This window comes from Streptococcus sp. Marseille-Q0941, assembly GCF_943736975.1.
Taxonomy (GTDB): Bacteria; Bacillota; Bacilli; order Lactobacillales; family Streptococcaceae; genus Streptococcus.
In genome coordinates this window covers 1-115343 of the sequence record NZ_CALSFO010000001.1, presented here as the reverse complement: position 1 = coordinate 115343, position 115343 = coordinate 1, and the positions used below count along the sequence as shown (strand labels likewise).

Here is a 115343-nt window from a genome sequence, read left to right as displayed (position 1 = left end):
TCGTATTCAGTCATAACATTTCCCTCAAAGTCGCTGGCATGCAAATCTAACCATACTCCATTGAGCTTCATCCCGTATTGTGAAAAACTTACTAGACTATATTCGAAGAGACCTCGATTATCTGTCTTGAAATGAATTTCACCATGCTCAGGCAAGATTCGCTTGAAGGTATCCAAAAAGCTCTTGTAGGTCAAACGACGCTTCTCATGGCGTTTTTTAGGCCATGGATCTGAGAAGTTCAAGTACAAACGGTCAATTTCACCATTTTCAAAATAATCAGTCAACTCTGAACCATCGACCCATAAAAGTTTAATGTTAGGAACTCCAACTTCCAATACCTTATCCAAAGCATAGCTTAATACAGACTTCTGAATATCAATTCCAATATAGTTGATATCAGGATTTTGTTTGGCCATTCCTGATACAAAAGCACCTTTCCCGCTACCAACCTCGACATGGATTGGGTTGTCATTGCCAAACAAATCTCGCCACTTTCCTTTAGCTTCTTCGGGATTTAAGACAACGTACTGCGGATTAGCCTCTAACAGTTCTGTTGCACCTTTACGATTTCTAACTCTCATTTCTTCTTTCCATACTTATCTCGGAAGGTACGCAAAGCATAGATCTCCCGATTCACATTATCCAAATCTTGATTTTCATAATATTTGGTAATCAGACTCAAAAATGACAGTTGAGCATACCAATATAACTTATTCAAGACTGTTTGATTGTATTTATAGCCATAATTAGTCAACCACTCTTGCCATTGATACTCTGGAATATAGTGACAAAGCATATGGGCTACATCAAACATACGATCAGTCAAGCGAACTGAATCCCAGTCTACTAGATAAATTAAGCCACTTTCAGTCTCAATCCAATTACTATGACGCACATCGCCATGGACTATGGTTGCATAATCCTCCCTAAAATTAGGAAGATTTTCGCGCAAATCCCCTAAAACCATACGAAGATACTGGTTATTTTTTAGAGCATCTGGAGCCTTATTTACCCATGACTGTAGCAAATCCGAAGGTGTTTCCAAGGCATAACCCAGGCGTGTTAATTGAGTCATTAAGGGACGTGAACGGTGTAAACGTGTCAAAATATCGATAATTTGTTTACGGTTCATATCACTTGGCGTCAAAATTTTTCCTGTCAACCACTCCTGAGCACACATATCACGGCCATCGGGTAATCGACGGCTCCAGAGCAATTGTGGCGCAATTTGCTCTCTCGCTAAACCAGGCAGGATTGGAGAAGTATTCATTTTTATAAAAACACGTTTTCCATCAGGATAACTTCCCATATAAGCTTTCCCGCTCTTCCCAGATATAGGGGTTAGCGTTAGCTCAATATCACCCAAGTCCATTTCTTTCCTCCGAATAAAGTTTCCTTATCATTCTACTAATTTTTATGCTATTCGTCAACCAATCTTCTCAGTTGATAAGGTACATAAAGAAATTGCAATACAAAACCTGCTCCTACAAGAACGAAGATAAGGATTTTGTCCTTGAAAACAACCATTCCTACAAGACTTTCTAAGATTAAGACAAACAATCCTATCGCTCTCAAAATCTCCTTTAATCCTCGCTCTTTTTGCCCCTTTCCTACTGGAAATAATTGCGTCAAATATTGATAGTCAAAGGCATGATAAAGCGCTAAGAGCTGGAATAATAAAAGATAATTGAATAAAATTACAATTGCGACTGCAATCCAGGACTGCTCAATAAAGATGAGGGTTGATAAGGATAGGATGATAAGACGCAAGCTCAGAGCGAATAAATCTCCATTTCTCAGATAGGAACGAAGATAGAGATTCTGCCAGATTTTCCCCGGTACCTTCTGAACTCCTTTGAGGATAAAATCCAGATAAGCTCGACGCTTAACACTGTTTGAAATTCCCTTAACTTGTGTAAATAGTGCAAAGAATCTAAGAAGAAATTGCTTTCTTTTGTTTTCTTGAAGAATCAGTAAATCCCAGTCTAGTCCATTTCCAACAAGAAATTTACTGGATTTTTGACGAAAAATCACATATTTTACAAGCCCTAAGACAAAGAGATAGGCTCCAAAAATCGGTAGACCTAAGCCCATAGCTAAGAACAAGGGAGCAATCAATAGCAAGAGCATCGTTTGAACACTGACCCAAAAGATGAACGATAGGAGAGATTGCTTTTTGATGTGGTCTTTTACCTTCTCTTCAGCCACCAAGAGGAAGAGTTTGTCAGGAGCTTCTAGATAGGTCGCAATACCACCCCAAAACAAGAGCAAAACAGAAACAATTCCAATTAAAAATAAGATTGGTAAATGATTTTCAGGAAAATCTTGCAGTAGCTGGTTGTATTGATAAGCCAAAAATCCTAGTAAAACCAACAAAAACAAGACAAAATGGTCATTGAGCACATAGCGAAGATAGCCCAAGCATTCCTTGCGAAATTCCTGTTTTCGTTTTAAAAACAAGTCCTTCATAGTTCCTCCTCTTTGGTCAGAGCCAAATAAATATCATTGAGACTTGCATCTGGCATGGCAAAAGCTTCTCGGAGTTGCTGGAGATTGCCTTTGGCCCTTACTTGACCTTTATGGAGAATGACAAAAGAGTCGCACATTTTTTCAGCTGAATCAAGGACATGGGTACTCATGAGGATAGACTTTCCTTTTTTCTTTTCGGCTTCTAAAAGTTGAATCAAGTCTGAAATCGCCAAGGGATCAAGACCAAGAAAAGGTTCATCTACAATAAAGAGACTTGGATCAACGACAAAGGCACAGATAATCATAACCTTTTGTTTCATCCCTTTTGAAAAATGAACCGGGAACCAATCCAACTTTTGATCCAAACGAAACATTTTTAAAAGGGGCTCTACACGTTCAAAAGCGATACTCTGTTCAACACCATAAGCCATAGCGACTGTCTCGATATGTTCTCTGAGAGTCAATTCCTCGTACAAGCTAGGAGTTTCAGGAATATAGCCAATCTTCTTGCGATAGCTCGTAGCATCCTCACGTAGAGTTAAACCATCAATTTTAATCTCCCCACTGTAGGGTGTCAAAAGTCCGATAATCTCATTGATCGTTGTTGATTTACCTGCACCATTCAAGCCAATCAAACCAACCAACTGTCCACTCTCTACTGTAAAAGATACATCCTTCAAGACAGGTACGTGAACATAGCCTCCTGTCAGGTTTTTAATTTCTAACATATTTTCTCCGAATCTGGTATAATGTAGCTATATTATATCAAAATTCAATACACTAGAGGTGGTTTTTATGTCAGATTGTATTTTTTGTAAGATTTTAGCAGGAGAAATCCCTGCAGCCAAGGTTTATGAGGATGAACAAGTTCTTGCCTTTCTTGATATTTCTCAAGTAACACCTGGTCATACCCTGGTCGTACCCAAAGAACACCATCGCAATCTTTTAGACATGGATGCAACGAGCGCTAGTCAACTGTTTGCTAAGGTTCCATTGGTCGCACAAAAAGTCATGGCAGCTACTAAAGCCAAGGGTATGAATATCATTGCTAACTGCGAGGAAGTTGCTGGTCAAACGGTCTTTCATACTCACGTGCACCTCGTACCTCGCTACGGTGCAGAAGATGACCTCAAGATTGACTTTATCGCCCACGAACCTGACTTTGACAAACTTGCCCAAGTCGCTGAAACCATTAAAAACGCTTAAGGAGTTGCCATGAAATTATCAAATCTACTACTCTTCGTAGGAGCTGCAGCCGGAAGTTATTTTGTCGTCAAAAATCGCCAAGCCATTCAGGATGAAGTGCTAGATACAACTGACCGCGTCGAAGCTATCAAGGATGATTTGGATATCATCCAAAACAGCCTACAAATCATCGACCAACAAAAAGCCCTTATCAAGGAATACCAAAAAGATTTAACCTATAAATTCAAAGTCTTGGAAAAAGATTTCCAAACCAGAATGACGATCCTCCAAGAAGAAAAACAAGAATAAAAAATCCTCCAACTTTCCTTAAATCCATTTTGGGTTACTAGATTCGAACAGAAAAGGGAGGGAGTGAAAATGAAACAGTTTTTAAAAGTTCTAGCGAAGGTCATCGCGATCCCTTGTGGCTGTCTCTGTCTTCTTGCGGCCCTAGCATTTCTACTAGTGGCCAATCTTTTCAAGGCCTCACCGAGTGACATCCGTGAGGGGAATGAAGCCTTAAAACAAATCTTTATCTCCCTTGACATGCCTCCTAAGAAAGTAGAATCAAATGGACACTATCAATTCGAGGGTGGAGGCTTAAATTTTTATGTTACTTTCTCAGATGAGGTTATCAATAGTCACACCGTCCTAAAAGAAAGTCCAAAACTCACCAAAAACCGACTCGAAGTCTATGTCCTACAGACAGGAGAGATTTCATACTATAAAGTAGGGGATAACTTGTTCAATCATGGTTTATTGCAGTTTTTAGAGAAAGAAAGCGAGAAGTATCTCCAAGAAATCGGAAAGAGATTTAATCCCAATTGCTCAATTCTCTTTTGGAATGATCAGGAAAGTCTAAAAAAGGGAATTGCATTCTATGAAAAAGCTTTGACCTTGGTGGATATTCAGGATAATTCGGCAATCAAACACATTGATACCGTCACCGTTAAGCCTGGCAAAGAAGCGGAAATCAAGCAACTCATCCGGGAGATGGATGCAGCTGGCCTGCTTACTCAAAAGCATAAATAGTAGGCTAACTGGAAAATGATTTTTCGACACTAAATTTTCAAAGATAACACAAAAAAGAGCCAATCGGCTCTTTTTACTTTATTCTCCTTCAAAGGCATCTTTAATATGGTCAAAGAAGCCTTTTTTCTTTGGATTGACTTTCAAGTCGCCTGCAGCTGCGAATTCTTTAAGTGCTGCTTTTTGGCGGTCGTTCAAGCCTGTCGGAGTCACGACATTAACTGTAACGTATTGGTCACCAACGGCACCACCACGAAGGCTTGGTGCTCCCTTGCCACGTAGACGGAATTTCTTGCCAGTCTGAGTTCCCTCTGGAATGACCAATTCAACGTCACCATGCACGGTTGGAATTTCCACAGTATCACCAAGGGCTGCTTGGACAATATTAAGGTTCAGCTTGTAGAAAATGGTTGTCCCTTCACGTTCAAACTTATCACTGGCTTCAACTGAAACCACCACGTACAAGTCTCCGTAAGGTCCACCATTAAAGCCTGCTTCCCCTTGACCAGCTAGGCGGATTTGTTGGCCTGTTTCCACACCAGCAGGGATTTTTACATGGACGCTATGAGCTTGTTTTTCATGACCTGTTCCATGACATGTAGTACATGGGTCTTTAATTTCTTTTCCTCGACCATGACAGACATCACAGGTTACTTGGCGACGCATCATACCAAGAGGAGTCTGCGTATCAACGTTAATGACACCTGCACCATGACAGCGTCCACAAGTGACTGGACTTGTTCCTGGTTTAGCACCAGATCCGTTACATGTACGACAGCTTGCTTCACGGTTATATTTCACTTCTTTTTCCGTTCCGAAAATGGCTTCTTCAAAAGTCAAGTTCACACGATACTGGAGGTCATCCCCTTGACGAGGAGCGTTTGGATTGCGCGAAGCTCCGCCTCCGCCGAAGAAACTTGAGAAGATATCCTCAAAACCACCGAAGCCACTTGCTCCGTCAAAGCCACCGAAACCGCCAGCACCACCAAAGCCACCGTTGGCACCCGTAGCCCCATATTGGTCGTAGGCTGCACGTTTTTGGTCATCACTCAAAGTCTCATAAGCTTCTTGAACTTCCTTGTATTTTTCCTCAGCGCCAGGCTCCTTGTTGATATCTGGGTGATATTTTTTTGAAAGCTTACGATAAGCCTTTTTGATCTCGTCTGCCGAAGCGTTTTTTGACACCCCCAGACGATCATAAAATTCAGTATTGTTCATACAAGATACCAAAACCGTAAAATTCGACTGAAAAATAGGAAATCTGACGCTGGAGCGATGCTCCTAGGCAGATTTATCTTTTTTCCGAGAATTTAGGTCGGGTTCAATTCCTTTCTTTTATATTTAGTAAGAAAGCTCAGAGCTCGAGTTCAATTTCTCGAACGCTCTTTGTCCTTTCTATAATTTTCATGTAAATCTTTAGAGGCTGTTTTCTATACTCTGCTTCACTTGATCAAACTCTTCATCTGATAGAGTAAATATCAAATCCTCTTCAGCATACTCGTTCTGTTCTTTAAAATAGTTGTCCGTATTCTCTGCAAGTCCTAAACCGAGAATCACTTTTCTTGCAAACTCTTGATGTGCAAAACCGATAGCCGTAATGATTTGTTTATCTTGCACAACCAGTTTGGGTTGGAAATTCTCACGTGGAAGAAATTCAAAATAGTCAAAGAAGTTTTGCCAAATTCCACCTGTAAATTTCGTGTCGTTCAACAAGCCTGCTTTCGCCAATAAAAGTGGCGCTGAAGAAACGGCTGCAATTAGGATATCTTGCTCATCAAGACTTCTCAAAAACGAGATCAATTTCTCATCTTGCAGAGCAGGACCTATATTTACCATTCCTGGCAAAATCACACAAGAATAATCTTCTATACGGATTTGATCCAATGTTTTCGTCGGTTGACAGGACAAACCATCCTCAGAGACCACCATCGAATGCTCAGAAGCCACATAATCAATCGTGATATCAAAAGACAGAGCTAAAGTACTCGTTAAAGTGGTTATCTCATAAAGAGAAAAATTAGGATAAATGATACAAAGTACTTTTTTCATACGCAACATCCTCTATTTTACCGAAAAACAGAGGCTGGGTTGCAACCTCTGGATTTCTTCGTATTCATTACGACGTTCTAAAACAAAGTCGATTATACTTTGTTTTTAGAACTAGTAAGGCGTTTAGGCAAGTCGCCATAGCAATTGCCGTAGAATGACAGTCACTTTAGTGATTAGTCATTCTTAACGAGTTAGGCTTAACTGAGTTTCGGCTAAAAACTTCGGAAAAAGGATAAGCCATCTTTTGTGCAACGCACAAGGCGATGGCTTCCTATTTTTCTTTCGTTTTTTAAACGCCTCAACATCTTACCTAATTGAGCACGCCCTAACCTCTTGGTGAAAAAGACAAATCTTTCTAGAAACTAAAGTTTCTGCGTCAGATTTCCTATTTTCACTGTGAGGTTTTAACGGGCTTTGCATCTTACTTCTCCGTAAACTCTCCGTCTACGACGTCATCGCCTGCGTTTCCTGTTGCTTGTGCTCCTTCTGCTCCTGCTTGAGCTTGTTGCGCTGCTGCAGCTTGTTCGTAGAGTTTAACAGCAAGTCCTTGAGCTTTTTCGTTCAACGCTTCAAGTTTTGCTTTCATTTCGTCCAAGTTGTTGTCTTCTTGGGCTTTCTTAAGGTCATCAAGGGCAGCTTGAGCAGCATCGCGTTCTGCATCGAAGCCTTTGCCTTCAGTTTCCTTGATTGTCTTTTCAGTAGCAAAGATTGCTTGGTCTACTTCGTTACGAAGGTCTACTTCTTCTTTACGTTTCTTATCTGCTTCAGCATTTGCTTCTGCATCTTTCATCATGCGGTCGATTTCTTCGTCCGTCAAGCCAGAGTTAGATTGGATAACGATTGTTTGCTCTTTTTGAGTTCCAAGGTCTTTAGCCTTAACAGATACGATACCGTTCTTGTCGATATCAAAGGTTACTTCGATTTGTGGGATACCACGAGGTGCAGCTGGGATGTCAGTCAATTGGAAACGTCCAAGAGTCTTGTTGTCTGCTGCCATTGGACGTTCCCCTTGAAGAACGTGGATATCAACGGCTGGTTGGTTGTCTGCCGCAGTTGAGAAGACTTGTGATTTAGATGTTGGAATTGTTGTGTTGCGCTCGATGAGTTTTGTGAAGACGCCACCCATTGTTTCGATACCAAGTGACAATGGTGTTACGTCAAGAAGAACAACGTCTTTGACATCACCAGTGATGACACCACCTTGGATCGCAGCACCCATAGCAACCACTTCGTCAGGGTTCACTGATTTGTTTGGTTCTTTACCAGTTTCAGCCTTAACAGCTTCTACAACAGCAGGGATACGAGTTGAACCACCAACAAGGATAACTTCGTCGATTTCTGACAAGCTCAAACCTGCATCTGAAAGAGCTTGACGAACTGGAACTTTTGTACGTTCTACAAGGTCACGAGTCAAGTCATCGAATTTCGCACGAGTCAAAGTCATTTCCAAGTGAAGAGGTCCAGCTTCTCCAGCAGTGATAAATGGCAAACTGATTTGAGTTGAAGTTACACCAGAAAGGTCTTTCTTCGCTTTTTCAGCTGCGTCTTTCAAACGTTGAAGAGCCATCTTGTCTGTTGATAAGTCGATGCCGTTTTCTTTCTTGAATTCTGCTACCAAGTAGTCGATGATTTTTTGGTCAAAGTCGTCACCACCAAGTTTGTTGTCCCCTGCAGTTGACAATACGTCGAAGACACCGTCACCCAATTCAAGAATAGATACGTCGAATGTACCACCACCAAGGTCGAATACCAAGATTTTTTCTTCTTTGTCTGTCTTGTCCAAACCGTAAGCAAGAGCTGCTGCAGTTGGTTCGTTGACGATACGTTCTACTTCAAGACCAGCGATTTTACCAGCGTCTTTTGTTGCTTGACGTTGAGCATCGTTAAAGTAAGCTGGAACTGTGATAACAGCCTTGGTTACTTTTTCACCTAGGTATTCTTCAGCGTAACCTTTCAAGTATTGAAGAATCATAGCTGAGATTTCTTGTGGTGTGTATTCTTTACCGTTAGCGGAAACTTTTTCAGAAGTACCCATCTTAGATTTGATAGAGATGACTGTATCTGGGTTTGTAACTGCTTGACGTTTCGCAGCGTCACCAACGATGATTTCACCGTTTTTGAATGACACAACAGATGGAGTTGTGCGGTTTCCTTCTGGGTTTGCGATGATTTTTGATTCAGTTCCTTCAAGAACTGCAACTGCTGAGTTTGTTGTACCTAAGTCAATACCGATAATTTTAGACATGTGTTTTTCTCCTTATTATTTTAATTCTAATTTTGATTTTTCTTGATATTCCCCTTAAGTGGTGGGGACGTGAGCAACTCCCTACGGGATTTCATCACTTATTTTTGAGCCTATTGTCTCAAAAATCCCCTGCTTCAGTAGCATAAGCTACTGAAACTTTCACCACGGCGGGAAATATCTTCCTTGCAAGCCTCTGGCTTGCCTCTTATCTTTCTTCATAGTTTATTGTCGTTTCGGACAAGTTTTTTAAGTTCTCTAGCCTAGTTGTAAACAACTACCATGGCTGGGCGTAGGATGCGGTCATGTAGTTTGTAGCCTTTTTGAAAGACTTGTGCGATGGTGTCTGCTGGATGCTCATCATCAGCTGGAACTGTTTGAATAGCCATATGGTAGTTATGGTCAAACTCTCCATCAGCTGCGATTTCCTCGATTCCTTCTTCTTTTAGAGCGTGAATCAAACTTTCTTGGACCATTTCCAAGCCCTTCTTCACATCATCTGTCAATCCTTCAACTGCAAGGGCGCGTTCAAGGTTATCAAGTGATGGTAAGATTGCTTTTGCCAAATCTTGGCTACGATAGCGTTGCAAGAGTTGACGCTCTTCATTGGCACGACGCTGAATGTTTTGCATTTCTGCGTGGGCACGAAGATATTTGTTTTCAAATTCTTCAGCACGCGCTTGTGCTTCTTCTAATTCAGAAGGTTGGTTGGTTTCCTCTACAACTTCCTCTTCTTTTATTTCTTCATTTTTTATATCTTGGGCCATTTTCGCCTCCTTTAATGATTTCAATCTTAATTCACTTCATAGTGATTGCTACTGAGATAGCGGTAAAAATCCGTCAACTTCATAGTCAAAACTCGGTTGACAACATTAAGTTGATTGACCAATTGTTGATAATCCAGATGAACTGGACCTATAATCGCAAGAATTCCAAACCCACGATAGGGAATCAGGAACTTACTGCTAATCACTGCTAAGTCAGCAAGACAGGATTCTTGACTATCTGCAACACGGACATTTTGCATCTGATCTTCATGCAGACCTTCTCGAATCTCCAAAGCTACCTTTTGTGGCTGATCAAAAAATTGATAGGCCGCTAAATTAGCGAAATTCAAAAGATTTACTTTTCCAGAAACTACGATATTTTCATTGAACATTTCTTTGAAAATATGTTCGACGAGATCCATAACGTTATCCGTTGTTGTGAAGTAACGTTGGATAATTTGCGGAATCTCTGTCCGAATCTTGTAGTGAATATCCAAAACAGTCTGTTCCAAGAAACGTTCTTGAATCATGGTCTTGAGGCGATTTAAATCCTCCTGCAAGAAATTTCTCGGAATCAAAAACTGACTGGTAACTGTTCTAGACTCATCAAGTGTAAAAACAGCAAGAGCTGTATGTTGCCCGAGAACAACGATGTCAAAAGCCGTCAACTTCTGCCTACTTGGCTCTACATCCAGTGCTACAACCGTACAGCCACTCAAGTCTGACAAGATTTTCGTCGCCTCTTGAAGAATATCCTCAAGCTTGAAGAACTCTTGATCAAAGGCTTTTACAATCTCATAAACTTGATTCTCAGCTAAACGGTCAAAGGATAAAGAGTGTTTGACATAGTATTGAAAACCAGCTACACTCGGCATCCGACCACTGGAAGTATGCGCCTTTTCAAGCAAACCTTGCTTTTCTAGAGCCGCCATATCATTTCGAATGGTAGCGCTACTAGAGTTGATAGACTCTTGCAAGGCTTTAGATCCAACAGGTTCATGCGTTTTGGTAAAGATGTCAATAATCAGATTTAAAATATTCTGCTGACGTTCCGTAACCATCTCGCCACTCCTCTCTGATAGATCTTTTTAGCACTCGTCACACCCAAGTGCTAACTTATGATTCTATTATACACCCTTAGAAAAGAATGTCAAGACAAAAACTCAAAAAATTAGCACTCTTTTACCAAGAGTGCTAAAAATCAGTCTGAGGACCTAGAAAATCATCTTACATTATCAAGATATTTCTTTTTAAGTCTATAAAAATTATAAATTAGATAAGAAATTATGAGGGCATAAAGGGCAAAAATAAGGAAGAAAGATTGAGAAAGATTTTCACGAAACAAACTCATACAAACAACAAGACCACCCGAGAAAGCAGCTGTACATGAACGAAGTCTATACTGCATAACTTCCCACCTGAGAGTCTTACTCATATAGACTTGATCCTCTGGAAGTAAATCAGAAGATGATTTACGAAGAATTGAACAAGAACCTGTTTCTATCAGTTCCCAACCTCTATTTCTAAAATCTTGCAGTTCATGTTTATACTTTTTAAGAAATCTAGAATCATAGATACGGTAGATGATATCTTCCGGTTGACATTGGTCAAAATAGAAAAAACCAAAACGACTAGTTCTATACCTCCAACCTTTCAAATGCATCTCATGTAAATATTCTTCTTCCTTGTCCAAATCAAGAATGGTAAAAATCCGAAATTGTGCTTTACTTTTCATAATCCTTCCTCCAAATTAGAAAACATACATTGTTTTATTTATCAGATAATACTTTCCATTTTTGAAACAATCTCCAAAGAATATAAGAAATCTGAATCGCAAATACTATCAATAAAACACCATCTATTATGAAAATCAAAAACAATTCCCAACTGAAATAACTAACTCCACTGACAAGCTTTGAGAAAACCGGTAGTAGAGCTGAAAATAGAAGCAAGATAGGAAGCATCCGCATTATTAAAATCCGTTTGATCATAGCAAACTTCCCGGCCGAGTCATTATAAATTTCAAACTCGGCATCCGACTCAATTCCAGAATGATGCTTTCTAAAGTAGGAGAAACCATTAAAGTCTGTAACATGCTCCCAGCCACAATCTTTAAACAGTTGTAAATAGGAAGCTCTCTCTGACTTTTTCATAGGATAAAAATCCAACTGATAAGCCACCTGCTCCGGTTGGCACTTTTCAAAACTATACTTAACCGCAACTACTAAGTTAGAGTAGCTTACTTTCTCAAGTTTCCAGCCCTTAGCATGCATTTCCCCGAGAAAAACTGCCTCCCTCTCATAATCAGCGATCGTAACAATCCGATAAACAATTTTCTTTTCCATCAACCTTCCTCCCGACTGTTTCTGTAGAGTCGTTCAATACGTTTGGTTTCGATTTCTAAAACTTTTCGTCCCAATTCAGTTATCTGATAAATCTTTCGCTTTTCCTCTTCGCGAACAAAGAAAATCAAACCATCTTTTTCCATCTTTGACAAGGTTCCATACATAGTCCCAGGACTAATGGAAACCTGTAAATCTGTCATCTCCTTGACCTTTTGGGTAATACCATAGCCATGGTTCTCTTTTTGCAGACAGAACAGAATATAAAAACCCGTTTCAGTCATAGGAAGATAGACCCGTCTAATCTTATCCGTTAATTCCATTTAACCAGACCTCCTCTTTAGCTCGATATATCGCACCTCGTTATATACAATATATCACACCTCGATATAAATTGCAAGAAAAAAAGAGAGTGGGACAGAAATCGGTAATTCGTTAAAATTCGATTTCGTCGTCCCACCTCCGCACAGTTGAGTAGGGCTATAAAAGCTGATGAAATCAGCGTAGTAGAGTCCACTCAACTACTGCGTCTTGCTCGACAATCCAAAGACAATTGAGAGGCTAGGACTTTTGTCCCAGCCTCTTCTGTTTATCATTAGTATAGATCTAGGTAGTTGTCAATTTCCCATTGTGAAACGAAGGTTGCGTAGCTTGCCCACTCGATTCGTTTAGCTTCAAGGAAGCTAGTGTAGATGTGCTCACCCAGCGCTGCTTTAACCACTTCGTCTTCTGTCAAAGCTTTCAAAGCATTGTGAAGAGTTGATGGAAGGTCAGTAATGCCAGCTTCTTTACGTTCTTCAGCAGTCATGATATAGATGTTTTCTTCGATTGGTGCTGGTGCTTCAATTTTGTTTTCAATACCATTCAAACCGACTTCCAAAAGAACAGCCATAGCGATGTATGGGTTAGCCATTGGATCTACTGAGCGCAACTCGAGACGAGTTCCCATACCACGTGAAGCTGGTACGCGGACAAGTGGTGAACGGTTGCGACCTGCCCATGCAATATAAACAGGGGCTTCATAACCTGGAACCAAACGTTTGTATGAGTTAACGGTTGGGTTCATGATCGCTGTATAGTTGTAGGCGTGTTTGATCAAACCACCAAGGAAGTGGTAGGCTGTTTCTGACAACTGCATTCCTTTTGGATCATTTGGATCAAAGAAGGCATTGTTTCCTTCCGCATCAAACAAGGACATATTACAATGCATCCCTGAACCAGCAATACCAAATTTTGGTTTAGCCATAAAGGTTGCATAAAGTCCATGTTTGCGAGCAATTGTTTTTACAACAAGTTTAAAGATTTGAATCTTATCACAAGCTCGAAGAACTTCATCATACTTAAAGTCAATCTCGTGTTGACCTACAGCAACTTCATGGTGACTGGCTTCTACTTCAAATCCCATCTTGGTCAAGACATTCACAATTTCACGACGTGTATTGTCCGCAAGGTCTGTAGGTGCCAAGTCAAAGTAACCACCCTTGTCATTTACCTCGAGAGTTGGATCTCCATTTTCATCTAATTTAAATAGGAAGAATTCTGGCTCTGGTCCAAGGTTGAAAGACTTGAATCCAAGTTCTTCCATGTGGCGAAGTGCTCGTTTAAGATTGCCACGAGGGTCCCCTGCAAACGGTTCACCTTCTGTTGTATAGACATCACAAATCAATCCTGCGACACTACCGTTCTCATCTCCCCACGGGAAGACTGTCCAAGTATCCAAATCTGGATACAAATACATATCAGATTCGTTAATACGAACAAAACCTTCAATAGAAGATCCATCAAACATAGCCTTGTTCGACAAGACTTTATCTAATTGTTCATCTGTAGCAGGAATTTCGACGTTTTTCATGGTTCCCAAAATATCTGAAAACATGAGGCGAATAAAGGTTACATTCTTCTCCTTAACTTCACGACGAATATCTGCAGCTGTGATTGTCATGTTTTTTCTCCTTATAAATGACGACTAGCGGTTGCCTAACCGCGACCAAAGGGTGATTGTTGAGAAGCGAAGCGACTTTGTTGAAGAACCTCACTCCGAAGCGCTCGACGCACTTCAGTTTGACTGACTGGTTTTTTAGATTTCGCTTCACGTTCAGCATATTTTTTCTTGATGGCAGCAATATTATGGCCTTCAGAGATATAGTCCTTAATCTCAAGCAATCGATCCATATCATTTAAAGAATACATCCGGCGATTACCTTCGTTTCGATCAGGTTTTATCAACTCTTGATCTTCATAATAACGAATTTGACGCGCTGAGAGATCGGTCAACTTCATAACACTGCCAATGGGGAAAACTGCCATATTGCGACGAAATTCTTTTTCCTTCATGTGCACTTCCTCTTCTTTCTGTCTATTATAGTCTAAAAAAATTCAATCGTCAATTATTTATGTCATATCTTGTGACATAATTTTTATTTTTTCTGCAAAAGACTCCGTAAACGATCGATATCGTAATTGACTAGAATTGCCACGAAAACACCCATAAATGTTTCAAAAACTCGGGCAAACACGTACAAAACGGTCTCACCAGTTGGAATTGATAGGGTAATAATCAACATAGCTGCAACTCCTCCAATGACCCCTGACTTGTTGTTCATAGCAACATTTGTCATAATGGTTAACATGGTGCAAATCGGAACAACCAGAAGGGTTACCCAGAAGGCGCCGTGAAAAAGATTATTTAAAAGGAAGAAAATTAGGGCATAAAAACCACCGATACTATTTCCTAAAATACGTGATGTCCCGAAGTGAACACTCTTATCAAAGTCTTCTCTTAAACTAAAAACAGCTGTAAGTGCTCCGATTTGAAGCCCCTTCCATCCAAAAAAACCAAAAATCATGAGAACCAAAAAAACAGCAATTCCTGTTTTGAAGGTTCGCATGCCTAATTTAAACTTAGATTTGTCAAATATATATTTTTTAAAGTAACTCATAATCTCATCTTTCTTTTCTCCATTTTACCATAATTTTAATTTTTTGAGAAAGGGATTCATCAATTGAAAATAACAGGAAATAAAAAGAGAAGAACTAAGGTTCTTCTCTTTTAGAATAAATACATAAAAGTTAAAGTTACAAGACTTGCAAGTAAACCTACTCCCCAGAAGAAGAAGTCGACCTTCCACTCACTCCAGGCTTGACCGTTACCAGAAAAGCCACCCAACTCAAAATGGTGGTGAACTGGTGTCATTCGGAAGATACGTTTGCCGCCACTCAACTTAAAGTAGCTAACTTGCATCATAACCGATGTGGTTTCAAAGACATAAACAATACCAATAAAGAGAAGTGTCCATTCTTGGTGCAACGCCATAGAAATTGCAGCCAACATCCCTCCAAGAGAAAGACTTCCCACATCTCCCATAAATACTTTAGCAGGTTTATGATTAAAGACAAAGAAACCGAGAAGACCACCAATCATAGCTATAATGACTAACAAGATATCCACCTGATTTTGTACATAAGCAATGACTCCATAAGCAGATAAACTAATCACTACTGAAATACTTGCTAATCCATCAATCCCGTCAGTCAAGTTAACCGCATTCGAAAAACCAACCAACCAGAAGAGAGCAAAGAATATATAAAGGAATCCTAAGTGCAATGGATACCCAAATACATTTAAGATATCTCCTCCTCTTTCATAAAAGAAATAGAAGATAACTCCTCCTACTAACTGAAGCAAGAGTTTTTGTTTAGGATTGAGCCCTTCGTTGATTTTACGGAAAACTTTGAGGAAATCATCTAAGAAACCAACTAAACCATATAAGACTAGGATAAAGAGGATCATTCCTACATTATTCGTTAGTTGATTGGTCAAAAGAGCAAGAACTAAACTAACGAAAACACTTGTTACGAGAAAGACGACTCCCCCCATTGTTGGTGTCCCAGCTTTTGCCTGGTGTTGTTTCACATCCTCGTGCATCTGCTGACCGGTAATTTGTGCTTTGTGGTAAAAACGGATAAAGGCTGGAATTCCTACTACTGTGAGAACAAAAGTAAGGATTCCAGTAAAGATAGAAACTAGCATCCTAATCTCCTAATGTTATTTTTATTTTTTGTAAATCTTTTAAAGCTGTATTAGAACGAACATTTTGTTTTTTAACAATTTCTCCTGTACCTTCAAATTCAACTTCAAGATTCAACCATTTGGCAAAGGTTTCAACATTTTTCTTAGACCAGCCATATAAGTCAGGCATCACTTCTACCTTATCTGAAAGGAGTAAGATTTGTTCGTTGGCATCTAGATTTGTTCCTTCTGCTACTGAACTGTCTTTGATTTTTGTCCCTGAACCAATAACGATCGGTTGAACAAGATTGCGTCGCAGTTCCTCTGCCATGTCTCCAGGACTATAGTCTTTGGTCGCTGGCATTGCATAACTAGTTGTAGTTGTAACTTGATCCAGATTTTTAGCTGTTGACTGTAGATTAAGAGATTCTTTCATAGCAGAAGCTCGTTCCAAGATAGGGTTCGCAAATTCTCCTAATTGTATTGCAGAATAATGTTCCGGCTGTTGAACTGTCACATAGAGAATAAAATCTGGATTTTCTGCCGGGTGCATAGAAACTACCGAGTAAATATAGTTAGTAATTCCTTTCAAGTATCCACCTTTTTGCTCATCTGCAATTTGGGCTGTTCCAGATTTGACAGAAACATTCTGACCAGGAACAGTAATTACTGGTTTATTATCATTACGATTATACATGGTCCCATAAATAGGGTCTGTACCAACCAAAATCATGTTTTCCCTAGTCAAACTAGCCGCTTCTTTAGAAACAGGATTCCCTACAACCTCTCTTTGTGATTTACGAACAGTCTGATCATTTGGATCATAGAGGGCACTAATAAACTTCGGTTCTAGCATAACCCCATCATTCGCAATTGCTGTGAAAGCACGAAGCATTTGTGTATGAGTAACAGAAATCCCTTGACCAAAAGAACTCATGGCAATATTAACAACGTTATCTGCAGGTAGTTGTCCCGCATACTCATCGGGCATTCCAAAACGAGTTGGAACTCCAAACTTGAATCGATTAAGGTATTCTAACCAAGTAGCATCCCCCATCTTTTGTTGGAGCAAGGTCATACCCACATTACTTGAGTGAGCAAACCCTTGTAAGTAAGTCATTATACTTCCAGCTGATAAGCCATCATTAACATCCCAGTCTCTGATAGTCGCATCAGCAACCTTTAATTCACTACTATTAAAATATTCGCCTCCAGAGAAGGTTTTATTGTCAATAGCAGCAGCTAAGGTCATGACCTTCATGGTTGAACCAGGTTCGTAATTGCTCTGATATAAAAGGTCTCGCCAAACAAAATCCTCAGTAATACCTTCTTTTGTATCCGCATCAAAAGTTGGTCTTTGTGTTGTGGCAAGAATTTCCCCGGTCTTGGCACTGACTAAGGTTGCATTCATATACTTGCCTTTTTGTTTTTCTTGAAGGGCATCCATTTGGCTTTCCATAAAGGACTGCAAAGGGCTAGATAGGGTCGTATAGACGTCTTTCCCGTTTACGGTCTGTTGGGTAACTTGTTCCGTACCAGGGATAATATTCCCTAGACGGTCTTTTTCATAAGTAATAATACCGTCTGTCCCTGCCAACAAACTATTTAAGGAACTCTCAATACCCGATGTCCCAATTAGACTTTTAGTACCATCTTCATTTTCATGTAGCTGGGCTAAACCAATAAAGGATGAGGCAAATTTTCCATTTGGATAACTCCGATTTGGACTAGTCGTAAAATTAATACCCTCGACCTGAGCAGATTCCAAGTCTTGTTTAATGGACATCATATTAGCATAGGTAATCCCATTTCCTTTGGCGCCAAAAGAAACTTGTTTGAGATTTGGTTGAGAGAGTTGGTCTTTGACGTAAGTCTCCTCCATATCTAAGTATTTATGAAAAATTTCTGCCACTTTATTGTACTTAGATTCTTCTACATAAAGAACATCACCATTAGCTGACTTATATTCTTTATCTATTACAGCATAGACATTATAAGAGGTCGCATCTTCTGCTATGGGAGTTCCATTACGGTCATAAATGGTTCCTCTTTTAGCAGGAACAGTCAGAGTCGTTTGATGAACTTTATTTGCTTCTTTAACCAGATTGACTCCAAATTTTGTGCCTGTACCAATAATCACCGCAAAATTAACCAAAAAAACAGCAAATAGAAAGACAGTCAATAGGCTCAAATTTTTTCCTACTAATCTGCGGTTTTCCATTGGAGTTTTACGATTCTTAATGGCAAAGCGTATGATTCTTTCTTTCCAGGATTTCATATACTACTCCGCTGATCGAATATTTTCATTATTCAATTGCAACTCTTGAGAATTTGCAATTTCGGTCAAACGTTCTGATCGGATCAATTCATTAACTTCTTGTTTGGCATCATCCAACTCTGTCTTTTTTTCTTCAATTTGTGCATTGACTTTTGTCAAATCACTCTGAACTTGAAAAAGTTTTGTCTGCATATAGACTATACTAATTGCTAAGACCAGGGCTGTGATGGCAATTGAAAGGTAAAAGGCCTTTTCAACACGTGAAAATTTTTTTATACGAGCTTGCAACAATTGGCTCGTTGTTCCTCTGATTTCTGCCATTTTTTCCTCTTTACTTGTGAATTTTTCTTGCCACTCGAAGCTTGGCTGAGTGGGAACGATTATTTGCTTCCAATTCTTCCTTGCTTGGTAAGATTGGTTTACGTGATACTAATTCCATCTTAGGTTTGAGATTATCTGGAATAAAAGGTAATCCTTTTGGAACCTCTACCGTCGAAGCTTCCTTAAATAGTTGCTTCGTCAAACGATCTTCCAGTGAATGGAAGGTAATCACTGATATTCTTCCATCCAAAGCTAGCATATCCATGGCTTGCTGAATAGACTCATCAGCTGCTCCTAACTCATCGTTAACTTCAATACGAATGGCCTGGAAAATCTGCTTGGCCGGATGACCTTTTTTCTTAAGTTCCTTAGCAGGCTTGGCTGACTTGATAATCTCTGCCAATTCGGTTGTTGTCTCGATTGGCTTTACTTGACGTGCTTGTTCGATTTTTCGCGCAATCTGTTTAGAAAACTTGTCTTCTCCATATTTGAAAAAGATTCGTACCAAATCATGATAGTCGTAATGATTGACAACTTCATATGCAGTCAAACTAGCTTCCTGATTCATCCGCATATCCAGCGGCGCATCCTTCTTATATGAAAAGCCACGTTCACGCTGATCTAGTTGCGGACTCGATACTCCTAAGTCATAACAAATTCCATCAATCTCTGTCACGCCTAAGTCATTTAAGCGTTCCTTCAAATGACGGAAATTATCCTTGACAAAAGTAACCATTCCCTTTTCGATATAGGGCGCTAAACGTTTTTGCGCATTGTCAATGGCGTTTTGATCTTGGTCAAAGGCATACAAATGCCCTTTCTCGCTTAATTTACTTAACAAATACTCGCTGTGACCTGCCCCACCCAAGGTTGCATCAACGTAAATGCCATCAGGCTTCACATCTAGCATATCAATAGTCTCATGGAGCATGACTGTTACATGATGAAATTCTTTTGTCATATCTTATCTATTTTACCACAAATCCGACTAGCTTGCACTCACTAAAGCAAAAACATTCCACTACTTCTTTATTCCTTATATTCAACCGGCTTCTCAGCTACTTGAGCTAGTGTTGAATTCGCTTCTGGATTTAACTGTCTATGAACAGCCTCTGCAACTGTTCTTGGTATTCCAACATTGACAATATCGTCCACGCTTGCTTCCTTCATTTTAGTCAGAGATTTAAAATATTTCATTAAATTCTGCTTGCGTTTTGGACCTAATCCTTCAATCCCATCTAATTGAGAGGAGAAAGAATTCTTGGAGCGCAATTGCCGGTGGAATGTGATGGCAAAGCGATGGACTTCATCTTGAATGCGTTGGAGGAGGAAAAATTCCTGAGAATTCCGAGACAATTCCACCACTTCAAGAGGATCTCCAAAGAGCAGCTCATGCGTTTGGTGCTTGTCATTCTTTTGAAGGCCTGCGATAGGGATATCCAAACCTAGCTCTTCTTGAATCACTTGCTTAGCAATATTGACTTGACCTTGTCCCCCATCAATGACGATTAAATCAGGCGGTGTCAGACCATCTCGTTGGACTCGGCCGTAACGTCTGCGAATAACCTCTCGCATACTCGCATAGTCATCTGGTCCGACCACTGTCTTAATCTTGTACTTACGATAATCCTTCTTGCTAGGTTTTCCGTTGACAAAAACAACCATCGCAGAGACAGGACTAGTCCCCATAATATTGGAATTATCAAAAGACTCGATACGGACTGGGGTCGGAATTTGTAGAAGTCGACCAAGATTTTCAATAGCACCCTGGGTTTTCTCAACTGATTTTTCCAGCAGATTAAACTTCTGCTCCAGACTAACACGAGCATTTTTAATGGCTAGATTAACGAGTTGCTTTTTCTCACCGCGTTGTGGCTTAATCACCTTTGTATCTAACAAGGCCTTAACCGCCTCTTCATCAATATCCTGAGGAATCAAAATTTCATTGGGAACCAGGTGAGATTTTTCTTGATAAAACTGTCCCACATAGGTCAGAAAATCCTCATCTGGATCATTATAATAAGGAAAGAGGTTGACATCTCGTTCAATCAATTTGCCCTGACGGACAAAGAAAACCTGTACACACATCCAGCCCTTATCCACGTAATAACCAAAGACATCACGGTTTTGGAGGTCCTTAGCCATGACTCTTTGTTTGGTGCGAAGAGTCCCAATAGCCTGGATTAGATCACGGTATTCAGCTGCACGCTCAAACTCCATATTCTGAGCTGCCAAAGCCATCTTACTCTTGAGTTCATCAATGATTTTGTCATCCTGCCCCTTGAGAAAATCAGAGACCTCCTGGGACATCGCTTTAAAATAAGCTTCATCCTTGTGACAAACCGTATGAGCCATACACTGGCCAATGTGGTAATAAAAACAGACCTTCGAGGGCGGATTAGTACACTTGCGGAAAGGAAAAATCCGATCCAATAGCCGTTTGATTTCATTGGCTGCCCCCACATCCGGATAAGGACCAAAATAAAGGCCTCCGTCCTTTTTGACCTGACGGGTGATAATCAAGCGAGGATAGCGTTCATTTGTGATTTTGATAAAAGGGTAGGATTTGTCGTCCTTGAGCATGATATTGTATTTGGGCTTGTTTTCCTTGATGAGATTAATCTCCAAAAGGAGAGCCTCAATATTAGACTCCGTAACGATAAACTCAAAATCCACAATTTCAGACACCAAAGCTTCTGTCTTGGTATCGTGACTTCCACGAAAGTAGGACCGCACCCGATTGCGCAGATTTTTGGCCTTCCCTACATAGATGATCGTGCCGTTTTTATCTTTGTGAATGTAACAACCAGGGCTATTCGGCAAGAGCTCCAGTTTTGATTTAATCAAGTTATTCATAGTTCCATTATAGCAAAAAGCACCTCTCATTGCTCATATCAAGAAGCTCAACTTTACTAATCTCCTGACTCATAGAGTTCTTGGACTTCTTTTACATCTTGAGCTTGGATACCATAATAAGACCCTGCCGGTTGCATGACTGAAATCTCATTGGTATGCTGCAAGCCAATAGCATGTCCTAACTCATGTTCTGCCGTATGCAAGATACGTTCATAGGTATAGCCATAGTTTGGATTCGATAGGTAATAATGATTTAAGCGAACAGTCACAGAAGTGAATTGTTTGGTTAGGAGATTGGTTTGACTCTCCGCCTCACCGGCTACAGCTGTCGAACCATCATTCATTTCGGTAGCGAAAATAGTGGCTTGACCCGGTTCTGTTACAAGCTCAAAGTCAAAAGCTCCTGTCTGATTCCAGTTAGCAATAGCTTCAAGGTAGGCCTTTTGGAAAGTGGCATCCATTTGAGGATCAATATAGATAGTTGCTTGCGCCTCTGACCATTTCGCTCCTGAACCCTGATGATGATCTGTCTGAGACAGACCTTGTAATTTACCAGTTTCTTGCCATTGTTGCCAACTTGCTTGGCCGACTTGGACCACTTTGCTAACTTGATTTAAAGTAGCAGGTAAATCACCTGTCACATACCAGAGAATCCCAAAAGTGATGAGAATTAAGAAGATAAGCGTCCATACAAGGCGCCAAAACATACGCAAAATTCCTAGTAACAATCGATATAAAACACGAATAATCCAGCCCATGATTTGCCCACCTTTCTCAAAAAAATAAGAACCCATCTTTAAGCCATGGGTTTCCATTCTAAAGATAGGCTCACTATTCTACTAAATCAAACTAAAAGAAAGCTAAAATTAAGACAAGCGTTCTTCTAAAACAAAATCGATTGGCAGAGTAGTCAAAAAACGTTCCAATTGTTTTTCCCAATAATACCACTCGTGGGTTCCTGCACTATGGGTGTAGGTCACATCAAAACCAAGTTTCTTGAGATTCTTCACTGCTAGGTTATTGGCAGCATACAAGAAATCTTGCTCGCCACACCATACCCAGAGTTTGGTTTTCTTATCAGACTTTTTAGCCAGTGTTTCAAGTGAATATGGGCTATTCACCCAATCATTAACTTTGCCAAACACACCTCTCCAGTAGGCACGCGTTCCCAAATCTTGACTCTCAGGAGAAAACTTCTCGAAGCTAAGTGCCCCAGAAAAGCTAGCTGCATGGGAGAAACGGTCAGTTGACAATGCTAACTTAAAGGAACCATAACCTCCCATTGATAAACCAGCGATAAAGGTCTTTTCTCGTTTGTTGGTCATATTGGGAAAGAAGCGTTTGAGCACCTGAGGTAATTCTTCTGCTAGAGCAGTGTAGTAGTTATAGCCATACTGAGTATCTGTATACCAGCCGTTACTTGTATTAGGCATTACAACAATCAGATTAGCCCCTCGCACCAAGCGCTCTACATTGGTACGTTTGAGCCAACTATTATGATTACCAGACATCCCATGTAAGAGGTAGAGGACAGGAATATCTGTGCAATCGGGATCAGTTACCCTAGAGCCATCAGGATAGAGAACATTTACTCCCCATTCCATATCCAAAACTTCTGAGTAATACTCAATCTTCATTACTGCCATTATTTTCTCCTTTTAGGTTTAAGATAAGAAAAAGCCGAAATTCGACTTTTTCTACTTCTTTATTTAATCGTTATTTTGCTTCCATGACTACTGGTAAGATAGCTGGACGACGCTTAGTTTGATCAAAGAGGAACTTGGCCAAACTGTCACGAACCTTCCCTTTAAGCTCTGACCAATCAAAGTCTTCACCTTGTAGATAATCTTCAACTGTTTGGTTAATCAACTCAGAGCTTTCACGCAAGATGTCACGACTCTTCTTGAGATAAACAAATCCACGTGTGTGTACTCGTGCCTTGGCAATGATTTTCTTATCACGACGGTTAACTGTAATCGCAACGATAAAGATTCCATCCTCCGACAAGACCTTACGGTCACGAAGAACGACATTCCCAACATCCCCAATGGCATTTCCGTCAATCAAGACATCTCCTGCAGTAACTGCACCAGATGGAACGAAATCCCCATGTTCATAAGACATGGTTGTCCCTTTTTTCGGGATAAAAATACGTTCTGGCAACATACCCACAGCCATAGCAGCCTTGGCATGAGCATCCAATTCACGGTATTCCCCTTGGATAGGGAAAAGATACTTGGGTTGCAAGAGGTTGATCATCAATTGCAGATCACGCGCATTTCCGTGTCCTGATACACGCAAGCTTTGAGTAATCGGTTTTACGATACCACCCGCTTGGTAGACCATGTTTTCTACCCGTGCCATGACAGCTTCTTTAGCGATTGATGGTGTTGTAACGATATAAACCAAGTCCCCATCTTTGATTTCAACATAGCGGTGACGACCGATTGACATTTTGCGGAGTCCATTAATCGGTTCACCCATACGACCAGTTTCCAGGATAATTAACTCATGATCCTCAAAACGAGACATGTCTTTTGGTTTGATCAAGAGACTTTCATTTGCTAGAGACAATTTTTTCAAGCGAATGGCTGTACGAACGATATTTTCAATATCGAATCCCGTCAAAACAACGCGACGACCTGTATCTGCAGCAGCGTCAAAGACCTGCTGAATACGAGAAAGGTTACTTGCAACAGCAGCTACAATGATACGTCCTTCCCAATCAGAAATGGTTTGCGTAATTTCATCACCAACTTCACTTTCACTGGCCACTTGAATATTACTGTCCGCGTTTGCTGAATCACTTAGTAGAGCTAAAACTCCCTCACGACCGATTTCTGCTAAACGACCAAAGTCAGTCGCATAAGATTCGCTAGCCGTTTGGTCAAATTTGAAATCTCCAGTATAGACGATGCTTCCCTCAGATGTTTTTAAAACGACACCCAGACTTTCTGGGATAGAGTGAGTTGTGCGGAAGAAGGAAACCTCCGTACCTCCAAAGTCGATTTCTGTATTTTCATCGATAACATGGAAATCATCAAATTTCTTGACGCTATCATTTCCCTTTACAAAAAGCTTAGCAAGTTCGATTGTCAACTCTGAACCAAAGACAGGGACCTTAACTTCTGCTAGGAGATAAGGAAGAGCTCCAATGGCATCTGCATGCCCGTGCGTTAAAAAGACACCCGCAATACGGTCACTATTTTCAAACAAATATTCCATATTTGGAATAACGACATCAACACCCAACTGCTCATTTTCTGGGTATTTTAAACCCGCATCTAAAACAAAGATAGAGTCGTTAATTTCTGCGATGTACATGTTTTTTCCGTTTTCACGAACACCGCCTAAAGTTGTTAATTTAATATTGGTCATTTTCCCTCCGAAGTATTACTATAACGTGTTTGTAGAGCCTTTACAAGTCTCTTTTTTTAAAAGTCCAATATACTTTTATCCGAATCTTTTCCTCTCATTATACCATTTTTTTACTAATTTTCAAAATGTAGATAGGATTTCAACTAGCAAACATTCATCACCAACAATCAAATCGTTTTTCTTTATTCTTTTTTGAAAATCCGTCTAAAATATTTATGATTAAATCAAATGAAGTTATAAACTTTCTAATTGACTAAGATGAAAAACTAGTCAGTAAAGAACTACTACATCTAAGCAAATAAAAAAAGATTTAGATTTTCTAAATCTTTTTTAGTATTTTTAGTTTGGATAGATGTAAGTAACTTTACCTGATGATTTATGGGGATTAAAGAAGCCACGATAATTTCCAATTGGTTGAGTTCCACTACCATCATAGTTACATTCCAATACTTGAATAGAATTCTCGCTTTGAACATCTGTCACATAAGCAACGTGACCATATTCACCACCGTCCCAAACGGCAATTGCTCCTACTACAGGCACATCTCCTGTCTTAAAGCCTTGTGCACTAGCATAGGTTGCCCAAGTGTTAGCATTTCCCCACCAGTTGCTAGCCCATGGAGCCAATTCTTTCACGCCCCATGTACACTGACCAACAGGATAAGAATTCCCATAGTTTGTAGGAGTATTTACAACAACATCCTCACCTGCCACTGCATTAACAGTGCTAGTTGCTTCATAAGCAGGAGCTTGGTATGAATAGCTAAGTTGAGCTGGACCGCTAACTTCTAGCACATCACCTGGGTGGATTGTATCATAAATGGTTTTCCCATTATTAGCTGCCAACTCATAAGGATCCATACCACTTACAGCAGCAATACCAAAAAATGAATCACCGTCTTGAACAACGTAAGAGTCTGCGCTAACAGTTTGAGCACCAACTGTAGCCAAAATAGCTGTAGATGTTAACCCAAGAGTCAGTTTAGCAACTGTTTTTTTCATAACGAATTTATCCCTTTGTTTTGTTAATAATTTCCTATTTGTTATTTACAAAAAGAATCATACCTGATTTAGATGTCATTTGTTTTAGAGTTATATTTAAGTCATGTTACAAATAGTTTTTTTTACTACATGAAATTTAAGAAAGATAACTATTTAAGGAGTCTAAGGGAGTTTAAAAAAAGCTGAGATTCTTCATCTCAGCTTCTCTTCTTCTATTTTTCCATTAAAAAGTCATAAATTTCCTGCACCGTACCTAGCGCTATCATCTCTTGATTCTTAACGGTTTGTTTGAGTTTTTGATAAATCTGACTTTCAGCAATGTCCCGTTTATCAGCATCTTTATGAACCTTCATGACACCATTCTTGATGGTAACAAAACCAAGCTCTTCAAAAATTTGAATCATCTTAACTAGCAAGATTTGCTCGATCTTCAAATAGGCTGATAAGTCCTTGAGTTTATAACGAATATCGAATTCTGGGAATTGATAGATTGTTTTATAAAGTTTGGCAAATTGCTCTCTTGTCCCATAGCCCGTCAAATAATAGGGCTTATCGATATCATTTTTAAAATAAATAGCTGAAAAATTATACTGCTGGAAAATATCTTTAAGAATAGTGATATCTTCTGGAAGATTCTTGACCACAACCGCTGAACTTGAAGAAAGATCAGGCAATGCTCCTGAAAAATCAAGTACCGGCACTCCATCTGGTAGAGCTGCACTCTTCCCACGAATATTAAAGAGTTGAACACCGTCCACACGAGCATCTACCATCATCAACTGGAGGGTTGTTTGCCCATTCCATTGGTTAACAGAAAGGGTAACTGCCAATTCCAGTTGTTTTACCTGAGAAAATTCTGTAGCCTTTGATCCTTGACCAAATGCTACTACCTCAAAGCTTGCGGTCCCTTTGGATATCTTCAATTTCAGATGACTATCTCCTGTTCCCATAGAACGAGCATTTTCAACTTTTAAATCTCGAATATAAAAAACAGGTTTTTGGTTGTCCATTCCAAAAGGAGCTAAGCGTTCAAAACTTTTAACCGTCTCTAAACTTAGGCTTTCCAAATCCAATTCTTCATCTAGATATAATGTACTCTTGCCCTTGGCATCTATTCCTTTGTCTGTTACATAGGTCTCTAAAATTTCCGATAAGGCGTCTAGCTGTTCAGCTTCAAGTGTCATACCTGCAGCGCCTGCATGCCCACCAAAGGCGATAAAAAGTTCTCGATGCGGATCCAAGGCTTCAAAGATATCGACTGCTTCAATACTTCGAGCACTTCCCTTGGCACGACCATCTTCAAGATTCAGAACAATAACTGTCTGCCCTAATTCTTCCAACAAGCGACCAGCTACAATCCCAAGCACTCCAGGGTTCCAACCTTCCTTGGCCAAAACTTGAACACTTTTGTGAGGGTCTACCAAGCTTTTAGCTTCTTCATAGATAGCCTGAACAATTTCCTTACGTTCTTCATTTTTACCTTGAATCATAAGGGCAATCTCATGCACCTCTTCATCATCAAAGCCAGTTAGTAACTCAATAGCAGGATTAGGATCATCCAAGCGTCCTAGAGCATTTAATCGTGGTGCTAGCTGAAAACCAACCGTTTCTTCTGTAACATCACTGCTAGAAATTCCTGCAATTTCAAATAGTTCTTGGAGGCCAAGCCTTTGGGTATTGCGCAAAACTTCTAGACCATACTGAACCATGATACGATTTTCATCTGTCAGACTGACCATATCAGCAATGGTCCCAATAGCAACCAAATCAAGCAACTCAACCTGCACTTCCTCCAAGAGGGCACAAGCTAGTTTAAAAGCCACGCCACAACCCGCTAAATGTTTAAAAGGATAATCTGTTTCTGGGTGTTCAGGATGGACAATTGCATAGGCATCTGGTAAAACCTCCGGCATGGAGTGGTGGTCTGTTACAATAACATCCACACCCATAGATTGAGCCAAGTCAATAGCCTCATGGCCTGCAACTCCATTATCTACAGTTACAATCAAGGATATCCCTTGTTGCTCAATGAAGTACTTGTAGACACTGGCATTCGGACCATAACCATCTGTAAAACGATTAGGAAGATAGACTAAGCACTCGGCTCCTAATTGTTCGAATGTTTCTTTAAGGATAGAAGCTGATGTCATCCCATCCGCATCGTAGTCGCCATAAACGAGAATCAATTCACCCTGCTCAATAGCACGGCGAATACGATTTACTGCCTTGTCCATATCGTGGAGAAGATAGGGATCATGTAAATCATCTAGACTTGGTGCCAAAAAACGAGACAAACTATCTTCATCCTTAATCCCACGGCTAAATAATAGACGAGCAGCTTCAGGCCCTAGCCCAGCTTTCTTGGCGATTTTTGTAAAATCCGCATCCTCAACTTGAGGTGCAAATTGCCAATTATAAGTCGGAATAATCAAAATTCATCCACTCTTTCTTACGATTCTATCCCTTTATTATAACATGATTTCAAGTTTTTCTCCTCTTTATTTTCTTAACTCTTTCAATCAAAATCCCAAAAAACTCCTGTTTTCATCAAAGTTTAAAAGCTATACACCAGTTGATAATTCTATACTTTTTCAACAAGACGTAGCCAAAATTTTAAAACATCTTCTCTTTATGCTACACTATTGATATGGAACATCATTTTAATCATCGAGCAGAATCTTTCGATTCTCCTAAAAATCAATTTCTAGCAGATCTTGTAAATGAAGAGATCAAGCAACAAATCTCTGATCTAGCTGCCAAATCAATCCTAGATTTTGGAGGAGGAACTGGACTTATCGCTCTTCCTTTAGCCAAACAAGCCAAGTCAGTGACCTTGGTTGACATCGCAGAAAGAATGCTAGAGCAAGCTCGTATCAAGGTTGAAAAACAAAAACTTAAAAATCTACACTTGATTCAACAAGACTTAGTGCTTAAGCCATTAGAGCAAACATTCGATCTCATTATCGTTAGTCGTGTTCTTCATCACATGCCTCATCTTGATTCCAGTCTAGCTATGTTCAAAGAACATTTGACTCTCGGAGGACAACTATTTATCGCTGATTATATCGTACCAGATGGAGAAAACCATGGTTTTATTATTTCGGAACTTGAGGAGACTCTTAAAAATCATGGTTTCTTAGACATTCAGACCCAAATACTTTATAGTTCCGACCATCTTTTCCTTGATAAACCTTCTCAACTATTTCTCACATCGGCGATAAAATAATCACTTTTTAGAACATCCACTGAACTAATTTTACTTCATTTTTTCTTCAGTAATCCAGCTTTTCAGTTTACTTCTTTCCAGCTATTTCTATCATAAAAACTCTCCTTAAAAAATTAAGGAGAGTTTCTTGTTGGCATAGAATTCCCTTATAGGATAAAAGAAGAGGACCTTAGATCCTCTTAACTTTAGATCCTTGCTTCTGCATCTGCCACTAGTTGAGCAAGAGTTGTCTGACTCAATTCCTGCTCCATTGCCATCTGAATCTTATCTAGTTTTTGATCCAAAACCCCATGGATATTAGCTCCTACTGGACAGTCAGGATTAGGACTATCATGAAAACTAAAGAGTTGCCCAGTCTTTCCAAGGCATTCTACCGCTTGATAAATATCCAAAAGACTGATATCCTCAAGATTTTTGATGATTTCTGCCCCTCCAGTTCCACGCGCAACGGAAATCAAGTCTGCTTTTTTCAGTTGGGACAAGGTTTTACGGATAATAACAGGATTGACTCCCACACTACTAGCTAGAAAATCGCTAGTCATCTTGCTCTCCTTCCCTTTTAGGGCAATGATTACTAACATATGTGTCGCAATGGTAAATCGACTTGAAATTTGCATGTAGCCCTCCTTTATTAGCAACAAAGCTCATTCTTCTCTTATATTTATTATACCTTCTAGAGTTGTAATGTCAAGAGTTACTACTAAGCCAGTCATCCAATTCAATATCATGTCCTTGACTCTGAGCGATTTCGTGCAACAAGTCTTGATTGTGGGTATGGTGAATCCCATTGACTAAGCTTTCATAGTATACCTCATAGTAGGGCAATTTCAAATCTCTAGCCAATTGTAATTCTGACATAACATCATAATCAACCCGACGAAAATCTATATCTTTCAATCCCTTTTCATTAAAGTCCAAAATCATATATTGGGCCCGCAAATCCTCACGTAGATTCGCTGATAAAAAGAATGGTTGCCCAATGGAGCCTGGATTCAGGATAAGCTGACCACCACTCCCATAGCGAAGAAATTGCTGGTGAATATGTCCATAAATGGCAATATCACAGTCAGGATTGGTTACCAAACGGTCAAAATCCTCCTGCTTGCCAAGATGAATCAATTCTCTTCCCCAATTTTTATCCGGTAAATGATGGCTTATCCCTACCTTGAGATTTCCAAATTGGCAGTGAGCGTACATAGGAAATGCCTGCAGAACTTCAATATCATCTAGACTAATTTCTTCCATAATATACTGGCATTGGCGTAAGAGGTAGCGATGGCTAGGTCTACTTGTATCTAATTTTCGATGAGCAGCCCGCCATAAACTCTCCTCCCAATTCCCCAGAACTCGGACCGTAATCGGCAAGTCCTCTAATCGTCTGAGAATATTTCTTCGTCCTGTCCCAGGCATGAGAATATCTCCTAAGAGCCAATATTCCTTAACTCCTGACTTCTCCGCATCTGCTAGAACAGCTTCCAGTGCTCTTGTATTTCCATGGATATCTGAAAGTACCGCAATTTTTGTCATATGATCCCCTCTTGCCTTCTCTCCTTTAATTATAACACTCTCAAAATCAAAGTCAAAAAACATTTTGCTATCATGTTTTACTTTACTTTTTTAGTGAAAAGGATTACAATGAAGGTGATAAGAAATGAGGAGGTTTTTGCTATGACACAACGTTACGAAAACATCATGGTAGCAGTTGACGGTTCTAAAGAAGCTGATTTGGCTTTTATCAAAGGAGTTCAGTCAGCATTACGTAACCAGGCTAAATTAACCATTGCCCATGTAATCGATACTCGTGCTCTTCAAAGCATTTCAACATTCGATGCAGAAGTTTACGAAGAGTTACAAGTCGAGGCACAAGAGTTGATGGCAGAATATGAAAAGCGCGCAAGAGACGCTGGTCTGAAAGATATTCAAGTTGTCATCGAAATGGGAAATCCTAAAACTCTTTTAGCTAAAACAATCCCTGACCAAGAACACGTTGATTTGATTTTGGTTGGAGCAACAGGACTTAACGCCTTCGAACGTTTGCTTGTCGGATCTTCATCTGAATATATCCTTCGCCATACAAGCGTTGACCTTCTCGTCGTACGAGACAAGGATAAAACATTATAACATTATAAAACGAAAATAAAAGGAGCCAATGCTCCTTTTATTTTTGATTTTCTCTTTCCTTATGACGTTCATAAGCCCTAATCTGTCGTTCAAGTTCCTTCTTAATAGCTGGTTCTGGAGCATATTTCTCTTTCCAGTTATCTGGTTTCAAAATTTTGTGAGTCACCGGATCGAAATGAGCCTTGCCATCTGGGAATATTTTACCCATGTTAGCTTGATGGACAATCTCAAAGATTCTCTCTGGGTCTACCCCCATCAAAACAAAGCTTCCATAAGTAAAGTAAAGCGTGTCAATCAATGCATCTGCCTGGCCAACTAGAGTTACCTCAGCTGGTGTTGATTTGCTTACTTTCTCAGCTGCTTTATCAAGAGCTTGGTGTAAATTCTGTACTGCTTGTTGGAATTCCTCCTCAGAATTGCTAGCAGCACGGACAAATTCAACTAACTCTTCAATTTTAAAGCCAGCACGGTGGGTGGCCCCTTCTAAATCCCAAGCTATAGGTTCTTCTTGGGTTCGCTCGTCCATCATACGATGGAAGGCCTTGACCTTGTTGAAATGATAGTCACGACTGACAAAGACTTTTTCAGAAGCCAAGACTCCAAAATATTCCAAAGCCTTGTGAATCCCATCATCTTGGTTGCTGGCAGTAATATGCTTAGCAACTTCTTTTACGCTGCTACTACCATTTCCCATGGCAACAGACATACCAACACCAGCCAACATTTCCAAGTCATTATCCGAGTCCCCAAAGGCCATGACTTGATTGAGTTCAAAACCATACTCTTTTCCGACACGACGGATACCCTCTAACTTAGAATTCCCTTGATTGATAATATCGGCCGCAAAAGGGTTACTTCTGGTAAACTTCAGATGGTTTAATTCTTCGGCAGCACGGTTTGTCTCCTCAGGCGTCATCAACATGAGTACCTGATAGATCGGTTGATTGATTAAATTCAACAAATCATCTTCCTTCTGAGGAAGAGCCTTACTGACCATACGATTAAAGGAATGACTTACAGTACGAGTCAAAAATTTGGGTACAAAACGACTGACTAGTTGTGAAAGAGGACTGAGCCCAAAGGACATAATCCTAGAACCAACAACATCTTGTCTCGTTCCCATGGCAATCTCTTTTCGATTTTTCTTAGCATAAGAGATGATTTGTCTGAGGCTTCTCTTATCAATAGGGCTAGCAAAAAGAACACGATCTTTGTTAAAGATATATTGGCCATTGTATGTCACTGCAAAATCCAGGTCCAAATCATCCATCAAATCCTTAACAAAAAAAGGTCCTCGCCCCGTTGCTACTCCAACAAGTACCCCTTGCTCTTTCACAATCTTGATAGCTTCTTTAGTGGACTTCAAAACACTCTTACTGTCATTTACAAGCGTTCCATCTATATCAAAAAAAACAGCTTTGACTTCCATCCTATCTCATTCCTTTCTTTTATGATACAATGATTATACCACATTTCAGAAAAAGTGAGTGAATCATGACTAAGAAAATCCTTGTTTTACATACCGGTGGCACTATTTCCATGCAGGCAGATGAATCTGGAGCTGTAAGGACTAGTGCTGAAAACCCTATGAATCATATCTCTAATCCTCTCGAAGACATCGAAGTCCATTCCTTGGATTTTTTAAATTTACCAAGTCCACACATCAAACCTAAACATATGTTGGCTCTATACAAAAAAATAAAACAAGAGGCATCGGTCTATGATGGGGTCGTCATTACACACGGTACAGATACCTTAGAAGAAACGGCTTATTTCCTCGACACCATGGAGGTGCCTCATATGCCTATCGTCCTGACAGGTGCTATGAGAAGTTCCAATGAACTGGGAAGTGATGGTGTCTACAACTATCTCAGCGCCTTACGCGTTGCGAGTGATGACAAGGCTGCAGATAAGGGTGTGTTGGTCGTTATGAACGATGAAATTCACGCCGCCAAATATGTCACAAAAACGCATACTACTAACGTTAGTACCTTTCAAACACCAACTCATGGACCACTCGGGCTCATTATGAAGCAGGAAATTCTCTACTTCAAAACGGCAGAACCTCGTGTTCGTTTTGACCTTGAGAACATTCAAGGATTGGTTCCTATTATCCCTGTTTATGCGGGCATGACCGATGAACTTCTCGATTTACTTCCTGTTGACCAACTAGATGGATTGATTATTCAGGCTTTTGGCGCTGGAAATGTACCAAAGGAAACAGCTGAAAAATTAAAATCTCTCAGTCAAGCAGGACTTCCTATTGCACTAGTCTCACGTTGTTTCAATGGGATTGCAGAACCTGTTTACGCCTACGAAGGTGGCGGTGTTTGTCTTCAGAATGATGGTGTTTATTTTGTAAAAGAACTAAACGCGCAAAAAGCACGACTGAAGCTTCTTATCGCAATCAATGCTGGACTTAAGGGCCAACAACTCCGAACATATATGGAAGGATAAGAAAAATCCTAGGAAATCAGTTGAACTCCTAGGATTATTTATTAGTCTTTACGAGTTGATTTGCGCTCTGTCAAGCCATGAGGTAGGAGGACTTCACGTTCTTCTAACTCTTCTTTGTGCATAATTTTCGTCAACATACGCATACTAATCGCACCTAAATCATACAAGGGTTGTGCGATAGTTGTAAGGTTTGGACGAGTATAGCGTGCAATTTGAGAATCATCACTAGTAATAATCTCAAAGTCCTCTGGTACAGAAATTCCGTGATCAGCCAAACCATTCAAGAGTCCTGCTGCCAATTCATCACCAGTCACAATCGCTGCAGTCGCTTTTGAAGAAACTAAGCGTTCTGCCAAAGCATAACCATCATCATAGCGATATTTAGACTCAAATACAAGTCCTTCACTATAGTTAACTCCTGCTTCTTTCAAAGCTTCTTTGTAGCCAACCAAGCGAATTTTACCGTTAATATCATCTACCAATGGTCCACTCACAAAGGCAATTTTCTTGTTACGCTTCAACAAATGGCGAACAGCATCTGCAGTAGCATTCTTATAATCAATATTAACACTTGGAAGCTGGTGTTCTACATCCACTGTTCCTGCAAGAACTACAGGAGTACGTGAACGTGAAAACTCAGAGCGAATTTTCTCTGTTAAGTGATAGCCCATAAAGATAATACCATCAACTTGTTTTGAAAAGAGTGTATTCACCACTGCCACTTCTTTTTCATCATCCTCATCACTATTGGCAAGGACGATGTTATACTTGTACATCTCAGCAATATCATCAATCCCTTTTGCTAGCGCAGCAAAATAAGTGTTAGTGATATCTGGAATGACGACCCCAACAGTTGTTGTTCGTTTGCTTGCCAAACCACGAGCTACTGCATTTGGACGATAGTCTAGGCGATCAATCACCTCTAGAACTTTCTTACGAGTGTTTTCCTTGACATTCTTGTTGCCATTGACTACACGACTGACAGTTGCCATCGAAACTCCTGCTTCTCGGGCAACGTCATAAATGGTTACTGTATCATCTGTGTTCATACCGTTTCCTTTCTAATCTTGAAAATTTTGTTTTCATGTTTACACTACTACTAGTTTACCACTAATTGTAAGCATTTTCAAGGGATAACTGAACTTTCTTTAAAAAAATTGCATCAGTAATCATATTTTTACAAATTAGTTTACTTTTCTTGATTTTTAGAGTAGTTTGGAGTATGATAATAAAAAATTAAATAGGAGGCATGGATGGCTTTTTCGGATTCACATAGACGTTGTGCCAGCTTTGGTGTGATAACAAATCTTCCAGACGATGTGATTGACTCAATTTGGTACATTATTGATCATTTTTTAAAGCATGTTTTTGAATTAGAAGATGAGTTGGAATTTCAGCTCTTAAACCGTGACGGCTCCATCACCTTCCGTTTTTCAAGTCAACATCTACCTACAACAATTGACTTCGATTTCAGTCACCCCTTTGACCCATTATATCCACCAAAAGTACTTGTCATGGATATGGACGGCAAGGAAACGATCCTTCTCCCTGAAGAAAATGACCTATTTTAAAAACTCTAGTCTCCTGACTAGAGTTTTCTTATTTTTTCAATTCTTGATACAAGTGACGAATTGATTGTCCCAAGACTGGATGAATAAAATGTGGGGCTATCTCTTGAAGTGACTCTAGGACAAATAAACGCTCAGCGATATAAGGATGCGGCAAGATGAGATTATCATTATAAATGACCTGATCCTCCACAAAAAGCAAATCCAAGTCAATCAAACGAGGTCCCCAATGCACTTCTCTAACCCGACCCATCTCTGATTCAATGCTTAACAAGGTTTCTAACAAGATTGGAGCCGGCAGCCAAGTTTCGACTTCAATGACCTGATTAGCAAAATTTTCTTGCTCTACACCGCCCCATGGCTCAGTTGTAATCACACTGGACTCTTTGAGAATACGAATCCCGCGAGCACTTATTTTTTCAAGAGCTTGTTTGAGATTGCCCCTTTTATCTCCCATATTACTTCCCAAAGCAATAAAGGCTCGCTGCTTACGGCGATGGATGGTTACTGAACAGGTCTCCAAGGGTAGATGAACCGGCGCCCAAGGTTTTTTAAGTTCTAGCTCAATCTCTTGAACGATAGGGTAAGTCTCAAATGTACGCTCGACAAGTTTGTAGGATACTGTTTCAATCAAGTCCTCAGTGTTTTCCTGAAACCAAGCTGTCCATTGTTGACATAGCTCTCCGTAGTGGATAGAAGACTCTAAGTCCAATTCTGTCGCAGCCTTGGTCATATCATAGGATAAGCTAGCTGAAATGACAAACTTTTGCCCCAGTTCTTTCTCACTAGGAAAGAGCCCGTGGAAGGCAAAAATTTCTAGATCTTTAATTCGCAGTTGATCCATAACTAGTCCTTTCTAGAAATATCCGCTTTAAGCGGATTCTTTTTATACTCAATGAAAATCAAAGTGCAAACTAGGAAGCTGGCCGCAGGCTACTCAAAACACTGTTTTGAGGTTTCAGATGGAAGCTGACGTGGTTTGAATTTGATTTTCGAAGAGTATTATAGTCCCATTAAACGATAAGCCTGGTCTCGAAGGTCCTTATCCGTCTCAAATACACCGCGAGCTACTGTTGTCAAAGTAGCAGTTCCTGGTTTTCGAACACCTCGCATACTCATACACATATGCTCTGCTTCAATCACAACGAATGCTCCCTTAGCACCTAGATATTCCATCAAAGCATCTGCCACTTCAATATTCAAACGTTCTTGAATCTGTGGTTTTTTGGCATAAACTTCAACTGTACGTGCAAGCTTAGACAATCCTGCTACACGTCCATCTGGAATGTAGGCGATATGAGCTTTCCCATAAAAGGGCAAGAAGTGGTGTTCACACATGGTATGGAAAAAGATGTCCTTTTCGACTACCATATTGTCATCAATGATCTCAAAGGACTTTGATAGATGTTCCTCCGCAGTTTGACCAAGTCCCGAAAAAATCTCCTGATACATGCGGGCCACACGTGCAGGAGTTTCCTGCAAGCCTTCGCGGTTCATATCCTCACCAACAGCTTCGATAATCATTTTAACAGCTGTCTCAATCTTTTGTGTATCCATTCTCTAGTTTTTCCTCTCCATCAGATAGGCTCTCACTTGGCTCAAGAAATACAAGGAGCCCGTAACGATCCTAACTGTTTTTTTCTCTTCATCGTCTGTCATTTTTTGATCTAGAAATGCCTGCCAACTTTGATAGTTAAGTTTTCTAGAACGGGCTGCTTCTTTTAGCACCTCTTCGTCAGTCGCCCGACCATCCTCAAAGTGAGTGAGTGTCAGTTCAGTATCTGGCAAGGCACTTAATAAGTCTAACATGTCCTCTAAAGCCTTAGTTTTAATACAAGTAAAGAGGATTTCCTTCTGGTAGTCGGCAAATCGTTCTTGCAAAGTTACTAATAAGGCCTCAATAGCATGGGGATTGTGGGCTCCATCCAAAATCACCAAGGGGGCTTTGGAAACAATTTCCAAGCGTCCTGGCCAACTTGTTTCTTCTAAAGCTTGAGCAACCAAGTCATTCGCTACCAATTCTCGTCCAGTCTCTTGGAAATAGGTATCCAACAGGGTTATAGCCATCCCAGCATTCTCTATCTGATGAATGCCAAGTAGACCTGTCTGAAAACGACCCTGTCTAAACGAACTTGTATAGTCAAAGACCTCTCCAGTTTCAATACTCTCATGATGGCTGACCTGATAATCATCCCTATAAACAAGCCTAGGAGCTTGTTTCGCTTTCGCAATCTGGTCGATAACCACCAAGGCTTCAGGCACAATATTCCCTGTTACTAGGGGAACTCCTTGTTTGATAATGCCAGCCTTTTGCTCTGCGATGGCTTCCAGACTGTCCCCCAGCAAAGCAACGTGGTCTAGCCCAATGGTCGTGATACCCGTTAGTATCGGTTGACAGACATTGGTGCTATCCAAAAGACCACCCATCCCAACTTCCATAATAGCGACATCAACTCGCTCAGAAGCAAAATAGTCATAAGCGATAGCAGTGATAATCTCAAATTCTGTCGTCCTTTGTAAGGCAGGAGCATGCTCCCCTTCAAGTAGTGAGCGATAGTCTGCCATCAACTTTTCCAATCTCGCTTCTGATATAGACTCACCATTAATAGCAATCTGATCCGTGTAATGAATCAGATAGGGTGAGCTAAAAACTCCAACTCTAAGCCCCATCTTTTCTAACATGTTTTTCAAGAAAGCTATGGTAGAACCCTTGCCATTGGTGCCTCCGACGTGAATCACCTTAAGCTTAAGATGGGGATTGTCACGTAGGGCTAATAGCTCCACCATCCTCTCCAAACCAAAATGCGGTTGGTCTGTCCGATAGGTTGCTATCCACTGATTCGTTTCTTTATTGTTCATCTTATTTATACTGTTTCAAATCTAAATTTTCCGCATCGTCTGCCAGACGGATGGCTGTTGCAATCTCGACCGCCATCTTATGACTAACTACATCGTGCACGCGCACCACTTCTACACCTTGTCTTGCAGCAATGCTAGTTACATGAGCCGAAGCAGTATCCCGATTGCGGAAGCCTTCTTCAGTTTCCGGATTGACTTCAAAGCCATTTTCTTCAAGGATATTGATGACGAAGCGCTTGCGAGAGACTCCTAAAAAGATAGGATAACCCATTTCGTGCAACTTATCAAGATCACGCAAGAGAAGTAAATTTTCCTTCTTAGTCAAACCAAATCCAATCCCTGGATCCAGCATAATCTTGTCTTTCGAAATTCCTGCTTTCTCAGCTCTCCTTAGAGCACGATCGAAGAAAGCAGCCATCAGTTCTTCTACTGCTAGTTGTTCAAAGTCAGCCAAGTCTTTATCAGTAAAAGGCTCTCCAAATCCAAAATGAGGGAATATAAGTGAACTAGGATGCTGAGGGCGTGCCATGACCGGATTAAACATGATGACGACTTGAGCTTCTGCTTTCGCAACCACCTCCGCCATCTTCTCATCACCCATGAGACCTGTGATGTCATTGACTATATTGGCACCCGCTTTTAGAGCTGCTTCTGCTACCTGACTCTTCCAAGTGTCGACCGAAATTAAAACATCACTTTCTGCACGGATAGCTTTAATGACTGGAACCACACGTTGGATTTCCTCTTCAATCTCAACATAGCTACTTCCAGGTCGAGTGGATTCTCCACCGATATCTAAGATAGTGGCTCCTTCAGCTATCAATTTTCTAGCCTGCTTCAAGGCCTCCTCAACAGCAAAAAACTGGCCCCCATCTGAAAAAGAATCTGGGGTTACATTGATAATACCACAAATAGCTGTTTTTGTAAGATTCTCTCTTTTTTCCACGATCATCACTCAAATTTCATTTAGATTAGTATTCCTCTATTTTACTGTTTTTTTTGGATTCTGTCCAATTATCCCTCGGTAATCTCAAACTTTAAAAGAGCGTAAAAAAAGAGAGTGTGGGACATAAATCGGTCATTCGTTAGAATTTGATTTCGTCGTCCCACCTCCTCACAGTTGAGTAGGGCTGTAAAAGCTGATGAAATCAGCGTAGTAGAACCCACTCAACCACTGCAGCTTGCTCGACAATCCAAAGACAATTGAGAGGCTAGGACTTTTGTCCCAGCCTCTTTTTTATATTCTTATTTTTCAGTCAAAGCTGCAAGTCCTGGAAGAACTTTACCTTCAAGGAGTTCCATTGATGCTCCACCACCAGTAGAGATCCATGAGAACTTGTCTGCACGACCAAGGTTGATGGCTGCGGCAGCTGAGTCACCACCACCGATGATTGATTTTACGCCTGGTTGTTTCACGATAGCGTCCATGACACCGATTGTACCAGCTTGGAAGTCAGGGTTTTCAAATACACCCATAGGTCCGTTCCATACAACTGTTTTCGCACCCGTCAAAGCTTCGTCAAATTTAGCGATAGATTTTGGACCGATATCCAAACCAAGGAAACCTGGGTCTACTGCTTCACCTTCAGTGTCTTTTACTTCAGTGTAGTCCGCAAATGCATTTGCTTCTTTCGAGTCAACTGGCAAGATTAATTTGCCGTTTGATTTTTCAAGAAGAGCTTTCGCCACATCCAATTTGTCTTCTTCTACAAGTGAGTTACCGATTTCGATACCTTGTGCTTTGTAGAATGTGTAAGTCATCCCACCACCGATAAGAACTTTATCAGCTTTTTCAAGCAAGTTTTCGATAACACCAATCTTGTCTGAAACTTTTGAACCACCGAGGATAGCCACGAATGGACGTTCTGGAGCTTCAACTGCTTCTTGGATGTAGGCAATTTCGTTTTCAAGAAGGAAACCAGCAACTGCTTTTTCAACGTTTGCTGAGATACCAACGTTGGATGCGTGTGCACGGTGAGCTGTACCGAATGCATCGTTTACGAAGATACCATCTCCAAGTGATGCCCAGTATTTACCAAGTTCAGGATCGTTTTTAGATTCTTTCTTACCATCAACATCTTCGTAACGAGTGTTTTCAACCAAGAGAACTTGTCCATCTTCAAGAGCGTTAATCACTGCTTCCAATTCAGCACCACGAGTAACACCTGGAAGGAAAGCAACGTCTTGACCCAATTTAGCTGCCAAGTCAGCAGCTACCGGAGCAAGTGATTTACCTTCTTTGTCTGCTTCTTCTTTCACACGTCCAAGGTGAGAGAAGAGGATTGCACGTCCACCTTGTTCAAGGATGTACTTGATAGTTGGAAGAGCTGCAGTGATACGGTTGTCGTTAGTAATCACGCCATCTTTTACAGGAACGTTGAAGTCAACACGAACGAGAACTTTTTTCCCTTTCAAGTCAACGTCTTTAACAGTCAATTTTGCCATTAGATATGACTCCTTCTTTTTTTTTTACGTGTTAATTATATCACAAAATCAATAAAAGAGATAGCAAAACCTTAAACTTTTCCCTGAAACGGCTCTATCTAGTAAAGTAAACTCAATCTTTACTTTCTAAGGAAATCCCTCACTGTTTTTATCTTCATCTATGGTATGCTGCTCATTTATAAAGGAAGAGCTATTGTCTGGAGTTGTGTCTTTATTTTTTCTTAACTCACTCTTCAGAAACTGCTCAATTTTTAAAAATCTATTTTGAAAGTTTTTCATTGCAATAGAAAAACTCACAAAAATATCATCATCGCATATCTAAGAGTTGAACCATTTTTGTTCAGTTTAATTTCAATTTAAAGACCTATCTGCATTTCTAATTAAACCTGTCCTGATATTTCATGTTAAACAACCACTGAAGATTGATCCGAGGTTTGGGCTGGGCATCAATAACTGGAGCAAAAACTTCTCTAATCTCCTGTTTTATTTCAGCTTCATGAATTTCTCTTTTGGGTTGCTCACCTGTGAAGTCAGTTACATGGTGAAATCTAAAGGTACTGTCAAAACCTACAGAAAAATGATATTTATGATATGAAAAGTTTCCCATAGTTTCTGATAAGACAAAATTGTTTTTAGTGTCAATAATAGCATTTCCTCCATCATCATCATAGCGAATACCCTCAATTTTCGGGGTATAAATCGAACCCATATTTTCAAGTAGCATGACTAAGTCGGGCTCTGTCCCTTCCTTATGAGGCATCTGTTGCGCATAGTAAACTGAATAATATTTCAAGTTGCCATAAGCATATAAACTCAACCCTAAAAATACAACAACTCCTATACTAAATACTAAAATAATTCCTACAATGATTCCTTTTAACGATTTCATCTTTAATTAAACCTGTCTTGATACTTTTTATTAAACAACCACTGAAGATTGATGAGGGGTTTAGGCTGTACATCAAGTACGGGTTGAACGGTCTCCCTAATTTCATTTAAAACTAGTTGTTGATTGAATTCAATATCATTATAGTGTTTATCAAATGAACTTTTATTACGAAAAACTCTATCAAATAGATAATGATCATCCGTACTGGAATGAAACATTAAATATTCTCCCGAGGAAGAGAATATCGACTCCCTTCCCTCAACGTTTCTAGCAATACTATTCATTCCATCATCATCATAGCGAATACCCTCAATTTTCGGGGTATAAATCGAACCCATATTTTCAATCAACATGACTAAGTCAGGCTCTGTTCCCTCCTTATGAGGCATCTGTTGCGCATAGTAGACCGAATAATATTTCAAGTTGCTATAAGCATAGAAACTCAACCCTAAGAAGACAACCACCCCTATACTAAATACTAGGATAGTTCCTACAATGATTCCTTTTAACGATTTCATCTTTAATTAAACCTGTCTTGATACTTTTTATTAAACAACCACTGAAGATTGATGAGAGGTTTACTCTGTACATCAAGTACGGGTTGAACGGTTTCTCGAATCTCTTCTTTTATCTTTTTTTCATCAACTGTAGCTAGATCAATCTTTTTATAATGTTTATCAATAGCCCACTCCAGAGAAAAATTTTTATTGAATTTATAGGTTACATCGTTTTGATCGCTATAACCATAACCACCAACAAATTCATCAAAATTTGTTGGTTTACCAGTTAGATTAGTCGAATTTTCAATAAAATTTCTACCATCATCATCATAGCGAATTCCCTCAATTTTCGGGGTATAGATAGCCCCCATATTTTCAATCAACATGACTAAGTCGGGCTCTGTGCCCTCCTTATGAGGCATCTGTTGCGCATAGTAGACCGAATAATATTTCAAGTTGCTATAAGCATATAAACTCAACCCTAAGAAGACAACCACCCCTATACTAAATACTAGGATAGTTCCTACAATGATTCCTTTTAACGATTTCATCTTTAATTAAACCTATCCTGATACTTCATATTAAACAACCATTGAAGATTGATCCGAGGTTTGGGCTGAGCATCAATAACTGGGGCAAACACTTCCCTAATCTCCTGTTTTATTTCATCCTCATGAATTTCTCTTTTTGGCTGTTCTCCTGTGAAGTCACTTACATGGTGAAGTCTGAAGGTACTATCAAAACCTATAGTTATATGATATTTAAGATATAAAAAATTTCCCATAGCGTCTGATAAAACTGTTTCACTCTTAGTATTTTCGATAGCATTCCCTCCATCATCATCGTAGCGAATCCCCTCAATTTTCGGGGTATAAATCGACCCCATATTTTCAATCAACATAACTAAGTCAGGCTCTGTCCCCTCCTTATGAGGCATCTGTTGCGCATAGTAGACCGAATAATATTTCAAGTTACTATAAGCGTATAAACTCAACCCTAAGAAGACAACTACCCCTATACTAAATACTAGGATAATTCCTATAATGATCCCTTTTAACGATTTCATCTCTAATTAAACCTGTCTTGATACTTTTTATTAAATAACCACTGAAGATTGATCCGAGGTTTGGGCTGGGCATCAATAACTGGAGCAAAAACTTCTCTAATCTCCTGTTTTATTTCAGATTCATGAATTTCTCTTTTGGGTTGCTCCCCTGATAAGTCAGTTACATGGAAAAATCTAAAGGTACTATCAAAAGCTACAGTTACACGATTTTTATGATATAAAAAATTCCCCATAGAGTTAGACAAAACTACTTCGGCTTTGGTATTTTCGATAGCATTTCCTCCATCATCATCGTAGCGAATCCCCTCAATTTTCGGGGTATAAATCGAACCCATATTTTCAAGTAGCATGACTAAGTCAGGCTCTGTTCCCTCCTTATGAGGCATCTGTTGCGCATAGTAGACCGAATAATATTTCAAGTTGCTATAAGCATAGAAACTCAACCCTAAGAAGACAACCACCCCTATACTAAATACTAGGATAGTTCCTACAATGATTCCTTTTAACGATTTCATCTCTAATTAAACCTGTCTTGATACTTTTTATTAAACAACCACTGAAGATTGATCCGAGGTTTGGGCTGTACATCAAGTACAGGTTGAACGGTTTCTCTAATCTCTTCTTTTATCTTTTTTTCGTCAATTGTAGCTAAATCAATCTTTTTATAATGTTTATCAATAGCCCACTCAAGAGAAAAATTTTGATTAAATTTATAACCCACATCATCCTGATCGTTATAGCCATAACCTCCATCAAACTCAGAAAAATTTGTTGGTTTACCAGTTAGATTAGTCGAATTTTCAATAAAATTTCTACCATCATCATCATAGCGAATACCCTCAATTTTCGGGGTATAGATAGCCCCCATATTTTCAATCAACATAACTAAGTCAGGCTCTGTTCCCTCCTTATGAGGCATCTGTTGCGCATAGTAGACTGAATAATATTTCAAGTTGCTATAAGCGTATAAACTCAACCCTAAAAATACAACAACCCCTATACTAAATACTAGGATAATTCCTATAATGATTCCTTTTATTGCTTTCATCTTCTTTTTCCTTTCTTATTCCCAAACCAATTCTTGATGGGATTAACGACCCATTTCTTTACAGTGCTTACTACTGGTTTTATAACATAGCGATTTGTTGCTCGAGCAATCGGCCTTACCACCTTCTGATAAATCGGTTTTACGATTGGTTTAACAATATGATTGTAGACTGGTTTGACAACTGGTTTGACAACATAGTTATAAACTGGTTTGACAACTGTTCGATTCGCAAAAGTTGCTACAGGCTTGAGTACATTGTTGTAAACACCTTTCGCAATAGGCTTCATCACATGATTATATGTAGGTTTGATGACACCTCTATAGAGAGGCTTCGCTACTGCATTATAAGCAAAGTTTACAATCGGTTTTACTACTGGTTTTATAACCTTTTGATAGAGAGGCTTCGCAACTTTATTTACAGTAAAATCAATCGCTGGCTTAACAACACCATTGTAAAGTGGTTTCACCACATTCGTTGACAAGAAAGTTACAACCGGTTTAACGAGCTTGTCATTGACAGTTTTTATTATTTTTGCCCCAACATATAAACCAGCACTCCCTAAAGTAGCCAAGGTATTTCCGATCGGCGCCGTAATATGGTCCTCGACAAATTTTAATGGGTGTTTCATAAAGGAATCAACTTCAGATTTCAGTGGGTCCCAGATATATTCTCGAAGAGCAGCAGAAGGATCTTCCTTTAATCGTTTTTTCAAAGCTTTAGCTTCATTATATTTTTTCATTCCCATCAAGGCAAGTCCTGATAAACTCAAAATGCTGCCAATTAACAAGAAATCTTTATAGCCTTCAGCAGTGGTATCTCCCGACTGCTCTTTGAGCACTTGATAATAATACTCTTGGCGTTTCTGCTCCAAACCATCTATACTATAATATTTTTCAATTGCTTGATCCAGATCCAAGTCTTTAAAGTCCCTATGATACTTCAGGATAAAGGCATCCATATCTGTCAGCGTGTCCTTTTCATCAATAGTCGTTAATAAGTCCCCTGTTAGAGAATTATTTTGAAAAAGAAGCGTTTTTGGAGATAAGCCTAGGAGGTTAAATGGAGAGAGGCCCGCGAAGAACTTCAATTTTTCTTTTAGAGAACTACTTTGATAAGAGGTAGCAATCGGTGCCGCTAGGTGGGGAAAATCTATTGCATATTCTTGGGAATCATGAATCTTCTTTAAAAGCTCTCCAATTTCGCCACTATAAGCGTAAGGAGCTTCTCCAAAATCATTGGTCATAGACTGTAGACCATCATTTGCGTAGGGAACACGTGCGATGGCGTTAGCGATGGTATGGTTTATTTTATCTCGATCATTACCATATTTTTTCCGTGCTTCATCTCCAACAGCCCTGATATAATCAAGAAACAATTTCTTCTCATCTCGATTCATCTTGGTATTGGTTAAAAATGGATCTTTTGTAGTTATTTCCTCTTGTTTTGGAGTCTCAACCTGCGTATCATCTACTCTTTGAACATCATTTACTCTTTGACTTTCATTAATTTGTACTTGGTTTGAACTTGGATAAGAAGATGCCACAGATGGTACATAGTTCCCTACTGAGACAGTAGCTACAGAGTGATTAGAGTTTGCTTGAGAAACAAATGGGAGATAAGAAGGGGATTGCTGTGGTTTGATAACCTTCTCTTTATTTACATCCGATTTTCCCTTAGAAGTCGGAATGTTTATCTTAGGTTGTGGGATTTTCTTATAAACGAAAATCTTTTCGACAGCGCCTCCTACCAAAGTATCAAATACCGCTGGTGTCACATATCCCTCGACCTTCTTTGGTGTATGCTTTAGCCTTTGCCCCTCAAGAACTTTATAAGTGAGAGCGCCGTACAAGTCCTTCCCTGTCTCATCTTGAAACTTTAACGTCACGGGTAGTTCTTTCTGATAGACAAACTGAATCCTTGTTCTTCCCTTATTTTCTGTTAATCTCTTAACATCTGCTAAACGATAATTTGGAATATTTAAGAACTCCACTTTATAAGATTCATCATCGAAACCTTTATAAAATTCTGTTTTCCTTAATTCCTTCCCGTATTTATCAACATACTGGACAATAATTGGTTTAGAAACACGCGTATTGATATTGGCTTGCAAGCTACTTCCAAAAATATCGTACCTTACAGCTAGTGGGTAGTAGTAAGAATCATTCACTCTTTTTGGAGCAGGCGAGTAGAAAGTATAATCAAAATTTGAAATAAAGCCAGCTCCAAGATAGCCACCTTTCGGAAGATCTTTAGAGCCATTGAGACCGACCACACCTGGAGTAGTATCATAGATGATTCCATCTTCTTTGACAAGGTTAGACTCTGTCGGAATGATTTCAACTAAATTTGCGAGGTTCGTTTGAACTCCTTGTGCAACATCAATATCCGTAGAAATAAAACTAACAACAACCGGTTGTTCAATTTTTGTTCCATGTTTTACAATTTGATAATGCAGGGCAAGATTACTTGCATTGTTGTATAATACAACAATTGAATTCCCAGTTGCTCCGGGAATAAATTGCTCACCTGAGAAACCTAGTCCTTTTGGACGACTATCATGAAATCCAGAATTTGAAGCCCACTCATCTTTATCACTTTCAATGACCGTCCATAGTAAATCTAAATCTATACCGGATAAGGTTTTACCGACAAAATTGATTCGTCCACTATCACCTACATTGTTACTGTATGCTGTAACAGGGGTTGAGGGAGTATTGTCCTCACCGAATCGTTCACTATCATTTAGGAGACCATTCTCAGTTCCTTTTTCAATTTCTACATAGGTTTTATCAGACCAATGTAGACCTTCTTTGCTTAGGAAGTTATCATCGGTTAAGTTATTGCCTTCAAGATTAATTTCAACATCTTTGAAAAAATCAACACCAGTCTCAGATGGATTTACCCCACCTGATACTTCAACTTTAGTAATGCTCGGCTCAGATTTATTTTGATCTGAGTCCTCTTTTAATTTAGACATTGAAGAGGTAGGATTACCTACAATAATCTCGCTAGCTTTTGACTTTGTCCTACCCTCAACACTGGATTCGGTATTAACAGGCGAAAGTTCATCAGCCATAACTCTATACGTTCCCATAGATAGAACAGTAGCAAAAAGAAATATCCCATATTTAACAAATAATTTCACAACATCTCCTTAAAATTTTACTGAATTTCCATGTTATCAAATAAACAGATCAAAGTCCAGAAATATGACCAAATTGGTTTTTAAAATAAGGATATTGAAAAAACTACAAGTTTTTTACTTTTAACACAAATATTTTAGTCATGCAAAAAGGCAGGAGCCAAAAATGGCTCTTACCTTTTTATACTATTATCCAATCAGACGGTAAATTAAGAAGTGTAACTTAATCTTCTTTTTTCTTTTGTGCGAGTAGTCCAAAACCACCTAGAACTCCGACCAATCCAAGGGCAAGTAGATTTGCATCTACTCCTTCACCAGTACTTGGAAGTTGTTTTCCTTCAGGTTTTTCAGCTTGTGCTTCTGCTTTTGCTGGTTCCTGCTTAGCTACTTGTGCTACTGGAGCAGGTGCAAAAGGTTTGTCATCTTGGGCATCAACTTTTGGACCAATCTCCACAATCTCAGTTACAGCTTCTTTGAGAACTTCAGTTCCCTTAAGAGTACGGTTCCCTTCGGTATCAACCTCTACCAGATTTCTACGAAGTCCTTCAACTCCTGCTTGAACCAAGCGACGTTCTCCTGCCTGAAGACTAGGATTTACTCGTTCTTCATGTCCGTACGCAACCTTTTCTTCTTCAACAACCAATGCTGGATTGCTAATAGTCAAATCTTTGACGCCGTCTAGCGGTTGAACTCGACTTTCTACTTTGCTACCAACTTCAGTAATCTCTGGAACTGCTTCCTTGACTACTTCTGTCTGAAGAAGAGTGCGATTTCCTTCTGCATCTACTTCAATCAGACGACGAGTCTGACCTTCTACACCGTCCTGAACAATTCGACGTTCTCCCGCCTGAAGACTAGGATTTACTCGTTCTTCATGTCCGTACGCAACCTTTTCTTCTTCAACAACCAATGCTGGATTGCTGATGGTCAAATCTTTGACGCCGTCTAGCGGTTGAACACGACTTTCTACTTTTGTACCAACTTCAGTAATCTCTGAAACTGCTTCTTTTACTACCTCTGTCTGAAGAAGTGTACGGTTGCCTTTAGCATCCACTTCAATCAAGCGACGGACTTGCCCATCCTCACCAGCTTGAACCACACGGCGTTCACCTAACAAGAGGTCTCCTGACGGACGTTCTTGACGCTCGAAGGCTTGGGTTTCTGTTTCAACCACTACCTCAGGTAGAGCTGCAACCGTTGGAGCTACTTCATTTGGATCCGTGCTACCTACGTGGTGACTTTCTGCTGCAGGTGCTAGTTTCTGATTCAGCTTTTCTTTCATGTCCGCAAAAGCTTGTGGAGTTGGTGTTTGTGAAGATAACAAAGCTTCAGCTTGGGCAATCAACTCATCTTGAGAATCTTTTTCACGGACGGATTCGAGCAAGCTTTCCAATTCTTCTCTAGCAGTTTGATAACGTTGATTTCCATCCAAGTCTGCACCAGCTTGTTTCAAATCGTTCAAGGCTTGGTTGACTGCTTCTTGACTAGCATCGTGGTTTTCCAAGATAGCTTTTGCTGCAGCAAGCTTTTCAACCAGAGCTGCTTGTTTTTCTGCATCGGCAAATGTATAAGCTAGTGTTTCTTTGCGACCTTGAGCAGATGTAATTTCTTGTTTCAGATATTCGTCATTAATCGCTGCCTTAGGTGATACTAGAACATCAAACTCGACAGTTTGACCTTGATAATGCAAGACAAGTTTTTGACGGCCTGTTTTTTGAGAATCATAACCTGTAATTTCGACTCCTTGGTCTGTAAAGCTATGTTCTGTCTCAGTCTCATCATCATACAAGACCTTGAAGCGTCCTTCTGATAAGTCAAGAGTGTCGCCTACAAAGTAATCAATTTTAGGTTGTTTACTAATATACAAGCCTGCGACTTCTTTTGGACCAGCTTCTTCACCAGTCACTTGAACCTTGAAGCTTCCAGCAACCGGAAGACCAAGATAGGTTACTGTTAATTCTTGTTCGCCATGATGGTGAGCATCATAGCCGTTGACCACAACACCTGCATGACTGAAGTTGATGACTTCATCTGCTTCTTCACCCTCATATTTGACACGAAGAAGACCACCTTTAAGATTCAATTCCTCACCATCTTGGTAAGTCGTCTTTTTAGGTGCTGCTTCTAGACTGACAGACTTAATCTTTCTATCAGTCTGAGGAATCGTTACAGCAAGAGTATTACTGATTTCTTTTCCTGGCAATTGTGTACGGTAGTAAAGAAGGCTAGGACGTTTTTCAAAACTTAATGGAACTGTTGCCAAATCTCCTCCAACTACCGTATTCAATGTAGCGATTGGAGTTTGTGAATCTGCCTTGTCATAGACTGTGATGGTTGCACCTGCAGGAACTTCTGAGAATCCTAGCTGAACCTTATTGTCAGTTAGGACACGCGCTGCCACTTTAGCCATTGGAATGTTCTGACTCTCCGTATCTAGAGTTTCATACATCTTCCAGTTGTAGATGCGGATGGCTTTCCATGGCGTTCCATTGTCAGATGTGATGACATGCAAGCGCCAGTCTTGAGCTGTGATTGGGCTATCAAGGGTAATATCTGAAACATGGGCTTTATTACCACGAACAGCCTTGGCTAGTTTCCATTCTCCTGCTTCATCCTTGTAGTAAAGGTCGAAATCTTTAGTATTCATCAAACCATCGTTGACAGATTCTCCACCAGCACCGGCATGGTCCATGACCCATCTAACGACACGGCGTGGTTGTGTCAAACGGATATCAACGCTACCGCTTAATTGAGCAGAAGACCATTTGTCAGATAGACTGGTGATGGTACCATTCAACATTCCTTCGATACCTTCTCCGCCTTCTGTATCTGGGAAGGTACTTCCGATAACAGTCGCTCCTGGAACGATATTTTCTGCTAATGGTCTTGGAAGACTTGTGTCTTGGACATTCATTCCCCACTCAAAGTTTGTGGTTGCAGCCTCAGAGCGAAGACCGTTCTTACCAACTGCGACAACCTTCAACTCCTGACTAGTACCCGTTGCAGTAGCTGAACGGCTAACTTTTGGTAGGTAAATCGTAGTGGCAGACGAGCCTGTCAATAGGCGCCAAGTATCGCCATCCTTTTCATAGACTTCATAGAAATCAGCATCTTTATGACCAGTAAATTGGACAATAGCTTCTGCTTCTTGAGCATTTTTAAGAGATTTCTTGGCTACGGTTAGAGCTGTTGGTGCTTGAGGAGCCTCTTGATTATCTGTCACAGTCAACTCACCCAAGTTAAATTGATAGCCCTTAAGGGTAGCAGTATTTTCAAAAGTGAGTTTGATACCGTAAATGGTCTGACCTGCTAAAGCACTCAAGTCAAATTCGTCTTTTGTCCAATCGTCAGATAGAGTCAGCTCCTTACGAGCATTCTCGCCACCATAGGTATAGTTTTTCTGAGTCGCAAACTCTACATAGACCTTGCTTCCCTTACCACCTTTATGAGCGACACGGAGTTTCGTTTTATCTGTTACTTCCAGTTTTGTAGAGTAGAGACGGACATCTTGGTTGGTATTTTCAGCTAGATCTCCTGCAAATTTAAGTGAATTTCCTCCATTATAAGCATCTTCAAAGTCATAGTCAGCTTTGAGTTTAGCAGCTGATGATGTCTGCCACCAGCGCCATGTAGGCAAGATACCTGATACAGAACGATAGTTCCATTCAGAATCCTTAGAGACTTTACCGTCTACAAACCATTTTTTACCATGTCCAGTGTTAAAGGATGTTGTGAAGCTACGTCCCACTGCTGGTGTACGGTCAGCTACGAGGTTGGCTATCCCGTACCAGTCTTTATCATCTGGTTTTTGACCAGTTGGATCTCCTTGGTAACCTGTGAAGAAGATGTTCTCATTCTTATGATAATCTTCACCTGTCTTGCCAAGACTAGTAATCGTATCCGGCGCAAAGAGACCGAGTGACAAACGTAGCTTGCCATTTTCATCTAAAAGGGCATCCCATTTCACTTTAGTCTTATAAGAACCACCTTGTTGCAATTCCAAACCTGCAAAAACATCATACTGACTACGTCCAAGCCATTTTGCCATAGTTACAGAGTAATCATTTTTCTCCTTGGTCCAGTTAAAGTTGGCAAAGAAGTGATCAGCGGGTACCTTATCCCCTTCTTTTTGCATAAACTGATAGTTGTACTCACCGAGTCCGTCTTCGTGATAACGACCATATTCATAGGTCATGGCATCGTACCAAGAATATTTGACTGGATGATTGACTTTGGCAGCATATTCCTTGGTATAGAGCATGAAGTCACGCATTTTCTTACCAAGGGGAGTAACGATATCTCCTGTTGTTTCTTGGTTAATAAAGTAACCATCAAATCCATAATATTTAGCCAAATCAACTAACTTACGAGCGATCGGGAAAGTACCGTCTTCATCTTGTTGAAGAGCAGCAGCAAATTTTTCTTGGTCTGCAATGCTATTTGACCAGTTGAAGAATAAGGTACCCAATACAGGAACACCATTACGGTGACCAGCATCAATCACGTCTGGAGTTGGGACGAGTCCTTCCCAAAAGACCATAGAATTCAAGTACTGCCAATAGTCGAAAGCGTAGGCTTTAAACTCTTCACCACCTACAGAAGCGTGATCTTTAGCCTTAGAGTTAGTATTAGCAAGAGCTTCGACTTTGGCATCCTTATTGGCTTTTTCATTGATGACATGACCGCGGTAACGCTTAGCTAATTCTACTGAAGAGCGGTTAATAGCGTCATCTTCACGGGCACCTGGTTCCCATTTCAACAAGTCTTCCCAGGTGTCAAACTTAATTTCTTTAGGTCGGAGACTTTTTTCTTCCTTCTTAGGAATATCAGCAACAGTAGCTTTCTCTTCTGGCTTATTTTCGGTAGCTGCAGGGACTTCTGCGGCCTTAGGAGTTTCAGCAACTGGACTGGCTACTTCCTTATTATCAGCCACAGTCAATTGATCCAAGGTTGATTTCTCTTCTGAAACAGGTTGCTCACTAACCTTGTTTTCAGTCTCCTCCAACTGTTTTAATACCTCAGGTGAGGTGGTAGTTGGTTGTTCTGTGGTGGCAGGTGATGGTTGTTCTGTGGTGGCAGGTGATGGTTGCTCTGTAGCCACGGCAGTCGTCGTTGTTTCATTCGCTGGAACAGCAACTTCTTCTGCTAGAGCTTGGTTGGCAAATAAAACCGAGCCAATCATCAAAGAGCAGGCACCCACTGATAATTTTCGAATACTATAGCGACAACGTTTCTCAAAAAATGGATTCTTCATCTTTTTCTCCTTTTACCTCCAAAAAGTAAGCGCTTTATTTTTATTTTAAAAAAGTATCTGCCTCTCAAATAGCAGAACTGTTCATTTTTATTTTACGTTATTTATAAGTAGAGTCAACACTCATCCTAAAATATCTATAAAGGAGTGAATAAATGATATAAATTAGACAATCAACTGCCTTTTTTCTAAATTTTAATGATGTTTTTCTAAAAAAACTGCGTTTACTACTTGTTAGATTGTTTAGAATCCTTTAAAATAGAATGGGAGAAATTCCGCGACTAGTTTTCGGAGGAAAAAGAAAATGTCCATTAATTGGCAGGAAATTGCATTTCACTTTTTAGGTGGTTTGGGACTATTCTTATATAGTATCAAGACCATGGGGGACGGTTTGCAACAAGCAGCTGGAGATCGTCTTCGATATTACATTGACAAGTACACAAGTAATCCCTTCTTAGGGGTCTTAGTGGGGATTGTCGTCACTGCTCTTATCCAATCAAGTACAGGTGTAACGGTTATTACGGTTGGATTGGTCAGTGCTAGTCTCCTCACCCTTAGACAGGCTATAGGGATTATCATGGGAGCCAATATTGGAACGACCGTAACATCCTTTATCATCGGTTTCAAACTTGGTGAGTATGCCCTCCCCTTGATTTTCCTTGGAACCATGTTCTTATTCTTTACAAAAAATCGCACCGTAAACAATATTGGACGTATTCTTTTTGGTGTAGGTGGTATCTTCTATGCCCTCAACCTTATTAGTGCGGGTATGAGCCCTCTTAAAGACTTACCTCAGTTTAAGGAATACATGGTTACCTTGGGTCAAAATCCTATCTTGGGAGTTGTGGCTGGTGCGGTAATTACCGTTTTGATTCAGGCATCTTCTGCAACTATCGGGATTCTTCAAGGTCTCTATGCGGGTGGCTTCCTCGACCTCAAAGGTTCACTACCTGTCCTATTTGGGGATAATATCGGTACAACCTTAACCGTTATCATCGCAGCAGCGGGTGCCAATGTATCTGCGAAGCGCGTTGCAGCAACGCACGTTACCTTTAACGTTCTAGGAACGATCCTCTGCTTAATCTTGTTAGGCCCATTCACTTCGATGATTGAGTACTTCCAGGCTCTACTTCACCTCTCACCTGAGATGACGATTGCCTTTTCACACGGTGCTTTCAACGTAAGTAATACCATCGTCCAATTCCCATTCATCGGTGCCTTGGCTTACTTTGTAACCAAGCTTATCCCTGGTGAAGACGAAGTTGTTAAATACGAGCCTCTTTATCTGGATGAACAACTCATCAAGCAAGCTCCTTCTATCGCCCTAGGAAATGCTAAGAAAGAACTCTTGCACCTGGGAAACTATGCTGTTAAAGCATTCGACCTTTCTTATGACTACATTATCAATCCTAATGAAAAAGTCGCAGACAAAGGACACAAGACTGAAGAAGCTATCAATACAATCGATGAGAAATTAACTCGCTACCTCATTAGTCTATCTAGTGAAGCATTGAGTCAAAAAGAGAGTGAAGTCTTAACCAACATCCTTGACTCTTCACGTGATTTGGAACGTATCGGGGACCACGCTGAAGCTCTTATCAATCTTAACGATTACTTGCAACGCAAGAATGTTCAATTCTCAGAGGCTGCATTAGAGGAGCTAGCTGAGATTTATCTTAAAACGAGCGAATTTGTCAAAGATGCTCTTGAAAGTGTAGAAAACAACGACCTTGAAAAAGCTCAAGCTCTTATCGAACGACACGAAGACATCAACAAGATGGAGCGAGTCCTCCGTAAGACTCATATTAAACGTCTTAATAACGGTGAATGTTCTACTCAAGCAGGTGTCAACTTTATTGATATTATTTCACACTATACTCGTGTATCAGACCACGCTATGAACCTTGCTGAAAAGGTTCTAGCAGAACAAATTTAATAGATAAGAAGCCACCTTGACTTAGGTGGTTTTTTCGTCTCTTAATCAAGAATATTTTTTCTAGCGTAAAAAAATGCTTTGATTCACAATGGAATCAAAACATTTTAAATAGCTCTCCAAACATAATAGCAGAAACCGCGGTTCCTCTGTACCTGGCTTCTTCTCTTTTGATAAAGCGAGCCAAGTTTATCAATTCAGGTGCTGGGTGTTTGGGATTTCTGAACAGTTCAAGATTGACCAGACCCGAGAGACGGACTGCTAGTAATTGCTCATTTGTAGTAGGCAGTTTTTTAGCAGTCTCTAGGAGAGCAGCGACTAACTCATCACTCAAGCCCTGACGAGCATGGTTGTAGAGATCTTTTATTAAGCTTTCTAGGTTTGGTTCTGCCATCCTGACCACCTCCCTTATGTTTAATAATTTTTAATCAAATCAACTGTTGAACGATCCAATTTTTTCACCAAGGCTTGTAAGAAAGCTTGCGCTTCGAGGAAGTCATCCATAGCGTAAAGCGTTTGGTGTGAGTGGATATAACGAGCACAGACACCAATTGTTGTTGATGGTACACCACCATTTTTCAGATGAGCTGCCCCTGCGTCAGTTCCACCTTTACCACAGTAGTATTGGTACTTGATTCCAGCTTCTTCAGCAGTTGTCAAAAGGAAATCCTTCATACCTGGGAGAAGCAAGTGACCTGGGTCGTAGAAACGAATCAAGGTTCCATCACCAATCTTACCTTGACCACCATAAACATCACCAGCAGGTGAACAGTCAACTGCCAAAAATACTTCTGGATCAAATTTAGTTGTTGATGTATGGGCACCACGGAGTCCAACTTCCTCTTGGACGTTAGAACCAAGATAAAGTTCATTGCCTAGTTTTTGACCTGACAAGTTTTCTGCCAATTCACTCACCATGAGAACTCCGTAGCGGTTGTCCCACGCTTTTGAGATGATATTTTTTTCGTTAGCTGTTAGGATTGCGCTACTATCTGGAACGATGGTATCTCCAGGACGGATACCAAAGCTTTCAGCCTCAGCCTTGTCCGCAAAACCACCGTCAAAAACGATATCTGAAATAGCTGGCATGGTTGGCCCACCTGTTCCACGAGTCAAATGTGGAGGTACTGAACCTGAAATTACTGGGATTTCACGTCCCTCACGAGTAAAGAGTTTGAAACGTTGGCTGCTAACAACCATTGGATTCCAACCGCCAATTTCAACTACTCGGAAAGTTCCATCTGGCTTGATTTCACTAACCATAAAACCTACTTCATCCATATGAGATGCCACCAAAACTCGAGGGGCATTCGCAACTTCTGAATGTTTGATACCGAAGATTCCACCTAGGCCATCTGTCACTACTTCATCCACGTGAGGTGTTATTTTTTCACGAAGATAAGCGCGCACAGGTGCTTCATGACCTGAGATAGCAGAAAGTTCTGTTACTTCTTTGATTTTAGAAAATAATGTTGTCATTTCTATCCCTTCTTTCTTTCAACCATTTTACCACTTTTTATAGGAGAAGGGTAGTAGAAATCGATATTTCACCCAGCAAATTACTCCTTGAAACAAAAAAGAGAGTGGGACAGAAATCGGTCATTCGTTAGAATTCGATTTCGTCGTCCCACCTCCGCACAGTTGAGTAGGGCTGTAAAAGCTGATGAAATCAGCCTAGTAGAGCCCACTCAACCACTGCGTCTTGCTCGACAATCCAAAGACAATTGAGAGGCTAGGACTTTTGTCCCAGCCTCTTTTTATTTTGAATTTCTCTTTAAAGAAAAATGGTCCGGAACAGGATCCTTACCCGTAGGCGACCAAGGATGACATCGTAAAATCCGAGCCAAGCCCATCAAGGCACCCTTAAAGCCATGTTTTTCAATAGCCTGGATCATGTAGTTAGAACAAGTAGGTTCAAAACGACAAGAAGGCGGAAAAGCCGGGGATATAAAACGTTGGTAAAATCGCACAGGCGCAATTAACATTCTTTTCATTATTTCTTGGTTACAGCCATGGTATGCAGTTGGCTGATTTCTTTTTTGTTAAGGCGACGAGATTCTCCCGGACGAAGGCCCGTCAAATCTAAGTGTCCAAAACGTGTCCGTGACAACTTATCCACTTGAAGACCGACAGCCTCAAACATCTTTTTAACCTGATGGTTGCGTCCTTCATGGATGGTCAACTGCACTACTGAGCGATTTTTGACTGGATCCACTTTGAGAATCTCATAGACAGCAGGCTTGGTTTTCTTGCCATCAATCTCAAGACCACGGGTCAAGGGGCGGAGGTTTTCTTTGTTGGCCACACCTTTAACACGCGCGACATAGACCTTGTCTATCTCATTACGGGGGTGAATCATTTCATCCGTAAAATCCCCGTCATTGGTCAAAATCAAGACACCAGATGTATCCCAGTCCAAACGACCTACAGGGTAGATGCGCTCTTTCACGTTGGGCAAGAGGTCGACAACCGTCTTGCGGCCCTTGTCATCTGTCACACTAGAAATCACTCCACGTGGTTTGTTAAGCAGATAGTAGACCTTTTCTTCGTTGTAGATGGGCTGGCCTTCAACTTCAACCTTATCGCCAGCCTTGATGGTCGTTGCTAGTTCACGAACCACTTGGCCGTTAACCGTCACCAAGCCTTGCTTGATCAACTCTTCTGCTTTTCTCCTACTGGCCACACCTGCGTGGGCAATATACTTATTGATTCTCATCTTCTTCTATCCTTTCACCAAATAATTGGCTTTCTTGGGCTTGAATCTCAAGCTCATCAATCACAGGCAATTCTTCCAAATGGTTAATACCCATGTAATCTAGAAAATAATCCGTAGTCACATAGAGGTTGGGGCGACCCAACACTTCTTTTTTCCCATCTTCTCGTATCAAGTCAAAGGCCTGCAACTTTGCCAAGGCCCCACTCGAGTTGACTCCACGGATGGCATCAATTTCTATCCGCGTGATGGGTTGCTTGTAGGCAATGATAGACAAGGTCTCAAGGGCCGCCCGAGATAAACTCTGGTTAATGGGTGCCTTGGAGTATTCCTTTAAAATCGCTGCAAATTGAGGCTTGGTCACCAATCTGTAAGCGCCACCTGTCTCAATCAGGGACAAACTCGACTCTTGGTCTTTTTCATACTTTTGGGCTAATTTTTCAAGACTCTGCTGAACCCCTGTTGGTGGTAGCGCTAAGAGTTCTGCCAACTGACGAGCCCTAATTCCATCTTCACCCGACACAAACAGGAGTGCTTCTATTTTTGCTAAAGTACTCATACTTCCTCTCTATCAAGCCAAACCTTGCTCCGCTTGACTTTTTTCCTTCTTTTCCATGAGATAGATATCTCCGAAATTCTCTTTTTGAATCAAGAAAATTTCTTGGGTTTTAATCAACTCCAAGGTCGCTAAAAAGAGTGTAATGACCTCTTGTAAATCCTTGGTTTCTTTAAACAAATCCTGCAAACACAATTGTTGACCTTCAACCAAGGCTTCTCGGACGATAACCATCATATCCTCAATCTTATACTCATCTCGTAAAATAGTTGTATGATTTTTTGAGAATTCTTCCTTTTTCTTGGTCAGTAAGGTTGAAAAGGCTAAGAAAAGATCAATCGTGGTCTTATCATGCACAAGTTCAGCATCCTCATAAATCAACTCAGTCGGTGCTTTTGAGTAATATTGAGCTCGTTCTTGGTGCTTAACTTCCAACTGTTCTCCCAAGAGTTTAAACTTGCGGTATTCTTCGATTTGAGAAAGGAGATCCTGTTCTAGATCATCCTCTAAGTCTGTCACTTCTGCGACCTTTGGCAAGAGTTTACGACTTTTGATAAGCATCAGTTGGCTAGCCATGACCATATATTCACCTGCCACTTCCAAACGCATGGCTTGTAAGGTAGATATGTAGGCTAGATATTGCTCGATAACTTCTGTAATCGGTACATCATAGATATCCATCTGGTACTTTGAAACCAAGTGTAAGAGCAAGTCCAAAGGTCCTTCAAAATCTTTTAATTTAATATCCATTATCTATATTTTTCTAAGGTCATGACTGTCTTTAATCCTAACTTTTTAGCAATTTCGTACAAGTCAACCTTTTCTTCGATTTGTCTTAGTATAAACTGTTCTCTCAATCCTTGAGCCGATAAATCAGCAAAGCCTTTTTCCTTTAGAAAGGCTTCTAACTGACGAAAAGCCCATTGACGGGAGTATGGTTTCCCAGCTTTTTCAAAGAGATAGGTCTGTCCCATCAAAGGCTCTAACTCTGTTAGCAAGGCTCTTGGGAGAGCTACAATTCTTTGTTGGGAAGACTTAGTAATTCTCAACACTTGAAAATCCAGATTTATATCCGTAATTTTCAAGGCTAGAATTTCACTGGGCAAGAGGCCTAATTCAACTATCAATAAGGCAATCAAACGCCCCTCTGGAAAAGAACTTTCTTGCCAGAAAGAAGTCAAATCTAAAAGTTCCGACTTAACTTGCTTTTTCTCAGCCTGTTTCGGCAATTCCAAACGATAAAAGCTAGCAACCTTTCCTTTCTGGTATAAAAAGTACAGGAATTGGTTGCAGGCAGAAACTTTGCGCTTTTGGGCACTCATTTTATAATTGGATAGCTGAGCTTGATAGATTTTTAAACTTGTCTCAGAGATTCGTTCTCCAACAAGATCTACAAACTGCTCCAAGTCATACTTATAAGACTGTTTAGAATTATTCGTTAGATTTTGTTTTTCTTCTAAAAATACTGAAATCCATTCTCTCATTTGCTTCGAATCTCATATTCCTTACTAAAATCATGCAGAAGGGCATTCACAGCCTTTAGGATTGATTTTCGTGTAATAATCCCTTGGAAAATACCTTCCTCATCAACGACTGGTAGGAAAGACTCATCCACTAACTTATGTAAAACATCCGTTAGTGTATAATCTGGAGAAACCACTGCTACATCCTTTTTTGTCATATGTACGATATCCGTATCTGCCATGACTTCCTGGCTCAATCCCTGCTCCATCTGGTAGGCAAGGATATCTCTAAGCCCAATGGTCCCGACAAATTTTCTCTTATCTGTTACTACTGGAACCCTACTATAGGTCATCTGACTAAGCAAGAGGATTGCATGATCTGCATTGTGGCTATCAATAAGTACCGCCAAATTTTCAGCAGAAGTTAAAAAGGTTTCCTCTTGCTCCAGTAAAAATAGTTCAAATTCCTTGGCAATCATCGAGCAAACTCCATAGACAAGCCTGAATATACCTCATGATTACGTGTCAAAAAATCAACTTTGAAATAGCTGTCATCAATTTCCACACGAGCGTAGAGACATTCTCTGATGGTTCCACGTGGTTGGCTGATAGAACCTGGATTTAGAAAGAGGGTCTTCCCTTCCATCCAAGCACTTGGAACATGCAAGTGACCATAGAGACAGATGTCCGCCTCTTCCTCTTGAGCCCAGAAGTCCAGTTTTTGGAAATTGAAGTTAATATCAAACAAGTGTCCATGAGTCTGGATAATCTTGGTAGGACCAAGTTGGGTCACCAAGCGTTCTGGATAATCTGAATAAAAATCCATGTTTCCTCTGACTACCTGGATCCCTTCCCAGAGTGGTGAGTCTGGGCGAAGCTCCGAGTCGCCATTGTGAAAAATAGCATCAACTTTCCCAAGATAGCGGTCGCGGATTTCCTCTACAATCAAGCTGTCTCCATGGGAATCACTCATTACAATGATGGTTTGCTTTGCCATGATGGGAATACCTCCAAAAGTTTCTTAACGGCTAAGGCACGGTGAGATTGACTATTTTTTTCTTCTAAGGTTAACTCTGCTGAAGTTTTACCTGTTTCTCCTACTAAGAAGAGCGGATCATAGCCAAAACCATTTTCACCCTTAGGTTCAAAGTTAATGTATCCTGGCCAATCAGCTTCGACCACCAAGCTTTCCTTACCTGGGCTAGCCACAACCAAAGTAGTGTGGAATTGTGCCGAACGGTCCTTGAGTTCAAAGACCATGGCTAACTCGTGCAAGAGTTTAGCATTGTTTTCCTGGTCAGTGGCTCCCACTCCTGCAAATCGAGCTGACCAAACGCCTGGCAATCCTCCGAGGACATCGACTTTAAGACCAGAATCATCTGCTAGAACCATCTTGCCTGTTAACTGTGAAATGGTTTCTGCCTTCAGACGAGCATTTTCTTCAAAGGTCATACCTGTTTCAGCCACTTCAGGTAGATCTGGATAATCATTAAGATTTTCCACATCATAGCCAAGCTTATCAAAGATAGCACGAAATTCCTTGGTCTTCCCTTCATTACGAGTCGCTATCAACAAGGTTTCTCTGACTTTGCTAGTTTCAAAGAAGGCTTCGACATCTACTCCTTCTTTAGGTAATTCCACATGCAAGAGTTGTCCATTTTCAAGTAAGAGCAAGGCACCTTGGCGTTGAATGACTTCCAAGTTTCGACCGGCTTCTGCATTTAAAATCTCAACGATAAAAGATAGCAAGCGGAAGTTTGAAGACCAGCGCATTACCGTAATCGTGATTGGAAAACCATTTTCCTCATCACGGAAAATGCGAGCCAAATCCATAAAATAGAGATCAAGATGATCTTTTATGAGGCTATAGATTCCACCATAGACGTCCCAAACACCTACATACCAGTCCTGGTCATCCTTGTATTCATAAATTTTGTTGGTCATAATGTTACATGCTCCACATGAATCTCTTTTTCTAGCCACTCAGCACCAATCTGGGCAAAGCTCTGACTATTCGCTGTTGTATAAAATCGGTGTTGCAGCGGGCCTGCATCACGGCTACGATTGATTTCAAAATAATTGAGTAATACAGAAATATCCCGCACACACTCCGCTCCACTATCAATCAGTTGAACCTTAGGCCCCATGACATTTTGAATAATGGGTCTGAGAAGCGGATAATGAGTACAGCCCAAAATCAAGCTGTCCACTTTTCCGACCAAGGGACGTAGCGTTTCATAGACTACTTTCTTGGTCACACTGGTTGAAAGTGCACCTGATTCAACCAAAGGAGCAAATTTGGGACAGGCCAAACTTTTCACTTGCAAATCCGGATCTAGATCATGGATTTTTTGACGATAGATGTCTGATTGTACTGTCATCGGTGTTCCAATCACACCAATTTTCCCACCTTGGCTAGATTTGATAGCTGCTGAAGCCCCAGGCAAGATGACACCCAGTACAGGAATATCCAACTTGGACTTGATTTCTTCCCAGACGACCGCAGTCGCAGTATTACAGGCAATGACAATCATCTTGACATCCTTGGTCAAAAGAAAGTTGACCAGTTGCCAAGTATATTCACGAATTTGCTCAGCAGGACGAGGACCATAGGGCGCCCGTGCTGAATCTCCAATATAGACGATTTCTTCATGAGGAAGCTGGCGCATCAGCTCACGTACGACAGTTAAGCCTCCAACGCCCGAATCCAAAAAACCAATCGGTCGATTATCCATACAGTCTTCTTTCTAGTCTTATTTTTCTGATTGATAGTTCATTATCATTTATTTCTTACCGGAATTTTTGACAGTCTGAGAAGTCCCAACTGTCTCCCTCTTAATCATAATCAAATATCAATAGAATGCAAGGAAAAAGTCTTAGCTCTAAAGATCAGTTGAACATAGTGAGAAGTCTGGAATTTTCATCCCAGACTTTTCCTATTTATTTCTTTTTATTGTTAGCAAGGGCTGCTTTTTGTTGGCGAATAATTTGGTGGTAAACTTGTTGTACCTTAGCTTCACTTGGTTTTTGACCATTTGCACTCAAAAGAGTACGAACTGCTTCGGCATTCAAACGTGGGTTATCCGCAAATTCTTTCTCGATTTGCTTACGTACCAAGTACATTCCTCCAAGTGCTCCACCTAGAAAAGCTAAAACAATCAATACAATTGCTAAAATAAGGTCCATAATATTTCTCCTGTTTCTTTTTGAATCTTCTATATTATACCATAAAGTCCCACTCCTGACTAGTTTGATTTACGCTTTCAGAAAGCAACTATGCAACATTTTAATTCACTTTACCTATAAAAAAGACTTGCTTACTATCCATCATAAAATCTAGAATATACACTGTCCTTAAAATAAACAAATGAGGCCTTTAAAGCCTTGCAATAAGTTAATGTGTCTGCTATAGTAAAAGCATAGAATTCACTATACTACTTGCTTCAATAATTAAAAAATCTATGAAAAATAAAAATAGCTATAAACTAATATACGACCAACCAACTGCTCCTTCTTATGACGGCTGGGAAAAACAAGCCCTGCCAGTCGGAAATGGAGAAATGGGGGCAAAAGTTTTTGGACTCATCGGTGAGGAAAGAATCCAATACAACGAAAAAACTCTTTGGTCTGGAGGTCCACAACCGGATAGCACCGACTACAACGGTGGAAACTATCAGGACCGCTATAAAGTCTTAGCAGAAATTCGTAAATCATTGGAAGAAGGAAACCGCCAAAAAGCCAAACGATTAGCTGAGCGTAACCTCGTAGGACCAAACAATGCTCAGTATGGTCGTTACTTATCTTTTGGTGATATCTTTATGGTCTTTAACAACCAAAAGAAAGGCTTGGAGAATGTTACCGACTACCATCGTGGCTTAGATATTTCTGAGGCTATCTCGACTACTTCTTATACCCAGGACGGGACAAACTTTAAACGCGAAACCTTCTCTAGCTATCCTGACGATGTTACTGTGACCCACTTGAGTAAAAAAGGGGATAAGACTCTTGATTTTACACTTTGGAATAGCTTGACAGAGGACCTGATTGCTAATGGAGACTATTCTTGGGAGAATTCTAAATACAAACAAGGGAATGTTAACGTTGATACTAATGGTATTTTACTCAAGGGAACTGTCAAAGACAATGGTCTGAAATTTGCTTCATATCTTGGTATCAAGACTGACGGACAAGTCACTGCTCAAGACGGCTATTTGACCGTCACTGGAGCAAGCTATGCGACACTGCTACTCAGTGCCAAGACTAATTTTGCTCAAAACCCAAAAACTAATTATCGCAAGGATATTGACCTAGAAAAAACTGTCAAATCTATCGTAGAAGATGCCAAGGCAAAAGACTATGAAACTCTGAAAAATGATCATATCAAGAATTATCAAAGTCTCTTTAATCGCGTTAAACTAAACCTAGGTGGAAGCAAGACTGCTCAAACCACAAAAGAAGCTCTTCAAACCTATAATCCAACAAAAGGCCAAAAGCTAGAAGAACTCTTCTTCCAATACGGACGTTATTTATTGATCAGTTCGTCTTGTGATCGAACAGATGCTCTGCCAGCCAACCTCCAAGGAGTCTGGAATGCTGTAGACAATCCACCTTGGAACTCAGATTACCACCTCAATGTCAACCTACAGATGAACTATTGGCCCGCCTACATGAGTAATCTTGCAGAAACAGCTAAGCCAATGATCAATTATATTGATGACATGCGCTACTATGGCCGTATCGCTGCTAAGGAATACGCTGGTATTGAATCCAAAGAAGGTCAAGAAAATGGTTGGTTGGTTCATACCCAGGCAACACCATTTGGCTGGACAACTCCAGGTTGGAATTACTATTGGGGTTGGTCTCCTGCTGCCAATGCTTGGATGATGCAGAACGTCTATGACTACTACAAATTCACCAAGAACGAAACCTATCTCAAAGAAAAGATTTATCCAATGCTTAAGGAAACAGCCAAGTTCTGGAATTCCTTCTTGCACTACGACAAGGCTAGTGACCGTTGGGTATCTTCTCCATCCTACTCACCAGAACATGGAACTATCACGATTGGAAATACCTTTGATCAATCTCTAGTTTGGCAACTCTTCCACGACTATATGGAAGCAGCCAATCATCTCAATGTCGATCAAGACTTGGTGACAGAAGTGAAGGCTAAATTTGACAAGCTCAAACCACTTCATATCAACCAAGATAGCCGCATCAAGGAATGGTACGAAGAAGACAGTCCTCGATTCACGAACGAAGGCATTGAAAATCACCACCGTCACGTTTCTCACCTAGTTGGTCTCTTCCCAGGTACTTTATTTAGTAAGGATCAGCCTGAATATCTAGAAGCAGCACGCGCAACCTTAAACCACCGAGGAGATGGTGGAACAGGTTGGTCTAAGGCCAATAAAATCAACCTCTGGGCTCGTCTGCTTGATGGAAATCGTGCCCATCGTTTGTTGGCAGAACAGCTCAAGTCTTCAACCCTTGAAAACCTCTGGGATACTCACGCACCTTTCCAAATTGATGGTAACTTTTGTGCCACCAGCGGGATGGCAGAAATGCTCCTTCAATCCCACACTGGCTACATTGCTCCATTACCAGCCCTTCCAGACGCCTGGAAAGACGGGCAAGTTTCAGGTCTCGTGGCACGTGGCAACTTTGAAGTCAGCATGAAATGGAAAGAAAAGAATCTTGAAACGCTATCTTTCATTTCTAATGTTGGTGGGGATTTAGTCGTAGACTATCCAAATATCGAAGCTAGCCTCGTTAAGGTTAACGGTAAGGAAGTACAAGCTAGTCGCCTCAAAGATAACCGTATTCAACTTACGACACAAAAGGGCGATGTCATTACCTTTGAGAACTTTCCTGTGCCTATACCGTCTGAATTTGATTAGACTAAATCTAATCTATATCATAGACTCTCTACGAATCTATTATTTGCATCAGCTTTTTAAAACTTCGCCTTAATCTTATTGCTATAAACAAAAAAGATGGAATATCTTCCATCTTTTTTGTGATAATAAAGTTATATATGAGTATATATATGTACGTACTTCCAATTTCTAGTCTCTAAAATAAACTAAAAAGCCAGTTATAAAACCAGTTAAAAATCGAATACAATATGTTCATCAGGAATTCATAAAAAATTAAACAAATGAGATACTAAATGAATTCTACAAGCGCAATCAGTGGCTTCACTAGGATAAAAAATAAAATATCCCAAATAAATTTCATTTTTTATCTTCCTTTCTAGGGAGACCCAGAATCCATGGTAAAGAAGAACCTATTTTTAAAGCTAGAATAAATCTAGTCAACTCTAACACTTCTGACTCTGATTCCTTCTTTTCAGTTAATGCTTCCATCCCTTTTACCCAGAGGCATGTTCCAATCATTCTAGCCATTGTCGTAAAAAAATTTGGTTGATGGTCCATGTGATGCTCCTTTGGTTTGTTCCACTGAAACATTTCTGTTTTTATTGTATTCAGTATATCAAATTTTCCTAGATAATCAAGCCTTTATCTGCAAAATAAAAAAGTTTCATAACCCTTCCAGAATAGTTCTAGCAAGATGATGAAACTTTATTGATTACTTCATTTCTTTTTTATAGCGTTCCAATTCTGCTTGGTTAGCCCAAACATAATGACCTGGACGAATTTCTACCATTGAAGGTTTATCAGTTTCGTAATCATGTTGATCTGGATCATAGACTTTCAAAACTTTTTTACGTTCCAAGATTGGATCTGGGATTGGTACAGCTGAAAGCAGTGCTTGCGTGTATGGATGAACTGGATTGTTAAACAATTCTTCAGTTTCAGCCACTTCAACAATGACTCCCTTATAAATTACCGCGATACGATCAGAGATGAAACGAACTACTGACAAATCGTGAGCGATAAAGAGATAAGTCAAGCCCAATTCTTTTTGAAATTTCTTGAGCAAATTCAAAACTTGGGCACGCACTGAAACGTCCAAGGCTGAAATTGGCTCATCCGCGATCACGAAGTCAGGTTGCATAACCAAGGCACGAGCAATCCCGATACGTTGACGTTGTCCACCTGAGAACTCATGAGGGTAACGTGTCAAGTGTTCAGCCAAAAGTCCTACTTCACGAATGATGTTTTGAACTTTTTCTTTTCTTTCTTCTTCATCTTTAAATAAATGGTGATTGTAAAGACCTTCTGAGATGATATAGTCAACTGTTGCACGTTCATTCAAACTTGCAGCTGGGTCTTGGAAAATCATTTGAATGCGACGGATTAATTCCGCTGCTTGTTCACGTGATTTTTTACCATTGATTTTTTGCCCATCAAAGATGATATCCCCTTTGCTGGTATCATTAAGGCCGATAATGGCACGACCAATTGTTGTCTTACCACTACCAGATTCTCCAACGAGTGAGAACGTTTCACCTTTGTTGATAAAGAAGTTTGCATTTTTAACGGCTACAAACTTTTTGCTTCCTTCTCCGAAGGAAATCTCTAAGTCTTTAACTTCTACTAATTTTTCAGACATTTCCTTCCTCCTAGTCCTCAAGATGAGCAAAGCCCATCTTTTCACGAATCTTATCGTGTAAATCTGCAATTACTGCTGGTTTTGCAACTTTTGGAGCTTGTTCATGAAGCAACCATGTTTTAGCCCAGTGAGTATCAGATACTGCAAACTGAGGAGCTTTTTCTTCGAAATCAATCTTCATCGCATAATCTGAACGAAGAGCGAAAGCATCTCCCTTCAATTCAGTATACAGTGATGGAGGTGTTCCCGGAATTGAATACAATTCTCCTTTATCGTCAGCTAGCTGTGGCAAACTTGATAAGAGGCTCCATGTGTATGGGTGACGTGGATCGTAGAAGATTTCTTCAACTGTACCATACTCAACGATTTCGCCAGCATACATAACTGCAACTTTATCAGCAATACTTGCTACAACACCAAGGTCGTGTGTGATAAAGATAGTTGTAAAGTGGTATTCCTGTTGAAGAGTTTTCAACAAGTCAATAATCTGAGCTTGAATAGTCACATCAAGGGCTGTTGTTGGTTCATCACAGATCAAAACATCTGGACGACACGCAAGGGCAATCGCAATAACAATACGTTGACGCATTCCTCCAGAATACTGGAATGGATATTCATTAAAACGTCGCTCAGCGTCAGGGATACCAACTTTATTCATATAGTCAATCGCCAAGTCTTTGGCTTCTTGAGCTGTTTTCCCTTGGTGTTTAACAATAACTTCTGTAATTTGACTTCCGATTGTTTTGATTGGGTCAAGACTGGTCATCGGATCCTGGAAGATCGTTGCAATCTTCGCACCACGAATTTGCTCCCAATCTTTATGAGAAGAAAATTCAGTCAAATCTTGGTCACGGTAAAGAATACTACCTTTGGCAATACGACCATTATCTTCCAACATTCCTGTAAAAGTTTTTGTTAAAACAGATTTCCCTGAACCAGATTCTCCAACGAGTGCAAGCACTTCGCCCTCAATCAACTCCAGAGATACTCCACGAATAGCTGTCAAAATTTTGTCACGAACATCAAATTCCACGACAATATCTTGAGCAGTCAAAATTACATTTTTTTCTTTTGTCATGTCTACTCCTATCTATGTGTACGTGGATCACTAGCATCCGCTAGGTTTTGACCAACTACGAAAAGTGACAAGGATACCAAAACCAAAGTTGTCAATGGAATCCAGAAGAGGTATGCATTTGTCGTTACGTTCTGTGAGTAATCTGAAATCAATCGACCTAAACTTGGTACTGTAATTGGTAGTCCAAGTCCAAAGAATGATAGAAAGGCTTCATAGGAGATAAATGCTGGAAGCATTTGTGATGTAGTCGTAACAATAACAGATACCAATTGTGGCATGATATTTTTAATGACAATTTTGTATGTTGGAGTTCCGAGTGTGCGTGAAGCAAGGTTGTACTCTAAGTCACGGTAACGCATGATTTGAATACGAATCATATAAGCAATACCAATCCATGTAGTCACACTCATGGCGAAAATCAAATTCCAGAAACCTGCACCGATAGAGTAAGTCAAAACAATAACGATCAAAAGTGATGGGATGTTATTGATAACGTTGTAAACTTCCATCATGATGCGGTCAACTGATTTTGAAATACCCCAGATACCCCCGACAATAACACCGATTACAACGTTGATTAAGGTCGCAATAACGGAAATCAAGATAGAGTTACGAGCTCCAAACCAGACACCATCAAAAAGAGACTTACCATTACTATCTGTACCGAACCAATGTTCCGCATTTGGTTTAATGTAGCGAGCGCTAAAGTCATTTACCTTACTTACATCATTGAAGTCGAAATCAGAAAACATTGGGTAGATGAAACTCATCAAAACGATTGAAATCAAAATACCAAGCATGATGATAGTTGATTTCTTTTTCAAAAATTGTCTAAAAACAGAACCCCAATATGAGTAGGCGGGAGCATCAATTGCTTCAGAGGCAAAGTCATCGCGTTTTACAAACTGAAATTTATCATTATTCATTGTAGACATTATTTGCCTCCTTTCTCTGTCAACTTAATACGTGGGTCAATAATTGTCATCCAAATATCCCCAATTAAGTAAGAGAAGATTGAGACGCAAGTAAAGATGAAAACTAGACCAACTACCATGTTATTATTTGATGCTTTTACAGAGTCAATCAACATTTTACCCATACCTGGGAAGGCGAAAACTGTTTCAGTAAGAGTAGCTCCACCAATAACACCGATAATAGAACCTGGAATACCTGAAACAAGCGGTACCATGGCATTTTTAAAGATGTGTTTGTTTGAAATTTCTTTCTCAGAAAGACCTTTTGCACGAGCAAAACGAACAAAGTCTTGTGATTGTAAGTCAATCATGTAACGGCGAATCCAGATAGCTAAACCAGGTGCACCAAGTAAACCAAGAATAACTGCAGGTAGTACATATGAACGCCAGTCTCCAGCACCCAAGATAGGGAATGAATCCGGGAATCCAATTGAAGAACCAATCAAACGAATGATATAGACAAGAGCGATAGTTGGAAGAGCAAGTAAGAATGTTAAAGCTCCTGTAGAGAAACTATCAATCCAAGTATTCTTGTAACGAGCCATTGCAGAACCAAGTGGAACCGCGATTGCATACGAAATTGCAAGGCCAATCAAACCAGCAATAGCAGAACTGGTAATCATAGATGGATACTGATAGTTGCTTTCAGTAGCTGTATATGGATCATCTTTACCGTAGTTCGCTACTTCACGCGCATCAGCTTGACTTGGAGATTTATAAGTTCTTGAGTAGATATTGACTGATGATGTTTTCTTACCAGTTGGGAATTGAACTTCAGAAGTCTTGGTTTGTCCTTGTCCTTGTGTGATAACTTGAAGCACAGGAGTATTGGCATAAGTTGGATAAGAATCTCCTAAGTTTAAGTTCACAAAGTTTTGATGAACAAATGGGAATTGACTGTTGAAGTACAAGAGGTATTTATGTTTAGTCCCTGAACCTACCAAAGACCATCCAATAGCTGGATCGTTTTCAAATCGCAAATAACGCTCTAAATTAGGATTTTCTGGGTCTTGAATTTTGTTTGTATGGTCAATATCAAGCAAGTTTGCATAGAATTTGAACACACGCTCAAAAATAGGAATTTCACGAGTCGCATAGAATTGACCACTCTCAGTGAACTGCCCTAAAGTCCAACCATTCCCAAGTTGTTGGATGTATTTTTCATAGATAGCTTTATTTGTATCATTAGCGTCTACTGTTACAGAAGAGTCAATGCTACTAGCTTTTTCCTGCAACTCTTTCGTATCGTAATATTCGATATAACCCATACGCTCAAAAACGGTATTTTCATAGTTATCACGTTTATCAGCTGTTGTTGCAATTTTATTGTAGTTAGTATCTTGTTTGAAAATCAACTTCCGTGGAACCATCGTATAGATGATTGTGTAAATCAAGGTCGTTACTAAAAAGATTGAAACTAACGACCGCAAGATACGCATAAAAACATATTTTTTCATATTATTTCCTTTAAAATTCCAAAAGAACCTTCTCCTTTTGGAGAGAAAGTTCTGATGAGCATTATTTATTTAACGTGGCTCGCTAATTCTTTTTGAACTTTTTCGTTTGATTCTTTTTTCTCTTTGAGCCATTTCTCACGAGCTTGTTCGTACTCAGCTTTCGTTACAACCTTATCCTGTAGCTGAATGTACTTGAAGTAAAGATCTGAACTCTTGTCTCCAGATTGGCTATAAGAAGCTGTGAATGGTACTACACGAGAAATGAATGGTGCTGCACCGCTACCAGACATAGCAGGGATGAAGAGAGAGCTATCTGTCAACCAAGCCTGAGCTGCAGCGTATTTCTCATAACGAACATTCAAATCACTGGTTTCTTTAGCGGCTTCATCAACTAACTTATCGTATTCTTTCAAACCAACTTGACTAACTGCTGGGTTCGCTGGATCGTCAAATCCCATGTATGTCTTGGTTTGCGACTTGTTTGTTGATTTGAGGATGTCAAGGTAAGTTGATGGATCTTCATAGTCTGGGTTCCATCCAACTGCACCTGATAGATCCCAATCTTCTGCTGCTGCGTTTGGTGCATGGTAAGTGATATTTAATGCCTCATCTTTAGAAATTTGATGAATGTCAATGACTACATTTTCTTCACCAAGCACTTTTTCAACTGTCTGTTTGAAGGATTGGATACGAGCAATATACCCTTTGTTTGTTTGATCTACTGGGATATCCAAATGGATTGGGAATTTCACCCCTTCAGCTTCTAATGCAGTTTTAGCTTTTGCAAGTTCTGCTTTGGCCTTATCTGCGTTGAAGAGTCCATCTTGACCATCCGCAAAGTTTACGTTCTTCCACTCATCACCATAAGCTGCCATCTTCTCAGTTACCAAGTCACCGAAGGTCTTGTCACCCGCAGCGACAAAATCTGGTTTTACAAAGAGGTTACGAACTGCAAGAGGAGCACCTTCTTTACCATTGATTTGCGCTGAATAAGCTGTACGGTCAACGGCAAAGTTCAAGGCCTGACGGAAGTCTTTGTTAAGAAGGGCTTTCTTAGTTGACGTTTTTTCTTCGTCAGTTGTTTTAGCGGTGTATTTGTAACTTTGACGGTCAATATTTACACCCAAACCAGTGATTCCTGGTCCAGCTGGTGTGTAGTAGATATTGTCTTTGTAGGTCTCCGCTACTTTAGAGTAGTTTGAACTTGTCGGGAAGAGACGAGCATAGCTATAGGCTCCACTTGTAAAGTTCCGTTCAAGAGACTCTTGATCTGATCCGTCATAGAAAGCGAGGGTAACTTTATCAAGATGAACATTTTCCTTATCCCAATATTGTTCATTCTTCGCAAACTCGATAGAAGACTTGGCAGTCAAACCTTTCAGCAAGAACGGACCATTGTAAAGTAATGATGTAGGATCCGTTGGTTTGGCAAAATCATCCCCTTTTGATTTTTCAAATTCTTCGTTTAATGGCCAGAAGATTGAGTAAGCCATCTTAGAGTTCCAGTATGGTTCTGGTTGGTTCAATGTATACTCAAGAGTATAATCATCAACTGCCTTAACACCTACTGTAGAAAAGTCTTTTGAATTTCCTGCCAAATAGTCAGACAACCCTTTCACAGATTTTTCTGCTAGATAAAGTGCTTCTGATTTTTTATCTGCTGCGTGTTTCAAACCATTTACAAAGTCTTTAGCTGTCACTTCAGCATATTCTTCCCCCTCAGAGGTAAACCATTTGACACCTTTACGGATTTTGTAGGTATAGGTCAAACCATCTTTTGAAACTGACCAGTCTTCTGCAACTGCAGGAGTCAAATTCCCATATTTGTCATTTGTAAAGAGACCATCAATACCATTTGAAGTGGCTAATTTAGTACTTTGTTTCCCCGAAGTAAGGTAATCCAATGTTTCAGGATCTGATGAATAAACATAACCATAAGTTTTTGGCGCTGTTGAATCAGACGATTTCGAAGAACCGCAAGCAGCTAGTGCGCTAGTCGCTAATAGGGCAACTCCTGCCGCAACCAATACCCTATTTTTTTTCATGTATGTAACTCCTCTTAAAAAATTTAGGCTTATTGTCAATTATACCATAGATTTCTCAAAAAGTAAACGAATTTTCAGAATATTTAGGCGTGTAACCACAAAAAACTTTCATTTATCAAATTTTTCTATTCTTTGTTTGCTATCTATAGAATCAAAAGGGAAGTTAAGGCTCTATAAAGCCTGATTTTCAGATTTTCTCTCCCCATTTTTCCATCCAATCAGAAAGGGCAACCTTCTAAATTGGATTTTCGATTAAGAAACTATTGACGTAGAATCATTTTCAAGGTATAATATTAAACGTTGAGGCGGTATAGCCAAGTGGTAAGGCACGGCTCTGCAAAAGCTTGATCGTCGGTTCAAATCCGTCTACCGCCTTGTATAAAAAGACTCCTTTTGGAGTCTTTTTATTTTCAAAAATTAGAAAAAGCTCTACTAACCTAAAACTATTAAAGTTTTTTTGTTAATCAGCTTCTTCTTTCGGTTCAATCTCTTCAATGTGAACCTTGACCTTGGTCACACGACCATTTTTTACCTTGTCATTAGTTAATGTGATGTATTTGTTTGAACTTTCCAACTCATAGCTGAGTTTTTCAGTTGTCGGGATAGTACCTACTCCAGTTAAGTAGTAACCCGCAATGGTATCTACATCATCACTCTCAAGTTCAACATCAAAGTAATCATTGAAGTCGTTCAAATTCATTGTTCCTTGGACGATGTAGGTATTGTCACCGATAGTGTGAACGTATACTTCAGCGCGGTCAGTTTCATCATCTATCTCACCAACAATCTCTTCAAGTAAATCCTCAAGAGTGACCAAACCAGCCATTCCTCCATATTCATCTAGAAGAATTGCCATCTGTCTTTGTGAATTTCTGAGTTCTTTTAACAAATCGTCCACAAAAATAGTTTCAGGTACAAAGAGTGGTTCCTGTAAAATTTTTCTCAATACGATATTGTCAAAACCATCGGTAAACCCTGCTTTTAACAGACTCTTGGTATGAATCAAACCAATCACGTTATCCTTGTCATTATCATAGACAGGAATGCGAGAAAAGTTTTGTTTTAAGATACTTTCGATAATCGTTTGAGTGTCATCTTGGATATCCACCATGAAGGCATCTGTTCGAGGAACCATGACTTCACGCGCCATAAGCTCGTCTAGTGAGAAAATCCCCTGTAACATCTCGATTTCATCAGCATCCAAGGTTTCTTCGCTCTTCGTCAGCATATACTCAATCTCATCCCGAGTCATCTTTTCATCTGCATCGTCAAATGTCATCGGTGTCAATCGACTCAAAAGATTCGTTGATGCGGATAACATCCAAACAAAGGGACTCACAATCTTACCGAGTGCGATAATAAATGGTACTGTTCGGATTGCCAAGGCATCTTTTAAATTTAGAGCAATGCGTTTAGGATAAAGTTCACCAAAAACGATAGAAATATAGGTCAAAAAAGCAAGTGATAAGAAAGAAGCCACTGCATGCGCAGTCTCACTATTTCCTATCCAAGATGCAATCAATTGTCCAAGAGAATCTGCTAACCTAGCCCCTGACAAGATTGTAATTAAAGTAATACCAACTTGAATGGTTGATAAAAAGTGATTGGGGTTTTCAAGTACCTTTAGCAAACGGATGTAGCGTTTATCCCCCTCTTCAGCCTTTTGTTCAACGCGTGAGCGACTAAGGGAAACCATAGCCATCTCTGTTGCTGAGAAAAAAGCATTTAAAAAGGTCAAAACAACTAATAATACAAATTGCAGTAACAAATCCTGACTGCTCGGGTCTTCCATTTTCCTTCTCCTAAAAAGTATAATTGTGACTATTATACCATATTTTTTAACTTCTACACATTAAATTACGATTTTAGTAGCAAATCCCCTATCTAATAAGATAAGGGATCGCTTATTTACTAGTCTTTTGTTACGGTTACTTTACCTGTTCGATAGTCTAACTGAATTCCCTTTTGAACGTTAGGGACTACGACATTAAACTCTAATTCCCCGTCGGATGATTTGGCTTCAATCTGAGATGCAGAAGGGACCAAATCTTCTTCTGTTGCGTAGAGCAATGTGACTCGGTAACGCACACGCTTATTTTGATCCAAGGCTTTTCGAACTAAACTTTCATAGTAGTTTTGTCCCGTTGAATCTTCTGCGCGTGCTTGATTGGCCCAGGCTGTCTGTACGGCAATATTTTTAGGATTGCTTGTAGAAGCATCAAAGCCGTCTAGCCCACCAATCAAGGCATAGCCTAATAAATGTCCTCTATCTACTGCGTGATTGTAAGTTCCTTTTAGATTTTTGACTTGATGCCATCCTGCTGGCGTCCAAGAGGTCGAGCCATTCCCAGTTTCTTCACGGTCTTTGTACTGTCTTGTTGCTTTTGACATAAGGGCATTGGCTACAGTTGGGACCGTCTCCCCGCCTACAGTTTTTGTTTTATTATCAGCATAAGGTTTACTTGAAACCTTTGCATCTAGATTAGTCTTATTCCCATTGACAATAAAGGCTCCTGCTCCATTCCACTCAAGAGTCCCCTTTATTTGTTTTTTTACCGAGTCTGTCAATACACTCTCAGCCAATTCTTGATTTGGAGTATCAAGCGACTGGGATTTCTGCTGTACCTGTGTTCGTGGCGTGGCATTCGAAGCCTGCATTTCTTTTATGTAGTAACTTCCTGCCGACAAAAGTAGGAAAATCAGAAGACCTATAAGGGCCTGTCTGGTTTTTTTATTCATGTTTTCTCCTTCATTTCACTTCCTAGAAAAGAAGCTGGGACAAAAGTCCTAGCCTCTCAATTGTCTTTGGATTGTCGATCAAGTCGCAGTGGCTGAGTGGACTCTACTACGCTGATTTCATCAGCTTTTACAGCCCTACTCAACTGTGCGAAGGCAGGATAACGAAATCGAATTCTAACGAATTACCGATTTCTGTCCCACTCTCATTTTCCTGTAAATTTCGTAATTAACTCATGCCATTTCTCCGGTGCTAAAATTGCCCATGGATCTTGACTCTTGCCCAAGATACCGTAGCCAATCATCAAGCCAATCCCAAGTGCTAAGACTCCTAGAAGTAGGACAATAATAACTAGTAGGAATCTACGTAATACATAAGATCCTTGTTTATTCATCTTCATCAGCTTCCACACTTACCCGTTCAATATTAGCTCCTAACTGAGCTAATTTTTCATGGAAACAATAATAGCCTCTATCCAAATGGACAAGTTTTCCAACAACTGTCTCACCCTCGGCCACTAAACCTGTCAATATCAAGGCTGCACTTGCACGAAGGTCTGTAGACAACACTTCTGCCCCTTGTAGAGGTTGACCTCCGACGATACGAGCTGTATCACGGATAATCTCAGAATGTAAGCCCATACGACGCATTTCTTCTAGATGTTGGAAACGATTCTCAAAGACTGTCTCAATCATAGTTGATTCTCCTTGAGCAACCGTCATAAGAGCAGTAAACTGTGCCTGCATGTCCGTAGGAAACCCTGGATGCGGAAGTGTCTTAACATGAACTGCTTTTAGTTTGTCTCGTTGAGAACGGATGCGGATACCTTCATCCTCATCAATGACTTCAACACCCATTTCCTGTAATTTCGCTAACAATGGTCGGTTATGTTCCCAGATAGCATCTTGAATTAGGACATCTCCACCTGTCATTGCAGCAGCAACCATAAAGGTACCTGCTTCAATACGATCCTGAACAACATTGTGTGTAGCACCCTGTAGTTTTTCAACACCAGTGATAGTAACTGTTTCTGTTCCTGCTCCCTTGACTTTAGCTCCCATTTTATTTAAGAGGACAGCTAGGTCTACAATCTCAGGTTCACGCGCTGCATTTTCAATAACAGTGACTCCATCAGCAAGCGTCGCAGCCATCATTAAGTTTTGGGTTGCTCCAACACTAGGAAAGTCCATATAGATGTGAGCTCCGTGCAAACGGTCCGCCTTAGCTTCGATATAACCTGCCGTTTGAGTAATCTGAGCTCCCATTGCTTCGAGTCCCTTTAGGTGAAGATCGATAGGGCGACTACCGATGGTACAACCACCTGGCATCGAAACTTTAGCGTGACCAACTCTAGCTAGGATTGGACCCAAGACTACAATTGAAGCACGCATCTTGCTGACATACTTATAAGGTGCTTCTTCGGTGATGTCTCCAGTTGCATCAACTTCGACAATATGAGCATCCTGATCAAAGTCTACCTTCGCATTTAAGCCACGAACCACCTGATTCATGGTAAAGACATCTGATAAGATAGGGACATTTTTTAATACAGTTTTTCCTTCACTTGCTAAAACAGTTGCAGCAAGTAAGGGCAAAACTGCATTTTTCGCACCCTCGATGGTGACACTTCCGACAAGGCGATTATCGCCACCTCGAACTACAATTTTTTCCATAATTATTTTCCTTTACTTTCGAGTTTAGAATAATCCTCGTACTGCTTCTTGCCATAATTGGTAGAGATTTAGGAAAAAAGAGCTAATCAGATATCCTAAACTGATACTACACAACACGACCAAAAGTCGTACCTTCCTCGCATTGTCCTTAGTCACCTTCAAAATTTGTTCCCATTTGACCAAATCTCTCAAGAGTTGAAAAACCAGGTAGACAAAAAACATATGACTACTGAGGGTAAAAAACAATTGAATCATCTGCCTATTATACCATCTTCTCTTTTTCTACGCTAGTCTATGGACTCACACCGTATTTTAGGGGTTGTTTTTCAAGTAGTCTATTGCATCCTGAAGAGTTTTTACTGGAACAATCTTCATGTCAGTTTTAATCATTTCAGCAGCTTCTACAGCCGTGTCATAATTACTTTTAGCATTGGGATTGGCCTTTTTAGCTTCTTCCGTTACTGGATTGTTAGGAGCAAAGAATACAGTCGCTCCCTTTTTAGCTGCAGCAACAACTTTTTTGTCAATCCCACCAATATCGCCAACATTTCCATCTCTATCGATACTTCCTGTACCAGCAATAATGCGTCCGTTTCGAAGAGTTGGGTCTGCAATTTGAGTATAGATGGATAAACTAAACATCATTCCTGCACTTGGACCACCAATACCAGCCGTTGAAAACTTGATTGGCACATCACTTGACACTTCTGTGCGGTCAATCAAACCGATTCCGATACCATTTTTCCCATTTTCCAGAGTAATGATTTTTCCTTCAGCAGTTTTGACTTTCCCGTCTTCTTGATAAGTAACCTTAACCTTGTCACCTAGCGTTTGAGAGTTGACGTAGTCGACCATCTCCTTGGAACTTTCAAAAGTCTTATCGTTCACAGCTGTTACAGTATCAGCAATATTGAGAATGCCCTTGAAGGTTGAATTGTCTGTTACGGTCAAAACATAGACTCCTAGGTATTTGAGTTCTATCTCCTTACCCGCCGACTTCAGACCCTGATATTTGGCCATGTTTTGCGAAGTTTCCATGTAAAACTGGTTGATTCGCATAAATTCTGCATCTGAAGAACCACCTGTCATCTCTTTGGCACTACGAATATCTGTAAAAGGTGTTAACCAAGCATAAACCAAGTCCACCATTCTAGCGTGTTTAACTCCAACCGTCACAAATTGATAAGAACCTTCTTCTTGGTCAGGTTGGTTATTGACTTGTAAAACCTTTCGAATATCTTCTGAAGTCCCTGGCACCTCAATGTAGTAAGGCAGAGGCACCGTAAAAGCAATAAAAGTGACAATAAGCCCGATGATTAGATATATGGGCCATCTAGTTTTTTTCTTCATTGTTTAACTCCTCCAAGACAGCATTTGGTACATACTCGCTGATATCTTGACCAAATTTCAATAGTTCTCTCACAGCTGAAGAGCTGATGTAAATATGCTCTGGTCGAGCATGGAGATAGACTGTCTCAATTTCTTCTGCTAATTGATGGTTGTAAAAATCAAAACTGGCTTCGTACTGAAGATCTGTCGCATTACGCAAGCCACGCACCAAAACCTCTACACCTAGTTTTCTAGAAACATCAACGACTAATTCATCATGAGAGGATATGACCTGAACATTTTTTAGATGTGCCACTGCTCTTTCAACCGTCTTTAACCGACTTTCTATCGGTAAAAATCCATTTTTGTGTGGATTATAAAAAATTCCCACATACAATTGATCAAAGAGCTTACTTGCACGCTCGATGAGATCCAAATGACCATTGGTCATTGGATCAAAAGAACCTGTAAATAGGCCAATTTTATCTGACATAAACCGTCACCTTACTAATTCCATATATTTTTTCCTTCCAGATACCCAAACAGGCAATTTCTTCTGGAAGTTCTACTGATTTATCGGTTTCACAAACCACCATGACATCATCTGAAAAAAGATCACGCTCAGCCATTTTTTCAATGTCAGATACGATCTGTTCCTTTGCATAGGGAGGATCCAAAAAGATGAGATCGAAGACACCATCCACTTGCTCCAATGCTCGACTGGATTCCATTTTCAATAATTGAAACTTAGATGTCTCCTTGGTCATCCTGATATTTTCTGCCACAATATCCTGGGCTCGGCGATCCTTCTCGACTAGAACAGCGCTCGACATTCCTCTTGAAACTGCCTCGATGGATAAGCCACCACTACCAGCATAGAGGTCTAGCACACGCCCTCCTTCAAAGTAGGGACCAATCATATTGAAGATAGCTCCTCGGACTTTGTCCGATGTCGGTCTCGTCGTTTTCCCATCCAAGGTCTTTAAAGGACGGCCTCCATAGATTCCTGATACGATTTTCATAAGGTATATTATACCAAATTCTGATGAAATAAGAAAATCGAACCTATCGGTTCGATTGTTTAAAGAATATTTTCGTAAGTATCTCTGACTTCTTGTGGCCAAACACTAGTTTGGACTTCACCAATGTGCTTCTTACGAAGCAAGAACATGGCCATACGTGACTGTCCGATCCCTCCACCAATTGTCAATGGGAAGAGTCCGTTCAAGAGAGCCCTATGCCATTCTAGGGATAAACGGGCTTCATCTCCTGTAATCGCAACCTGACGACGAAGGGTGTCTTCATCAACACGAATTCCCATAGAAGACAACTCAAAGGCCGCACCTAAGTTATCATTCCAAACAAGAATATCTCCATTCAGACCCTTATAGCCATTTTCAGATTCTGTTGTCCAGTCATCATAGTCTGGTGCACGTCCGTCATGAGGTTTTCCATCTGACAGTACACCACCGATACCAATCAAGAAGACCGCGCCAAACTCTTTACAAATAGCATTTTCACGTTCTTTTGGTGTCAAATCTGGGTAGCGTTCTACCAATTCTTCAGTATAGATAAAGGTAATTTGCTTCGGCAAGATTGACTCAATATCATAGCGGGCTTCGACTGCCAGCTCTGTTAAACGAATAGCCTTATAAATCTTTTCAACTGTTTCCTTGAGATAGGCTAGATTACGGTGCCCATTAGGAATGACCTTTTCCCAGTCCCACTGGTCAACATAAACTGAGTGAGTCGCATCTAGTGAGTCTTCGTCTGGACGAAGGGCCTTCATGTGAACGAAAAGGCCTTCTCCTTCACCAAAACCAAAACGGGCCAAGGTATGGCGTTTCCACTTAGCAAGCGAATGTACCACCTCATAGGTTTCATTTGGGATTTGCAGAACTTTAACAGATACGGGATGTTCAATCCCTGAAAGGTTGTCCTGCATCCCGTCCCCAACCTTACTCAAGATTGGTCCTTGTACTTCTACTACTTCTAACTTATCTTTTAAATACTGGGTAAAGGTATTTTTTACAAAGGAAATCTCTTCTTGCTGATGGATAAAACTTTTCTTCATACGTTGCTCCTTTTGAATAATAAAAAGATTATACCTTTTTGTCAGTAAAAATGAAAGTAAAAATTAAAAAAGAGCTCATTTGAGCTCTAAAAGTATTAATCGTCTCTTCCAAAGATTCGTAAGAAGCTAAGGAAGAGGTTGATAAAGTCGAGGTAGAGGCTAAGCGCTAAAGAAATTGCCCAACCTGTAGCTACCTGACCGTCTGACTCTTCGTAAACATAACGAATTTTTTGATTATCCCAAGCAATCAGCCCTGAAAAGACAAGAACCATAATGATACTAATGATATAGTCCATTAGGTCACTATTTAAGAAGATATTGACAACCATTGCTAGTATCAAACCAAATAAGGCTGCAATCAAAGCACGACCGATCCCGCTCAAATCCTTTTTGATGACTACACCTACGATTGCCATCACAAAGAAGAGGGCCGCACTGGAGATAAAGGCTGTTAAAACTGTACCAGGAAGATAAAGCGCCACAATGAAGCTTAGTGAGAACCCATTGACCGCTGAATATAGCAGGAATATTGGAAGGGTTGCTGGACTATTCTTTAGCGCTAAACCACTTGCAAAAATCACTAGAGCAACTTCAACAATTCCTGTTACGATTAGCCATATACGTGCATTTAACATCAACTGTACAAGAAGATCTTGGAAGGTTGTTAACATCAAGGCTGAAACAATTGCAGATAGAGCAATTCCAATCCCTACAAAAGTATATACTTTTGCATAAAATTGATTCAAACCAGAACGTTCTTGAATAATTGTTTGATTCATATTTTTTCTCCTTATGAAATCTTTTTACTGATTATAACAAAAATAAACTATTTTAACTCAAATAAAACATGAGTATGCCTGCAGCAATGGCAACGTTGAGACTTTCCGCTTGCCCTTTCATGGTAATATGAACCAGTTGGTCTGCATGATCTGCCATGAATGGACTAATGCCTTGCCCTTCATTTCCCATGACCAAGGCGAAATCTTCTGGCTGAGCAAGCTCACGATAATCTTTAGATTTTGGGGACAAAGTAGTTGCCAGAATTGGTAAATTGCCCTTTTTAGCCCCTTCTACAAATGTTTCAACAGGCATCCGATAAATCGGTACATGAAAATGACTGCCCTGCATGGATCGGAGAGTCTTCAAACTATAAATATCTGCTGACTTGCTTGAAACAATGACTCCCGAAAAACCTGCTGCATCTGCCGTTCGAATCATTGTGCCAACATTTCCAGGATCCTGCACGTCTTCCAAGAAAAGATATTTTCCAGAGGTGAAATCCGGCAACTGCTCTTCTTCCTTTTGAACAATGGCAACGATGCCCTGAGGCGTTTGTGAATCTGCCAAATCAAACAAGATTTCTTCTGTCACAAAGGCAGTCTGAGGGTAGTCCGTTAATTTTTCACCATACTCTGAAAGGGCAAATATTTTCTCAATCTTTGCACCAGCCTGAACAGCCTCTTCAAACAAATGCCATCCTTCAATTAAATAAGAAGATTTTCGATATTTTTTTTGATGCAATTTCTTGGCATTTTTTACCACAGAATTAGCTTTAGAGGTTATAATAGTCATAAAGGTATTATAACACAATCAAGGAGGTTTGGTATGCAAAAGGTCAAAATGATCGCACAGGGTCGCGTTCAAGGCGTTGGTTTCCGCTGGGGCGTTTATACCCTTGCCCTCGATCTAGGTGGAATCACTGGTCGTGTCTGGAACAACGATGACGGAACCGTTGAAATTCTTGCCCAAGCAGAGTCTTCAGCTATCATGGCTAAGTTCATCCAAGAAATCCGAAAAGGACCTACTCCCTTCTCAAAAGTAACTTATCTAGATGTTCAATTGAGCAACTTCCCATCCTATTCAGATTTCAAAGTAGCAAATTAGGTCCAGAGAACTATTGTATATTTTCCAAAAAAACAGTAGAATAGAAAGGTATAATTTTTAAAGAAGGAATAAAAACAGTGAAATCAATTAAACGAATCGCCCTCTCTATCATGGGAGTAGCTATGCTATTAGTCTTGACAGGTTGCGTTCAGATTGATAAAGCAACAGGTAAGCCAATTGGTCCCGTTTGGGATTTCTTGGGTGCCCCGATGGGAGAAGCTATCAAGTACTTCGCTACTGATAAAGGGCTAGGCTTCGGGGTCGCTATTATTATCGTAACCATTATCGTACGCTTGATTATTTTACCACTTGGTATCTATCAATCATGGAAGGCAACGCTTCATTCTGAAAAGATGAACGCCCTCAAGCATGTTCTTGAGCCACATCAGACTCGTCTGAAAGAAGCAACAACTCAAGAAGAAAAACTGGAAGCCCAACAAGCCCTCTTTGCTGCTCAAAAAGAGCACGGTATCAGTATGTTTGGCGGAGTAGGATGTTTCCCTCTCCTCATCCAAATGCCTTTCTTCTCAGCGATCTACTTTGCTGCTCAACATACAGAAGGTGTTTCTGAAGCTAGCTTCCTAGGAATTGCACTTGGTTCTCCAAGTTGGATTCTTATCGCCTGTGCAGGTGTTCTCTACTACGTCCAATCGCTCCTTTCACTACATGGAGTTGAAGACGAAACTCAAAGAGAACAACTTAAGAAGATGATTTACATGAGTCCAATGATGATTGTCATGTTCTCAATCTTCTCACCAGCCAGCGTTACACTTTACTGGGTTGTCGGTGGTTTCATGATGATTCTTCAACAATTCATCGTCAACTACATTATTCGTCCAAAACTTCGCAAAAAAGTACGTGAAGAACTGGCTAAGAACCCACCAAAAGCAAGTAAAACTTCAGTTGCTCGTAAAGATGTAACCCCTGAATCAACAGCAGTTATCTCAACTTCTACTAAGAAGAAAAACAAAAAACGCAATTCTGGAAAACAACATTCTAGATAAAAATAAAAGGCTTAGCATTTTGGCTAAGCTTTTTTGATACCAGAAAAGCCCGATGTCTCCATCAGGCTTCTTTTTATCCATGTACACGTTTCATGTAATCTTGATAACTTTCTGTATCCATCAATTCCTTAGCGTTCTTCACACGATCTGCTGTTGGAGGTTTCACCCCTTCAAGCGAATATGGAATCCCGAGTTCACGCCATTTGAACTCTCCCATAGTGTGGTAAGGTAAGATTTCAAACTTATCAACGTTTTTAAGAGTTTTTACGAACTTACCGAGTTCAATCAAATCTTCATCACGGTCTGTCAATCCTGGTACGAGAACGTGACGAATCCAAACAGGTTTCCCAATATCTGACAAGTACTGCGCACATGCCAAGATGTTTTTGTTGGTCTGACTGGTTACAATCTTGTGCTGTGCTTCGTTGATTTCCTTGATATCAAGGAGAACTAAGTCTGTCACGGACATGAGCTTGTTGAATTTTTCTAGATAGCGTGGTTTGTTCCGGAATGGAAGGGCACAAGTATCCAAGGTACAGTGAATTCCTTTTTCTTTTGCCTTGGTAAAGAGGGCAATCAAGAAATCAATCTGCAAGAGAGCTTCTCCTCCACTGACTGTAATACCTCCCTTGTCTCCCCAGAAGCCACGATAACGAAGCGCTTCTTCTAGAACATCATCTACTGTTCGTACACGAGATTTATTGGTTTCCATAGCCCAAGTATCTGGGTTATGGCAATATTGGCAACGCATCTGACAGCCCTGCAAAAAGACAATAAAACGAATCCCAGGACCATCTACTGCCCCAAAACTCTCTGTCGAATGCACCATTCCTGTCACTTGTCCATAGTCAATTGTTTCTTCAGACATAAGGTCACCTTCCTTGAAACCGTTTTATAATTTTATTATATCATGCTTGAAAGGAAAAACAATAGATTTTGTCTATTTTTTAGAAAACAAACTGTTTTTCACTTTCAACTTTCATGATTTTCAAAAATTCTTCTAATCCCTGTCAAAGTCGAATCCATAGAGAGTTGCAAAATAGTCCTCAGGTCGCTCTGCTCTACGGATTAGCCGTGCACCACCGTCCTTTGTATAGAGAATCTCTGCTGAACGAAGTTTGGCATTGTACTGGTAGCCCATAGAGAAGCCATGCGCACCTGTATCATGAATGACTAACAAATCACCAATTTCTGTTTGAGGTAGTTCACGATTAACTGCAAACTTATCGTTGTTTTCACAAAGAGAGCCAACAACATCAACGACTTCCGTCTGACCGTCAGGATTCATCATATTGGTGATGTGGTGATAGGCTCCATACATAGCCGGTCTCATAAGATTGCCAGCTGATGCATCTACTCCAAGATAAGTTCGGTAGGTTTTCTTTTTATGGGTTACTCTTGTAACCAGAACTCCATGAGGTGCCAACATAAAGCGCCCAAGTTCTGTAAATATCTTCACCTGACCAAGACCTGCTGGTGCGAGGACTTCTTCATAAACCTGACGAACTCCCTCACCAATCAAAGCAATATCATTTGGATCCTGGTCTGGGCGATAGTTGACCCCGATACCTCCAGAAAGATTGATAAAATCGAGGGAAATTCCTAATTTATCCTTGATTTCCACGGCCAACTCAAAGAGCTGACGGGCTAATTCTGGATAGTAGAGGTGAGTCACTGTATTGGAAGCTAGGAAGGAATGAATGCCAAAAGTTTTCGCTCCCTTTTCTTTCAAGATAGCAAAAGCTTCAAAGAGCTGTTCCTTAGTCATCCCGAACTTAGCTTCACCAGGATTATCCATAATATCCGTTCCTAGTTCAAATACACCACCAGGATTGTAGCGGCAAGAGATAATCTCGGGAATCCCAGCTGCACGCTCTAAATGTTCAATATCTTCAAAGGCATCCAAATTGATTGTAGCCCCCAGTTCACGGGCATAGGCGTACTCTCGATCTGGGGTATTGTTGGACGAGAACATCATATCGGAACCAGAAAATCCTAGTTTGTGACTCATCAAGAGTTCTACATAACTAGAACAATCCACTCCACATCCTTCTTCTTGCAAAATTTTCAAGATAGCTGGAGTTGGGGTCGCTTTTACTGCGAAGTATTCTTTAAAACCCTTATTCCAAGAAAAGGCTTTGTTTACTGCGCGTGCTTTCTCCCGGATCCCTTTTTCATCGTAGAGATGGAAAGGTGTTGGAAACTCTTCAACGATCTTTTCTAAGGCTTCACGTTTAATAAATGGTGTTTTCATAGGACTCCTTCATATCCATTATCAAAGAAAGGCTGGGACGAAAGTTCCAACCTTTGTATTTCAAGTCAATTCTTATTTTTCTTCGTCAAAGATATTTCCAACTTCAACAGCAATTTGTTGGTTCTTCACATCAATGTCCGTAACCTTCAAGAGTGATTTGTAGTCAAACTGCTGTTCACGATCTTCCTGCGCATTATCAGCAAAGACAGCTACACCAGCTAACTCTGAATCAAACTCTGTTAAAAGGCTAATCATACCATTAATAGTTCCTCCGCCTTTCAAGAAATCATCAACGATCAAGACACGACTTCCTGCTTTAAGGCTTCGTTTTGAAAGGAACATTTTTTCAATACGGTCACTAGAACCTGAAACATAGTTAACACTAACAGTTGAACCTTCAGTGATTTTCAAGTCACGACGGACAATGACAAAAGGTACGTTGAGAACATTTGCAACTGCATTTGCAAGCGGAACTCCTTTGGTTGCAACAGTCATAACAGCATCAATCTTTTGATCCATAAAGCTCTTGGCAATAATGCGGCCGATATTTTTCAAAATAGCTGGCGTACTCAATAGGTCAGACAAATAAATGTAGCCACCTGGAAGAATGCGGTCGCTCTCTGAAAGTTTGCTGCGAAGCTCTTCGATGATTGTTTTAGACTCAAGGGTAGAGATAGATGGTGTGAAAATAACACCACCACCAGCACCTGTCACCGTCTGAATATGGCCGATTTCAATCTCTTCGAAGGCACGTTTAATAATGACAATATCTTCTGAAATAGAAGATTTAGCAGATTCATACTTTTCCGCAAAGGTATTGAGACTGGTTAATTTGTATGGATTGTTAATCAAGTAATTGGAAATAACAACCATCCGATCACTTCTTCTTAATTTCATTAGTTATTCACCATTCTTTTTTATTAGTCTTTTTCTCATTATATCACACTCAAACAAAAAAAACGAACTTTATTGCCTAAATAAAGCTCATTTTTTTAGTTTTTAGTCTAATTTCGGCTTGTAGAAGGAACGATTGTCCATAGCAAAGACTTTGTTGGTCATTTCTCCTTCATCAACAAGGGCCAGAGCTGTCGACATCATCATCATGCTGGCATCCAAATTATCAACCATGTGAATGATTTCGGCTTCCATCACACGAGGGCGAACTGGACTACCATACTCGAGCAATCCATGGTGACTGAGAATCACATGGCGTAGAAGAACGACTTCTTCTCGAGTATCATCGATTCCAAGTTCCATTGTCGCTTTGGTAATTTCGCTATCAATCAAAGCGATATGGCCGATAAGATTGCCTCTTACTGTGTACTCTGTCTGATCGGGACCTGTCAACTCAATAACCTTGGCTAGGTCATGCAACATAATTCCGGCGTAGAGCAAGCTCTTATTCAGCTGTGGATACACATCTGCGATAGCTTCAGCTAAACGAACCATAGTGGCAGTATGATAAGCAAGTCCTGTCTCAAAGGCATGGTGGTTGGTTTTTGCTGCTGGATAGGAGTAGAATTCCTTATCATATTTGGTGTAAAGACTCCGAACGATACGTTGCCAGATGGGATTTTCAATCTTGAAAATCATCTGTGAAATATACTCGCGGATTTCCTTAACATCCACTGGTGATTTGACCTTGAAGTCTGCTGGGTCATTGGGTTCCCCTGGCTGAGGTAAGCGAAGGGTGATTTGATTGACCTGTGGAGTGTTGTTGTACACTTCCCGACGTCCCTGCATGTGGACAACCTTCCCTACAGTAAAGGCCTCAACATTGTGAGGTTGGGCATCCCAGAGTTTCCCTTCGATTTCCCCACTATCATCTTGGAAGGTAAAGGCTAGGTAGTTTTTCCCAGCACGTGTCTGTCTTAGGTCAGCTGACTTGATCAGGTAAAAGCCTTCAAAAAGCTCATCTTTTTTCATGTGACTAATCTTCATATTCTTCCTCATCTTCTTGGAACTGGAGTAGGTCAAGCGCTGGCTTACCTTCTGATAACTCAATGTGACGGAGCGTCCGCTCGATAGCTGTAGTACGACGATTTAATAATTCATCAATGTTGCCAGAGGCATGTTGGAGATGTTTTTGGGCCTTGACCAGAATGCCTCCGAACTTGCCAAATTCCGTTTTAACACTAGCAAGAGTTTGGCTGATATGATCAGCACTTTTCTGGATATTGAGAGTTTTGAAACCAACCGATAGGGAATTGAGAAGAGCTGATAAGGTACTTGGGCCTGCAACAATAATCTGTTCCTCCCGTCTCAAACCATCAAAGAAAATCGGATTTCTAACGATTTCTGAGTAAAGACCTTCTGTCGGAACAAACAAGACCCCAAAATTGGTCGTCCTAGGTGGCGCCAGGTACTTGCTCTTAATATCCTTAGCAAAACGCTTAACGCTTGTTTGGAGTGATTTGCGACAATTTTCGATTTCTTCCTTATCACCTGCTTCATAGGCTTCTTCAAGGCGGTAATAATCTTCCAAAGGAAACTTAGAGTCAATCGGCAGATAGACATATTCTTGGTCGCCTTGCCCAGGCAACTTAATAGCGTATTCTACTCGTTCACTCGAGTTTTCAACCGTTGCAAATTCTCTCTCATACTGGGCAGGTGTCATGATATCTTCTATGATTTGGCCCAGTTGTAATTCTCCTAGAATTCCTCGAGTTTTTGTTCCAGATAAGACCTTGTTAAGGGCGCCGACATCTCGCGCAACCGTCTGCATTTCTCCAAGACCACGATTGACAGATTCTAGCTGTTTGGAAACTGTCTCGAAGGATGCTTGCAAGCGTGTCTGTAGGGTCTTTTCTAGCTTTTCCTCGACCGTTTGGCGCATCTGCTCTAAACGTTGCTCATTTGACTCCTGCAAGGCCTGTAGTCGTTGGTCGGTCTTGTCTCTGGTTTGAAGAAGGTTCTCATTCATCTCCTGCCTAAGCTGAGTCAAGCCTTGGTGCAACTCAATCCGCACCTCCTGCAAACGGTCGCTAACAGCCACTTCTAGATTTTTTTGATCCAGCTGGCTTGCTTGTCGCGCTTGTTCAAATCGATAATCTAACTGGTCTGAAAGATTATCTACCTGGTCTTCTAAACTTTTGGTCAGGTATTTCTCCTGCTTTTCCTGCCTCTGCCAAATAAGAAAGAGGCCGGCTAGGTTAGCAATTAGTAACAGTAGTACTATAATCTCCATCCTATCTCCTGTCCTTGCTATGCAGCACGACTACATAGCCATCTGGGCAAGTCACCAAAACTTCCCTATCTATATATTCGTTAGAAGCATAAACTTTCTTAAAGAAAAAATTCGCCTCAGTCAATTCATACTTGGCTCCGACAATAGTCAACTGACTATCCCTCACAGGCATAAAAGCAAGATAATCATAGTCCGAACGTGGCTCTAGCTGACTGGTGCCTTCTGGGCAATAGCTAATCAAATTTTGTCCATCCTCAATCTCTATTTGGCGCATAAAGGGTGCCAACTTGGGATTGCTCGGAAGAAAGACATTGGCCAGCATATGGTCAATACGACCACCTAGGGCACCAAAAATGGTCACCTGAGCTTGAGGATTTTTTTCAAAAATCGTTAAAAGTGCTAGTTCTAGATCGGTATCATCTTTTTCTGGCTGAGCTTGGACAAGGTGCTGAGCGTACTTTTGAATCAACTGACGTTCTTCTACAGTCACAGAATCAAAATCCCCAACAGCTAGAGCAAGAGGAAGTTTTTCCTCCAGTACCCAGAGTGAGCCACGGTCCACACCGACAAAATAATCAAAATCTGTCCGATAATGTCCACGGTCTCCACCAGCAAAAACTGCAACCTTAGTCCAGTTGTTTTCGGAGTGCTTGCACTCGTTCATTGACATCTCCCTTAAAAACATAGGATCCTGCTACAAAGACTGTAGCACCAGCTTCTTTGGCTTGAGCAATCGTTTGATCATCAATCCCGCCATCCACTTCAATCTCAAAGTTCAATCCTTTTTCCTCACGAAGGAGAACTAGCTCACGAATCTTATCCATGGTTTCAGGTAGAAAGGCTTGCCCACCAAATCCAGGATTCACCGTCATGACCAATACTTGATCAACTAGATGAAGGACATGCTTAATCGCTTCAACTGGTGTACCAGGATTGATCACAACCGATGGCTTGACACCAAGAGAACGAATCTTTTGAAGAGCGCCATGGATATGAGGTGTTGCTTCTGCATGGATGCTGATGATGTCTGCACCTGCACGCGCAAAGTCTTCTAAATGATGTTCGGGATTTGATACCATCAAATGGCAATCAAAGACCATCTTGCTATGAGGACGAAGACTTTCGACTACACCTGCACCAAAGCTGATTTGTGGTACAAAGTGACCATCCATGATATCGATATGAGCATATTCCGCCCCAGTTGCTTCTAGGCGTTTAATTTCACGTTCAAAATTAGCATAGTCTGCCGCCAATATTGATGGGGCAATCTTGTATTGAGACATAGGTTTCTCCTTATTTTGGAATTTTTTTGCTGACTTTTTTATAGGTTTCTCTGCGATTTTCAATTTCGCTCAGGAATTGCAAATAGTTATCAAAACGGAAGCTCGCAATGAGACCTTCTTCTACTGCTGGCTTGACCGCACAGGAAGGCTCATGGGTATGCGTACAAGTACGGAACTTACAGTCTCGGCTAACAGAGGCAATCTCTGGAAAGGCCTGATTGAGGTCTTCTGCTGTTGACACTTCATAATCCAGAGATGAAAATCCTGGCGTGTCTGCGATTTTCCCACCATTGAGATTGTAAAAGCTAACAGCTCGAGTGGTATGACGACCACGACCTAAACTATCAGAGATTTCTCCCGTTTCAAGGTTGAGGTCAGGTGCGATTTTATTAAGAAGGGTTGACTTCCCAACACCTGTCTGCCCCATAAAGACTGTCACCTTCTTTGTCAATAGTGGCAAGAGCTCTTCTTTACTAGTTACAAAGTCATAGCCGATGGCACGATAGGTCTGTTCGTAAAAATCCAGTTCTCCTCGATCTGACAAGAGGTCCATTTTAGAAATATAAACAATGGGATGAATGCCCTTATGTTCCAAGAGAACCAAGAAGCGATCCAGCAAGTTGCTGTTAAAATCAGGTTCTTTGACTGACATAATGACAACGGCTTGGTCAATATTGACAATGGGCGGGCGGACCAGACTATTTTTTCGTTCCTGAATCTTAAGGATGTAGCCTTCAGAGTTTTCTTCCGCAGAAAAATCTACCCAATCTCCAACGTAGGGTGTATGGCCTTTTTTACGAAAATTCCCACGCGCTCGTGTCTGATAAATCTGATCTTCACTCTCCACATAGTAAAAGCCAGCCAAGGCTTTAATGATTTGTCCTTGCATCCTAGAGTCCTTGTCCTTTAAGCGCGTCTGCTAGACTGGCAAATTCTGCCAAGCTGAGAGCTTCACCACGTACACTCGGTGCCAGTCCAGCCTGATCCAAAGCCTTGGTCAGCTTGTCCTTGACTTCCTCAGTCTTGCCAAAGTAACCTGTCAAGTTGTTCCACAAGGTTTTACGACGATGGGTGAAGCAAGCCTTGGAAACCTTAAAGAAAAAGTTCTCATCTTCAACCGACACAGCTGGTTCTGGACGGCGTACCATTTTCAGGATAGCTGAATCTACGTTTGGCGCTGGCACAAAGACCGTACGAGGTACGATAAAGGCAACCTTGGCCGTCATGTAATACTGCACAGCAATAGACAAGCTACCGTATGCCTTGGTATTTGGTTGAGCAGAGATACGATCCGCCACCTCTTTTTGCATCATGACCACAAACTCGCTAAAAGGAATGCCACTCTCGATTAAATGCATGAGAATAGGCGTCGTAATGTAGTATGGCAAGTTGGCTACTACCTTGATTGGCAGTTCAGGATTTTTGAAATTTTGGATATGTTTTGCCAAGTCAACCTTAAGAATGTCCTCGTTGACTACGGTCACATTGTCAAAATCACGCAAGGTATCTGCCAAAATCGGTACCAAACGGTGGTCAATCTCAAAAGCCATGACCTCAGCTGCACGCTCAGCTAGAAATTCAGTCAAAGCACCGATTCCTGGCCCGATTTCAATGACATTGACCTGATCATCAATTTCAGCCGTATCCACGATTTTTTGAAGGATATTGGTATCCGTCAGGAAATTTTGCCCGAAGGATTTTTTAAAGGTAAAACCGTGACGCTCCAGCACTGCCTTGGTCACGCTATAATCTGCAATTCTCATTTATTCTCTTTTCTAATATTTAAGAACTTTCTAATCTTGAGCTCTTCCTTCTTGTCTCTCACTTAGCTCTTGCATTTCTTTAAAAGCTGTTAGACTAACATAAGCACCTGCTTCATAATACTCCGTTGGATTTATGGCATAGTCAAATCCTTCAATCATGCCTCCAGCTTCTTCAATCATGCCATTCCACTTTTCATCAAAGACCATTCGCAAACGTTTCCAATCGGTAAAGACTGGGACGGAATTTCGTCCATCTTTTCCTTCTCTAACGGGAATATTAAAGTTAGCGTCTTTTTCCAAAACAAAGGAATTTCCTTCTGAATTATCCTCTGGGAATCCTGATGTTGCATCTAATGGAAGTAAGAATTTTGCTTTAGGCATAGCCATAGAGAAGAACTTGTAGTAAAGTCCATAAACTAGTTCTTGCTCCTCTGTAGTCGGTTGGTCCATCTGTCCCATCAAAAGCATCCATCTTACTAGGTCTGGATTCATAACAGGCACTTGTATTTCTGGCAAATCAGAAAAATCCGGTTTCTGAACCAAAACTGAAGCACTGATGCTGACTTCCTTGGAATTAAAGATTACTCCCATGGCACCGTTTAAGTAAAAGGCTGTCCCAAGGAAATTCTCAATTCCTTTTTTATCTTCCGTATTTTCAATTAATCTTACGACTGAGTTTGATCGGCTGTCAATGGTTTCCTTGAATTGGCGATACCAAGATGGCGTCAACAGCATAATCATGGGATCCGTACACAGATAACCTTCCTCGCCCCTGTCATAGGTGGTTGAGAAAAGATAGGGTTCGCCTGTTTTTTCCGAATAAACTGCATAAACCGAATCTGCTGCTAACAACTTGTCCTTGACGATTTCCGCTAGACGTTCTAACTTGCGAGTGTTGGCTTGATAGCTTTCTTCACTTTCAGTTTCCTGATTTTGACGGCATTTCCATAAAAAGAGACGTAAAATCTCTACACTGTCATCAAGGCTAGCTGCCAAATAGTCCTCATTGGTCAACTGCCCCTCTTGGATGGCTACAAAAGCACGATACAGAGCATCTGAATAGCTAGATAATTTTTGTTCTTCATCAACACCTGAACTAAAGAGTACACTTCCTTTTTTCAATTTATCCAAAGAAGGAATCCTATCAACCACTAGATGGGCAAGAACTTGATCCGTTAGACTGTCTGCATCTTTGTTTTGGCTACTGAGTTTTTTAACTTCTACAGTACCAAGAGCCTCCATTCCTTGGTCAGGATTGCAAAACTGCAACCGTTCCCCAACCTTGAGACTACCTTCTAAACTCCCAACAATCAATAATTGATTCGTTTCCTTCATTGGGAGAAAGTCCAAAACTCCCACACATGCATTGTTTTTAGACTCTTCTTCCGCTTCAGTCTTTTTCAAATAATCAAAGATTCCCATAAATTTTCCTCATTGTCTCCACTCAACACAAATCCTATGGAGTCATTTTTCTAATGCTTGCTACCAAGCCTGATTAAACCGTATATGATTACTTCTATTGTATCACATTCTCTCTACATTTTGGGATGGTTTCTCAATTATCATACGATTTCATGGCTTCTTCCACTTCTGCCAAGCTAATCCCAAACAACTCTAAACGCTTGAGGAGTTGTTTGCCATTGGAATAACCGATACGAAGGCTTTCTCCTAGATATTCTCTGCGTTTTCGGCTATCCACTCCTGCTAGGAAACCAAGACGAATCAAGTCACTACGGCTAATATCAAAGTCACTTTTTGCTTCAAACTGCTCAGTAACTTGTGCCAAAGCCGTCCTTAAGTCTTCATAACTAGCATGCTCGATTCCTAAAGAACAGCCCTTGGTCTTGGACTTGGGAACTGCTTCATCACGTTTGAGAAAGGCGTGTTGAACTGTCGGGATGGCTGTCATAATCATACGCCGAATCCGCTCCCCATTAAAATCAGGATCTGTAAAGACAATCACCCCATGACGCTCATGTAAACGTTGAATTCGTTCAAGATCTTGTTCATTGATAGCCGATCCACGAGTCTCATAGGTCTCCACATCAAAATAACGTTTTAGATTTGCCGTATCATCACGTCCTTCGACTACGATGACTTGGGAAATTTTCTCTTTCATGATTTACGTTCCAATCCAAAGATGCCTTCTGCATTGGCACTTGTCACAGCTGCCAATTCTTCTGTCGTCATACCACGCAAGTCTGCAATAAAGTCTACTATATAGCGCGTGTAAGCTGTCTTGTTTTCACGCCCACGCTTGGGTACGGGGGCTAAATAAGGTGCATCCGTTTCTACCAAAATCTTATCCAAAGGTAACTCTTTGGCTGCTTCCTGAATATCTGTCGCTTTTTTAAAGGTCACCACTCCAGAAAAGGAAATCGTCATCCCCAGCTCCACAAACTTCTCAGCCCACTCTAGAGAACCTGAGAATGAGTGCATAATCCCACCACGAGGGCCAACTCCTTCGCTCTTGATAATCTCATAGGTGTCTTCTAGCGCATCACGAGTGTGAACCACAAAAGGTAAGTCCAGTTCCTTAGACAGCTGGATCTGACGACGAAAAACTTGCTCCTGCACTTCTTTAGGGGCTGTCATCCAGTGATAGTCCAAACCAATTTCACCCAAGGCAATAACTTTGGGATGTTTTAGTTTTTCTAACAAGTAATTCTCAACTTCCTCTGTATAGGTTACTGCTTCCGTTGGATGCCAACCAATCGTCGCATAGAGTTGATCATACTTCTCCACAAGTTCAAGGGCGCGTTCAATCGTCGGTTTGTCAAAACCAACAATATTCATCCGAGTTACGCCCATTTCAGCCGCTAAGGCAAGTTCTTCTTCTTCGCGTCCCAAAAATTCTTCCACATTCAAGTGGGTATGAGTATCAAAAATCATTTATATTCCCTCGTTTTTCTACCTTCTATTATACCAAAAAACTAATCTCATCCTTATAGGAAAAAATATTTTGAAATCATTCATTTTTTTCTTGACGGCTTTTTTTCATAGCAGTATAATAACTCTTGTTGAAATTTTTCAGAAAAGGAAAGAAAATGTTTACAAAACTGAAGTATACCTTTATTGGTCGTCCCCTTAAGTCCTTAACAGAAGGCGAAGGAGGACTACTTGGAAAAACGCAGGCACTCGCAATGCTATCAAGCGATGCTCTCTCATCTATTGCTTACGGGCCTGAGCAGGTCGTCCTCGTCTTGGCCAGCCTTTCTCCTCTCGCTATTTGGTGGAGCCTCCCTATCGGCGTTTTTGTCCTCTTATTATTAGCTAGTCTAACCATTTCTTATCGACAAATCATCCACGCCTACCCTCAAGGTGGGGGTGCCTATATGGTTACTCGAGAAAACCTCTCCCCTGAGCTAGGCTTGATTGCTGGTGGAAGTCTACTTGTTGACTACATGCTAACAGTGGCCGTATCTGTAGCAGCAGGCGCTGACGCTATCACTGCTGCACTTCCTGCCCTTCACCCCTACAACCTCCACATTTCCATTTTTCTAGTATGTTTGCTCATGCTTTTAAATCTAAGAGGACTAAGGGAATCCGCAAGTTCTCTGATGATTCCAGTCTATCTCTTTATCTTTAGCACGGTCTTCCTCTTATTGTTTGGTTTAATCCAACTATTGACAGGTTCTCTAAGCTATCATGCAACTTCCTCTATCGGTCAAACCGTCCCAAGTCTCTCAATTGTCCTGATTTTAAGAGCTTTTACAAGCGGTTCAGCTTCATTAACAGGGGTTGAAGCCATCTCAAATGCCGTTCCATTTTTCAAGACTCCAAAAGAAAAGAACGCTGCTCAGACACTGACCATCATGTCTCTTATCCTTGGATTTCTATTTGCAGGGATTACCTTCCTAAACTACTGGATGGGGATTATGCCTCAACACGGAGAAACGATCCTCTCACAAATGGCTAAAGGGATTTTAGGGGATTCAGCACTCGGTCAGATTGTTTATTATCTCTTCCAATTCTCAACTGCCCTAATTCTAGCCGTTGCTGCAAATACTGGTTTTTCTGCCTTTCCGATGTTGGCTTACAATATGGCTAAGAACAAGTACATGCCCCATCTCTTTATGGAAAAGGGAGACCGTCTTGGTTATTCAAACGGTATTCTAACCTTGGCTTTTGGTGCTATCATCCTTCTACTCATTTTCAACGGAAATACTGAACGCTTGATTCCTCTTTATACTATCGGGGTTTTCGTTCCCTTTGCACTTTCTCAAACAGGGATGATTCGCCACTGGAAAAAAGAAAAAGGCTCTCATTTCTTAAAATCTGCCTTTGCAAATATCCTTGGCGCCATCATATGTTACGCTATCGTCCTTATTTTACTCCTCTTCAGACTTGGAGATATCTGGCCATTCTTCCCAATTATCCTGGTCTTGACCTTCCTATTTCTGTCCATCCACAGTCATTACCAAAAAGTGGCCAAACAACTGCGACTCTATGAAGGAATTCAAAAACAAAGCTACGATGGCAATATCGTTCTTGTCTTAGTGGGAAATGTTACTCGAGTCAGTGTTGGAGCTATTAACTATGCTCAAAGCATCGGAGATGAGGTTTTGGCTATGCACATTTCCACCAAGGAAACCGAAGAAAAGGACCAAGAAATCCTCCAAGAATTTGCCGATTACTTCCCAAATATCACTCTAAAAAACATTACTACTAGCTATCGCGACATCATCACTCCTACAATTCGATATGTTCGAAAAATCTCTCAAGAAGCCAAGAAAAAGAACTACACGGTTACAGTTCTAGTTCCCCAATTTATCCCTAACAAACCTTGGCAAAACTTCCTACACAATCAAATGAGCCTCAAATTAAAATATGCTCTCAGATGGCATGAAGATGTCGTCGTTGCTAGTTACTCTTATCATTTGAAAGAATAAAAAAAGCTCAAAACCAGAGAACTTATCCTCTGGTTTTGAGCTTTTTCTATATGTGATTTTTCCAAAAGAAAAATCAGTAGGCTCGAGTTCCTACTGACTTCTTTGTTTCATTTTGTTTGGATTATGCAGCCAAAACTTTGCGTCCTTTACGACGACGAGCTGCCAATACGCGACGACCGTTTTTAGTTGACATACGGTTACGGAATCCGTGTTTGCGCGCACGACGAAGTTTACTTGGTTGATAAGTACGTTTCACGATGAATACCTCCTCATAGATTTTGTATTCGTTTAGCCGGCTATAAAGTGATCAGTTACTAAACATACTTTACTATTCTATCTGATTCTTACTTATTTGTCAATAGCTCTGACAAATGTTTCCGGCTTTTTTGCTATGAAAGCCCTTATCAGTAACATTCTCTTCAGAGACTAATAAATCAATAAAAAATAATTCTTACTAACATACACTTCTTGAATCCACTGATTTCATATACTTAACTGTCTATAAAAATCAGCATTCATTTCTAACAATTCTTTAAAGGGAACTATTTTTCTAACTGCACCTGATGGGGTATATTCCATTGACCAAATAAAAGGATATGTCAAAACAACTTCATTTTTTTCAAGCGATAAATCTAATTTGAACAAATCTGGTGCTATAAGTTCTTGATAAAATGTGCCTAACTGATTTGTCATAACCCAATATAAAAATTCCTTATAATCTATTTCCAAATCTTCCCATTCTAATGTATCAGGAGCGAAATATTCTATTGAATTTAATTTTTCAATATTTATTGCAAATAGACCTCCCAAGATGTCATAAGCTATCAAACAACGATCAGGATTATAACATTTTGAAAACAATTCATTACAGTAAATGAAGCCATTCTCTGAATCATTCCCCAAAATTTTTAAATAACCATTAACAGTTATATAAGAAAAATGTTCTAAGATAAACTTTAGTTCTTGTGGTCTTTCTATACTATCCGTTATTTTTTTATTAAATTCTAAAAATTTAATATCATTGGGACTTTCATCAAATTTTGTAAGAATCTCATTCATAATTGGCATTTCATTTACCTATTCTCCTCTATTCATCTTAACTCTTGTAGTTCATAGTTACTGATGTTTATAATATTAAAGATTCTAAGTTTAGAATGTCTAATCAATTTTAACAATAAATTCTAATCTTTCAGGATATTATACCTGCCTAGTATCCTTCCAAGAAAATAAAAATCTCAGAGAGGTAACGTTTAAATCATAAAAACGTTACCTCTCTGAGATAAAACGCTAAAATCTACTTGAGACCTATAAAACCCTTATCTACGATACTGCTTTAAGAAGCGAGTCATCTTTTCCTGTATTTGGGCTAACTCATCAACACGTGGTAGATAAACGATACGGAAGTGGTCTGGTTCTTTCCAGTTAAAGCCACGTCCATGTACTAAAAGTACCTTTTCTTGTTTCAAGAAATTAAGGACAAATTGTTCATCATCGTCGATACGGTACATATTGCGGTCGATTTTAGGGAAGATATAAAGACCCGCTTTTGGCTTAACAGCTGATAAACCAGGGATATCTTGAATGGCATTATAAATAAAGTTTCTTTGTTCATAGATACGACCACCAGGAAGAAGCAACTCATCCACGGACTGGTGACCACCTAGTGAAGTTTGAACAACCTGTTGAGCAAGCACATTCGAACAAAGTCGCATGTTTGAGAGCATGTTGAGACCTTCAATGTAGCCCTTTACATGATGTTTAGGTCCAGACAAGACCATCCAACCAACACGGAAACCAGCGATACGGTGAGATTTAGACAGACCATTCATGCTGACACAGAAAAGGTCTGGAGCCAAACTTGCGACCGGTGTGTGAACATTGCCATCCATAACCATACGATCGTAGATTTCATCCGCAAAGATAATCAAGTCATTTTGACGAGCAATCTCGATGATATCTAGTAAGAGTTCTTTAGGATAGAGAGCCCCAGTAGGATTATTGGGATTAATCAAGACAATAGCCTTAGTATTTGAACTAATCTTAGACTTAATATCATCTAGGTCTGGATACCATTCCGCTTCTTCATCACAGACGTAGTGAACGGCATTTCCCCCAGCCAAGCTGACAGCAGCAGTCCAAAGAGGATAGTCAGGCATAGGAACCAAGACTTCATCTCCATTGTCCAAAAGCCCTTGCATAGACATAACGATTAGCTCACTAACCCCATTTCCAAGGTAGATATCATCAATATCCACATTGGGGAATTTCTTTAGTTGGCAATACTGCATGATGGCCTTACGAGCTGAAAAGATACCTTTTGAATCTGAATAACCTTCACTATCACGTGCATTCATAATCAAGTCATGAATGACCTCGTCTGGCGCTGTAAAGCCAAACTCAGCTGGGTTTCCTGTATTCAGACGTAAAATCTTTTCACCATTTGCTCGCATACGCATAGCCTCTTCAAGAACGGGACCACGAATATCATATGCTACGTGCTCTAATTTGATGGATTTATTAAATTCTTTCATGTGACTTCCTCTATTCATCAGGATAGTTAATATTATACCACTCCAAAAAGAAATCGCAAATTTCCCAGTACTATTCCACAAAAAAACCTTGCTTAATGCAAGGTAACAGAGCAAAGTCGATTTCTTTCTATTTTTGGAGAAGAAAGAGTAGATATACTTCTCTAAAAGATAGCCAAACTGGGCCAAACTCTTTGTAAAGAAACTCTTGTGATAAAAAAAGTCATTATAACAGATGGTAACCACATGGATGAAGAATCTCTCCTCCCATCCAGCAAAACGCAAAGAAAAAAATAAGTAGACTCACCAACATTAGGAATCATGCCAAGTCTAGTTGTAAAAATACCATCTTACTAACTTATTTCCCTTGCCCTATCAATTAATAGTATACACTAAAATATTTGCATCTTCAAATAAGTATACATAAAAAAAGAACTCTTTATTTGAGTTCTTATTTTATGTTATTTTGCAATCTCTGCCAACATTTTTTCAATGTGTTGGATAGATTTCTCACGTCCAAGCAAGTAGATGGTTTCTGGTAGTTCTGGTCCATGCATCTCTCCTGAAACAGCAATACGGATTGGCATGAAGAGATTTTTCCCTTTGATACCAGTTTCCTTTTGAACTGCTTTGATTTGTGGGAAGATATTTTCCACCACAAATTCATCATCTGACATGGCTTCAAGTTTAGCTTTAAAGGCTTCAAGTACAGTCGGAACCGTTTCACCAGCCATGACTTCTCGCTCAGCTTCCGTCAACTCTGGGAAATCTGAGAAGAAAAGGTCTGTCAATGGAACGATTTCGTCCACTGACTTCATTTGTGGTTTGTAGAGTTCCACCAATTTTTCAGCCTTGTCTGTCAAACGGCCTGCTTCTTCAAGGAATGGTTTGGCCATTTCAAAGATGGTCGATAGATCCGCATTCTTGATGTACTCATTGCTCATCCAGTCCATTTTCTTCTGGTCAAAGGCCGCTGGAGATTTGCTGAGACGGTTTTCATCAAAGAGCTTGATGAGTTCTTCGCGAGAGAAGATTTCATCTTCCCCACCAGGATTCCAACCAAGAAGAGCGATAAAGTTAAAGACCGCTTCTGGAAGGTAGCCCTTCTTGCGGTAATCTTCGATAAATTGAAGGGTATTGGTGTCGCGTTTAGATAATTTTTTACCCGTTTCAGAGTTGATGATCAAAGTCATGTGACCGAACTCTGGGGCTTCCCAACCAAGGGCTTCATAAACCATGAGCTGTTTTGGGGTGTTGGCAATGTGGTCATCTCCACGGATAACATGAGAAATCTGCATATCGTGGTCATCAATGACAACGGCAAAGTTGTAAGTTGGGTAACCGTCTTTCTTTTGGATAACCCAGTCACCACCGATATTGCCACCTTCAAACTCGATATCGCCTTTGACCATGTCATGCCACTTGTAAATACCAGACTCATTAACGGCCAAACGAACAGTTGGGATGATCCCTGCTGCTTCACGTTCTGCAACGTAAGCTGCTTTTTCTTCTTCGCTCATACCAAGGTATTCGTTGATGTAACGAGGTGTTTCACCGGCAGCTTCTTGGCGTTCACGTTCAGCTGCCAACTCTTCTTCTGTTACGTAAGATTTGTAGGCTTTTCCTTCAGCTAAGAGTTGGTCAATGTATTTTTGATAGAGTTCCAAACGCTCAGACTGGCGGTAGTTCTCATGTGTCTCAGGACTTTCATCCCAATCCATGCCTAACCAACGAAGGTTTTCAAGCTGGGAACGTTCGCCGTCTTCGACATGACGTTTGCGGTCTGTATCTTCGATACGGATGATAAAAGTTCCACCATGGTGACGTGCATACAAGTAGTTGAATAATGCTGTACGGGCATTACCGATGTGTAATAGTCCGGTTGGACTTGGTGCATAACGCACACGAATATCTTTTGACATATCTTCTCCTATAAAGTCTCTAGGCATCTGCCTTTTTGCTCTCTATATTATATCACAAGTCGTGCCAGAGTCCAATTTCTCTTTTCGAGAAAAAGAAAAAAGAGTGGTAAAACCACTCTTTATTGACTCTATTATAGACGAGCGTTGAGTTCTTTGCTCAATTCTTCAAATCCTGGTTTACCAAGAAGGGCAAACATGTTGCGTTTGTATGCTTCAACACCTGGTTGGTCAAATGGGTTGATGGCGTTCAAGTAACCTGAAAGGGCGATGGCCAATTCGAAGAAGTAGATTGTGTATCCAAGAGTGAAGGCGTCTTGCTCAGGAAGAGTTACGTACATGTTTGGTACGTCACCGTCAGTGTGGGCAAGAAGAACACCGTCAGTCGCTTTTTTGTTTACAAAGTCAACGTCTTTTCCTTGAAGGTATCCAAGTCCGTCAAGATCTTCTTCCAAAGTAGGGATGATCACGTTCTTACGAGGTTTGTCAACACGGACAACTGTTTCAAACATGATACGAGTTCCTTCTTGGATAAATTGACCAAGTGAGTGCAAGTCCGTTGAGAAGTTGGCTGAAGTTGGGTAAATACCTTTTTGGTCTTTCCCTTCTGACTCACCAGCCAATTGTTTCCACCATTCTGAGAAGTATTGAAGTGATGGCTCGTAGTTTACCAGGATTTCAGTTGCATAACCTTTACGGTAAAGGATGTTACGAACGGCTGCGTATTGGTAAGCTTCATTTTCAGCAATCTTGTCTGAAGTGTAGTCTTTACGAGCTGCGTTAGCACCTTCCATAAGGGCTTTGATGTCTGCACCTGATGCAGCGATTGGAAGCAAACCAACTGCTGTCAATACTGAGAATCGTCCACCAATATCATCTGGAACCACAAATGTTTCCCAACCGTTGGCATCTGCTTCAACCTTAACAGCACCTTTTTGGCGGTCAGTTGTTGCGTAGATACGTTTGTTAGCTTCTTCTTGACCGTATTTCTTAACCAAGAGTTCTTTGAAGACACGGAAAGCGATAGCTGGTTCTGTTGTTGTACCTGATTTGGAAATCACGTTTACTGAGAAGTCTTTGTCAGCTACGTACTCTACCAAGTCAGCAAGGTAAGTAGATGAGATTGAATTTCCAGCGTAAAGGATTTGTGGAGCTTTGCGTTCTTCTTTTGTTTGCAAGTTAGCAAAGTGGTGGTTCAAGAAGTCGATGGCTGCTTTGGCGCCAAGGTAAGATCCACCGATACCGATTACAACCAAGACATCGCTATCTGACTTGATTTGCTCAGCAGCTTTCAAGATGCGGTCGAATTCTTCACGGTCGTAGTTTTCAGGAAGGTCCAACCAACCCAAAAAGTCGCTACCAGCACCAGTTCCTTTACGAATCAATTCGTCTGCAGCTGTTACTTGTGCTTGCATGTATTCCACTTCATGTGGGGCAACAAATTTGTCTAAAACTTTTGAATAATCAAATTTAATATGTGACATGATAATCCTCCAAAATTTCTTCTTTTCTATCATAACGCTTACCTTCGATTTTTTCAAGCTTTTTTATTGAATTTGCCCAATTTTTATCAGAATTCAAACGTTTGCGTAAAAATGCTAAAATACAAAAAATCTGAAAGGACGAATAAAAACGGCTAGATATCCTAACCGTTACAATTCATTTAATAAATACTCAAATAGTTCTAAATTGCCATCTTCTTCATTGACTAGAAACTCTGGATGCCACTGAAGACCAATAATACGGTGCTCATCAATGGATTCAATTGCTTCAACAGTTTGATCACGTGGATCCACAGCCGTCACACGGAAATTGGGTGCCAGATCTTTAATGCTCTGACGATGGACTGAATTGACCTGACTTTCTTTACCAAACAATTTCGATACAAGGCTTCCTTCAACTGTCTCAATGGAATGTGAAGTTCCAAAAGGTAATCCTTGCCAATGACCTTCAATCTCCTGATTGAGGGTTCCACCAAATGCGACGTTAACAAGCTGAACACCACGGCAAATGGCTAAAATTGGCTTATTCTGACGAAGAGCCTCTTTCAAGAGAGCTAGTTCAAACTCATCACGAGCTAGGTTATAGTCGTCGCTATCAATTGTTTTTTCCTCACCATAAAACTGAGGATGAACATTTTGCCCTCCAGTCAAGATAAGTTTGTCAATCATTTCTACGTAATCATGGACAAGTGACTCATCACCAACCGGAATCACCAAAGGAAGTCCGCCAACCTGACGAATACTCTCAGCAAATTTACAAGAGACTGATGAATGAATATTTTTTCCTTCTGCATCTACGGGACATAGATTTGCTGCAACTCCAACAACCGTTCTTGCCATTACTGATTTCCTTTCCTTTTCTATTGATAATCTTATCTTATCATCCTTGTCCACTCCTGTCTAATATGTATTTTTTAAGTCCGTGATAAATTTTTTTTATCAGAAAAAGCTGCCCCAAATTAGGACAACTTTTTGCTTATACTCAATGAAAATCAAAGAGCAAACTAGGAAGCTAGCCGCAGGGTGCTCAAAGCACTGCTTTGAGGTTGTAGATAAGACTGACGAAGTCAGTAACACATATACAGCAAGGGGACGCTGACGTGGTTTGAAGAGATTTTCGAAGAGTATTATTCAAAGACGAATTGATTGTGATAAAGTTCGGAGTAAAAACCTCCAAGCTTGAGCAATTCGTGGTGATTTCCTTGTTCAATGACTTGACCATCCTTAAGGACAATAATCTGATCGGCATTTAGAATGGTTTTCAAACGGTGAGCAATCACAAAACTAGTTCTTCCAGCCACAATAGCTTCCATGGCATTTTGAATCTTACTTTCTGTTACAGTATCGACGTTTGATGTTGCCTCATCCAAGATTAAGACCTGGGGATCCGTCATCAAGGTACGAGCGATGGAAATCAACTGTTTCTGACCGGTTGAGAAGACGCTCTGGTCGTCATCAATCAGTGTGTCATACTTATCTGGCAGACTTTCGATATATTCATGGATATGCGTAGCCTTAGCAGCTGCTTCAACCATTTCCTGACTGGCATCTGGTACACCAAAACGAATATTGTCTCGGATAGTTCCACTAAATAAAACAGAATCTTGCAAGACAATTCCCACCTTACTTCGCAAGCTATCTAAGTCAAACTCGCGAATATCTTTACCATCAAAAGTAATGCTTCCAGCATCCACATCGTAAAAACGATTGATCAAGTTCATGATGGTTGTTTTTCCTGACCCTGTTGGACCAACAACTGCAATCATCTTCCCTTTTGGAGCTGAAATGCTGACATCTTTCAGAATCGGTTTACCTGGTAGGTAGGAGAAGTCCACATTGCCAATCTCCACACCTTCTTTTAATTCGTTAAAGACCGGAGCATCTTGAGGACGAATTTCTTCCTCTGCATCAAACATTTCTTGAATACGGTCCGCACCTGTAAAGGCAAGCTGCAAGCTTCCCCAACTAGCTGCTAATTGGATAATGGGCTGGTAATACTGTTGAGAGAACTGAGTAAACATAACAATCAAGCCCAGAGCAGTTGCTGTCTCGATGTTCTTATCATTCAGTAAGACAGCTGAACCGACAAAAATAACAATAGCTGTATTGACCAAGCTCATTCCGTTCATGACAGGAAAGAGAATCCCTGAAAACATTCTCCCCTTGAAAGTCGCCTTACGGACACGCTCATTTTGCTCAACAAAACCTGCGATCACATCACCTTGAATGCCTTGAACAATAACGGCTTTTTGACCTGAAATACTCTCATCCATGTAAGCGTTGAGCTTCCCAACCTCTTTTTGCTGAAGATTGGTATATTTTCTTGCCAATTTCAAGATGACAATTAACATGATGACAGCTACTGGAGTGCTAGCAATTGTAATCAAAGCCAAGGTGACATTTTTTACAAACATGACAATCAGCAAGCCAATATAAAGGGCAATATTGGTCATAACAGACACCAGACTTTCGTTGAAAGCCTGTAGGATGTTATCCAAATCACTGGTGAAACGTGACAGGATGTCCCCATCTTGATGGCGGTCAAAGAAAGAAACTGTCAAGCGAGAAAGCTTGCCAAAAAGTCCCTTACGCATCTCATTTGTCGATTCGGCAATAATGTGGCTCATCAAGACCATATAGATGAGACTAGACACTACTAGCACAATCAAAACATAGGCCAGATTCATCAAGAGGCCCGAGAGACTTTGCCAAACCATATCAGGATTTCCGTCTTGATAGGCTATAACCAAATTAGCTAGTTCTGTGACTGTTTGACCTGCAAATACTGGAAAGAGGGCTTGGGCTACCGTTGCAATGACAATCATAGCAATGACAACGACAAAGGATAGTTTGTAAATTTTAAAGTAGTTCCAAAAAAATTTAAAGGTCTTCATCCTACTCCTCCTTTCCTTTTTGCGTTTCGTAAATCTCACGATAAACTGGGTTTGTTGCGACCAAGTCAGCATGTTTTCCTTGGCCAATCAGTCGACCTTGATCAAGTACTAAAATTTTATCCGCATGCACAACAGAGCTAATCTTTTGCGCAATAATAATGGTGGTTGTTCCTTTCAAGTCCCTATTAAGAGCTTCTTGAACCAACCGTTCTGACTTGGCATCCAGTGCCGAAGTTGAGTCATCAAATATCAAGATTTTAGGATTGCTGACAACCCCACGCGCAATGGACATTCTTTGCTTTTGTCGACCAGAAAAGTTGGTCCCCCGTTCTTCAACCGGACTCTCAAAAGCCAAATCCATACGACTAATAAATTCACTAGCTTGGGCGATACGAGCTGCACGTTCCAGTTCTGAAACTGTCGCATCTCCCTTTCCTTGTCTGAGATTATCTGCGATCGTACCACTAAAGAGAATGGCTCTTTGTAAGACGATAGAAACTGTCTTGCGAAGCGTCCTTTCGCTAACTGTACGAATATCCTTCCCACCAATTTTGATAGAACCTTGCTGGGGATCAAACAGTCGTGGAATCAACTGAGCCAAGGTTGATTTCCCTGCACCGGTTGCACCGACAACCCCAACCATCTCACCAGGCGCGATATCAAAGGAAACATCTTTTAGGATCGGTTCCTCATCATTTGGATAGGTGAAGGTTACATGTTCAAAGCTGAGACTCCCTTCTAAAACTTCATCTTCCACATCCTCAAAGGTCATAGCTGGTTCTGTATCAAGAATTTCACGGATACGACGGAGGGAAATCATGGCACGAGTGACTGAGTTCCCTAAAAATCCAACCATGACGATGGTAAAGATAATCTGACTCAGATAGTTTACAAAGGAAGCAATAGATCCAACAACTGATGGATCTGACTCTGCCATACCTGCTACAAGCCAGATTGAAAGGAAGACGGCCCCATAAGAAATCAACATCATTGCAGGTTGCATAATAGAAAAGGCATAACCGATATAAAGGTTTTCTCCCAACAATTCATCTGACACCTGCGTAAATTTATCAAACTGATCTTTTTCTCGGACAAAAGACTTAACCACGCGCACACCACGCAAATTTTCTTTAGCAATGGCATTGATACGCTCTAGTAAGGTCTGGAATTTTGCAAAGCGCGGTCCCACAACTCCCATCATAAAACCCATTATGGCAACAATCAGAACGACCATGAGAACTAGCACCCACCACAGAGAAGGTAGGGTGACAACTGCTAGAATAAAGGAACCGATAAACAAAAGTGGTAGTCGAAAGAGAATTTGGAAGGTCATCATAACGACGTTTTGAATCTGGTTGATATCGTTGGTCATACGAACAACAAGGTTCCCTGCATTAAACTTCTCAATATTAGCGTATGAAAAAGTTTGAATCTTACGAAAGGCATCTTCCCTTAGGTCTGACGAAACTCCTTGAGCAATGTAGGCAGCTAACACAACATTGATCCCACCTGCAACCAAACCAATCAAGGCAACAAGAATTAACCAAAAACCGATAGTATAAATAGCTTCATGGTCACCTGTTAGTAGGGCCCCTAAAACCTCCTGCAAATAACGTGGTTGCAAGAGCGAACTCGTTACCATTAGACCTGTCATGACCAAGGAAGCCAGGGCCTGCCATTTATAGGCTTTTATTTTCTGAAACAGCATATTTCCCCCTTATAAGATAGACAAAAGGGGACGACAGTTCTGTCAGTCCCTTCTTATGCTTTCATGTTGATACTATTCTAACAAAAAAGAATGCTATTGTCAAAGCACTCAGCTCTCTCAAGCTTGTGCAAGCACGACATTAGCATTCTATTAATCCTTTAAATAATCCATTAAAAAATTTTCTAACTATGTACAGAATTTTTATTGGTCTGAACTAGCTTGCTCGTCTAGTTGAGCTCGTCCAATTTCACGATAACTACAATCCCCAACAACCTGGACTGAGAATCGACCATCTTGGTACTCGAGGATTGTAACACTTCCATTATCAAGACCATGCGGATGCATTCCATTAATTAAATAAACAATGGTTCCAATAGTCATTCCATGGCTGACTACGAGGGCATTCCCTCCCCCATTAGCTTCCATTTCCTTGGCGATGGCCTCAAAGCCTTCCCAAATACGACCACTTAGTTTTTCCCAGCCCTCAGCCCAGCCTGCTGTATCCACTTCTACCAATCCTTCAGCTAGCTCCGCATAGGACAACCGATGAACATGATCAACATTAAAAATACGAGGAATGATGCCCATAAATAGGTCTCCATCATAGGCACCATCAAAGCTACCAAAGCACCACTCACGGATTCGCTTATCCATACGATAAGGAATTTGTCCTGTCAAGCCTAGTTCCTCAAGGATAATTCCCATAGTCTGGATGGTACGTCCTGAGTCACTCGAATAAGCACGCTCAAATTTTAAACCAGACTCACGCAAACCAACTCCCAATTCATGAATGCCTCGTTCACCTTCAGCTGTTAAGGGAGTATCACTCCAACCTTGAGCACGCCCAATCGTATTAAACATTGTTTTCCCATGACGCACTAGATACAATTTTACACTTGCCATTTTTGGTCCTCCATATGTATCTATTATAGCATGATTTCAGGCAAAAACCTTGTCCTAACCCACTTGGCCCAACCTAACAACTTAAACGTGAACTGATACAAGAGTTAAACTACTCTGTATCTTTCTTAGAAGTAACAACTTCGGAAGACTTGGCAGTCTCTTTTTTAACTTGTTCTTCTTTCTTCTCCCCACTTCCCTCTTTGGTCTTGTTTTCTATCTTCTTAGACTTTTCTTCGGTCTTTTTCGAAGATGGAAAGTGAAATTCAAATTGATGTTTTCCAGTATCGACAATCGTTGTAAATCCCTTTTCGTCACTACGATAACTTGCTTTTCCTACATCAAACGACTGCTGACCACTTTCAGAATTAGCTCTTTCATAGGTTCTCTTTGCCATCACATAAGCCCCAAGCTTCTCTTTATTTAAGGCGTAATCCTGATGAAGAGCCACTTGTCGATTCAGATAAAACTGTAACAAGAGACTAAAAATTCCAGCAATAGTAATTGCGTATAGGAGAACTCCTGCTCTAACTTTTTTCTTTTTCCACACGGTAGACAAACTCCCTCTCTAGCCCTTTTTCAAACTGAAAATGAAAATGTAACTCCTGTCCTTTTTCTTGAATACGAGCTGATTTCAGACCGTAGACTATAGGCTGGTATCCTCGGCCACTGGTATCTGTTTTCCGGAAATCATTTGACTTTGATTTCCCCATGGAAATGGGTTTACCTTCCTGTTTGAGGTAAAGTCTATCATTCTCAACTTTTTCAAATTGCGCTCGATTCAATTCCGCTTCCAGCTGATCCACAAATAAGAGCCATTCCTTCTGCTCATTTTTCTGCTGATAGCGAACCTCTGAAACCAAGAGTTGACTCATAGCTTGAAAGAGGAGCAAGCTACCACTAATAACAAGAAGGGCAACCAGGGATTCTAAAAGTGTAAAAGCTCTGACACTACTTGTCTTGAATCGCCAGTATTTTTTCATTTCCATGATACACCTCCAACCCCTTCTCGCTTGAGACGATATCAACTCTAACTCCGTTGATGGTCAACTGCTTTTGTCCAGTCTGCAAAGCCATACGAGCCACTCGCAAAACTTCTTCCTGTTCTATGAATCTTGCTTCCTGTCGTCTACTTTCTTGAATTTGTCCTAGCAAGAGAGTTGCAATACTGGCAAAAATAGCGAGTGAAATCACTGCCTCCAGTAGAATAACCGCCTTAATTTTTTGCTTCTTGAATACGTTTAATCTTTCCATTTCCTAGATATAGTTGGTAGCGAACCACTTCTTTCCTTGTTTGAAATCTCACGCTCGCCAGAGACGAATTCCCACCAGCCTTGTCAAAGGTGATTGACTGAGTGGATTGCAGTTGAATTCCTTTAGGAATTGCTAATTTTTGGTAGCCATTGCCAATACTTCTCTCTTCTAACATCAAGTTCATTTTTTGTTGACTAGCCAGACTACGCTTCTGGGTTTCTCGGTAAAGTTCCTCAAACTCCATAAAGAAAATCTGCTCTTCAACAGCCGCAAAAGTGGACTGGACTGAACTGGACAAACCCAAGGCAAACAGGCTGACTATTCCTAACACCAATAAACTTTCTAACATGGTAAAAGCCCTAATCTGCAACTGTTTGACTTGTCTTTTGTTTTGCATGGTATTCTTTGTAGGCTTTTACTTGTTCAGCAGTAATACGTCCATCTGCCTGTAATTTGCTTAGACTGGCATCTTCATTTTTATCCAAACTATAGAGTTCTGCTTGACTTTCTACCACCTTGACAACCGCTGCTTTACCCTTGTCATTCACTGCATCCTTTTGCTTGGTAAGATTTGGAACAAAAAGTAAAAGTAAAACACTAATAATTAAAAGTACAATTAACATTTCTACAAGAGTAAAGGCTTGCACCTTAGCTTTCTTCAATTTCATCATCATTTTTTTCATCTAAAAATTTACCTCCATATTTTGATACATTGGCAGCAACATAGCTGCGTACAATAAGACGATTAGTAGGGCTACAAAAATAAAGACCATGGGTTGTACTAGATTCATGGTACGATTGACTCGGGTAAAGAAGGATTCCCACGTTTTTTCCGCATAGATTTCCAATTCGCTTCCCAACTTGGACTTGACCTCTCCATATTCAATGATTAATCCCAGCTCCCTTCTAAAGAAAGGATAATTCTGAACAACCTCAGAAAATTCGTGCCCATTTTGCAAGGACAGGGATAAATCATATCCAATTTCCTTAAAGAGAGGATTTCCTTGTTCCTGCATCATCTGGAAAATCTGTGACAACTCTAAACCTTGTCCAATCATATTCCCCCATTCCCGAGCATAATAGGCAGTTAGATAATACTGAACAAACACACCTATAAAGGGAATCCTAGACAGATAAGAAAAGACCTGTATCTTCCTAGATTTCCTGTAGAATAGCAGTCCTGCTAAAGATACGAGACCTAGCGTCAGAGCAAACCCAAGAAAAATCTGTGGCAGGTTACTAATCACTATGGTAGCTATGTTACTACTATCCAGTTGGGGCAAGAGATAATTCCGCAAGCCCAACATAATAAGCAGTAAGAAAGCTAACAAAATGACTGGATAGGTTGCAACTTCAATTAACTTTTTCTTAACTTTAGCTAGATTATCCAGATATTCTTCAATTTTCCCCAAACTCAAATGAAGATTCCCATGAACTTCAGCTAATGAAAGTTGTGTGACAATCGCACTCGAAAAACCTAAATTCCCCATCATTTCCGAAAAAGATTTCCCTTGCGAGAGCCCTAGGCGCATCTGCGATACATATTCCTTTTCCAACAAGAGACTTCTATCTAGAAAGGAAATGATTTCTACCAAGTGAAAACCACTCGAGAACAAATTGTTAAAGAGAGTGATGATTTTCTTCTGTTTACTGGTAGCTAATTTTCTCCGTTTCAGCTTGAAGGGCAGTGATATGTCCATCTTTAAAAAGTTGGTCAATTTGCTCATTCCACTTGTTTGCTTGGTGTTCTTGATAATTTTGGTTTGCAAAATCAATAATTCCTCCTCCCCCGATTAGCCTCTGGTAACAAACACCTTGTAAGACAACTGCCAGTTCATCTTCGCTGACACCAAGTTCTAAAAGACGCTCATAAACTCCACGAATACTTTTGGCATGAATGGTTGAGAATACTGTGGCACCCGTTAAGCTAGCTCGTACAACTGCACGGGCTGTTTCGCTATCTCGAATTTCCCCAATAATCAAAAGATCTGGTCGATGACGAAGGGATAATTTTATCAGATTTTCATAACTCAATCCTATAGCTTCATTGAGTTGTAATTGCAGCATCTCTTCTTGCTTTATCTCGACTGGATCTTCAATGGACATAACCTGCTGGCCCTTGAACAATGACTTGGCTAATTCATGCATCAGGGTTGTTTTACCACTTCCTACAGGACCTGCAAAAAGGTAAAGGCCTCGTTGTCTAAATCCCTTTTCTAATTCATGAATATCTTGAAGCCAGAAACGTAGCTCTTTTTCTTCATCGTGTAAAAGGCGGATAACTAAACTCTCATGACCACGATAATCTCCAACCGTCGATAAACGTAGTGAAGAAAGCTTGCCATCATGCTGATAATCACAGGAACCCAGCTGACTACGACGCTTTTCACCAACATTCATCCCCGCAATAAACTTAAAGTGACTAATGACGGCACCTAACTTTTCAAAATCATAGGTGTCAATTAGACGTCTTTCATCTCCAATTCGCATATGTAGCTCATAAATCTGATTCTTAGGAACAAAATAAATATCCTGAGCTCCAGACTTTTTTGCGAGACTAATCAATTCTTGTGCAAGTGCTTGTACCATATCTCCTCCTCAGTTTATTATTCGAAGAAAATATAAAAAAAGAACAACTTTATTAAAAAGTTGTTCCATCTTTTTTGATACGACAAGTTCGGTGGATTTCTATTCCAGTTTGTTTTTCATAGCCCGGTCTGAATTTTTCGTCTGGAATGACTTGACCATCTTCTAGTAAAGCCAGCGAATGATATTGTTGCAGGAATTCATCACATTCCTCACACCAACGTTTATCATCTGGATCCCAAAATATAGTCATCAAGTCCCCACGACTTTTGTAAAGTGGAATTTTCTTTTCCAGCTCAAACCAACAAGATTTATAATACTTCAAGGCATCATAGTAATTTTCGAATTTCTTACTCCTAATGACGTCTTCTTCCCATCCATCTATGAACCACCAAGGTTCAAAATCTCCATACATTTCTATAACACGATACATAGTTTCATTTCCTTTGTACCGTATATTATAGCGAAATTTCGAGAACAATGAAAGAAATCTGCTCGTTTTCACGAATTATCTCAGTTTTTCAAAAATCCAGCTACTCTAAAAAGAATAACTGGATTCAAAATTCTATTAAGCTTCTGAAATATCGTTTTCAATAATAACTTTAATCGCATGATGATCTGCAGCCTTACCAAATACTTCATAAGCCTTTTCAATTTCACTTAGTTTGAAATAATGAGTGACTAATTTTTCTGGCTCAATTTTATGGCTTTCTAAAGCTTTCAAAAGCTGAGGAGTTGTATTTGTTGACACCAATCCGGTAGTCACGTTAATGTTACGAATCCATAGAGTGTCCAAATCAAACTGAACTGGTTTACCATGCACACCACAGTTGGCTACTGTTCCATCTACACCGATAATCTTTTGACAGAGGTCAAAAGTTGCAGGAATGCCAACAGCTTCAATAGCAACATCCACACCTCGACCATCTGTTAAATCATAAATTTCCTTAATTGCCTTTTCAGGGTCTGAAGAATTAACCTTATGAGTCGCACCGAATGATAGGGCAGTTTCCAAACGGTTATCGTCTAGGTCCACCATAATCAATTTGGCTGGTGAATAGAACTGTGCAGTCAACAGAGCTGCCAATCCAACTGGACCTGAACCAATAATTGCTACACTACAACCTGGCTCTACTTTCCCTTTTAAGACACCAATTTCATAGCCAGTTGGTAAGATATCAGATAACATAACCAAGGCTTCATCAGATAAGTCAGCTGGAGTGTGATAGAGAGTATTATCAGCATGAGGCACACGAAGATATTCTGCTTGCATACCATCAATTAAATGCCCAAAAATCCATCCACCTTCGTCTTCACAGTGAGGATAGATCCCTTTTTTACAGTAGTAGCATTTACCGCAGGCACAAACACAAGAAATCAGAACCTTATCTCCCTTTTTGAAGTTAGAGACGCCTGCTCCAACTTCCTCTACAATTCCTGCCCGAGGATCGTTCCACTCTTACATGCCGGAACATCTCCTTTTATAATATGGAGGTCTGTTCCACAAATAGTAGTTTTTACGATACGCACAATAGCGTCTGTTGGCTTGCGAATAACTGGTTTATCCACATCAACAAATTAAGCAAGTCCTGGTTTAACATAAGTATAGGCTTTCATAAAGCTTACCTCCGTTTTTTTATTTGTATTGTTTATATCATAATTGTAAGCCTTTTCAAAAAGAAAGCAAGAAAATTGTGAAAAAATAACAAATCTATTTAAAAAAGTAGAAACTAAATTAGTTTCTACTTTAGAGATTATGCTTGATAACGTTTTTCACCATCAAGATAAGTTGCTACCAATTCCAAATCTTTATCAAGAACGATAAAGTCAGCATCGTAGCCTTCACGAATTTGTCCACAGACATCGTCAATATGAACAGATTTTGCAGGGTTAAGACTGGCCATCATGACTGCTTCATGAGAATTTGCAATTCCCCATTCAACAACATTTTTCAAACCGTCTTTAAGTTTGAGAATAGAACCTGCCAAGTTCCCAGTAGATTTGAGACGTGCAGTACCATTTGCAACTACAACCGGGAATTCACCTAGCATGTAGTCACCATCTTGCAAACCTCCCGCTGTCATACAGTCAGTGATAAGGGCAATATTTTCAGTTCCTTTTTGTTTAAGTAGGATATCACAAGCCTTAGGGTCAACATGATGACCATCACAAATCAATTCAGCATAGGTATGTGGTAACTCATACATAGCACCAACCATACCAAGCTCACGATGAGTCAAGCCACGCATACCATTATAAGCGTGAACCCATACACTAGCACCAGCATCAACAGCCTTTTTAGCCTGATCAAATGTTGCATTTGAGTGACCAAGAGCCACCGTCACACCTTCGCCAGTGATTGTACGAACAAAGTCCTCAACCCCTTCACGTTCAGGCGCTAATGCAATTTTATTAAGAAGGCCATTAGCAGCCTTCTGCCAAGCACGAAATTCGTCCATCCGAGGATCTTTCATGTAAGCAGGGTTTTGAGCACCTTTAAATTCCTCAGTAAAGTAAGGTCCTTCAAAATAGATACCACGAATCTTAGCTCCAGATGCCTCTTTGTAACGTGCCCCAATATTTTCAGTAACAGCGAGTAATTGTTCGTAAGAAGAAGTTAAAGTAGTCGGTAAAAAGCTTGTAACACCAGTGCTAAGAAGTCCTTCACTCATGGTATGAAGAGTCCCTTCAATATTATTGTCCATAACATCAACACCACCAAAACCATGGATGTGTGTATCAACAAGACCAGGTGCGATACTAAACCCGCTATAGTCAATGACTTCAGCACCATCAGAAACTTGATCTACATGTTTACCAAACTTCCCATCGACAACTTCTAAGTAACCACCACGACGAACTCCATGAGGATAGAAAAACTGATCTGCTTTAATATATTTAGGCATAATGATGACCTCCGTAAATGATTTTTTCTAATATTTATTATGTCAATTACATTATAAACCTTTCTCGGAAATTTGTAAATGGTATAGACCTATTATAGTTAAAAATAACAAGAAATACATTAAGATTTAGTAAAAGTAAAGTAAAATACTTAGAATAAAGCATTAAATATAAGTATTAATAAAATAAAAAAAGTGATTTTAAGTAACTCGAAAAGAAAAGATTAGAAGAAAAAATAAAAAGACAAGGCTCGAAAACCTTGTCTTTAATACTATACCGGCGGCCGGGGTCGAACCGGCACGTCCTTGCGGACACTGGATTTTGAGTCCAGCGCGTCTGCCAATTCCGCCACGCCGGCAAATAGTAACTGGGGTAGCTGGATTCGAACCAACGCATGAGGGAGTCAAAGTCCCTTGCCTTACCGCTTGGCTATACCCCAAAAATATAAATAGGCGAGTGATGGGGATCGAACCCACGCATGCCAGAGCCACAATCTGGTGTGTTAACCACTTCACCACACCCGCCATACTATTTAACACGGGCAGTAGGAATTGAACCCACACTGAAGGTTTTGGAGACCTTAGTTCTACCTTTAAACTATGCCCGTATAAGATGGAAGGGGAGGGATTCGAACCCCCGAACCCGAAGGAGCGGATTTACAGTCCGCCGCGTTTAGCCTCTTCGCTACCCTTCCGTAAGATTTAAAAATGGCGCGAGACGGAATCGAACCGCCGACACATGGAGCTTCAATCCATTGCTCTACCAACTGAGCTACCGAGCCAATATTGCGGGAGCAGGATTTGAACCTACGACCTTCGGGTTATGAGCCCGACG

General features: G+C 40.4%; 112 protein-coding genes, 7 tRNA genes and 2 pseudogenes (1 of these 121 running past the window's edge). 13 read left to right on the top strand and 108 right to left on the bottom strand.

Translation table 11 applies throughout. The features are described 5' to 3' along the window. The 4 genes in view from trmB to NGI26_RS00590 are tightly spaced (at most 47 nt apart) and all read right to left on the bottom strand, a layout consistent with a single transcriptional unit that may run on beyond the window. Positions 1–581, bottom strand: the 5' portion of a protein-coding gene (gene trmB, locus NGI26_RS00605) for a tRNA (guanosine(46)-N7)-methyltransferase TrmB (RefSeq protein ID WP_251934677.1). 55 nt of this gene lie to the left of the window's left edge; 581 of the gene's 636 nt are visible here — the first part of the coding sequence; its start codon is at positions 579–581; its stop codon lies beyond the left edge, outside the window. Beyond that, positions 578–1372: a cell cycle regulator CcrZ gene (gene ccrZ, locus NGI26_RS00600; protein ID WP_251934675.1), complete on the bottom strand. Its 795-nt coding sequence runs from the start codon at positions 1370–1372 to the stop codon at positions 578–580. Before ccrZ ends, trmB begins: the two co-directional genes overlap by 4 nt. A gap of 47 nt (positions 1373–1419) precedes the next feature. Next, a complete protein-coding gene (locus NGI26_RS00595; RefSeq protein ID WP_251934672.1) occupies positions 1420–2469 on the bottom strand; it encodes an ABC transporter permease in 1050 nt (349 codons plus the stop codon). Continuing rightward, the gene (locus tag NGI26_RS00590; RefSeq protein WP_251934670.1) at positions 2466–3197 is read right to left on the bottom strand and encodes an ABC transporter ATP-binding protein; all 732 of its coding nucleotides are present in this window, start codon (positions 3195–3197) and stop codon (positions 2466–2468) included. The genes NGI26_RS00595 and NGI26_RS00590 overlap by 4 nt, the downstream gene beginning before the upstream one ends. Before the next feature lie 67 nt (positions 3198–3264). On the opposite strand from NGI26_RS00590, the gene NGI26_RS00585 reads away from it, so the two are divergent. The 3 genes from NGI26_RS00585 (at position 3265) to NGI26_RS00575 (ending at position 4686) form a co-directional block, all read left to right on the top strand. Continuing rightward, a complete protein-coding gene (locus NGI26_RS00585; protein ID WP_251934668.1) occupies positions 3265–3675 on the top strand; it encodes an HIT family protein in 411 nt (136 codons plus the stop codon). A gap of 9 nt (positions 3676–3684) precedes the next feature. Then, positions 3685–3963: a hypothetical protein gene (locus tag NGI26_RS00580; RefSeq protein WP_251934666.1), complete on the top strand. Its 279-nt coding sequence runs from the start codon at positions 3685–3687 to the stop codon at positions 3961–3963. A 69-nt stretch (positions 3964–4032) separates the two neighbouring features. Next, on the top strand, positions 4033–4686 hold the full coding sequence (locus NGI26_RS00575) for a hypothetical protein (protein WP_251934664.1): 654 nt from the start codon (positions 4033–4035) through the stop codon (positions 4684–4686). Positions 4687–4764: 78 nt separating this feature from the next. On the opposite strand, the gene dnaJ is transcribed toward NGI26_RS00575, so the two are convergent. From dnaJ to recJ, 21 genes are all read right to left on the bottom strand, one after another. Then, positions 4765–5901, bottom strand: a complete 1137-nt coding sequence (gene dnaJ, locus NGI26_RS00570; protein WP_251934662.1) for a molecular chaperone DnaJ — start codon at positions 5899–5901, stop codon at positions 4765–4767. 198 nt (positions 5902–6099) lie between these two features. Further along, the gene (locus NGI26_RS00565; protein WP_251934660.1) at positions 6100–6732 is read right to left on the bottom strand and encodes a DJ-1/PfpI family protein; all 633 of its coding nucleotides are present in this window, start codon (positions 6730–6732) and stop codon (positions 6100–6102) included. A gap of 421 nt (positions 6733–7153) precedes the next feature. Next, complete coding sequence (gene dnaK / locus NGI26_RS00560) at positions 7154–8977, bottom strand: molecular chaperone DnaK (RefSeq protein ID WP_251934657.1); 1824 nt, start codon at positions 8975–8977, stop codon at positions 7154–7156. A gap of 260 nt (positions 8978–9237) precedes the next feature. Beyond that, the gene (gene grpE / locus NGI26_RS00555; RefSeq protein WP_251934655.1) at positions 9238–9741 is read right to left on the bottom strand and encodes a nucleotide exchange factor GrpE; all 504 of its coding nucleotides are present in this window, start codon (positions 9739–9741) and stop codon (positions 9238–9240) included. Between the two features lie 26 nt (positions 9742–9767). Beyond that, positions 9768–10802 (bottom strand): heat-inducible transcriptional repressor HrcA, encoded by a 1035-nt coding sequence (gene hrcA, locus NGI26_RS00550; protein ID WP_251934643.1) that lies wholly within the window; start codon positions 10800–10802, stop codon positions 9768–9770. Positions 10803–10963: 161 nt separating this feature from the next. Next, positions 10964–11476 (bottom strand): DUF2812 domain-containing protein, encoded by a 513-nt coding sequence (locus NGI26_RS00545; RefSeq protein WP_251934641.1) that lies wholly within the window; start codon positions 11474–11476, stop codon positions 10964–10966. Between the two features lie 34 nt (positions 11477–11510). Next, complete coding sequence (locus NGI26_RS00540) at positions 11511–12086, bottom strand: DUF2812 domain-containing protein (RefSeq protein ID WP_251934639.1); 576 nt, start codon at positions 12084–12086, stop codon at positions 11511–11513. Then, on the bottom strand, positions 12086–12406 hold the full coding sequence (locus NGI26_RS00535) for a PadR family transcriptional regulator (RefSeq protein WP_251934637.1): 321 nt from the start codon (positions 12404–12406) through the stop codon (positions 12086–12088). The genes NGI26_RS00540 and NGI26_RS00535 overlap by 1 nt, the downstream gene beginning before the upstream one ends. Positions 12407–12678: 272 nt before the next feature. After that, complete coding sequence (gene glnA, locus NGI26_RS00530; protein WP_251934635.1) at positions 12679–14025, bottom strand: type I glutamate--ammonia ligase; 1347 nt, start codon at positions 14023–14025, stop codon at positions 12679–12681. Between the two features lie 35 nt (positions 14026–14060). Then, positions 14061–14417 (bottom strand): transcriptional repressor GlnR, encoded by a 357-nt coding sequence (glnR, locus tag NGI26_RS00525; protein WP_251934632.1) that lies wholly within the window; start codon positions 14415–14417, stop codon positions 14061–14063. Between the two features lie 83 nt (positions 14418–14500). After that, complete coding sequence (locus tag NGI26_RS00520) at positions 14501–15022, bottom strand: FUSC family protein (RefSeq protein WP_251934630.1); 522 nt, start codon at positions 15020–15022, stop codon at positions 14501–14503. Between the two features lie 110 nt (positions 15023–15132). Next, entirely contained in the window at positions 15133–16113 is a 981-nt protein-coding gene (gene mraY / locus NGI26_RS00515; RefSeq protein ID WP_251934628.1) for a phospho-N-acetylmuramoyl-pentapeptide-transferase, read from the bottom strand. Position 16114: 1 nt separating this feature from the next. Beyond that, entirely contained in the window at positions 16115–18370 is a 2256-nt protein-coding gene (pbp2x, locus tag NGI26_RS00510) for a penicillin-binding protein PBP2X (protein WP_251934617.1), read from the bottom strand. Positions 18371–18373: 3 nt separating this feature from the next. Continuing rightward, positions 18374–18691: a cell division protein FtsL gene (gene ftsL / locus NGI26_RS00505; protein ID WP_214262402.1), complete on the bottom strand. Its 318-nt coding sequence runs from the start codon at positions 18689–18691 to the stop codon at positions 18374–18376. 10 nt (positions 18692–18701) lie between these two features. After that, positions 18702–19652 carry a 16S rRNA (cytosine(1402)-N(4))-methyltransferase RsmH gene (gene rsmH / locus NGI26_RS00500; RefSeq protein WP_251934615.1) on the bottom strand — a complete coding sequence of 317 codons (951 nt, stop codon included), beginning with the start codon at positions 19650–19652 and terminating at the stop codon, positions 18702–18704. 68 nt (positions 19653–19720) lie between these two features. Further along, the gene (gene uvrC, locus NGI26_RS00495; protein WP_251934613.1) at positions 19721–21547 is read right to left on the bottom strand and encodes an excinuclease ABC subunit UvrC; all 1827 of its coding nucleotides are present in this window, start codon (positions 21545–21547) and stop codon (positions 19721–19723) included. A 56-nt stretch (positions 21548–21603) separates the two neighbouring features. Then, entirely contained in the window at positions 21604–22305 is a 702-nt protein-coding gene (locus NGI26_RS00490; protein ID WP_251934612.1) for a matrixin family metalloprotease, read from the bottom strand. A 108-nt stretch (positions 22306–22413) separates the two neighbouring features. After that, positions 22414–23193: an alpha/beta hydrolase gene (locus NGI26_RS00485; protein WP_251934611.1), complete on the bottom strand. Its 780-nt coding sequence runs from the start codon at positions 23191–23193 to the stop codon at positions 22414–22416. Between the two features lie 70 nt (positions 23194–23263). Further along, the gene (locus NGI26_RS00480) at positions 23264–24925 is read right to left on the bottom strand and encodes a ribonuclease J (protein ID WP_251934610.1); all 1662 of its coding nucleotides are present in this window, start codon (positions 24923–24925) and stop codon (positions 23264–23266) included. A 339-nt stretch (positions 24926–25264) separates the two neighbouring features. Beyond that, a complete protein-coding gene (locus NGI26_RS00475) occupies positions 25265–25927 on the bottom strand; it encodes a COG3942 and LysM peptidoglycan-binding domain-containing protein (protein ID WP_251934609.1) in 663 nt (220 codons plus the stop codon). Positions 25928–26139: 212 nt separating this feature from the next. Next, positions 26140–28359 (bottom strand): single-stranded-DNA-specific exonuclease RecJ, encoded by a 2220-nt coding sequence (gene recJ, locus NGI26_RS00470; protein WP_251934608.1) that lies wholly within the window; start codon positions 28357–28359, stop codon positions 26140–26142. 215 nt (positions 28360–28574) lie between these two features. On the opposite strand from recJ, the gene NGI26_RS00465 reads away from it, so the two are divergent. Then, complete coding sequence (locus NGI26_RS00465; RefSeq protein WP_251934606.1) at positions 28575–29153, top strand: class I SAM-dependent methyltransferase; 579 nt, start codon at positions 28575–28577, stop codon at positions 29151–29153. A 185-nt stretch (positions 29154–29338) separates the two neighbouring features. On the opposite strand, the gene NGI26_RS00460 is transcribed toward NGI26_RS00465, so the two are convergent. After that, positions 29339–29770 (bottom strand): Rrf2 family transcriptional regulator, encoded by a 432-nt coding sequence (locus tag NGI26_RS00460; RefSeq protein ID WP_251934604.1) that lies wholly within the window; start codon positions 29768–29770, stop codon positions 29339–29341. A gap of 70 nt (positions 29771–29840) precedes the next feature. Next, the gene (locus NGI26_RS00455) at positions 29841–30680 is read right to left on the bottom strand and encodes a metallophosphoesterase family protein (RefSeq protein WP_251934601.1); all 840 of its coding nucleotides are present in this window, start codon (positions 30678–30680) and stop codon (positions 29841–29843) included. 141 nt (positions 30681–30821) lie between these two features. Between NGI26_RS00455 and NGI26_RS00450 the strand changes: the two genes are divergently transcribed. After that, positions 30822–31274, top strand: coding sequence for a universal stress protein (locus tag NGI26_RS00450; protein WP_006155803.1), 453 nt, complete (start codon positions 30822–30824; stop codon positions 31272–31274). A 37-nt stretch (positions 31275–31311) separates the two neighbouring features. On the opposite strand, the gene NGI26_RS00445 is transcribed toward NGI26_RS00450, so the two are convergent. Beyond that, the gene (locus NGI26_RS00445; RefSeq protein WP_251934598.1) at positions 31312–32703 is read right to left on the bottom strand and encodes a Cof-type HAD-IIB family hydrolase; all 1392 of its coding nucleotides are present in this window, start codon (positions 32701–32703) and stop codon (positions 31312–31314) included. A gap of 65 nt (positions 32704–32768) precedes the next feature. On the opposite strand from NGI26_RS00445, the gene NGI26_RS00440 reads away from it, so the two are divergent. Then, complete coding sequence (locus tag NGI26_RS00440) at positions 32769–33731, top strand: asparaginase (RefSeq protein WP_251934595.1); 963 nt, start codon at positions 32769–32771, stop codon at positions 33729–33731. A 41-nt stretch (positions 33732–33772) separates the two neighbouring features. On the opposite strand, the gene ccpA is transcribed toward NGI26_RS00440, so the two are convergent. After that, positions 33773–34780 (bottom strand): catabolite control protein A, encoded by a 1008-nt coding sequence (ccpA, locus tag NGI26_RS00435; protein ID WP_251934593.1) that lies wholly within the window; start codon positions 34778–34780, stop codon positions 33773–33775. A 204-nt stretch (positions 34781–34984) separates the two neighbouring features. Between ccpA and NGI26_RS00430 the strand changes: the two genes are divergently transcribed. After that, on the top strand, positions 34985–35302 hold the full coding sequence (locus NGI26_RS00430; protein ID WP_251934577.1) for a DUF960 domain-containing protein: 318 nt from the start codon (positions 34985–34987) through the stop codon (positions 35300–35302). 28 nt (positions 35303–35330) lie between these two features. Here NGI26_RS00430 and folK read toward each other — a convergent pair whose 3' ends face one another. The 13 genes from folK to NGI26_RS00365 all read right to left on the bottom strand — a co-directional run bounded on the left by folK (position 35331) and on the right by NGI26_RS00365 (position 52503). After that, positions 35331–36143 carry a 2-amino-4-hydroxy-6-hydroxymethyldihydropteridine diphosphokinase gene (gene folK / locus NGI26_RS00425; RefSeq protein ID WP_251934574.1) on the bottom strand — a complete coding sequence of 271 codons (813 nt, stop codon included), beginning with the start codon at positions 36141–36143 and terminating at the stop codon, positions 35331–35333. Between the two features lie 158 nt (positions 36144–36301). Next, a complete protein-coding gene (folE, locus tag NGI26_RS00420) occupies positions 36302–36856 on the bottom strand; it encodes a GTP cyclohydrolase I FolE (protein WP_251934571.1) in 555 nt (184 codons plus the stop codon). 3 nt (positions 36857–36859) lie between these two features. After that, positions 36860–38158: a bifunctional folylpolyglutamate synthase/dihydrofolate synthase gene (locus NGI26_RS00415; protein ID WP_251934567.1), complete on the bottom strand. Its 1299-nt coding sequence runs from the start codon at positions 38156–38158 to the stop codon at positions 36860–36862. A gap of 1 nt (position 38159) precedes the next feature. Beyond that, on the bottom strand, positions 38160–39110 hold the full coding sequence (gene folP, locus NGI26_RS00410; RefSeq protein ID WP_251934781.1) for a dihydropteroate synthase: 951 nt from the start codon (positions 39108–39110) through the stop codon (positions 38160–38162). A gap of 293 nt (positions 39111–39403) precedes the next feature. Further along, positions 39404–40603 carry a phosphoglycerate kinase gene (locus tag NGI26_RS00405; protein ID WP_251934564.1) on the bottom strand — a complete coding sequence of 400 codons (1200 nt, stop codon included), beginning with the start codon at positions 40601–40603 and terminating at the stop codon, positions 39404–39406. Positions 40604–40979: 376 nt separating this feature from the next. Beyond that, on the bottom strand, positions 40980–41492 hold the full coding sequence (locus NGI26_RS00400) for a hypothetical protein (protein ID WP_251934560.1): 513 nt from the start codon (positions 41490–41492) through the stop codon (positions 40980–40982). 2 nt (positions 41493–41494) lie between these two features. Further along, a complete protein-coding gene (locus NGI26_RS00395) occupies positions 41495–42010 on the bottom strand; it encodes a hypothetical protein (RefSeq protein WP_251934558.1) in 516 nt (171 codons plus the stop codon). Between the two features lie 2 nt (positions 42011–42012). After that, positions 42013–42543 carry a hypothetical protein gene (locus tag NGI26_RS00390; protein WP_251934556.1) on the bottom strand — a complete coding sequence of 177 codons (531 nt, stop codon included), beginning with the start codon at positions 42541–42543 and terminating at the stop codon, positions 42013–42015. Between the two features lie 2 nt (positions 42544–42545). After that, positions 42546–43058, bottom strand: coding sequence for a hypothetical protein (locus NGI26_RS00385; protein ID WP_251934555.1), 513 nt, complete (start codon positions 43056–43058; stop codon positions 42546–42548). A 2-nt stretch (positions 43059–43060) separates the two neighbouring features. Next, a complete protein-coding gene (locus NGI26_RS00380) occupies positions 43061–43573 on the bottom strand; it encodes a hypothetical protein (RefSeq protein ID WP_251934554.1) in 513 nt (170 codons plus the stop codon). A gap of 2 nt (positions 43574–43575) precedes the next feature. After that, the gene (locus tag NGI26_RS00375; protein WP_251934553.1) at positions 43576–44106 is read right to left on the bottom strand and encodes a hypothetical protein; all 531 of its coding nucleotides are present in this window, start codon (positions 44104–44106) and stop codon (positions 43576–43578) included. Beyond that, positions 44103–47252 carry a MucBP domain-containing protein gene (locus NGI26_RS00370; RefSeq protein ID WP_251934552.1) on the bottom strand — a complete coding sequence of 1050 codons (3150 nt, stop codon included), beginning with the start codon at positions 47250–47252 and terminating at the stop codon, positions 44103–44105. Before NGI26_RS00370 ends, NGI26_RS00375 begins: the two co-directional genes overlap by 4 nt. Positions 47253–47472: 220 nt before the next feature. Next, positions 47473–52503: an endo-beta-N-acetylglucosaminidase gene (locus NGI26_RS00365; RefSeq protein ID WP_251934551.1), complete on the bottom strand. Its 5031-nt coding sequence runs from the start codon at positions 52501–52503 to the stop codon at positions 47473–47475. Between the two features lie 301 nt (positions 52504–52804). On the opposite strand from NGI26_RS00365, the gene NGI26_RS00360 reads away from it, so the two are divergent. Beyond that, entirely contained in the window at positions 52805–54436 is a 1632-nt protein-coding gene (locus NGI26_RS00360; RefSeq protein ID WP_251934550.1) for a Na/Pi cotransporter family protein, read from the top strand. A gap of 94 nt (positions 54437–54530) precedes the next feature. Here NGI26_RS00360 and NGI26_RS00355 read toward each other — a convergent pair whose 3' ends face one another. The 12 genes from NGI26_RS00355 to NGI26_RS00300 all read right to left on the bottom strand — a co-directional run bounded on the left by NGI26_RS00355 (position 54531) and on the right by NGI26_RS00300 (position 62351). Then, entirely contained in the window at positions 54531–54827 is a 297-nt protein-coding gene (locus NGI26_RS00355; protein WP_251934549.1) for a bacteriocin immunity family protein, read from the bottom strand. A 20-nt stretch (positions 54828–54847) separates the two neighbouring features. Then, positions 54848–55912 carry a glutamyl aminopeptidase gene (gene pepA / locus NGI26_RS00350; protein ID WP_251934546.1) on the bottom strand — a complete coding sequence of 355 codons (1065 nt, stop codon included), beginning with the start codon at positions 55910–55912 and terminating at the stop codon, positions 54848–54850. 278 nt (positions 55913–56190) lie between these two features. Next, positions 56191–56427 carry a membrane protein insertion efficiency factor YidD gene (gene yidD / locus NGI26_RS00345; protein WP_251934544.1) on the bottom strand — a complete coding sequence of 79 codons (237 nt, stop codon included), beginning with the start codon at positions 56425–56427 and terminating at the stop codon, positions 56191–56193. After that, positions 56427–57149 (bottom strand): pseudouridine synthase, encoded by a 723-nt coding sequence (locus NGI26_RS00340; protein ID WP_001222214.1) that lies wholly within the window; start codon positions 57147–57149, stop codon positions 56427–56429. The genes yidD and NGI26_RS00340 overlap by 1 nt, the downstream gene beginning before the upstream one ends. Further along, positions 57136–57705, bottom strand: a complete 570-nt coding sequence (scpB, locus tag NGI26_RS00335) for an SMC-Scp complex subunit ScpB (RefSeq protein WP_251934542.1) — start codon at positions 57703–57705, stop codon at positions 57136–57138. The genes NGI26_RS00340 and scpB overlap by 14 nt, the downstream gene beginning before the upstream one ends. A 12-nt stretch (positions 57706–57717) precedes the next feature. After that, a complete protein-coding gene (locus NGI26_RS00330) occupies positions 57718–58452 on the bottom strand; it encodes a segregation/condensation protein A (RefSeq protein ID WP_251934540.1) in 735 nt (244 codons plus the stop codon). Beyond that, positions 58452–59186 (bottom strand): site-specific tyrosine recombinase XerD, encoded by a 735-nt coding sequence (gene xerD / locus NGI26_RS00325; RefSeq protein WP_251934538.1) that lies wholly within the window; start codon positions 59184–59186, stop codon positions 58452–58454. The genes NGI26_RS00330 and xerD overlap by 1 nt, the downstream gene beginning before the upstream one ends. After that, positions 59183–59644 (bottom strand): cyclic-di-AMP-binding protein CbpB, encoded by a 462-nt coding sequence (gene cbpB, locus NGI26_RS00320; protein ID WP_251934536.1) that lies wholly within the window; start codon positions 59642–59644, stop codon positions 59183–59185. The genes xerD and cbpB overlap by 4 nt, the downstream gene beginning before the upstream one ends. Next, positions 59641–60162, bottom strand: a complete 522-nt coding sequence (locus NGI26_RS00315; protein WP_251934522.1) for a metallophosphoesterase — start codon at positions 60160–60162, stop codon at positions 59641–59643. Before NGI26_RS00315 ends, cbpB begins: the two co-directional genes overlap by 4 nt. Then, entirely contained in the window at positions 60138–61109 is a 972-nt protein-coding gene (locus NGI26_RS00310; RefSeq protein ID WP_251934519.1) for a nucleoside-triphosphate diphosphatase, read from the bottom strand. The genes NGI26_RS00315 and NGI26_RS00310 overlap by 25 nt, the downstream gene beginning before the upstream one ends. Further along, on the bottom strand, positions 61106–61900 hold the full coding sequence (gene racE, locus NGI26_RS00305) for a glutamate racemase (protein WP_251934517.1): 795 nt from the start codon (positions 61898–61900) through the stop codon (positions 61106–61108). The genes NGI26_RS00310 and racE overlap by 4 nt, the downstream gene beginning before the upstream one ends. A 205-nt stretch (positions 61901–62105) precedes the next feature. Then, positions 62106–62351, bottom strand: a complete 246-nt coding sequence (locus NGI26_RS00300) for a YneF family protein (RefSeq protein WP_004251708.1) — start codon at positions 62349–62351, stop codon at positions 62106–62108. A gap of 293 nt (positions 62352–62644) precedes the next feature. Between NGI26_RS00300 and NGI26_RS00295 the strand changes: the two are divergent. Further along, positions 62645–65035, top strand: a pseudogene (locus NGI26_RS00295) (glycoside hydrolase family 95 protein); the annotation flags it as partial. A gap of 363 nt (positions 65036–65398) precedes the next feature. Here NGI26_RS00295 and NGI26_RS00290 read toward each other — a convergent pair. From NGI26_RS00290 to NGI26_RS00265, 6 genes are all read right to left on the bottom strand, one after another. Beyond that, positions 65399–65599: a mechanosensitive ion channel protein MscL gene (locus NGI26_RS00290; RefSeq protein WP_251934512.1), complete on the bottom strand. Its 201-nt coding sequence runs from the start codon at positions 65597–65599 to the stop codon at positions 65399–65401. A 154-nt stretch (positions 65600–65753) separates the two neighbouring features. Then, entirely contained in the window at positions 65754–66680 is a 927-nt protein-coding gene (locus NGI26_RS00285; RefSeq protein ID WP_251934509.1) for an ATP-binding cassette domain-containing protein, read from the bottom strand. Positions 66681–66690: 10 nt separating this feature from the next. Then, positions 66691–67758, bottom strand: a complete 1068-nt coding sequence (locus tag NGI26_RS00280) for an ABC transporter ATP-binding protein (protein ID WP_074324324.1) — start codon at positions 67756–67758, stop codon at positions 66691–66693. Between the two features lie 8 nt (positions 67759–67766). Continuing rightward, entirely contained in the window at positions 67767–68693 is a 927-nt protein-coding gene (gene oppC, locus NGI26_RS00275) for an oligopeptide ABC transporter permease OppC (RefSeq protein ID WP_251934506.1), read from the bottom strand. Then, positions 68693–70189 carry an ABC transporter permease gene (locus NGI26_RS00270; RefSeq protein ID WP_251934504.1) on the bottom strand — a complete coding sequence of 499 codons (1497 nt, stop codon included), beginning with the start codon at positions 70187–70189 and terminating at the stop codon, positions 68693–68695. Before NGI26_RS00270 ends, oppC begins: the two co-directional genes overlap by 1 nt. A gap of 65 nt (positions 70190–70254) precedes the next feature. Beyond that, on the bottom strand, positions 70255–72234 hold the full coding sequence (locus tag NGI26_RS00265) for a peptide ABC transporter substrate-binding protein (RefSeq protein ID WP_251934502.1): 1980 nt from the start codon (positions 72232–72234) through the stop codon (positions 70255–70257). Between the two features lie 304 nt (positions 72235–72538). Here NGI26_RS00265 and NGI26_RS00260 point away from each other — a divergent pair. Continuing rightward, positions 72539–72609 (top strand) — tRNA-Cys (locus NGI26_RS00260). 85 nt (positions 72610–72694) lie between these two features. Here NGI26_RS00260 and NGI26_RS00255 read toward each other — a convergent pair. From NGI26_RS00255 to NGI26_RS00205, 11 genes are all read right to left on the bottom strand, one after another. Beyond that, a complete protein-coding gene (locus NGI26_RS00255; RefSeq protein ID WP_251934499.1) occupies positions 72695–74026 on the bottom strand; it encodes a hemolysin family protein in 1332 nt (443 codons plus the stop codon). A 119-nt stretch (positions 74027–74145) separates the two neighbouring features. Then, entirely contained in the window at positions 74146–74973 is an 828-nt protein-coding gene (locus NGI26_RS00250; protein ID WP_251934496.1) for a DNA/RNA non-specific endonuclease, read from the bottom strand. Between the two features lie 203 nt (positions 74974–75176). Continuing rightward, a complete protein-coding gene (locus tag NGI26_RS00245) occupies positions 75177–75365 on the bottom strand; it encodes a DNA-directed RNA polymerase subunit beta (protein WP_251934493.1) in 189 nt (62 codons plus the stop codon). After that, entirely contained in the window at positions 75358–76644 is a 1287-nt protein-coding gene (gene murA, locus NGI26_RS00240; RefSeq protein WP_251934490.1) for a UDP-N-acetylglucosamine 1-carboxyvinyltransferase, read from the bottom strand. The genes NGI26_RS00245 and murA overlap by 8 nt, the downstream gene beginning before the upstream one ends. Positions 76645–76668: 24 nt before the next feature. Beyond that, positions 76669–76899, bottom strand: a complete 231-nt coding sequence (locus NGI26_RS00235; protein ID WP_286009815.1) for a DUF1146 family protein — start codon at positions 76897–76899, stop codon at positions 76669–76671. 57 nt (positions 76900–76956) lie between these two features. Further along, positions 76957–77994, bottom strand: coding sequence for a SepM family pheromone-processing serine protease (locus tag NGI26_RS00230; RefSeq protein ID WP_251934487.1), 1038 nt, complete (start codon positions 77992–77994; stop codon positions 76957–76959). After that, entirely contained in the window at positions 77978–78466 is a 489-nt protein-coding gene (gene coaD / locus NGI26_RS00225; protein ID WP_251934484.1) for a pantetheine-phosphate adenylyltransferase, read from the bottom strand. Before coaD ends, NGI26_RS00230 begins: the two co-directional genes overlap by 17 nt. Beyond that, positions 78456–78995, bottom strand: a complete 540-nt coding sequence (gene rsmD / locus NGI26_RS00220) for a 16S rRNA (guanine(966)-N(2))-methyltransferase RsmD (protein ID WP_251934482.1) — start codon at positions 78993–78995, stop codon at positions 78456–78458. The genes coaD and rsmD overlap by 11 nt, the downstream gene beginning before the upstream one ends. 59 nt (positions 78996–79054) lie before the next feature. Continuing rightward, on the bottom strand, positions 79055–80047 hold the full coding sequence (gene asnA / locus NGI26_RS00215) for an aspartate--ammonia ligase (RefSeq protein WP_251934479.1): 993 nt from the start codon (positions 80045–80047) through the stop codon (positions 79055–79057). Positions 80048–80142: 95 nt separating this feature from the next. Continuing rightward, on the bottom strand, positions 80143–80826 hold the full coding sequence (locus tag NGI26_RS00210; RefSeq protein ID WP_251934477.1) for a Bax inhibitor-1/YccA family protein: 684 nt from the start codon (positions 80824–80826) through the stop codon (positions 80143–80145). Positions 80827–80878: 52 nt separating this feature from the next. Next, on the bottom strand, positions 80879–81619 hold the full coding sequence (locus NGI26_RS00205; RefSeq protein ID WP_251934475.1) for a TrmH family RNA methyltransferase: 741 nt from the start codon (positions 81617–81619) through the stop codon (positions 80879–80881). Positions 81620–81652: 33 nt separating this feature from the next. Here NGI26_RS00205 and NGI26_RS00200 point away from each other — a divergent pair, with 33 nt between their 5' ends. After that, complete coding sequence (locus NGI26_RS00200; RefSeq protein ID WP_251934465.1) at positions 81653–81931, top strand: acylphosphatase; 279 nt, start codon at positions 81653–81655, stop codon at positions 81929–81931. 77 nt (positions 81932–82008) lie between these two features. Next, positions 82009–82935: a membrane protein insertase YidC gene (gene yidC / locus NGI26_RS00195; protein ID WP_251934463.1), complete on the top strand. Its 927-nt coding sequence runs from the start codon at positions 82009–82011 to the stop codon at positions 82933–82935. Between the two features lie 73 nt (positions 82936–83008). On the opposite strand, the gene pflA is transcribed toward yidC, so the two are convergent. The 12 genes from pflA to NGI26_RS00135 all read right to left on the bottom strand — a co-directional run bounded on the left by pflA (position 83009) and on the right by NGI26_RS00135 (position 94314). Continuing rightward, positions 83009–83803, bottom strand: coding sequence for a pyruvate formate-lyase-activating protein (pflA, locus tag NGI26_RS00190; RefSeq protein ID WP_251934461.1), 795 nt, complete (start codon positions 83801–83803; stop codon positions 83009–83011). A 132-nt stretch (positions 83804–83935) separates the two neighbouring features. Then, a complete protein-coding gene (locus NGI26_RS00185) occupies positions 83936–85189 on the bottom strand; it encodes a diaminopimelate decarboxylase (RefSeq protein WP_251934458.1) in 1254 nt (417 codons plus the stop codon). Between the two features lie 72 nt (positions 85190–85261). Beyond that, on the bottom strand, positions 85262–86086 hold the full coding sequence (gene purR / locus NGI26_RS00180; RefSeq protein ID WP_251934456.1) for a pur operon repressor: 825 nt from the start codon (positions 86084–86086) through the stop codon (positions 85262–85264). 102 nt (positions 86087–86188) lie between these two features. Further along, a complete protein-coding gene (locus NGI26_RS00175; protein WP_251934452.1) occupies positions 86189–87130 on the bottom strand; it encodes a 3'-5' exoribonuclease YhaM family protein in 942 nt (313 codons plus the stop codon). Then, positions 87120–88376, bottom strand: a complete 1257-nt coding sequence (locus NGI26_RS00170) for a DNA recombination protein RmuC (protein WP_251934449.1) — start codon at positions 88374–88376, stop codon at positions 87120–87122. The genes NGI26_RS00175 and NGI26_RS00170 overlap by 11 nt, the downstream gene beginning before the upstream one ends. Position 88377: 1 nt before the next feature. Then, positions 88378–89040, bottom strand: a complete 663-nt coding sequence (locus tag NGI26_RS00165) for a thiamine diphosphokinase (RefSeq protein ID WP_251934447.1) — start codon at positions 89038–89040, stop codon at positions 88378–88380. Continuing rightward, the gene (rpe, locus tag NGI26_RS00160; RefSeq protein WP_251934440.1) at positions 89003–89659 is read right to left on the bottom strand and encodes a ribulose-phosphate 3-epimerase; all 657 of its coding nucleotides are present in this window, start codon (positions 89657–89659) and stop codon (positions 89003–89005) included. Before rpe ends, NGI26_RS00165 begins: the two co-directional genes overlap by 38 nt. Before the next feature lie 10 nt (positions 89660–89669). Beyond that, the gene (gene rsgA / locus NGI26_RS00155; RefSeq protein WP_251934438.1) at positions 89670–90548 is read right to left on the bottom strand and encodes a ribosome small subunit-dependent GTPase A; all 879 of its coding nucleotides are present in this window, start codon (positions 90546–90548) and stop codon (positions 89670–89672) included. 1 nt (position 90549) lies between these two features. Beyond that, entirely contained in the window at positions 90550–91422 is an 873-nt protein-coding gene (gene rsmA, locus NGI26_RS00150) for a 16S rRNA (adenine(1518)-N(6)/adenine(1519)-N(6))-dimethyltransferase RsmA (RefSeq protein WP_251934436.1), read from the bottom strand. Between the two features lie 30 nt (positions 91423–91452). After that, on the bottom strand, positions 91453–92844 hold the full coding sequence (locus NGI26_RS00145; RefSeq protein WP_251934434.1) for an SseB family protein: 1392 nt from the start codon (positions 92842–92844) through the stop codon (positions 91453–91455). A gap of 133 nt (positions 92845–92977) precedes the next feature. Further along, positions 92978–93541 carry a ribonuclease M5 gene (gene rnmV / locus NGI26_RS00140; RefSeq protein ID WP_251934432.1) on the bottom strand — a complete coding sequence of 188 codons (564 nt, stop codon included), beginning with the start codon at positions 93539–93541 and terminating at the stop codon, positions 92978–92980. Beyond that, on the bottom strand, positions 93538–94314 hold the full coding sequence (locus tag NGI26_RS00135) for a TatD family hydrolase (protein ID WP_251934430.1): 777 nt from the start codon (positions 94312–94314) through the stop codon (positions 93538–93540). The genes rnmV and NGI26_RS00135 overlap by 4 nt, the downstream gene beginning before the upstream one ends. 155 nt (positions 94315–94469) lie before the next feature. Between NGI26_RS00135 and kimA the strand changes: the two genes are divergently transcribed. Then, positions 94470–96314, top strand: a complete 1845-nt coding sequence (kimA, locus tag NGI26_RS00130) for a potassium transporter KimA (protein ID WP_251934428.1) — start codon at positions 94470–94472, stop codon at positions 96312–96314. A gap of 121 nt (positions 96315–96435) precedes the next feature. On the opposite strand, the gene rpmH is transcribed toward kimA, so the two are convergent. The 25 genes and pseudogenes from rpmH to NGI26_RS00005 all read right to left on the bottom strand — a co-directional run bounded on the left by rpmH (position 96436) and on the right by NGI26_RS00005 (position 115290). Next, positions 96436–96570, bottom strand: coding sequence for a 50S ribosomal protein L34 (gene rpmH / locus NGI26_RS00125; RefSeq protein WP_000831905.1), 135 nt, complete (start codon positions 96568–96570; stop codon positions 96436–96438). Positions 96571–96797: 227 nt separating this feature from the next. Beyond that, a complete protein-coding gene (locus NGI26_RS00120; RefSeq protein WP_251934426.1) occupies positions 96798–97382 on the bottom strand; it encodes a DUF2625 family protein in 585 nt (194 codons plus the stop codon). 248 nt (positions 97383–97630) lie between these two features. Then, positions 97631–98845, bottom strand: a complete 1215-nt coding sequence (locus tag NGI26_RS00115; protein WP_004251584.1) for a pyridoxal phosphate-dependent aminotransferase — start codon at positions 98843–98845, stop codon at positions 97631–97633. A gap of 458 nt (positions 98846–99303) precedes the next feature. Next, positions 99304–100764: a glutamate--tRNA ligase gene (gene gltX, locus NGI26_RS00110; protein WP_251934425.1), complete on the bottom strand. Its 1461-nt coding sequence runs from the start codon at positions 100762–100764 to the stop codon at positions 99304–99306. Positions 100765–100895: 131 nt separating this feature from the next. Further along, positions 100896–102245, bottom strand: a complete 1350-nt coding sequence (locus tag NGI26_RS00105) for a glucose-6-phosphate isomerase (RefSeq protein ID WP_000018244.1) — start codon at positions 102243–102245, stop codon at positions 100896–100898. A gap of 168 nt (positions 102246–102413) precedes the next feature. Next, complete coding sequence (locus NGI26_RS00100) at positions 102414–103103, bottom strand: gamma-glutamyl-gamma-aminobutyrate hydrolase family protein (protein ID WP_251934424.1); 690 nt, start codon at positions 103101–103103, stop codon at positions 102414–102416. Positions 103104–103390: 287 nt separating this feature from the next. Continuing rightward, entirely contained in the window at positions 103391–105157 is a 1767-nt protein-coding gene (locus NGI26_RS00095) for an ABC transporter ATP-binding protein (RefSeq protein WP_251934423.1), read from the bottom strand. Between the two features lies 1 nt (position 105158). Further along, positions 105159–106865: an ABC transporter ATP-binding protein gene (locus tag NGI26_RS00090; protein ID WP_251934422.1), complete on the bottom strand. Its 1707-nt coding sequence runs from the start codon at positions 106863–106865 to the stop codon at positions 105159–105161. 201 nt (positions 106866–107066) lie between these two features. Next, a complete protein-coding gene (locus NGI26_RS00085) occupies positions 107067–107768 on the bottom strand; it encodes a histidine phosphatase family protein (protein WP_251934421.1) in 702 nt (233 codons plus the stop codon). A gap of 109 nt (positions 107769–107877) precedes the next feature. Then, on the bottom strand, positions 107878–108315 hold the full coding sequence (gene comGG / locus NGI26_RS00080; protein ID WP_251934420.1) for a competence type IV pilus minor pilin ComGG: 438 nt from the start codon (positions 108313–108315) through the stop codon (positions 107878–107880). After that, on the bottom strand, positions 108293–108754 hold the full coding sequence (comGF, locus tag NGI26_RS00075; protein ID WP_251934407.1) for a competence type IV pilus minor pilin ComGF: 462 nt from the start codon (positions 108752–108754) through the stop codon (positions 108293–108295). The genes comGG and comGF overlap by 23 nt, the downstream gene beginning before the upstream one ends. Continuing rightward, positions 108717–109019, bottom strand: a complete 303-nt coding sequence (gene comGE, locus NGI26_RS00070; RefSeq protein ID WP_251934405.1) for a competence type IV pilus minor pilin ComGE — start codon at positions 109017–109019, stop codon at positions 108717–108719. Before comGE ends, comGF begins: the two co-directional genes overlap by 38 nt. Continuing rightward, entirely contained in the window at positions 108982–109416 is a 435-nt protein-coding gene (gene comGD, locus NGI26_RS00065) for a competence type IV pilus minor pilin ComGD (protein WP_286009814.1), read from the bottom strand. Before comGD ends, comGE begins: the two co-directional genes overlap by 38 nt. Next, the gene (gene comGC, locus NGI26_RS00060; protein ID WP_251934403.1) at positions 109379–109702 is read right to left on the bottom strand and encodes a competence type IV pilus major pilin ComGC; all 324 of its coding nucleotides are present in this window, start codon (positions 109700–109702) and stop codon (positions 109379–109381) included. The genes comGD and comGC overlap by 38 nt, the downstream gene beginning before the upstream one ends. Continuing rightward, a complete protein-coding gene (comGB, locus tag NGI26_RS00055) occupies positions 109703–110719 on the bottom strand; it encodes a competence type IV pilus assembly protein ComGB (protein ID WP_251934770.1) in 1017 nt (338 codons plus the stop codon). Then, positions 110667–111608, bottom strand: a complete 942-nt coding sequence (comGA, locus tag NGI26_RS00050) for a competence type IV pilus ATPase ComGA (RefSeq protein ID WP_251934401.1) — start codon at positions 111606–111608, stop codon at positions 110667–110669. Before comGA ends, comGB begins: the two co-directional genes overlap by 53 nt. Before the next feature lie 52 nt (positions 111609–111660). Then, a complete protein-coding gene (locus NGI26_RS00045) occupies positions 111661–112038 on the bottom strand; it encodes a DUF1033 family protein (protein ID WP_251934399.1) in 378 nt (125 codons plus the stop codon). A 135-nt stretch (positions 112039–112173) separates the two neighbouring features. Further along, positions 112174–113174, bottom strand: a pseudogene (locus NGI26_RS00040) (zinc-dependent alcohol dehydrogenase family protein). A 185-nt stretch (positions 113175–113359) separates the two neighbouring features. Further along, positions 113360–114511, bottom strand: coding sequence for an N-acetylglucosamine-6-phosphate deacetylase (gene nagA / locus NGI26_RS00035; protein WP_251934394.1), 1152 nt, complete (start codon positions 114509–114511; stop codon positions 113360–113362). A gap of 272 nt (positions 114512–114783) precedes the next feature. Continuing rightward, positions 114784–114867 (bottom strand) — tRNA-Leu (locus NGI26_RS00030). A gap of 9 nt (positions 114868–114876) precedes the next feature. Next, positions 114877–114948, bottom strand: a tRNA-Gln gene (locus tag NGI26_RS00025). A gap of 12 nt (positions 114949–114960) precedes the next feature. Next, positions 114961–115033, bottom strand: a tRNA-His gene (locus tag NGI26_RS00020). A 12-nt stretch (positions 115034–115045) separates the two neighbouring features. Continuing rightward, positions 115046–115116: transfer RNA gene (locus NGI26_RS00015), tRNA-Trp, on the bottom strand. A 6-nt stretch (positions 115117–115122) separates the two neighbouring features. Next, positions 115123–115203, bottom strand: a tRNA-Tyr gene (locus tag NGI26_RS00010). A gap of 14 nt (positions 115204–115217) precedes the next feature. Beyond that, positions 115218–115290: transfer RNA gene (locus NGI26_RS00005), tRNA-Phe, on the bottom strand. Positions 115291–115343 lie beyond the last annotated feature (53 nt).

Coding starts and splice junctions, on each gene's coding strand:
- ccrZ (WP_251934675.1), bottom strand. CDS start 1,372: ATGGACTTGGGTGATATTGAGCTAACGCTAACCCCTATATCTGGGAAG.
- NGI26_RS00595 (WP_251934672.1), bottom strand. CDS start 2,469: ATGAAGGACTTGTTTTTAAAACGAAAACAGGAATTTCGCAAGGAATGC.
- NGI26_RS00590 (WP_251934670.1), bottom strand. CDS start 3,197: ATGTTAGAAATTAAAAACCTGACAGGAGGCTATGTTCACGTACCTGTC.
- NGI26_RS00585 (WP_251934668.1), top strand. CDS start 3,265: ATGTCAGATTGTATTTTTTGTAAGATTTTAGCAGGAGAAATCCCTGCA.
- NGI26_RS00580 (WP_251934666.1), top strand. CDS start 3,685: ATGAAATTATCAAATCTACTACTCTTCGTAGGAGCTGCAGCCGGAAGT.
- NGI26_RS00575 (WP_251934664.1), top strand. CDS start 4,033: ATGAAACAGTTTTTAAAAGTTCTAGCGAAGGTCATCGCGATCCCTTGT.
- dnaJ (WP_251934662.1), bottom strand. CDS start 5,901: ATGAACAATACTGAATTTTATGATCGTCTGGGGGTGTCAAAAAACGCT.
- NGI26_RS00565 (WP_251934660.1), bottom strand. CDS start 6,732: ATGAAAAAAGTACTTTGTATCATTTATCCTAATTTTTCTCTTTATGAG.
- dnaK (WP_251934657.1), bottom strand. CDS start 8,977: ATGTCTAAAATTATCGGTATTGACTTAGGTACAACAAACTCAGCAGTT.
- grpE (WP_251934655.1), bottom strand. CDS start 9,741: ATGGCCCAAGATATAAAAAATGAAGAAATAAAAGAAGAGGAAGTTGTA.
- hrcA (WP_251934643.1), bottom strand. CDS start 10,802: ATGGTTACGGAACGTCAGCAGAATATTTTAAATCTGATTATTGACATC.
- NGI26_RS00545 (WP_251934641.1), bottom strand. CDS start 11,476: ATGAAAAGTAAAGCACAATTTCGGATTTTTACCATTCTTGATTTGGAC.
- NGI26_RS00540 (WP_251934639.1), bottom strand. CDS start 12,086: ATGGAAAAGAAAATTGTTTATCGGATTGTTACGATCGCTGATTATGAG.
- NGI26_RS00535 (WP_251934637.1), bottom strand. CDS start 12,406: ATGGAATTAACGGATAAGATTAGACGGGTCTATCTTCCTATGACTGAA.
- glnA (WP_251934635.1), bottom strand. CDS start 14,025: ATGACAATCACAGCTGCAGATATTCGTCGTGAAGTTAAGGAGAAGAAT.
- glnR (WP_251934632.1), bottom strand. CDS start 14,417: ATGAAGGAAAAAGAATTTCGTCGCAATATGGCAGTTTTCCCCATTGGC.
- NGI26_RS00520 (WP_251934630.1), bottom strand. CDS start 15,022: ATGAGTTACTTTAAAAAATATATATTTGACAAATCTAAGTTTAAATTA.
- mraY (WP_251934628.1), bottom strand. CDS start 16,113: ATGCTAGTTTCTATCTTTACTGGAATCCTTACTTTTGTTCTCACAGTA.
- pbp2x (WP_251934617.1), bottom strand. CDS start 18,370: ATGAAATCCTGGAAAGAAAGAATCATACGCTTTGCCATTAAGAATCGT.
- ftsL (WP_214262402.1), bottom strand. CDS start 18,691: ATGGCAGAAATCAGAGGAACAACGAGCCAATTGTTGCAAGCTCGTATA.
- rsmH (WP_251934615.1), bottom strand. CDS start 19,652: ATGACAAAAGAATTTCATCATGTAACAGTCATGCTCCATGAGACTATT.
- uvrC (WP_251934613.1), bottom strand. CDS start 21,547: ATGAATAACTTGATTAAATCAAAACTGGAGCTCTTGCCGAATAGCCCT.
- NGI26_RS00490 (WP_251934612.1), bottom strand. CDS start 22,305: ATGGGCTGGATTATTCGTGTTTTATATCGATTGTTACTAGGAATTTTG.
- NGI26_RS00485 (WP_251934611.1), bottom strand. CDS start 23,193: ATGGCAGTAATGAAGATTGAGTATTACTCAGAAGTTTTGGATATGGAA.
- NGI26_RS00480 (WP_251934610.1), bottom strand. CDS start 24,925: ATGACCAATATTAAATTAACAACTTTAGGCGGTGTTCGTGAAAACGGA.
- NGI26_RS00475 (WP_251934609.1), bottom strand. CDS start 25,927: ATGAAAAAAACAGTTGCTAAACTGACTCTTGGGTTAACATCTACAGCT.
- NGI26_RS00465 (WP_251934606.1), top strand. CDS start 28,575: ATGGAACATCATTTTAATCATCGAGCAGAATCTTTCGATTCTCCTAAA.
- NGI26_RS00460 (WP_251934604.1), bottom strand. CDS start 29,770: ATGCAAATTTCAAGTCGATTTACCATTGCGACACATATGTTAGTAATC.
- NGI26_RS00455 (WP_251934601.1), bottom strand. CDS start 30,680: ATGACAAAAATTGCGGTACTTTCAGATATCCATGGAAATACAAGAGCA.
- NGI26_RS00450 (WP_006155803.1), top strand. CDS start 30,822: ATGACACAACGTTACGAAAACATCATGGTAGCAGTTGACGGTTCTAAA.
- NGI26_RS00445 (WP_251934598.1), bottom strand. CDS start 32,703: ATGGAAGTCAAAGCTGTTTTTTTTGATATAGATGGAACGCTTGTAAAT.
- NGI26_RS00440 (WP_251934595.1), top strand. CDS start 32,769: ATGACTAAGAAAATCCTTGTTTTACATACCGGTGGCACTATTTCCATG.
- ccpA (WP_251934593.1), bottom strand. CDS start 34,780: ATGAACACAGATGATACAGTAACCATTTATGACGTTGCCCGAGAAGCA.
- NGI26_RS00430 (WP_251934577.1), top strand. CDS start 34,985: ATGGCTTTTTCGGATTCACATAGACGTTGTGCCAGCTTTGGTGTGATA.
- folK (WP_251934574.1), bottom strand. CDS start 36,143: ATGGATCAACTGCGAATTAAAGATCTAGAAATTTTTGCCTTCCACGGG.
- folE (WP_251934571.1), bottom strand. CDS start 36,856: ATGGATACACAAAAGATTGAGACAGCTGTTAAAATGATTATCGAAGCT.
- NGI26_RS00415 (WP_251934567.1), bottom strand. CDS start 38,158: ATGAACAATAAAGAAACGAATCAGTGGATAGCAACCTATCGGACAGAC.
- folP (WP_251934781.1), bottom strand. CDS start 39,110: ATGATCGTGGAAAAAAGAGAGAATCTTACAAAAACAGCTATTTGTGGT.
- NGI26_RS00405 (WP_251934564.1), bottom strand. CDS start 40,603: ATGGCAAAATTGACTGTTAAAGACGTTGACTTGAAAGGGAAAAAAGTT.
- NGI26_RS00400 (WP_251934560.1), bottom strand. CDS start 41,492: ATGAAATCGTTAAAAGGAATCATTGTAGGAATTATTTTAGTATTTAGT.
- NGI26_RS00395 (WP_251934558.1), bottom strand. CDS start 42,010: ATGAAATCGTTAAAAGGAATCATTGTAGGAACTATCCTAGTATTTAGT.
- NGI26_RS00390 (WP_251934556.1), bottom strand. CDS start 42,543: ATGAAATCGTTAAAAGGAATCATTGTAGGAACTATCCTAGTATTTAGT.
- NGI26_RS00385 (WP_251934555.1), bottom strand. CDS start 43,058: ATGAAATCGTTAAAAGGGATCATTATAGGAATTATCCTAGTATTTAGT.
- NGI26_RS00380 (WP_251934554.1), bottom strand. CDS start 43,573: ATGAAATCGTTAAAAGGAATCATTGTAGGAACTATCCTAGTATTTAGT.
- NGI26_RS00375 (WP_251934553.1), bottom strand. CDS start 44,106: ATGAAAGCAATAAAAGGAATCATTATAGGAATTATCCTAGTATTTAGT.
- NGI26_RS00365 (WP_251934551.1), bottom strand. CDS start 52,503: ATGAAGAATCCATTTTTTGAGAAACGTTGTCGCTATAGTATTCGAAAA.
- NGI26_RS00360 (WP_251934550.1), top strand. CDS start 52,805: ATGTCCATTAATTGGCAGGAAATTGCATTTCACTTTTTAGGTGGTTTG.
- NGI26_RS00355 (WP_251934549.1), bottom strand. CDS start 54,827: ATGGCAGAACCAAACCTAGAAAGCTTAATAAAAGATCTCTACAACCAT.
- pepA (WP_251934546.1), bottom strand. CDS start 55,912: ATGACAACATTATTTTCTAAAATCAAAGAAGTAACAGAACTTTCTGCT.
- yidD (WP_251934544.1), bottom strand. CDS start 56,427: ATGAAAAGAATGTTAATTGCGCCTGTGCGATTTTACCAACGTTTTATA.
- NGI26_RS00340 (WP_001222214.1), bottom strand. CDS start 57,149: ATGAGAATCAATAAGTATATTGCCCACGCAGGTGTGGCCAGTAGGAGA.
- scpB (WP_251934542.1), bottom strand. CDS start 57,705: ATGAGTACTTTAGCAAAAATAGAAGCACTCCTGTTTGTGTCGGGTGAA.
- NGI26_RS00330 (WP_251934540.1), bottom strand. CDS start 58,452: ATGGATATTAAATTAAAAGATTTTGAAGGACCTTTGGACTTGCTCTTA.
- xerD (WP_251934538.1), bottom strand. CDS start 59,186: ATGAGAGAATGGATTTCAGTATTTTTAGAAGAAAAACAAAATCTAACG.
- cbpB (WP_251934536.1), bottom strand. CDS start 59,644: ATGATTGCCAAGGAATTTGAACTATTTTTACTGGAGCAAGAGGAAACC.
- NGI26_RS00315 (WP_251934522.1), bottom strand. CDS start 60,162: ATGGCAAAGCAAACCATCATTGTAATGAGTGATTCCCATGGAGACAGC.
- NGI26_RS00310 (WP_251934519.1), bottom strand. CDS start 61,109: ATGACCAACAAAATTTATGAATACAAGGATGACCAGGACTGGTATGTA.
- racE (WP_251934517.1), bottom strand. CDS start 61,900: ATGGATAATCGACCGATTGGTTTTTTGGATTCGGGCGTTGGAGGCTTA.
- NGI26_RS00300 (WP_004251708.1), bottom strand. CDS start 62,351: ATGGACCTTATTTTAGCAATTGTATTGATTGTTTTAGCTTTTCTAGGT.
- NGI26_RS00290 (WP_251934512.1), bottom strand. CDS start 65,599: ATGGACCATCAACCAAATTTTTTTACGACAATGGCTAGAATGATTGGA.
- NGI26_RS00285 (WP_251934509.1), bottom strand. CDS start 66,680: ATGTCTGAAAAATTAGTAGAAGTTAAAGACTTAGAGATTTCCTTCGGA.
- NGI26_RS00280 (WP_074324324.1), bottom strand. CDS start 67,758: ATGACAAAAGAAAAAAATGTAATTTTGACTGCTCAAGATATTGTCGTG.
- oppC (WP_251934506.1), bottom strand. CDS start 68,693: ATGTCTACAATGAATAATGATAAATTTCAGTTTGTAAAACGCGATGAC.
- NGI26_RS00270 (WP_251934504.1), bottom strand. CDS start 70,189: ATGAAAAAATATGTTTTTATGCGTATCTTGCGGTCGTTAGTTTCAATC.
- NGI26_RS00265 (WP_251934502.1), bottom strand. CDS start 72,234: ATGAAAAAAAATAGGGTATTGGTTGCGGCAGGAGTTGCCCTATTAGCG.
- NGI26_RS00255 (WP_251934499.1), bottom strand. CDS start 74,026: ATGGAAGACCCGAGCAGTCAGGATTTGTTACTGCAATTTGTATTATTA.
- NGI26_RS00250 (WP_251934496.1), bottom strand. CDS start 74,973: ATGAATAAAAAAACCAGACAGGCCCTTATAGGTCTTCTGATTTTCCTA.
- NGI26_RS00245 (WP_251934493.1), bottom strand. CDS start 75,365: ATGAATAAACAAGGATCTTATGTATTACGTAGATTCCTACTAGTTATT.
- murA (WP_251934490.1), bottom strand. CDS start 76,644: ATGGAAAAAATTGTAGTTCGAGGTGGCGATAATCGCCTTGTCGGAAGT.
- NGI26_RS00235 (WP_286009815.1), bottom strand. CDS start 76,899: ATGATTCAATTGTTTTTTACCCTCAGTAGTCATATGTTTTTTGTCTAC.
- NGI26_RS00230 (WP_251934487.1), bottom strand. CDS start 77,994: ATGAAGAAAAAAACTAGATGGCCCATATATCTAATCATCGGGCTTATT.
- coaD (WP_251934484.1), bottom strand. CDS start 78,466: ATGTCAGATAAAATTGGCCTATTTACAGGTTCTTTTGATCCAATGACC.
- rsmD (WP_251934482.1), bottom strand. CDS start 78,995: ATGAAAATCGTATCAGGAATCTATGGAGGCCGTCCTTTAAAGACCTTG.
- asnA (WP_251934479.1), bottom strand. CDS start 80,047: ATGAAGAAAAGTTTTATCCATCAGCAAGAAGAGATTTCCTTTGTAAAA.
- NGI26_RS00210 (WP_251934477.1), bottom strand. CDS start 80,826: ATGAATCAAACAATTATTCAAGAACGTTCTGGTTTGAATCAATTTTAT.
- NGI26_RS00205 (WP_251934475.1), bottom strand. CDS start 81,619: ATGACTATTATAACCTCTAAAGCTAATTCTGTGGTAAAAAATGCCAAG.
- NGI26_RS00200 (WP_251934465.1), top strand. CDS start 81,653: ATGCAAAAGGTCAAAATGATCGCACAGGGTCGCGTTCAAGGCGTTGGT.
- pflA (WP_251934461.1), bottom strand. CDS start 83,803: ATGTCTGAAGAAACAATTGACTATGGACAAGTGACAGGAATGGTGCAT.
- NGI26_RS00185 (WP_251934458.1), bottom strand. CDS start 85,189: ATGAAAACACCATTTATTAAACGTGAAGCCTTAGAAAAGATCGTTGAA.
- purR (WP_251934456.1), bottom strand. CDS start 86,086: ATGAAATTAAGAAGAAGTGATCGGATGGTTGTTATTTCCAATTACTTG.
- NGI26_RS00175 (WP_251934452.1), bottom strand. CDS start 87,130: ATGAAGATTAGTCACATGAAAAAAGATGAGCTTTTTGAAGGCTTTTAC.
- NGI26_RS00170 (WP_251934449.1), bottom strand. CDS start 88,376: ATGGAGATTATAGTACTACTGTTACTAATTGCTAACCTAGCCGGCCTC.
- NGI26_RS00165 (WP_251934447.1), bottom strand. CDS start 89,040: ATGAACGAGTGCAAGCACTCCGAAAACAACTGGACTAAGGTTGCAGTT.
- rpe (WP_251934440.1), bottom strand. CDS start 89,659: ATGTCTCAATACAAGATTGCCCCATCAATATTGGCGGCAGACTATGCT.
- rsgA (WP_251934438.1), bottom strand. CDS start 90,548: ATGCAAGGACAAATCATTAAAGCCTTGGCTGGCTTTTACTATGTGGAG.
- rsmA (WP_251934436.1), bottom strand. CDS start 91,422: ATGAGAATTGCAGATTATAGCGTGACCAAGGCAGTGCTGGAGCGTCAC.
- NGI26_RS00145 (WP_251934434.1), bottom strand. CDS start 92,844: ATGGGAATCTTTGATTATTTGAAAAAGACTGAAGCGGAAGAAGAGTCT.
- rnmV (WP_251934432.1), bottom strand. CDS start 93,541: ATGAAAGAGAAAATTTCCCAAGTCATCGTAGTCGAAGGACGTGATGAT.
- NGI26_RS00135 (WP_251934430.1), bottom strand. CDS start 94,314: ATGATTTTTGATACTCATACCCACTTGAATGTGGAAGAATTTTTGGGA.
- kimA (WP_251934428.1), top strand. CDS start 94,470: ATGTTTACAAAACTGAAGTATACCTTTATTGGTCGTCCCCTTAAGTCC.
- NGI26_RS00120 (WP_251934426.1), bottom strand. CDS start 97,382: ATGCCAATTATGAATGAGATTCTTACAAAATTTGATGAAAGTCCCAAT.
- NGI26_RS00115 (WP_004251584.1), bottom strand. CDS start 98,845: ATGAAAGAATTTAATAAATCCATCAAATTAGAGCACGTAGCATATGAT.
- gltX (WP_251934425.1), bottom strand. CDS start 100,764: ATGTCAAAAGATATTCGTGTGCGTTATGCACCAAGTCCAACCGGACTA.
- NGI26_RS00105 (WP_000018244.1), bottom strand. CDS start 102,245: ATGTCACATATTAAATTTGATTATTCAAAAGTTTTAGACAAATTTGTT.
- NGI26_RS00100 (WP_251934424.1), bottom strand. CDS start 103,103: ATGGCAAGAACGGTTGTTGGAGTTGCAGCAAATCTATGTCCCGTAGAT.
- NGI26_RS00095 (WP_251934423.1), bottom strand. CDS start 105,157: ATGAAGACCTTTAAATTTTTTTGGAACTACTTTAAAATTTACAAACTA.
- NGI26_RS00090 (WP_251934422.1), bottom strand. CDS start 106,865: ATGCTGTTTCAGAAAATAAAAGCCTATAAATGGCAGGCCCTGGCTTCC.
- NGI26_RS00085 (WP_251934421.1), bottom strand. CDS start 107,768: ATGGCAAGTGTAAAATTGTATCTAGTGCGTCATGGGAAAACAATGTTT.
- comGF (WP_251934407.1), bottom strand. CDS start 108,754: ATGGAAATGAAAAAATACTGGCGATTCAAGACAAGTAGTGTCAGAGCT.
- comGE (WP_251934405.1), bottom strand. CDS start 109,019: ATGGAAAGATTAAACGTATTCAAGAAGCAAAAAATTAAGGCGGTTATT.
- comGD (WP_286009814.1), bottom strand. CDS start 109,416: ATGCAAAACAAAAGACAAGTCAAACAGTTGCAGATTAGGGCTTTTACC.
- comGC (WP_251934403.1), bottom strand. CDS start 109,702: ATGAAAAAAATGATGATGAAATTGAAGAAAGCTAAGGTGCAAGCCTTT.
- comGB (WP_251934770.1), bottom strand. CDS start 110,719: ATGGACATATCACTGCCCTTCAAGCTGAAACGGAGAAAATTAGCTACC.
- comGA (WP_251934401.1), bottom strand. CDS start 111,608: ATGGTACAAGCACTTGCACAAGAATTGATTAGTCTCGCAAAAAAGTCT.
- NGI26_RS00045 (WP_251934399.1), bottom strand. CDS start 112,038: ATGTATCGTGTTATAGAAATGTATGGAGATTTTGAACCTTGGTGGTTC.
- nagA (WP_251934394.1), bottom strand. CDS start 114,511: ATGCCTAAATATATTAAAGCAGATCAGTTTTTCTATCCTCATGGAGTT.